Origin of the sequence: Trueperella bernardiae (genome assembly GCF_001469025.1) — a bacterium.
GTDB lineage: Bacteria > Actinomycetota > Actinomycetes > Actinomycetales > Actinomycetaceae > Trueperella > Trueperella bernardiae.
The window spans coordinates 1-115343 of sequence record NZ_LNIZ01000003.1 but is presented as its reverse complement, the minus strand read 5'-3'; the positions used below and the strand labels follow the sequence as shown (position 1 = coordinate 115343).

The following is a 115343-nucleotide window of genomic DNA, read 5'->3' as shown; positions in this document are numbered from 1 at the left end:
CTATGCGCCACGGGATGGTTGACTGGGATTCGCCGTCCACGTGGGACCGCCAGGGCGCGGTGGACGCGCTGGTGGACCTGTGCACCACCGGTTCGACCACGGTGCCGGTCTACGACATCCCCACCTCCACGCGCGTGGGCGAGCGCAACCTCGATATGGAGGGCCGCCGCTACGTGCTAGCAGAGGGGATCTTCGCCCCCGAAATCATTGACGATCTCAAGCGTGAGGGCATCCTCGCCGACGCCCTGTGCATCAAGCGCCCGCGCCTGCAAACCTTCTGGTTCCGCCTCATGCGCGACCTGGACGAGGCCCGCAAGCCGCTACCCAACCTGCTGCGCCGTGGCGTCGCCCACTTCCTGGCCGAGCCGGCGATGTACCGCGAGGTCGAGGCGAAGGGCGCACGGCCCGTGTCCTACACCGAGGCCCAGGAAACCCTCACGCAGATGCTCGCCGCCCTCCGCTGGACCGAGTAGCACAGGAACACGCCGCCCACTTAGGGCGTTTGGGCATTGCCCCATCTTTCGTCCGCCTTTTCCTGGCCCCACCACACAAAGCGCACATGTGCACATTTTCCCAAGGCCGTTCTGGATCCTGTGCAAATATTTTCAATTCAAACTGTCATGAACGCTTTGACGCACAAAAGAGCAAGAATAGGGACAGGCTTCCGAGTATTTTTTGGGCCGTCCGGCAAGGTCGCCGGAGATAGTCGCACAACTGAAAGAGGCAAATATGTCGCTTGGAGAAATCTTTGTATCCGAGTTCATCGGAACAACATTGCTCATTATCCTTGGTGTTGGTGTGGTCGCCAACAACCTCCTGACGAAGAATAAGGGCCGGGGCACCGGCTGGCTGATGATTAACTTCGGGTGGGGTCTTGCTGTGTTCATCGGTGTTTACGCCGCATACAAGACCGGCGGTCACCTGAACCCGGCCGTGACCCTGGGCGTCCTCGCCTCGGGCGCGGAGGAGTACGTTCCCGGAGTCGCCGTGAACTTCTCGAACACGATGATCTACATCGTCGCCCAATTCCTCGGTGCCTTCGTCGGTGCCGTGATCGCGTGGCTGGCATACAAGCAGCACTACGATGAGCACGACAACCAGGCCGAGGTGCTCGGCACCTTCGCCACCGGCCCGGAGATCCGCAACCCGCTGTGGAACACCATCACTGAGGCCATCGCTACCTTCGTGCTCGTCTCCTGGGTTCTCTTCAACGGTGGCAGCCCGACGGCGGTCGGCCCGCTCGCCGTGGCCCTCGTGATCGTCGCCATCGGCGCCTCCCTCGGTGGCCCCACCGGCTACGCCATCAACCCGGCCCGTGACCTCGGTCCGCGCGTCGCACACGCCGTGCTCCCGATCAAGGGCAAGGGTGGCAACGACTGGGGTTACTCCTGGGTGCCGATCGTCGGCCCGACCATCGGTGGCGTGCTCGCCGGCCTCACCTTCGGCGCGAACGCACTCAACGTCCTCGGTATGTAAGGTACGACGCCGCCCGGTTGGCGCGCCTTGTGGGCGCCGGTCGGGCGGCGCCGCCCATCCGGGCGAAGAAATATTTCTCAACCAGATTCTCGGCGTTGGCCATTTGTGAAAACTGTGATCAGCGCCCCATTCCATCGCTATTATTTCAAGTAACCGTTCAACGACGAAGGGAACTCAATGACTGAGAAGAAATACGTAATGGCAATCGACCAGGGCACCACCTCGTCCCGTGCGATTATCTTCGACCACTCCGGAACCATCGTTTCCGTGGGTCAGATGGAGCACGAGCAGATTCTGCCCAAGGCCGGTTGGGTTGAGCACAACCCGATTGAGATTCGTGACAACGTTCGCGAGGTCATTGGCCAGGCTCTGGCCAAGGCCAACATCAACCGCCATGAGATCGCGGCTGTTGGTGTGACCAACCAGCGCGAGACGGCCGTCGTGTGGGATAAGAACACGGGCGAGCCGGTGTACAACGCTATCGTGTGGCAGGACACCCGTACTGACAAGATTGTTCGCGAGCTTGCTGGTGACGAGGGCCCGGACAAGTACAAGGAAATCTGTGGCCTTGGCCTTGCCACCTACTTCTCTGGCCCGAAGGTCAAGTGGATCCTTGACAATGTTGAGGGGGCACGCGAGAAGGCCGAGGCGGGCGACCTCCTCTTCGGCAACACCGACACCTGGGTGATCTGGAACCTCACCGGTGGCCCCAACGGCGGTGTCCACGTCACCGACGTGACCAACGCGTCGCGCACCATGCTCATGGACGTGCGTGAGCTGCGTTGGCGCGAGGACATCTGCGCGGACATGGGCATCCCGATGTCGATGCTCCCGGAGATCAAGTCCTCCTCCGAGGTCTACGGCTACGGCTCGAAGAACTCCCTCATCATCGACACCCCGATCGCTGGCGACCTTGGCGACCAGCAGGCGGCCACCTTCGGCCAGGCCTGCTTCGAGAAGGGCATGGCGAAGAACACCTACGGCACCGGCTGCTTCATGCTCATCAACACGGGCAACGAGGCGATCACCTCGAAGAACGGCCTGCTGACCACGGTGTGCTACAAGATCGGCGATCAGGCTCCGGTCTACGCGCTCGAGGGTTCGATCGCTGTGACGGGCTCGCTCGTGCAGTGGCTGCGCGACCAGCTCGGCATCATCACCTCCGCCCCGGAGATCGAGACCCTTGCTGAAACGGTTGAGGACAACGGCGGCGTCTACATCGTCCCGGCGTTCTCCGGCCTGTTCGCCCCGTACTGGAAGGACGATGCCCGAGGCGCGATCGTCGGCCTGACCCGCTACAACAACAAGGGCCACCTGGCTCGCGCGGTCCTCGAGGCCACCGCGTTCCAGACGGCCGAAGTTCTCGAGGCCATGAACGCCGATTCGGGCGTTGAGCTCGGCGAGCTTCGTGTTGACGGCGGCATGACCGCGAACGATGCACTCATGCAGTTCCAGGCTGACATCCTCGGTGTGGAGGTCGTCAAGCCGGTCGTCGCTGAGACCACCGCCCTCGGTGCCGCCTACGCGGCCGGTATCGCGGTTGGCTTCTGGGCCGGCGAGCAGGACGTCATCGCCAACTGGCAGGAGGACAAGCGTTGGTCGCCCAAGATGGACGCCGACGAGCGTGCTCGCCAGATGCGCCTGTGGAAGAAGGCCGTCACCCGTACGTTTGACTGGGTCGACGACGACGTGCGTGCTGAGTAAGCACCAGGCCACAGCGTAGCAGGTGGGCGGATCCAATCGGATCCGCCCACCTTCACGTTTGCGGCAAGAACTATGCGCGCGCGGTCGGCTTGACGAACGGGAACAGGATCGTCTCGCGGATGCCCAGGCCGGTGAGCACCATGAGCATGCGGTCGATGCCCATGCCCATGCCGCCCGACGGCGGGAAGCCCTGCTCCATCGCCTCGATGAAGGACTCGTCCAGCTGCATGGCTTCCGGGTCACCCGCTGCGGCCTCGAGCGACTGCTGGGTGAGGCGCTCCCGCTGAATCACCGGGTCAGCCAGCTCAGTGTAGGCGGTGGCGATCTCCACGCCCCGCACGTACAGATCCCACTTCTCGGTCAGCCCCGGCTTGGAGCGGTGGTTGCGGGTGAGCGGCGAGGTGTCCTCCGGGAAGTCGAAGACGAAGGTGGGCTCCCACAGCTTAGAACCAACCAGCTCCTCCCAGATGTCCTCGGCGATCTTGCCGGCCACGGCGTATTCCTTGACCGCGATGTCGAACTTGTCCGCGATCTCCACCAGGTGTTCGCGTGGGGTCTCTACCGTCACTTCCTCCCCCACGGCCTCGGACAGCGAGGTGTAGAGGTCGAGGCGCGCCCACTCGCCACCCAGGTCGTACTCAGTGCCGTCGGCGAGGGTCACAGTGGTGGTGCCGAACAGGTCACGTGCCGCGTTCTGGATGAGATCGCGGGTGAGGACCGCCATCTCCTCATACGTGGCGAAGGACTGGTAGGCCTCCATCGCGGAGAACTCCGGCGAGTGCGTGGAATCCGCGCCCTCGTTACGGAAATTCTTCCCGATCTCAAACACGCGCTCGATGCCGCCCACCACGGCCTTCTTCAGGTACAGCTCGGTGGCGATGCGCAGGTAGAGGTCCTGATCGTAGGCGTTGATGTGGGTCTCGAACGGGCGGGCCGCGGCGCCGCCGTGGAGCGGCTGCAGGATCGGAGTTTCCACCTCGATGTAGCCGCGGTCGTCGAACGTCTTGCGGATGGACTTCATCATGCCCGCGCGCAGGCGCACGATCCTGCGCGCGGCGTCACGCGTGATGAGGTCGAGGTGGCGGTTACGCACGCGGGTCTCCTCGCCGAGCGCCATCTCGGTGCCGTCCTCCGCCGTGAACATCTTCGGCAGCGGGCGGATCGCCTTGGAGGCCAGCTGCCAGGACGTGGCGAAGATCGACAGCTCGCCGCGCTTGGAGGCGCCCACATAGCCGTCCACCCACACGAAGTCGCCCAGGTCCACGTCGGCCTTCAGCGCGTCCAGCGCCTCCTTGCCTACGTTCGCCAGCGAGAAGATCACCTGGATGCGCTCGCCGTCACCCGCCTGTAGCTGGCTGAAGGCGATCTTGCCTGACGGGCGGAACAGCATGACACGCCCGGCGAGCTCCACGCGCTCCTCGGTCAGCTCATCGCCGGGCTGGAGCACGACGTCAGCGCTCACCTTTTCCCCCTCGCGCTCCACCGCATACTTCGCGCGCACGTCCGCGATGGTGTGCGTGATCTCGAGGTGGGGCGGGTACGGGTCACGGCCGGCGGCGAGCAGGCGGGCCCGCTTTTCCTTGCGGACGGCGAGCTGGTCGGAGGTGTCGTCGTAGTTTTGCTGCATGGGTGTCCTTTTCTTCTCGCGAGGCCCCTGAGGCGGGGCCCTGTGGCTGGGCGCTCTTAGAGCTGGTCCTTGATATAGCGCGGGAGGATGTCCGCAATCGTGGTCAGCGCATAGTTCGGCTGGTCCTTGCGCTTGAGATCGCGCGCCTGGTCCGCCGTGGCGCTGCCGGTCAGCACGAGCGCGGTGGGCACGCCGTAGCGCTTGGCCATGCGGATGTCGGCGCCGAGGGAGTCGGTGACGAACAGCGAGTCCTCCGGGCGGACCTGAATGTCATCGAAGATCATCTCGAGCAGGTCGGTCTCGGGGCTACCGAGGTTCTTGGTCAGGCGTTTACGCGTGGCTGTCTCGAGTGCAGTGATGATCGGCAACGTGCCCGGCTCGCGCGAGCCGTCGGGCATGCGGCGCACCCGCCGCAGCGACGTACTGATGAGGTCCGCCCCGTTGTCCGCGATCGCGTGGTAGGCGGTGGAGAACATCTTCATGTCGAAATCGGAGGTGAAGCCCACGATCACCAAGTTGGTCTCCGCCGCCTTGTCCGTGACCTCGATCCCGTTCGCCGCAAGCTCGTCGCGGAAGCGTGTACCGCCTGCCACGAACACCTTCGCGCCCGGGTAGGAGTTCTTGAGGTAGCGCGAGGCGAGGGTGGCCGGGGTGATGACCTCATCGGCCGTGATCTCAATTCCCTCGTCGCTCATCATCTCCACGAGCTGGGCCGGCGTCACGTCCGACAGCCAAGACATGAAGCGGAACGGCCGGTTGAGGTGGTCGAGCGCGTCGATCACCATCTTCAGCTTCGGCATGAGGTTCGTGCCCGCATACAGGCCCGCGTCAATGTTGATGAGGTAGGCGTCGAACACGCGCCCAGGGGATTCCTCGACCATGACGTCAAGGTTGGTGATCCGCGAGGAGATCTCCTCATCGCTGGAGAATTCGGAGGCCGAGGTCACGGCTTCCGTGGATTCCGATTCGGACTTGGATACCATGCCACGCAGCCTGTCCACGTCAGGGACGAGCGCCTTGGGATGGATCTTGGGGATCTTCGGAAAACGCATGTTCTTCTCCTATCGTGCGTGGTCGAAGGGGATGCCCGACGCGGTGAGGCCGTGCCCATCGGGCACCTGGCCCGGGTCGCTGCCCGCACCGTGGATACGATTCTGGCGATCGACGTAGATGACCTTCGGTTCGTACGTGCGGGCCGAGTCATCGTCCATCTGGCTGTAGCACATGATGATGACCAGGTCCCCCACGTCGACCAGGTGGGCCGCCGCGCCGTTGAGCTTGACCTCGCCCGCGCCACGTTCACCTGGGATGACGTAAGTGGTGAGCCGGGCTCCGTTGGTCACGTCCACGACGTCGACCTGCTGGCCCGGCAGGATATCCGCGGCCTCGAGCAGATCGAGGTCCACAGTAATGGAGCCCACGTAGTGCAGATCCGCCCCGGTGACGGTAGCCCGGTGGATCTTGCCGGTGAGCATCGTTCGCAGCATCATCGAAGCTCCACCTCCATGTTGTCGATGAGGCGGGTGGGGCCCACGTAGGCGGCGGTGACGAGCAGGCCGGGGCCGTGCGCGTGATCGTCAAGGAAGGCGAAGGTGGCCGGGTCAACCAAGTGGAGGTAGTCGAGGCGCACGCCGTCGGCCGCGTGCAGTTGCGCGCGCACCGAGTCCCGCACCTCCCCCGCGCTCGCCCCCGACTCCGCGAGCTCCACCCCGCGGCGCAGGGCCGTGGACAGGGCGAGGGCCTGGGCGCGCTCGGCATCGGAAAGGTAAGAATTGCGCGAGGACAGCGCCAGGCCCGACTCATCGCGCTTGATCGGCACCGCCCGCACGTCAATGCTCATGTCCAGGTCATCCACCATCGTGCGTACGAGTGCAAGCTGCTGGGCGTCCTTCTGCCCGAAGAACGTCATGTCCGGGCGGACCAGGTTGAACACCTTGTGGACCACCTGGAGCACGCCAGCGAAGTGCCCGGGCCGGGTGGCGCCCTCGAGCACGCGGGCCATCGGCCCCGGGTCAATCCGCACGAGCGGTTCGCGCGGGTACATCTCATCATTCGTGGGCAGGAAGGCCACATCCACGCCCTCGCGCTCAAGCAACGCCAGATCCGCAGCCTCGGTGCGCGGATAGGCGGCGTAGTCCTCATTCGGGCCGAATTGGAGCGGGTTAACGTACACCGACGCCACCACGGTCTGCGCCGCGGCGCGCGCCGCCTTCAGCAGCTGGGCGTGCCCGTCGTGCAGGGCCCCCATGGTCATGACAAGCGCGCGGGTGCCATCGGCCTTCGCCAGGGCGCTCGCCAACTCGCTGCGTGTCCTACAGATTTCCATATCTGCCATTCTATCTTCCCCCATGCGAGCAGCGAGCGGCGCCGACGATGGTATGCAACTCATTTGCCTCTGTTTCGCCGATAACGCCCGCCATCAACGCCCGCTCCACGAGGCGCTCCAACAGGTCCAGGTCCGCCTTCGCGACGTCGGCCAACTCCGGCGACTCCACCGCCAACGTCCCCAACGCCTCCACGCGCTGCGCGGCTTCCTCCGCACTGGGTGGCGCCGGCGGACGAGGCACACCGGCCCCCGCTCTGTTCGCGCCCACGACGCCGTCCGGGCCCGCCCCGCCCACCGCTCCCGCTACGCCCGCGGCTGGGCCCATGCCCGCACTGGCACCGCCAGCAGAGCTCACATACGCACCCGCCGCGTTGCCCGCGAAGAGCCCGCGATCGAGGCCGGCCTGGGCCCACTCGCCGAGCAGATCACCCGGCTGCGCCACACCGATCTGCGCCAGCACTCGCCCCGCCTGGGACGCGGCCAACTCCACGCCCTGGCGCGCATGGGCGAGCGCGGCCGCATAGATCGCGCGGTCAGCAGAGTTCACCACCACGCCCTGCGCGCCCATCTCCGCCGCGAGCGCCAGCCCGATCGGCTGGATCGCGTTCGCCGCGGAGACCACGACGTGCGCGCCCTGGAGCCGGGCAACGTCCACCGACGTGCCCGAGAACTCCATGACCGGGTGCAGCGCCAGCGTGAGCGCGCCAGCCGCCTGCGCCGGCGCCAGCACCTCCACGCCCCGCCGCGCCGAGGTATGCACCACGATCTGGCCGGCCTGCCACGCGCCCAGCTTGGCCAGGCCGGCCACGAGGCCCTCGAGCTCCTCATCCGGCAGTGCCAGAATGACCAGCTCGGAGCGCTCCACGATCGCCGGCACGTCGAGTGCCGGCACTCCCGGCAACATGACCTCCAGCCGCTCCCGCGACTGCGGCGAGGGCGCGTGCGCGCCCACGATCCCGTGCCCGGCCGCGCGCAGCGCGCTGCCCAGCGCCGCGCCCACGCGCCCCGCGGAGATGATGCCAATCCCCATGCGTCCCGTCGAATTCTCCATGTCCACCATCCTAGCCACCGCCTCCGACAATTCTTTTCCGCCTCCGGACCGCCCGCATCGTCCCATCCGCACCCGCGCCCCCAGCGCAGGCCCCGCGCCCAACGCGAACCGCGCCACGGCGTCGTGAAAAAGACCCGCCAAGCGGCGAACGCAAACCGGCCCACGGCGTCGGCGTTCGGCTCTCAGCGTGAAACGCCAAAGCCCCGCAGAAAAGGCACAATCACCTGCGAAAATGACGCCCCAAAGAATTACCGTTCTATTGCATGGGCCAGGTAACGATGGGACAATTGCGGCATGAAGAAAATAATCAATAACCCCAATGACGTGGTCACTGATTCCCTCGTTGGAGTGGCCGCTGCCCATCCGGACCTTGAGGTCGATATTCCCCGTCACATCGTCTACCGAGCAACGAAGAAGGAGGGCAAGGTCGCCCTCGTCTCCGGTGGTGGATCCGGCCACGAGCCGCTCCACTCGGGCTTCGTGGGTGAAGGCATGCTGGACGCGGCATGCTGCGGCGAGGTCTTCACATCGCCGGTCCCCGATCAGATCATGGAGGCCACCGCCAAGGTTGATTCCGGCGCCGGCGTCCTCCACATCGTCAAGAACTACACGGGCGACGTGATGAACTTCGAGATGGCCGCCGAAATGGCTGCCGACATGGAGGGCACCCAGGTCAAGGCCGTCATCGTGGAGGACGACGTGGCGGTCCAAGACTCCCTCTACACCGCGGGCCGCCGCGGCGTGGGCGGCACCCTGTTCGTGGAGAAGATCGCCGGCGCGCTGGCAGAGGAGGGCGCGGATCTCGACGCCGTCACCGCCGTTGCGCAGAAGGTCGCCGATTCCACGCGCAGCTTCGGCATGGCCCTCACCTCTTGCACGGTCCCCGCGGCCGGCAAGCCCACCTTCGAGCTGGGCGAGGATGAGATCGAGCTCGGCATCGGCATCCACGGCGAGCCGGGCCGCGAGCGCCGCGCGCTCCAGCCGGCACACGAGCTGGCCAAGGAGCTGGTGGAGCCGATCCTGGCGGACATGGACTTCACTGGCGCGCCCGTGATCGCCATGCTCGGCGGCATGGGCGGCACCCCGCTGTCGGAGCTGTACCTCATGTACGGCGAGGTGGCGAAGCTGCTGGAAGACGCCGGCGTGACTGTAGCCCGCGTGCTCGTGGGCGACTACGTGACCTCGCTCGAGATGGCCGGCTGCGCCCTGTCGCTGCTCAAGGCTGACGACGAACTGTTGCGCCTGTGGGATGCCCCCGTCGTGACCACCGGACTGAGGTGGGGTAAGTAATGCCCGAACTGCAGCCTTTCGCGGCCTGGATGGCCGGATTCAAAACCAGGATTGATGAGCAGGCGGACTACCTGACCGATCTGGACCGCCAGATCGGCGACGCGGACCATGGCTCCAACATGGCCCGCGGCGTGCAGGCGATCTCGGAGATCGACCTGGATGCGGTCCCAGATGCCGGCGCCTACCTGAAGAAGGCGGGCATGGCTCTGGTGTCGAAGGTGGGCGGCGCGTCCGGCCCGCTGTACGGCACGCTACTCATGCGGATGGGCGGGGCTCTGCCCGAAGGCGAGTTCACTCGCGAGGACTTCCTCGCCGCCCTCCGCACCGGCGTCGAGGCCCTGCAGGCGCGGGGCAAGGCCGAGGTGGGAGACAAAACGATGCTTGACGTCTGGTTCCCCGCACTTGAGGCCGCCGACTCCGCGGAAGGCTCCCTTGCCGACGCCCTCGCTGCTGCCGCCGCCGCGGCGCGCACGGGTGCGGAGGCCACTATCCCGATGATCGCCCACAAGGGCCGCGCCTCCTACCTCGGAGAACGCTCGAAGGGCGTGAAGGATCCGGGTTCGGCCTCCTCCGTCCTGCTCATTGAGGCAGCGCTGGAGGCATTTGGTGACTAACGTCGGCCTCGTTGCCGTCTCGCACTCGGCGCCACTGGCGGCCGCAGCTCGCGACCTCGCGCTCGACATGGGCAGGGACGCGGTGATTGTGGCCGCCGGCGGCGCCGATGGCGGTTTCGGCACCTCTGCAGAACTCATCTCCGCCGCGATTGAGGAGGCGGACGGCGGCGCGGGCGTGGTCGTGCTCGTTGACCTCGGATCGGCGGTCATGTCCACGGAGATGGCGCTCGAATTCATTGACCCGGACATGGCCGAGCGCACCACCGTGGTGCCCGCTCCCCTGGTGGAGGGCCTGGTGGTGGCCGCCGTCGCGGCGGGCGCTGGTGCCAGCCGCGAGGACGTGGCACGCGAGGCCATGGGCGCGCTCGCCGCGAAGGAGGCCGACATTCCCTACGCGGACGCGGCCGGTGGCGCTATGGGCGCGGGCGGCGTCGACGACGACGGGCCCGACACGCGCGAGTGGATCTCGCGCACCTACGTGGTGGACGACCCGGCGGGCCTGCACGCTCGGCCGGCTGGCGCACTCGTGGCGGCGGTGGCACCGTTTGACGCGGAGGTGCGGGTCTCGCACGTCGGCAACGGGCGGGGGCCGGTGGTCGCACGCTCGATGACGTCCCTCATCTCGCTCGGCGTGCTCGAAGGCGACGAGGTCCTGGTGCAGGCCACCGGGCCTGAGGCGGAAGCCGCGCTCGACGCCGTCGGGGAACTCGCCCAGCGCGGGTGGCTCGCCAAGGGCGAAGCCAAGCCCGAATCCCCCATCCCCGCACACAAGCGGCAGACCGGCTCCGGCATGGAGATCGCGGTGGGGCCCGCGCTCGTGTGGAACGCCCAGCCGCGCCCGGAGCTCGGCACCGAGCCGAAGAACCAGGCCGACGCCTACGCCGAGGCGCGCGAGGCTGTGCGCACCTACCTCTCGTCCCTCGGAGACGACCCGATCCTCACCTTGCAGGTGGGGCTCCTCGACGACCCGGCCTACGCTGGGCGCATCACAACCGCGATCGACGCCGGCAAGCCCGCCCAAATCGCGGTTCACAACGCCACACAAGACACGGTGGCCGAGTACCTCGACCTGCCCACCGCCTACCTGCGCGAACGCTCAGAGGATGTCAAGGCCCTGGGCGACCTTCTCATCCAGGCGCTCCACGGCCTGCCGCTCGGCGGGCTGGCCGCCGCGATCGCCGACTTCGGGCGCGACCCCGTGGTGGTGCTCGACTCGCTCACCCCGGCCCTAGCCTCGGAGATCGACCCCGGCTCGGTGATCGGCATCCTCGCCGCCACCGGCTCGGCCACCGGGCACGGCGCCCTCATCGCCTCCGCGAAGGGCATCCCCGTCATCACGGGCAAAGAGATCGCGCGTGACATCACGGAGGGCCAGGAGGTAGCGCTCGAGCCGCGCTCGGGGATGGTCTACGTGGACCCGACGCGGGCCCAGCTCCACGAACTGCTGCGCGCCTCCAAGGAACAGGCCAAGCTGGCGAAGGCAGCCCGCGAGCACGCCCACGAACCGGCCATGTTCGATGGGCGGCAGATCTACGTGCGCGCGAACGTGGCCCTGGCCAGCGACGCGGAACTCGGTGCCAAGAACGGGGCCGACGGCTCGGGGCTGGTACGCACCGAGGTGCTGTTCGCCGACTGGGATCACCGGCCCACGGTGGACGAGCAGGCGGAAGTCTTTACTCAGATCGCCGAAGCGCTCGGCACCGAACAGCCGATCACGCTCCGCACGTGGGACGTGGGGGCCGACAAGCCCGTGTCCTTCTTCGACTCCGAACCGGAGGACAACCCGTTCCTGGGCGTACGCGGGATCAGGCTCATGCAGCGCATACCCGACGCGCTGGTCGACCAGTTCCGCGCCGCGATCCGCGTGGCCCAGCACGCCAACATCAAGGTGATGATCCCCATGGTCACCACCGTTGCCGAAGTGGTGTGGGCACGCGAGATGTTCAACGTGGCCGTGGAGGCCGAGGGTCGGCCCGACGAGCTACCCCAGTTCGGCATGATGCTCGAAACCCCGGCGGCGCTACTCAACGTTGCCGCATTCGATGAGAAGGTGGACTTCTTCTCGGTGGGCACGAACGACCTGATCCAGTACATGGCGGCCACCGACCGCGGCAACTCCGCCGTAGCGCCCGTGGCCGACCAGGTGATCCCGCTCGTGGTGGACCTCATCGCGGACACGGCCCGCAAGCTCGAGTCCCCCCTCGGCATCTGCGGCGACCTGGCCTCCTCCGAGGAGCACGTGCCCCAGCTGGTGCGCGCCGGGGTGGCCTCGCTCTCCGTGCGCCCGGGCCTGGTGCCCCAGATCAAGGCGGCAATCCGGGCGATCAAGTAGCCGGGCAGTCAGCCGGGAGACTGTGACGAGTCGGGCAGCCAGGGTGCCGGGCCGGGGCAAATTAAAACATTTTGGACGTATTTGGGGCGATCTCCTCATATACGGAGATCGCCCCAAATACGTCCAGTAAATTCAAATCACGGGCTGAGCTAGACTCCCACGCGCTCCCGCCAGGTGTCGATCGACTCGCTCACGCCCACGTGCCGCGCCTGCGCGCTGAGCTCGTTTTCCACCCACACCATGCGCTCCACATCGGACACCGCCATGTTCTTGTGCGTGGCCGACGCGAACGACACCAGGTCAAGCTCAATCTCACCCAGGCCCAGACGGCGTTGGATCGGACCTTGCTTCATCTTCACCGACTGCGTGTGGTCCTGCCACACGAACATGACCCACCGCCCGAAGCGCCCGCGCCGGAACACGGCTACCTTCGGGGTCAGGCACACGCCGCGCGACTTGTACGTAATCGGGTCGAACCACTTGGCCTGATCCGGTGAGGACAGGAAGTGGCGGCCCGTGCCCGACCCATCCAGGGCGTCGCGGATGAGGCCGGCGTCGTCGGCGGTGCCGGCGTCGGGAAGCATGGTCCACAGCACGCGCAGGGCTTCCTCGCGCGAGCCGGCAGGGATAATAATTTCGGAGCCGGGGGTGTCGCCGGAGGTGTCGAGCGTGGCGGCGCCGGCCAGGGTGGCCGTGACCTCCCACCAGTCCTTCCAACGCCACAGCATCGGGCGGTGTAGCTCGATGGCATGCAGGCGCGCCGGCGGAATGGAGCGGGTGGTGAGCGTGGTCAGTCCCCCACGCACGCGCAACCCGTTCGCCGATAGGTATACCTTCGTGCCGTACTGCCCCAGCGAGGATTTGACGAACGTGTAGGCCGAGCCGACCACCAGGAAGATCACCGCCATGAGGGTCTCCCCCAGCCAGATCGAGCCCACCAGCATCGCTAGCGTTACCGTCAACACCGACAGGAACGTGGGGCTCAGCAGTCGGGAGGCGATGAGGCGGGAGGTGGGCATCTCGAAGATGAGCTGGTCGAGCTCGGTGTCGTCAGGGTCAAAGATGGGGATCGCCGGAGCGGCCCCGGTGGCGGCGGGCTGGCCGGTCTCCCCGGGTTGGCCTGCGTCTGGCTGGCCCGGCAGGCCGGCGTGATCAGGTCCGACGACGCCGGTAGCGCCCGTCGCGCCCGCGGCGTGGTCGGTGGCGCCCGTTTGGTTCGCGGCGCCGGGTTGGCCTGCGTCAGGCTGGCCGCCGAGCACCGAGCCGGGGGTCGCCGCGGGGGCGGTGGAAGCTGGGGCGACGGCTTCGTTGGCAAGACCAATCGGGCGGCCGGCGCGGGCGTTGGCAAGGCCCTGCAAGACCTCCTTTCGCAGGGCAGCGCAGTCGGCCATGGTGAGCAGGCCGAGCGTGATGCCCTCGTCGGAGCCCGCGGACTCGACCTTGACCGAGCCGAAACCGAAGATGCGGCCGAAGATCTTCTGCTCCACCTCCACGCTCTGCACGCGATCCCAACGCATATGCTTGTGACGCTTGATGAGGACGCCGGAACGGTGGTGGATGCCGGAGTCGACCACGGCGAAGGATGCGAAGCGCCACACCACCCACGAGCACACGACCACCACGATCGTGAGCAGAACCAGGGCCCCAGCCGCGATCAAGATCCACATGAGGGTGATGTGGGAGGCGGCGTCACGAAGCTCGTCCACGCCATCTTCAAGCAACGACTGCAGGATGTTGTACAGGAAAATCGCGAGCGCCACCCACAGCACGCCGCCATTGGCCAGCGGGGTCACCTTGTGGAACTTGCGCCACGCGCCCTCGGGCACGGATTCGCCGAGCGTACGCTTGTCGCTCACAGGCCCTCCATCCTCGCCTCGCCCAGCGCGGTCAGCTTCTCGCGCAGGCGCTCGGCCTCCTCAATCGCCACCCCGGGGATGGAGGCATTCGAGCCCGCCGACGCCGTCACCAGCTCAATCGACCCCAGCCCAAAGCGCTTCAGCAGCGGACCCGTGCCCACCTCCACCTGCTGCATGCGGCCGTAAGGCACCACGGTCACGGAATGGAACATGATGCCGGAGCGGATGAGGAGCTCGTCCTCCAGCTCGGCGTAGCCGAACGCGCGGGCCCGGCGCAGCGCGAACGGGACCTGGATCAGCCACACCACCGCCCAGATCGCAAAGCCGACCCACCACAGCACGCCCGGGAAGCTCGCACTCCCGAGCAAAATCCCGGGGATCGCGCCGACCGCCACGATCACGATCACGGCGACCGACCAGCGGATGGCCTGCACCTTCGTGTATCCGGGGTCCAAGGGGATGAAAACGGTGTCCTGGGCAAGTGGATGTCTCATGTCTGACATTCTACCGCCCGCGCGGCCGGCCCCGTCCACCTAGCCTCTGAGGCTCAGCGGATTCGAGCTCGTGGCCGAGGTCGGGAGGATTGCTGTCGCTTGCCCGTGTGAGGCCTACCCGCAGAAGCTGTACTAAACCGCAAGATGCGACACTACTTTCCCGTTATGTAGTGCCGCATTTGTCAGTTTAGTGCCGCATTTGGACAGGGCGGGCCCTGCTCACGACGCCGTGGCGCGGCTCGCGGCCCCAGCACGGCGCGCGGCCCCAGCACGGCGAACGGCTAGGCGCTGGCAGCGGCGTCGGGGCTCGGGTCGTCGTAGGTGCACCAGCGCTCGCCAACGAGCGCCGCCACGGTCATGATGATCGACGCGATCCCGGCGAGGAGGGCGTTGTGCGCGTTGTCGGTGAGGAAGACCGCCGAACCGGCATAGTAGGCCACCGCGACGCCAAGCGCGCCGCCAGCCATCAGGGTGCCGCCACGCGACGTGGCCTGGGTCAGCACCCAGATCCGGGCGGCATACAGCTGATCGACCGGGCGCTTGCCCCGGCGGTACTGGCGCACCAGCCACGCCTGGCTGATCACCACCGCGCCGATCGCCAGCGGCGCGAGGAACAGCCAAAACGGCACTGGCACCGGGCTGGCGCCAGAGCGGATGAACACCGACGTCAGCGAAAAAACCGTGATCCCCGCGACTAACCCTGCCCCGACCAACATCGAGATCGACGTGGGGCGCAGCTTCGGGCTCTCGCTCATGCTGGCTCCCCCAGGGGCTGGACCCGCTGGTCGGCGACGCCGGCGAGCAGGCTCACGACGGGGTGGCCGGCGAGGCGCGCGCCCGGGTCGACGGCGGCCCAGGGCTCGAGCACGAAGCGCCGCTCGGCGGCGCGCGGGTGGGGCAGGGTTAGGCGCGGGGTGTCGAGTTCGAGGCCCGCATAGGTGACGATGTCGAGGTCGAGCGTGCGCGCACCCCAGCGCTCGGATCGGACCCGCCCGTGAGCCGCCTCGATCCCCTGCAGGGCGTCGAGCAGTTCGAGGGGCGATAGGTGCGTGTCTAGCAGCACCACGGCGTTAACGTAATCCGGCTGCCCGGCCTGGCCCTCCGCCAGTCGCGGCGCGGTGTCATACAGCCCCGAGGCCGCGACGACAACTCCCAGCTCGCCCAGCTCCTCGATCGCGGCGCGCACGTGCCCGGCCGCATCGAGGTTGGACCCGACGCCGATCACGGCCCGCTCCGCGCCCGCCGGCGCCGACAGCTGGCCGCCGGCTTGTGCCGCAGCCCCGGCACCCGGGGCCACAGCCAGCCCGGCCGCGAGCCCATCGCCCGCCGACCCGGCCTCCAGGGCCCAGCGCTCGAGCGTGACGGCCACGTCGGTGAACTCGTGCGGGATCGGTGCCTGCGGCTTATGTACAGTCACCTCCACGCCCGCGGCTCCAAAGCCCAGCGCCCGCTCGGCGATGCGGCCGGCCAAGGTCTCGATGAGGTCCGCGTGGTCACCCTCGATCACGCCTACCACCATGTCGGCCACCTCGGCGTAGTTGATGGTGTGGGCGACATCGTCGGTGGCAATCGCCCGCGAGATGTCGAGGTGTAGCGCCACGTCGACCACGAAGTCCTGCGCCTCGGCGTGCTCGAAGTCGAGCACGCCGTGCATGCCGCGGACTCGCAGGCCGGTGAGGCGGATCGTCGACAGGGCCATCACAGGCCCTTCATCATGCGGGCCACGCCGATCGCGGTAGCCGTGGCGGCCACGTTGTGCACGCGCACCGCCCACACCGACTCCGCGATGAAGGCCGCGATCGCGGCGGTTGCCACGTCCCGTTCGTCGTTGACGGCAAACGGCACGAGGAAGCGCTTGCGCGAGTGCCCCACGAGCACGCGGTGCCCCTCGCCTAGGAAGGCGCCGAGCCCGCGCAGGATCTCCCAGTCCTGATCGCCCACCTTCGCAAAGCCAAGGCCCGGGTCGAGGATGATTGACTCCGGCGCGATCCCTGCGGCCACCGCCCCATCGCGCGAAGCCAGCAGCTCGGAGCGCACCTCGCCCACCACGTCGCCGTAGGACGCCAGGTCGTTCATCGTGCGGGCGTTGCCCCGCCCGTGTTGGAGCACGTAGTCGCAGCCGAGCTCGGCCACGGTGGCGAACATGGCCGGATCGCCCTGCCCGCCGGTCACGTCGTTGACGATCGCCGCGCCCGCCTCCACGGCCCGGCGCGCGGTGCTGGCGTGGTAGGTGTCCACCGACACCGCCACCTCGCCCGACAACTCCGCCACCACGTCCGCAATCCGCGCCCACTCGTCCTCCGGGGCCACCGGTTCGGCTCCCGGGCGGGTGGACTCCCCGCCGATGTCGAGGATCGTGGCGCCGGCGGCCACGAGCTCGCGTCCGTGCTCGATCGCGGCGCCCGGGTCCAGGAACTGGCCCCCGTCCGAGAACGAGTTCGGCGTGACGTTCACAATTCCCATGATGTTCATGGCTACCTCACTAGGCTCATCGCTTCGGCGCGCGTGGCCGGATCGTGCATCGTGCCCCGCACCGCCGACGTCACCGTGCGCGACCCCGGTTTACGCACCCCGCGCATCGACATGCACAGGTGCTCCGCCTCCACGACGACGATCACGCCCGTCGCACCCAACCGCTCGTAGATCGCCTCCGCCACCTGGGTGGTGAGCCGCTCTTGGACCTGTGGCCGATGCGCATAGCCCTCGACCAGCCGGGCCAGCTTCGACAGGCCGGTCACCCGGCCGTCCGCTCCGGGGATGTAGCCCACGTGGGCCACGCCGTGGAACGGCAGCAGGTGGTGCTCGCACATCGAATACACCGGAATGTCCCGCACGAGCACCATCTCCTGATGCCCCACGTCGAACACTTTCTCCAGGTGCTCGCCCGGGTCCTCGTCCAGGCCGGAAAAGATCTCCGCATACGACCGGGCCACGCGGGCCGGGGTGTCAATCAGGCCGTCGCGGTCCGGGTCCTCCCCAATCGCGAGGAGAAGCTCACGGACGGCGGCCTGTACACGCTCAACGTCCACGCTCACTTGATTCCTCCTTCGGGCTCGCTTCCCGACGACGGCCGCCCGCCCTCGGCACTGTCCTCGGCGTTCTTGTCCTGGCCGGCGTCGGCACTGTCTCCAGCCCCTGCATGAGAACCCTCGCCAGCCTCGGCTTCGTCGTCGGCCTTCGGGGCCTCAGGCAGCGGCACGGGCGGCAGGTCGGACACGGGCCGCTCGGGCGAGGACAGCCACAGCTGGCGCGCCGGCGCCTTGACGATGTCCTTGAAGATTTCCTTGAGTTCGCCCTCGAGCACGGTCTCCTTTTCCAGGAGCACGGAGGTGAGGCGGTCGAGCACGTGGCGGTTGTCCATCATGATCTGCCATGCCTCTTGGGCGGCGCGGTCGAGCAAGGTGCGCACTTCCTCGTCCACGATCCGGGCCAGGTCATCGGAGTGCTCGCGGGCCTGCCCGCCGCCCATCCGAGTCATGGGATCGGAGTCGTCTGCCGTGAGGCGCACGGCCCCCACCCGCTGCGACATGCCGTATTCGGTGACCATCTTGCGCGCCACCGAGGTGGCCTTCTGGATGTCGTTCGAGGCGCCCGTGGTGGGATCGTGGAACACGACCTCCTCCGCCGCGCGCCCGCCCATCGCGTAGACCATTTCGTCCAGCAGCTCGTGGCGAGAGGTGGAGTACCGATCCTCGGTGGGCATGACCATCGTGTAGCCCAGGGCCCGCCCGCGCGGCAGGATCGTCACCTTCGTGACCGGGTCGGTGTAGTTGAGCGCCGCGGCGGCCACGGCGTGGCCGGCCTCATGGTAGGCGGTCATCCGCTTCTCCTTCGGGTTCATCACCCGGGTGCGGCGCTGCGGTCCAGCGATCACGCGGTCGATCGCCTCGTCGATGTCGTCCTCATCAATCTTCGTGTGCCCGCGGCGGGCCGCAAGGAGCGCCGCCTCGTTCAACAGGTTTGCCAGGTCCGCTCCGGAGAAACCGGGCGTGCGGCGGGCGATCGACTCGAGCGAGACCCCCTCTTCCAACGGCTTGCCGTCGGCATGGACCTTGAGGATCTCCTGGCGTCCGGGCAGGTCCGGCGCGTCCACGCCGATCTGCCGGTCGAAGCGGCCGGGGCGCAGCAACGCCGGGTCGAGAACGTCGGGCCGGTTGGTGGCCGCAATGACGATGACGTTCGTACGCTCGTCAAAGCCGTCCATCTCCACCAGCAGCTGGTTCAGAGTCTGCTCGCGCTCGTCATTGCCGCCGCCGATCCCGGCGCCGCGGTTGCGCCCGACCGCGTCGATCTCGTCCACAAAGATGATCGCCGGGGCCACCTTCTTGGCCTTCGTAAACAGGTCACGCACGCGGGAGGCACCCACGCCCACGAACATCTCCACGAACTCGGAGGCCGAGATGTGGAAGAAGGGCACGCCGGCCTCGCCTGCCACGGCCTTCGCCAGCAGCGTCTTGCCGGTTCCCGGCGGCCCGTAGAGCAGCACGCCGCGCGGGATCTTCGCCCCCATCTTGTAAAACTTCTCCGGAGTCTCGATGAACTCCTTGATCTCGCGTAGCTCTTCGACTGCCTCGTCGACGCCGGCGACGTCGGCAAACGTCACGTCCGGCAGGTCCGATTCGACCCCGTCGCGTTTGACCTTGCCAAATTCGTTCATCCGCCCCTGCATTTTGGGGATCATCCAGAAGAACAAACCCACGATCAGCAGCATCGGCAGCATAAAGGATAGCAGGGAGAACAGCAGCGACTGCTGCGGCACGATCGAGTTGTACCCGTTTTCAGACTTCGCCCTCTGCACAAGCCCGAGCACCGCGTCGCCCTCCGGGTCCGTGTACTGGAACTGGACCTTCTTCGTGGGCTTTTGCTTCTTGCCCTCCAGGTCGGTGGGCTTGTAGTCATCCTTGAGCCAGATCTGGACGATCTGGCTGCCGTCGGTAACCTGGATGCGCTCAATCGACTGCGACTGCAGGATCTGGCGGCCCTCGCTGGTCTTGACCTGCGTGAAGCCGGCGGGGTTGAAGAAGAAGAAAATAAGCATGGCACCCACGGTCAGGGCGCTCATGATCCCCCAGAAGATGCGCCGCTGCTTGCGCTCGCGCTCCTCCTGTTCCTTGCGCTCGCGCTTCGAGCGCGGGCCTTCATCCGCATCGCCTCCCTGCTTGGCCTTGCGGCCCCTCCGGTTGAAGTCCTCCAGGCTGCGTCGCTGTCGATTAGACATTTAACCTCCGTACACGTGGGGAGCGAGGACACCCACAAAGGGAAGGTGGCGGTAGTCCTCGGCGTAGTCGAGCCCGTAGCCGACCACGAATTCGTTGGGGATGTCGAAGCCGACGTATTCCACGTCCACCTTGACCTTCGCCGCGTCCGGCTTGCGCAGCAGGGTGGCGATCTTGACCGACTTCGCCCCGCGGGTGACGAGGTTTTGCTGCAGCCAGTCGAGGGTGAGGCCCGAGTCAATGATGTCTTCGACGATGAGGACGTTGAGGCCCTCCAGCTCCGTGTCCAGGTCCTTGAGGATGCGCACCACACCCGACGTCTTCGTGGAGGCGCCGTAGGAGGAGACCGCCATCCAGTCCATGTGCAGGGGCACGGAGATCTGCCGCGACAGGTCAGCCATCACCATGATGGCCCCGCGCAGCACGCCCACGAGCAGTAGTGAGTCCTCATCCTTGTAGTCCTCGCTGATCTGGGCTCCCATTTCGGCCAGGCGCTCCTTAATCTGCTCCTCTGTGACGACGATCTTCACCACGTCATCTTTGCAATCCTCAAGATTCATGACTTCTCCGCTCTTGTGATGGTTAAAAGGTTGGCTCGCCGGCAGGCATGGGCGCCGGGTAGATCGAGTTCACGATTATTGTCCGCCCCGCACACGAGCCTATCAAGCGCGTCAATGTGCCAGTAAACAATGTCACCAGGGCGCCCGACGCCGCCCGCCGCCTCGCGTAGGACCCGGGTTCGCACCGCCCGTGGGGCACGTGCCAGCGCTCGCACGTCGATCCCCTCCGGCCCAGTTACGTCCGCCCGCACCCGCTCCGCGATCTTCGACAGCGCCGCGTCGTCCTCCCGCGCCATGTGCGCCGTGCGGCACAGTGAGTCGACGACGCCGTGGCCCAGCACCTCCTCCAGGGCCGGCATGGCCTTGTGGCGGATCTGCGAGCGGCGAAGCGGGCCGCCATCGGCCGAACGCCACGGCCCATCCACATCGTTGGACGGGTCCTCCAGCCACGGCAGGTCGAGCACCCGGCAGACCGTGCGCAGCTCGCCGCGGCGCAGGTGGAGGTAGGGGCGGACCATCGGCACGTCGGGGTGGCCGGGCAGGTGGCCGCGGCGGGCCATGCCCGCAATCGAGCGGGTGCCGGAGCCGCGCCCGAGCCCCATGAGCACCGTCTCGGCCTGGTCGTCGGCCGTGTGGCCGAGGACCACGGTGAGCGGGCCACACCCCTTGAGCTCCCCGCCGGCCCGTGCGATCTCAGCCAGCCTGGCGTAGCGGGCCGCGCGGGCGTTGCCCTCCGGCCCGTCCCCGCCCGCTGCGGCTACCTCCACGCGCGTGGCAATCGGGGTGTCCACCACTCCCCTCAGGTACCGTTCCACCGCCAGTGCCTCACGCCCCGATTCGGGGCGTAGCCCGTGGTCCACCGTGGCCGCGAGAACCTCCACCCGGCCCGCGCTGGCCCACATTGCCACCTTCGTCAGCGCCATCGAGTCCGAGCCGCCGGACACGGCGAGCAGGACCGAGCCCCCATCGGGGATGGGGGCGAGCGCCTCGCTCATGGCGTGGCGGGCGGCGGTGAGGGCAGGGGCCGGGAAGGACATTACATGCGCTCGATCCAGGCCGCCGGGTCGGCCAGCTCCGCGGGCGTGGGCAGATGCTCGGGCGCCAGCCACACCTTGTTGAAAAACTCCATGCCGCGCTCGCGCACCACGTACTTCACGAACGTCTCCCCCGCCGCGTACTGCGCCGTCTTCTTATCCAGGCCCAGCTTGCGCACGAGGAACGCCACGATCGGGTTGCTGCCCGCGCGCTGGGCCGCCATGGCAGACACGATGCGCTGGCGGGAGGGGATGCGCGTGGTGGGCACGTTGTTCATCACGTATTCGGCGTGCCCCTCGAGCAGCGACATGACGGCCGTGACGTTCGCCAGCGCCTCCTCCACCCCCGCATTTGAGTTGAAGGCGTCCATCAGTTGCCCGGCCCGCTTCGCCAACTCAGGTTTGAGCCAGGGGGCCGCGGCGAACTGGGTGGCGTGCGTGAGTTCGTGGACGGCCACCCACAGACACAAATCCCGCCGGTCCAGATCGAAGTTCATGCGGAAGGCGGCCACGTTCGGCGCCACCAGGTACAGGCGCTCCGGTTCCGAGAACGGATCGAACTGGCCGAGCACCTTTGCGGCCACGGCCGAGAACACCACCGTACCCTCGAGCGTTCCCACCACGTCCCGACCCGGGATCATGTTCTCAATCGACACCGCGCCCGCACTCGCCCACGTGGCTCGGTCCACCACCTTGACCTCCACCGCCGCCGCGTGCTCGGCCGCCTCGGCCAGGCCCGTGACGGAGGCGACGATACCCGGGGCGCGCTTCGCCTGCGCGCGCAGGTCAGTGACGAGCGCGCGAGCCTTGGCTGGGCTGACCTCCGGACCGCCGCCCGACAGCACGCGCGCAGCCCGGTGAACCTTGCTGTGATCAATCATGTCTCAAGGGTAATGTGCCCCTCCGACACTCGCGAGAAAAGTCGCTCAAGGCGCAAACCCACGACGCCCGGGCACGGGCCGGCGACCAGCGCGGACGGCGTCGTGAAACACGGCCCGCCACGGGGCCCGCTACAACTTCGTGAGGTCCGCCACGAAAGAATCGATGAGCGCGCGCGAGCCGGGCGCGGTGCCTTCCTCGAGCTGGTCGAGCAGGATGGAGAAGATGAGCGGGTAGCCAGCCTCCGTGCGCAGGAAGCCGGACAGGGAGGTCGCCTGCACGAGCGTGCCCGTCTTGGCCCGGACCTGCCCTTCCGCGTCCGAGCCGGTGAAGCGGTCTTGAAGCGTGCCATCCAGGGCCGACACCGGCAGGCCCGCGGGCAGGGCGGCGAACGGGCACTCCTCGCAACGCCACACGTCAAGCAAAATCGAGGTCAGCAGCTCGGCGGTCACCCTGTTTGACGCCGACAGCCCCGAGGCATCCGCCAGCACGACGCCATCCATCGGGTAACCCGCCGCCCGCAGCACCTCCGCGATCGCCTGCGAGGATCCGGCGAACGTGGCCGGCTTGCCCTTCGCGATCGCCACCAGGTGCCCCATGACCTCCGAGACCGAGTTGTCCGACTCGGTGAGCAGGAGGTCCACCAGGTCACGTACCGGCGCGGACTCGACGCGGGCCAACAGGGCGGCGCTGTCGGGCGCCTTCCCGCGGCTCGCCTCCCCGACCTCGACGCCCGCCGCCCGCAACTGTTCGGCGAACGCCTCGCCGGCCAGCAGGTCCGGGTTCGGGCGGTAGCCCATCCCCTGCACGCGCCCGCGGTCGACGGCGATCGGGCGTAGCTCCATGACGTAGCCCCGGTCGGCGCCCTCGATGTCGTCGTAATGAAGCGGGCCCTCGAACAGGCTCGAATCGACGACGAGCTCGAGCGGCCCGGAGACGTCCGAACGGCTAGTGAGCGCCTCGGCCACCTTCGCGGCGAGGTCCGCCAGGCCCGCCCGGCCACGGGTCACAGTGGGATCGCCCGCGCCGTCGGTGAGGAGCACGTCGCCCCCGCCGATCAGGTAGAGCGTGTTGCCGGACAGCGCGGCGACCGTGGGCAGGGTGGTCTCGGGGCCGAGCACGTCGAGCGCCGCCCGGGCCGTCACCAGCTTCATGTTTGACGCCGGCGTGGCCGCACGCGACGCATTGTAGGAGGCTATCACCTCGCCCGTGCGTGGATCCGTGACAATCACCGAGGTCTGGCCCGTATTCGACTCGGCGTTTGCCAAAGCCGAGATGAGGGAGGCCACGGCGTCGCCCGATGGCGCGCTCGCATCCGACTCCTCAACCTCCGGGGCCTCCGCCACCACCGCATCCAACGTCGGATACGGCAACGGGTGGGCCGGCTCCGGCTTCGTGGTGAGCGGGCCCGGGGCAAGGTCCCAGGCATCAGCGAAAACGTAGGTACAGGCCAAGATCACCGCGAGCGCCGCAACAACTCTCTTCCACACCTTGCCATCTTCCCACACCCAGGCGCAGCGCGTGGACACATGTGCGCACGAAAGCCGCAATGACACGCAAAAATGTTCAAACCGCGGGCTAGAATGGTGGTCAGTTCAACAGCGAAGGAGAGAGTAATGGACTTCGACGTCACCATCGAAATCCCGAAGGGGAACCGCAACAAGTACGAGGTGGACCACAAGACCGGCCGCATTCGGCTCGACCGGATGCTCTTCACCTCCACCCGCTACCCTGACGATTACGGCTTTATCGACGGCACGCTCGGCGAAGACGGCGATCCGCTCGACGCGCTCGTGCTCCTCGACGAGCCCACCTTCCCCGGCTGCGTGATCCGTTGCCGCGCGCTCGGCATGTTCCGCATGAAGGACGAGGCGGGAGGCGACGACAAGGTGGTCTGCGTCCCCACGGGCGACCAGCGAGCATCCTGGCGCACCGAGCTCGAGGACATCTCCGAATTCCACCGCCTCGAGATCCAGCACTTCTTCGAGGTCTACAAGGACCTGGAGCCCGGCAAGTCGGTGGAGGGCGCCCACTGGGTGGGCCGCGAAGAAACCGAGGCGGAGATCCGCGCCTCCTTCCAGCGCGCGATCGACACCGGCTACTACGAGCACAACCCGAACATCCACCCCGACAACATGAAGTAGCAGGCGCCGGGGCTGAGCGAAGAAGCAAAGCCCGGAAAGCCGCAAAGCCTAGAAGAGGAGGCCGCCCCGGCTGGGGTGGCCTCCTCTTCTAGGCGTGTTCCTTGACGGGATGGTTCTTAGCGGACGCGCAGGTAAATCGGGTTACCCCACACCGCGCGCTCCTGGGTGCCCATCGACGGGTTCCAGGCGGCAATGTGCATGCCGTTGCCGGTGTAGATTCCCACGTGGCCGGGCCACCACATGACGTCACCGGGCTGGGCCTGGGAGGCCGGCACCTGGCGGTAGGCGCCCCAGAACTGGGTGACAGACTGGCCAGTGCGGCGCGGGGTGGTCACCCCGAAGCGCTGGTGGACATACCACACGAAGCCCACGCAGTCCCAACCCGAGGTGGGCGAGACGCCGCCCCACACATACGGGACACCGGCGAATTGGCGTGCGTAGTTGACCAGGGCCTGGCCCGAGCCCGACGTCGGCGCGTTCTGGGCGGCCTTGTTCGCGGCCTCCTTCTCGGCCTTGGCGGCGGCATCTCTAGCCGCCTTCTCAGCGGCAGCCTTGGCAGCCGCCTCCTTCTCCGCCTTCTCGCGTGCCGCCTTGTCAGCGGCCTCCTTCGCGGCCCTCTCCGCCGCGGCCTTTTCGGCAGCAGCCTTAGCGGCCGCCTCCTTCTCCGCGGCGATCCTCTGGGCCTGCTCGGCGGCGGCCTTCTGGGCGGCGATGCGATCAGCCTGCGCACGCTGGGCGGCAGCGAAGTCAGCGGCCTCCTTGGCAGCCTTCTCCGTGTTGGCCTTGCCCGCACCCGAGGAGTTCTTCGCTTCTTCGGCGAGGCGCTGGGCCTCCTTCTCGGCGGCGTTCGCGGCGGCGTCGGCAGCAGCAGCATTGGTGGCCAACTGGTCGACAGCGGCCTGAGCGTCCGACGTGGCACGCTCCTGGCGGACCTGCTCGGCCCGGGCGCGCACGAGGTTCGCGGCGGCTTCCGCCTTGCCCTGACGCTCCTGTTCGAGCTGGGCGAGGCGTGCGCGCTCCAGCTCCTCCGTGGTACCACGACGTGCGGCTAGCTCCGAGGCCAGGCCATCGCGCTGGGCCTGGGCCGAGGCGAGGATCTGCTTCTGGGATTCGGCGGCGGCCTTCGCGGCGTCGGCCTTGGCGGTCACTTCGTCCGCGGCCTTGGTCTGGGCCTCCGCGGCGGCGTCGGCCTCTTCCTGGAGCACACGCGCCACTTCCTCGAGCGCCTGGAAGCGCTGCACCCTGGAGTCAACCGAGTTCGCCACCGCGCCGAAGACCTGCGAGCGCTTATTCGCGTCCTCCATCGAGTCCGCACCGAAGAGGTAGTAGGACTGCGTGACCTCGCCCGCTTGATTCTTGTACATCGCCTGCGAGACAGAACCGAGTTCACGACGCGCGACCTGCAGGTCATCATTCGCAGCGTTTGCCTTCTCCTGAGCGGCGATCGCTTCGGAGATCGCGTCTGACAGATCCGACTGCGCGATGATCGAGGCAGCCTCCGCCTCGGCGGCAGCGGCCGTGGCGGCGTCCGACTCCTGTGCCAGGCGCGTCAACTCCAGTTCGAGATCGGCCAGCGAGCGAGCGGTCTGCTCTTGCGCAGCGTACGAATCCTCGATGTCGTTTCCCGAGATGGGAGTTGCCTGTGCGGGTAGCGCGAAGGACCATGCCAACCCGAAGGCTGAGAGCATTACCAGTGACTTACGTGCCACCAGCCACCTCCATATGTGTGATGCGTGCGGGCGTGTCGGCTTGACAACGCGTTTTCACCCACCACCGTATACCCATTCGTTACAAAATGAAACACGAGAATCACAATTCACTTTATTTACTTCATTCTCACCATTAACAACTGTCACACGCCCGCGATCTTGCCGCTGTCTCATGCCGCGTCATCCCGTTGCGCCCCTTTCGGGCGCGCCCTATGGTGGAGGCATGAAGCGAATGTAGAGCGGGCACCGGCCCCTTCCTGGCGGGTGCCCTTGACATGCCCGTGATCTACGATGAGGACCTCCATGACACCCGACGCTTCTTACCCGCCTTTCCTTGTGGGCTACCCGCCGCTCACGCCCGTCACCGACGCCGCCCCCGTGGCGGACTTCGACACCGGCTACCACCCGCCCCTCTCCCGTAAGCCCCTGCCGGCCACCGGCGCCTGGCGCGACAGCGACGAGCCCGGCGAGCGCCAGTTCGCAGACCTCGGCCCACTTCCCCTCGAGCTTGGCGGCACAATCCACGTCACGCTTGCCTTCGAGACCTGGGGCACGCTCAGCCCGGACGGCTCGAACGCGATCCTGCTGTGCCACGCCCTCACGGGCGACTCTCACGCCACCTCGAAGGACGGCACGGACGGCTGGTGGAACGAGATCGTCGGCCCGGGCAAAGCCATCGACACCGACCGCTGGTTCGTGGTCTGCCCCAACGTACTGGGTGGTTGCCAGGGCTCGACCGGCCCGGCCTCCATCGCCCCCGACGGCAAGCCGTGGGGCTCGCGCTTCCCCGAGATCACCATCAGGGATATGTGTGCGGCGGAAAAGCTCTTGGCCGACCGGCTCGGCGTGAGCCGCTGGGCGCTCGTCGCCGGCGCGTCCTTCGGCGGCAACCGGGTGATGGAGTGGGCGGCGTCGTACCCGCGCATGTGCGGGGCGATCGCCGTGCTAGTGGCGGGCCCGGCCACCACTGCCGAGCAGATCGCCTACCAAAAAACCCAAAATCAGGCCATCGCCCTCGACCCCGCCTTCAACGGCGGCGACTACTATCACCTTCCCGACGGCGCCGGCCCCCACCGCGGCCTGGGCCTCGCCCGCGAGCTCGCACATATTACCTACCGCAGCCCGCTCGAACTCCACCAGCGCTTCGGCCGCACGCCCCAAGAGGGCGAAGATCCACTCGCCGGCGGCCGCTACGCCGTCTCCTCGTATCTGGATCACCACGCCTACAAGCTCGCCGCCCGCTTTGACGCAAACTCCTATCTCACAATCTCCCAGTCGATGATCACCCACGACATCGGGCGAGGCCGCGGCGGCACCCCCGCCGTCGTCGCAAACCTGACCATGCCCGCACTCGTGGTGGCAGTCGACTCAGACCGGCTGTTCTACCCCGCTAACATGGCCGCGCTCGCCGCCGCCCTCCCCGGCGCGCGCCCGCTGCGAACCGTGCACTCCGCCTACGGCCACGACGGCTTCCTCATCGAAAACAACCAGGTCACGGCCATCCTGCGCGACTTCCTCGACGACCCCGCACTCTTCCCCGCCCGCGCGCGCCGGGTGCAATAATGGTGGCATGTCGTGGACACCTGATTTCCTCGGGGACGGCTTCTACCAGCGCGCCCTCCCCCTGCACGACGACGAGTTCGGGCCCAACCGCGCCACACTCGTGACCTACCGGCCTGGGGACAGCGCACCCACGTTCGCGGTGCTGGCAATCCACGGCTGGAACGACTACTTCTACCAGTACGAGTTCGCACTCGAAGTGGAGCGCATGGGCGGGCGCTTCTACGCCATTGACCTGCGCAAATACGGCCGCTCGCACCTCGACGACCAAATGTGGGGCTACATCGAGGACCTATCCACGTACGACGAGGAGATCCACGAAGCGCTCGACGTCATCTACTCCGAACTCGGCGACACCGTCCCGCTCTTCCTCTATGGCCACTCCACCGGCGGCCTCACCGCCACACTCTGGGCCGACCGCCACCCCGATGCCCTCGCCGGCGTCATCCTCAACTCCCCCTGGCTCGAATTCCAAGGCCAGACCGCGCTGCGCCTCGCCAGCCAGCCCATCCTCGACACAATCCATCGCCTCTCGCGCACCACCGTCATCCCCATGCCCGGCAACGACTTCTACCACCGGCTCTTGACCGGCTACATGACCGACGAGGAACGCGCCGCAGCCAGCGCCGATCCCTGCGATGACCCGTTCGTCACCGACGGCGGCTGGCACCCCGACCCGCGCTACCGGCAAGTGCCCTCCTTCCCCATCCGAGCCGGCTGGCTACGCGCGATCGCCAACGGGCACGAGCGCGTGGCCCAAGGGCTCGACATCCAGTGCCCGATCCTGGTGCTCACCAGCGCGCAGACCTTCTACTCCGACACGTGGAATGACCAGATGCGCCACGCCGACACCGTCCTCAACGTCGACCAAATCTGGAAGCGCGTGCCCTGGCTCGGGCGGGTAACCACCCTGGTCAAGGTGCCGGACGCCATCCACGACGTACTACTCTCCCGGCGCTCCGCCCGCCAGTACGCCTACGGCCACATCGAGCGCTTCGTCCGCGGCGCTGTTCGACCAGACCCGGGGCCTGGCCGACACAACTCGTGAAAATACCGGCTACCGATCGCTATAGAAGCCCGCTCGCCCTCAGATTCACGACTTGTGACGACGGGAGCCGGAGCCGAGCAGGAACCAAGCCAGTAACACGGATTATCGGCGCCCAAATCGGCGCGGGTACCGGAGCGGGGCGGGGGTGCTGCGCTAGGCGATCTCGCCGAAGGAGCGGCCGTCCGGGACGAGCCACATGCGCCAGCCGTCCGCGCCGATCATGCCCGAAGCCGCCACCGCAGCCTGCGACGGATCCGCAAACACGCCCTTGCCCTCCACCTCGAGCAGGCCGGTCTCTGTCAGCCGCGCGGAAAGGCTGCGCCGGCGGCGGCGCCGCGAGCGCCACGTCACGTCAACAGCGCCCACCTCGGCCACGACCTGCTGCATCCGCGGCAGGGGCTCGGGCAGGTCCGTGGAGTCAATGTTGGGCTCACGCGTGTTAGCCGCGAGCTGGGTAGCAGACTCAGGCGCGGCCGCGCGATCGGAGCTGTCGGCGCGCTGGGGCCCAGGCGCGGGCGAGCCGGCAGGTGCAGGCTTAGCAGGAGCCAGCGACTTCCACGGGCGCATTGCCGCGCGGGTCACCGCCTCCTGCGAGGCCACCGACGAAGCCTGCTCCGAGTAAATGGTGGCACCGTGATCCTTCGGCGCGCTCATATCCCACAGGCGCTGTTCGGGGCGCTTGGCCTCGCTCATGAGTTGGTCGTACATGGTGGGGCCCACGTCCTGGCGGTTCTTTTCCAAGAGATCCCGGGCCTCCTCGCTCAGCGCCCGGCGGCTCTCCCGCGAGGTTCGGCGGGACTCCACCGTGGACATGACCTCCGACGCCGACCTCTTCGCCGGCCTCTCCTTCTCAAAGCGCCAGCCGCTGATGTCCCAGGCGTCGTCGTAGCGCTGGGCGCGGTCGACGATCTCCTCCGCCTCCGGCGACGGCTCCGCCGTGACTTCAGGCTCCGCGACGTCGGCCACCTCGGCAACCTCAACAGCCTCAGCCACATCTTCGGCGGGTTCTGCAACGTCCGCCGCCGGCTCTTCGGCCGCCGGCTCAGCAGCATTAACCACTTCGGCCGGCACGTCCTCGGCCGGCGCCCCCTCAACGACCTCTTCGGTAGCCGACTCCTCCGCAACGAGCTCCGGCTCAACCGCCTCTCCCGCCCACGGCAGCGCCGCGGTCAGCTCAGCCAGCTCGGCGATCTCTACCAGCAGTCCCTGCGCGCTCTGATAGGCCAGCACCCGATGGGCCTCCACCCCACCGCCGCGCAGGGCGAGGATAGGGCACAGGACATCGGTGTCGTAGGCCAGGGAGAAGATGTGCAGGCGCGGCCCGGGCGCCGTGCGCGGCGGAGCGGAGTCGACGAAGGCGCGGTAGTCGGCGTCGAAGGACTCGAGCCCGCCGGGGTACATCTGCCCGAGCGCGGCCCGGCTCATCTGGGCGTGCCGGCCGGCGCGCGTGAGCGCCGCGCTGAAGTCCTGGGCGGAGAGCGCCTCCACGACGTCAACGCTCACCACCTGCCCCGTCGTATCAAGCGCGAGGAAGGTCTGGTCCGCCCAGCCCACGCCGAACAGCGGTTGGCCGATAAAGTCAAAGATTTGGGAGCGTACGGCGTCAAGGATTTCGGGGCTCGCCTCACTGGGCACGGACTGCGCCGCCGCCACCAGGCGCCCCTGATGCAATGCGAAAACCACCACGCGTTCTCCTTCCCGCACCTCAGTTTATTCCAGCCTACCGGCCCCGGATGGGCGCCGCCTCATCCGTGAAGTGGACTTGCCGACAGCCACGCGGCCAACCACGCCTTCCGTGCCCGCCCGCGCGCCCGTAGCCAACCGCCCAACGACGGCGCGCCCCGGCTTCCTGCCCGGCTCGTTCACGACGCCGCCCGGCCACCACAGCCGCACCCTACCGGCGCCCGCCCTTGCGCCGCACGGCCACCCCGTCGCGCAGGAGTTCGGCGAGGTGCACGCCCTGGTCGCCCGCCAGCTGGGCGGCCTGGGTGCGGCAGGAGAAACCGTCGGCGAGGTAGACGGCATCGTCGGGGGCGGCGGCGAGTTTGGGCAACAGGTCGTTGGCGGCAACCTTGACCGATACCTCGTAGTGCCCCTTCTCCATGCCAAAGTTGCCGGCGAGCCCGCAGCATCCTGAGACCGTGGTGAGGTCGGCGCCGGCGCGGCGCAGCAGCTCCGCGTCGGCAAGCCAGCCCATGACCGAGTAGTGGTGGCAGTGCGGTTGGGCCACCACCGTGAGGCCGCTGAGGTCCGGCGGCGTCCACACCTCCGGCCCTATCGGTGCGGGCGCGGTCAGCAGCTCGGCGAGCGTGTAGGTCATGTGGGAGACGAGGCCGGCGCGGGCGTCATCGAGTAGGTCGGGCATGTCCTCGCGCAGCACCGCCGTACACGACGGCTCCACGCCCACAATTGGGATCCCCGACGCCGCGAACGGCGCCAGCACATCCAACAGGTGCGTGAGTTCCTTCTTCGCGTGCCCCAGCTGCCCGGTGGTGATCCACGTCAGCCCGCAACACGTGTCCGACGGCGGGATGAGCACCGTGTACCCCGCCCGCTGCAACACGGCCACCATGGCCTGCGCGCCCGTGGTATCGAGCGTCTCGGAGAACGAGTCGGCCCACAGCATCACGTACTTTTTCCCCAGCTCGTGCGCGCCGACGACGCCGTCCCCGGCCCCCGCCCGCACCCGCGACTCCTCGCCGGCGCCAGCCCCGGCCAGCTCGCCGCCGACCCGCCGCATCTCGGCCTGCTCGGCCCGCGCGAGCTTGGAAAATCGCGTCGTAGCGAACCCGGGCATCTGCCGGCGCGAGTCCAGCCCAGCCACGGCGAAGGCCAGCTTGCGCAGCGGCGTGACCTTGAGCGCCGCGTTCGCGATTGCCGCCACCCCGGGCACGGCCGTGGCCCACCGGGCCAACAGCGGCAGGTTGCCCAGCACGTAGTGCGTGCGCGGACGGAGCTTGCCCTTGTACCCTCGATAGAGCGCCTCGGACTTGAACTTGGCCAGGTTCACGCCCGTGGGGCAGTCGGAGGAGCAGGCTTTACACGCCAGGCACAGGTCGAGCGACTCGCGCAGCGCCGCATCGGCGAACCCCTTAATCAGCTTCCCGCTCGTCGCCTCTTGCAACACGCGCGCCCGCCCGCGCGTGGCGTCCTTCTCCTCGCGCGTGGCCAAGTACGACGGGCACATGAAAAACCCCGCGCCCGTGCGGTTCGCCCGGCAGTTGCCCACGCCGGTGCAGCGGTGGACGGCGCGGGTGAGGTCGGCGTCGTCCTCGCGGAAGTGGAAGCCGCCGGCGTACTCACTGGGCGAGGCGTGGGGGCGGCGCAGGTCAGAATCGAGGGGCCGCGGGCGCACGAGCACCCCCGGGTTGAGCACGTCTTCCGGGTCGAAGAGTGCCTTGACCGCGCCGAACAGCTCGATGACCTCCGGCGGGTACATGCGGGTCAGCAGCTCGGAGCGGGCGCGCCCGTCGCCGTGCTCACCTGACAGCGACCCGCCGTAGCGCACCGCCACGTCGGCGGCCTCCTCCATGAACGCGCGCATCACCGGCACCCCGCCCAGCTCCTCGATCGGGAAGTCAATGCGCACATGCACGCACCCATCCCCGAAGTGGCCGTACATGAGCCCGTCCAGGCCCTTGGCACCCATGAGGGCGCGCAGGTCGCGCAAGTAGGGGCCGAGCTTCTCCGGCGGCACCGCCGAGTCCTCCCAGCCCGGCCAGGCCGCGGCTCCCGACGGCGTCCGCCCGCCCAGCCCCGCACCGTCGGCGCGGATTCGCCACAGCTCGGTTGCCTCCGGCCCCGGCGGGCAGACGCGGGCGGCGTCGGTGCCGGCGTCGCGAAGGATGCCCGCCACGCGCTCCTCGACCACCGCGAGCTCCTCGCCCTCCTGCGCCCCGACCTCAATGAACAGCCAGCCGCCGCCCTCCGGCAGCTCGGGCACAGAGCCCTTCTTGCGCCGCACCACGTCCACCAGCTGCGCATCAATCCCCTCCACCGCGAGCGGCGAATGGGGAAGTAGCGCGGGCACGGCGTCGGCGGCCGCGGGCATGTCCGGGTAGCCGAGCACCACGAGCGTGGGCGTCTGCGCCAGCGGCACCAGGCGCACCACCGCCTCCGTCATCACGACGAGCGTGCCCTCCGAGCCGACCAGCATCTTCGCCAAGTCGCGCCCGGCTTCGGGCAGGAGGTGCTCGAGCGAATAGCCCGAGACCTGGCGGGAAAACCGGCCAAAGTTTTTGCGAATGTCGGCCAGGTGGGCATCCACGAGGGCCTCCAGCCCCGGCACGTTGAGCTCCCCCGCACCGGCCGTGAAGCGCCGGCCCATACCGTCCAGGCACTCGAGGGAGACCACGTTATCGGCCGTTCGCCCCCAGGCCACCGCGTGCGGGCCACAGGCGTTGTTGCCGATCATGCCACCCAGCGTGGCACGATTTTGCGTGGAAGGATCCGGGCCGAAGCGCAGGCCGTACGGGGCGGCCGCCGCCTGCAAATCGCTCATCACCACGCCCGGCTGGACGCGGGCCGTGCGCGCTACCGGGTCGACCTCAATGGCATTCATGTAACGCGAAAAATCAAGGACCACGCCCTCACCCACCGCGTTACCCGCCACCGACGTGCCACCCCCGCGCGACGTCAGTGGCACCGAACGCTCCCGGCAGATGCGCAGAACGGCCGCGACGTCGTCGTCGTTCTTGGGGCACACCACCACCTGCGGCGGGACCCGATAATTCGACGCGTCCGTCGCGTACTCGGCGCGAGCGCGGGGCGAGGAATGGACGTCCCCCTCGATGACGGCCTCAAGCGCGTGGGCAAGCGTAGGTTCCATGATGCCTCCTTCGAGGCCATTGTCCCCTTTTTAGCGCGCGAACGCGCACCCTGCACAACTAATGAGAGCCTCGTCAGTCTGCGCGCCGTTCGGCCCGCACGCCCCCTGTCCCGACGAGCACAACGACGACGCCGACCCGCCCAGCCCCGTCCGCTCCAGGTGGTCCACCAGCACCCGGACGAAGACCTCGCTGGTGCCGGTCTTCTTCGCAACGTTAGGGATCGTGCCGCCGGCCCGGATCTCGGCAAGGACCCGGTCGGCAACCGAGTAGGCGGGGCTGCCGGGACGCTGGCTGGCAGCGTTAGCCGGGCTAGCCGGGCGCAGGGACGCCGGACGCGCGGGTGCGCCCACGTTAGCCGCGGGCGCACTCAGGCGAGCGGGAGCGTTCACAGGAACAGCTTCCCGATCTGGAAGATACCCACCGCCAGCGCCCAGGCGATGACGAGCTGGGCGCCCACAGCGATCGTGGTGCGCTTGCCGCCGATCAGGCGGGCCTGCTCGGCCACCGTAGCCAGGCACGGGGTGTAGGCCAGGACGAAGACGAGGAACGCGATCGCGGCCAGGCCCTGGTAGCCCTCGCCGGCCGTCTGCGTGAACGTGGAGGCGAGGAGGTCGGGAAGTTCGCCGAGGTCGTCGCCGTTGTCTTCGGCGTCGCCGGCGGCCTCCGGGTCCATGTTGTAGGAGGCCACGATCGAGGACACCACGGTTTCCTTCGCCACGAAGCCAGTCATGAGCGCGCCAGCCATGTGCCAGTCGCCGAAGCCGGCCGGCTCGAAGACGGGTTCGAGCACCTTGGCCACCTGCCCGTAGGCCGAATCCTCCATCGGCAGCTCCGGGTCAGCGAAGGACTTGCCCGCGCCTCCCGCGCCCATCGGGATCGCGCCCAGCAGCCACACCACCATGGTCATGGCCACGATGATCTTGCCCGCGCCCTTGACGAAGATCCACGAGCGCTGCACCGCCTGACGCAGCAGCACAAGCGCGCGGCACCTGGTAGGCGGGCAGGATCAGCATGAGCGGGGACTGGGCGTCATTCTTGGTATAGAAGAACTTCAGCACCCACGCGCCCAGCACCACCAGCACGATCGAGGCAAGGTAGAGGGCGAAGACCACGGTTCCTGCGTTGTTGGGGAAGAAGATCTTGGTCATCATGAGGTAGATCGTCAGCCGCGCCGCGCAGGAAGTGTACGGCGTGATGAGTACCGTGACTAGGCGCTGCGCCGGGGAGGGCAGCGTACGGGCCGCGGCGAGGGAGGGCAGGTTGCAGCCGAAGCCCATGATGAGCGGGAGCACCACGCGCCCGTCCAGGCCGATGCGGCGCATGAGGCGGTCCGCCAGGAACGCGGCACGGGCCATGTAGCCCGAATCCTCCAAGATCGACAGCGCGGCGAAGATCGTGAACATGAGCGGCACGAACGACCCGACCACTCCCAGGCCCGTACACAGACCGCCCACCAGGAGCGAATCCACCCACGTTCCGCCCAGGCCGACGACGCCGAGCAGCCAGCTCACGCCGTTCGCCAGTGAGATCGCGCCCTCGTCCGTGCTGGAGAAGATCGCATCACACCAGTCCTGGATGGGACCCACCCACTCGCCGGCCAGCTTGAACAGCAGCCACATGACCGCGAAGAACACGATCGGGCCAGCCACCGGGTTGAGCAGCACCTTGTCCACGCGATCCGAGCGCGACGGCCCGTGGGTCTCAGGGCGCTCGGCGGACGTGTTGATCGCCGACTCCACACGGTCCACCCAGCCGAACAGGCGGGTGGCCCGCTCAAGCTCCGCATCCGTGGCGGAGGCAGGCTCAGTCGTGTGCGTGGGGCCAAGCTCAAGGCTGGTCGGGCGGTCGTGCCCGCAGCCGCAGGCGAGGCCCGTGGGGGCGACGTCGTCAAGCTCCAGGGACGAAGCCTTGTCGTGGCCGCAACCGCACGCAGCACCGCCGCCGCAGGAGGTCTGGGCGAGGAGGTCGCGCTCGTCGACGTCGGACAGCCGGCAGCTAGCCAGCGGGTTCGCGGCCGCGCGGGCGTTGTAGCCGGGGGCCGTGGGGTCGGCGTCGAGGCCGGACACGCGGCGCGGCTCGAGGATCGCCTGCTCGACGAAGCGGTCAAGCTGGGCGTACTGGCCGCGCTTGCGCGGGTCAAAGATCATGACCGGGATACCAAGCTCGCGCGAAACCACCGACGGGTCGATCTTGATGCCGTTATCGGCGGCGACGTCAGCCATGTGGATCACCGCCGCGACCGGGTAGCCCGTCTGCGCCAGCTGGGCCACGAGGTACAGGGAGCGGGTGAGCGCGCCGCCGTCGAGCACGGCGAGCACCAGGTTGACGTCCTGATCGAGCGGGCCGCGGTGGCCGTGATGGCCGTGGTCAGCCGGGGCGGCGGCGTCGCGACCGGGGCCCGCGAGCGTGTCGGCCACCACCTTCTCATCCGGGCTGTTGGGGATGAGCGAGTAGGCGCCGGGCAGGTCGAGCACGCGGGCGCCGAGGCTCCGCCACGTGCCGGCCTTGACCTCCACCGTGGTGCCGGGGGCGTTGATGACCGCCTGGCGGGCGCCCGTCACGCCGTTGAAGAGCGTGGACTTGCCGACATTCGGGTTGCCGACCAGTGCGATCGTCACGCCCGCGTAACGCTTGTTTTCCTTGACCTTTTCCTGGACCGTCATGCCACCAGCTCCGCTTCGATGTTCTTCGCGGACCTGTGGTCGATCGCCACGCGCGAGCCGGCAATATTAAGGACCAAGCCGCCAAAACCGGCATGCTGGATCACCGTGGCTTCGGCGCCAATCCGCACACCGATCTCCTGCATGCGCAGCAGGCTATGCTCGGGGAGCTTCAGGTTAGTGAGTCGAAGCGTAACGCGTGTGGGGCATTAGCTGAGCTTCATTCTTCCTCCAGGAAATATGGAATTGTCACGAGTAAGGCTATCCTTGCCTTGCTCATATAAGAAAGACCAAAGTCCCGTTATTTACACCTTGGAATGACTCCAGTTTGGGGTGCGGCGGTGGCGGCCGGTGGTCTGCCGCCGGCCCGCCGGTGGGCTGCCGCCGGCCCCTCTCAGCAGATGCGGCACTAAACTGACAAACGCGGTACTAAATAACGGGAAAGTAGTGCCGCATCTTGCCAGGTAGTGCAGCATCTGCAACGACCACCAGCCGGAGGGCAGCTGCCGGGCGGGAAGGCCGCGCGCGTGGTGGCGAGCTCGTGCCCGGGGGCTGTGGGCGCTGCGGGCTCTGCGGGCGCTGGTGACGCAGGTGACGCGAAACGCACGCACGGGCAGGCGCGGGTGCGGGCGCACGGGCAGGCGTGCGGTGACGCGGCAGGCAAGCGCGGGCATGAGTGTGGGCCCGGACGGATGTCCGGGCCCACACTGTTAGCTGGCGTCAGATCAACTCCAGCTCGCGTCAGATGCGGTGTCGTTGGCGTTAGGTGAGGTCGTACTCGCGGAACTCGCCCGAGGCGGAGCCACCCGGTGCCGGAGCACCCGGTGCCGGCACACCCGGCCCGGCCTGCGCGCCAGGACCTGCCGGAACTCCCGGCGCGATGCCCGGCTGAGCTCCCGCAAACGTGCTGGCCTCGGCCGAGTGGGCCGCGGAGAACTGAGGAGCCTCCGGCTGAACGCCGAGCTCGGCGCCCTGACCCGGCGCGCCCGGGCCCACCGGAGCCCCCGACTGCACGCTGTATGGCTGCGCGCCATACGCGCCCGCCGGCCCAGCCACACCGGCGGCACCGGCAGCTCCCGGGTACGGCGCCGGCTTCGGCCCCTTGGAGAACAGCTTGGCGATCTTCTTGCGGAAGATGATGGCCAGCGCGATGAGCGCGATCACCACCACGGCAGCGATGATCATGCCTATCAGCTTGCCCATCGTCGGACCCGACGCATACCCCTCGAACCAGAGCGAGCTGGCGTCGGAGACGGAGTAGGTGTACGTGTCACCATCGCGGGTCCACAGGTAGTCGCTAACATTCGCCCACTTCTGCATGGTGCCGAGTTCAACGCTGCCCGTCACCTGGGAGATCTGGGCGCCACCCACGAAGTCGTACGGGTCGAGCTCGAGCTGGACCTCGTAGTCGCCGTCGGTGACCTCCTTCTCGACGCCTTCGAGGGTGCGGACGCGGACGGACCAGGCGTACGCGGATTCGTCCTTTGGCGTGAAGGAGAAGGAGTAGGTGCGCTTGCCGTCGGTGTCGGAGGTCTTCATAGAACCGCCGTTCTCGGCGAGCGCGGCCTCCACCTGGTCGAGGAAGTCGGCGTATTCGGTGGAATCGAGCACGACGTCGACGTCGAGCGTCCATTCCCTCGACATCGACACGTTCACCGCGAAGTCGAGCGAGTCGAAGACGATGTCCTTGTCGAAGGCGAACTCGAAGCTGGTGCCGTACGCGTAGTCGGTGTTGTCGCCACCCCCGGAGGTGTAGCCCTCGGGTGCGATCATGTGTACTTCTAGCCCGCAGTAGCTGCTGCACAGCTCCACCGGGTCGGCGGTGCCGCGGTAGGTGCGCTGGAGCTTGGCTTCCCCGTTTTCGCTGCCAGTGCCGACTTCGAACGACGTCGCCCCCTCGCCGAACACGTCGTCGAGCTTCAACACGAGGTCCTCGGCGGAGATCGCGTCGAAGCTGAGCGAGCGCTGGTAGTTGTTGGTCGAGGTGTCGGTGTCGGAGTCGATCGTCATGCCGGAGAACTTGCCGAGGAACTCGTCGTCGATCTTCTTGATCGGCTCGGTCGGCTTCGAGTAGCGTTCGAGCACGACGACGGCCCCGAACGAGCCGTCGTCGTTGTCAGCGATCGTCAGGTAGACGTTGTCGAAGCCCTGGTCCTGGGTTTGATCGATGAAGATGGAGCCGCCGTAGTCCGACGTGTAGGTCTCCCCTCCGTAGGTGACGGTGCTGGGGTCTTCGCCGTCGATGACGTTGCTGCGGTCGTCTTCGGCGATGACACCTTCGACGACGAGCGCGTCCGGCACCCAGGCCAGCAGGTCGGAGGAGGAGAAGCTTTCTTCGAACTCGAAGCCCTTCTTGAACGAGCCGTCGGCGGAGAAGAACGTGATCTCGGGATCCCCGTCAAGGCCGCCGGCCTCGAGGATCGCGGTGACCTTCGACTTGTAGTCGTCCATGTCGGTGAAGGACAGGGTGAAGTTGCCCGTCACCTCCGCCTCGCCCATCGTCAGCCCGGAGAACTCGAGGCCTTCGGGCAGGTGCTTGACGATCGCGGCGTCGGCGGCTTCGAAGCCGCCGGTGATGCGGTCCCGGGTGTCGGCGTCGTTGGCCACGGTGAAGGAGATCGTGCGCGTGCCGGCGCCGCCCTCCTCCAGGGCCACGGTGGTGTTCAGGCGCGCGCCGCACGCCGTGAGCAACATGAGCAGGGCCACCGCGAGGGCGACCACGCTGAAACGTGACTTGGTCTTCATGGCTACGAGACCAGCTGACCGAGGATGAGGAAGATCAGCATGACGACCACGGCGGCAAGCCCGCAGAAGAGGACGTACGGGACTAGCATCGACTTCTCCGCCCGCGCGATCCGATTGAGCCCCACGTAGTTCGCGATAAACGCCATGTTGCCCGCCAGGCCCACGCCAATGGAGAGCACGAGGAAGCCCAGGAAGAACGTGACCGTGGTGGGGATGATGACCAGGAAAGCGCCGATCACCATCATGAAGATCGCCGGGGTGGCCGACACCGACCACAGGGTGGCCACCTGCCCAAACGGCACGGTGACGCCTCGCATCTTCAGTGTGAAGTACAGGGCGCACGTGAAGGCGAACACCAACGCCGCCAAGACGACCGCGCCGAACAGCCAGAGCTTCAACCCGGTGCCGAGCAGGTCGCCCACGCTGGGGCCGGAGTAGCCGAAGCCGTAGCGGCTGTAGGTGTTGACAAACTTGACGATCCCCTTCAACGCTGCCACGCCGACGCCCGCGGGGATGAGCGCGCCGACGAACACGAAGATGCCCATGGCCACGTGCCAGTAGTAGCGGTAGGACTCGCCCAGCTTAATCGCCTCGAGCAGGCGGCCGCCCAGGATCAGCTTGATCACGGACCACATGGCACCAAAAACCCCGCCGATGGAGTCCGCGGGGTTCGCGGGGGCCGACGACGCCGGGGCGCCGGCCGCGTAGACTGCGTTCGGGTCGTAGCCCTGGCCGGGCACGTAGGGCACGTAGGCAGGGGCCGCGTTCGGATCGTAGGCCTGTGGGGCGTTCTCGGCGGCCGACGACGCCGGGGCGCCGGGCGCCTGCCCATAGGTGTTGGCCGGGGCCGCGGCGTAGGAGTCGGTGGGCGTGTAGTCAGCCGGAGCGGCCTGCTCGAGCGGCTCCGTGGGGTTTTGGGGCAGCGGCTCCGTGGGGGCCGACTGCGCGGCGCCCGCCGCCTCGGGGCCGTCAGCCCTTTGAAGCGGCGCGGTCTCGGTACCATCTGCCGATTCAGGCGTGGGTGTGAGTTCGTTGTCCACGATTTCCCTTTCGTGTGTGCGTGTGAGGGGCACGTCTGTGCGACATGACCCTATCACTATAACTTACGTCACTTTGGGGGCATCGATTTCCCGACGACGCCGCCCGGCCCGCGCCCACCGACGCCGCCCGGCCCGCCAGCGGAAAGAAGGAGGGGCTCGGCCATCCCTGGCCGAGCCCCTCCCGATTCGCCCGCGTACTCGCAGGCCCTTCAGCGATTTACAGGTCGTTGAAGTGGCGCACGTACGTGGTCTCGTTCTCGATGGCCGCACGGCCCGATTCGAGGCGGGCTACCGGCACGCGGAACGGCGAGCAGGACACGTAGTTCAGTCCGACCTTCTCGAAGAAGTGGATCGAGCTCGGGTCACCGCCGTGCTCGCCACACACGCCCATCTTCATGTTGGGCTTGGAGTGGCGGCCGCGCTGCACGCCCATGTCCACGAGGGCGCCCACGCCACCGAGGTCCACGGACTCGAACGGGGACACGCCAAACACGCCGTAGTCGAAGTATTCGTTGAAGAACGTGCCTTCGACGTCGTCGCGCGAGAAGCCCCACGTGGTCTGGGTGAGGTCGTTCGTGCCGAAGGAGAAGAAGTCGGACTCGGTGGCGATCGTGTCAGCCGACACGGCCGCGCGCGGCAGCTCGATCATGTTGCCGATCGGCAGTTCGAGCTCCACGCCCGTCTCCTTCGAGACTTCGGCGATGACTTCGAGGGCCATGTCGCGCACGATCTGCAGTTCGCGCACGCCGCCGATGAGCGGGACCATGATCTCCGGCTTCGGGTCCTTGCCTTCCTTCATCAGGTGGGCGGCGGCTTCGGCGATCGCGCGCACCTGCAGGCGGATGAGGCCCGGGATCTTCAGCCCGAGGCGCACGCCGCGCAGGCCCAGCATGGGGTTCTGCTCGTGGTGCGACTTCACGGCCGCGAGCAACTCGCGCTCGTCGTCGGTGATCTCCTCGCCCTTGGCTTCCTTGACCGCGAGCTTAACCGACAGGTCGGTCAGGTCGGGCAGGAACTCGTGCAGCGGCGGGTCGATGAGGCGCACGGTGACCGGCAGGCCGTCCATCGCGTCGAAGATGCCGATGAAGTCCTCGCGCTGGTATGGCAGCAGCTCGGCCAGCGCTTCGGCCTGGGTCGCCTCGTCGTGGGCGAGGATCATCTTCTCGATGAGCTTGCGGCGGGACCCAAGGAACATGTGCTCGGTACGGCACAGGCCGATGCCCTGGGCGCCGAACGCGCGGGCACGGGCGGCATCCTCCGGCGAGTCGGCGTTGGCGCGCACGAGCATGCGGCGCTTCTCGTCCGCGTGGCTCATGATGCGGTCCACGGCGCCCACCAGGTCGCGGTCGTCATCGGTGTGTGCGGCGGCGAGGCCGGCCTCGAGCCCTTCGGCCAGGTAGGTGGTGACCGGGGAGTCGGTCACGGGCACGTCGCCTTCGAAGATTTCGCCGGTGGTGCCGTCGATCGCGATGATGTCGCCCACCTTGAATTCCTTGCCGGTGGACTTGACCTTCATGGTGCCGGCCACGTCGTCGACCACCAGGTCATCGGCGCCGACCACACAGCAGCGGCCCATGCCGCGCGCCACCACGGCCGCGTGCGAGGTCTTGCCGCCGCGGGCGGTGAGGATGCCCTCGGAGACCACCATGCCCTGGAGGTCTTCGGGGTTCGTCTCACGACGCACGAGCACCACCTTCGCGCCCGCCTGCGTGCGTGCCACCGCGGTGGCGTTGTCCATGACGATCTCGCCCACGGCCGCGCCCGGGGAGGCCGGCATGCCGCGGGTGATGGTGACCTTCTTCGCGTCCTTGTCGAACTGCGGGAAGAGCAGGGAGGTGAGCTGGTCGCCCGTCACGCGGGTGACCGCCTCGTCGCGAGTGATGAGACGCTCGTCGACCAGCTGGTCCGCCACGCGGAACGCCGCGGCCGGGGTGCGCTTACCCACGCGGGTCTGCAGCATCCACAGCTTGCCGCGCTCCACCGTGAACTCGATGTCGCACAGGTCGCGGTAGTGGATCTCGAGGCGGTCCATGATGGCCAGCAGCTCGTCGTACGACTTCTTGTCCAGCTCACCGAGCGCCGACAGCGGCAGCGTGTTGCGAATGCCCGCCACCACGTCCTCGCCCTGCGCGTTCTCGAGGTAGTCGCCGTACACGCCCGAGTGGCCCGTGGAAGGATCGCGCGTGAAGCACACGCCCGTGCCGGAGCCCGCGCCCATGTTGCCAAACACCATGGTCTGGACGTTGACGGCGGTTCCGATGTCGTTCGGGATGTGCTCGCGGCGGCGGTAGATGCGGGCGCGCTCCGTGTTCCACGAGTTGAACACGGCCTTGATCGCCAGGTCAAGCTGCTCGCGCGGGTTCTGCGGGAAGTCGTGACCCGTGGCCTCCTTGACGATCGCCTTGAACTCCACCACCAGGCGCTGCAGGTCCTCCGTGGTCATGTCCGGATCGCCGGCGTAGCCCTTCTCATCCTGGAGGGCGTGCAGGGCGTCCGCGAACGGCTCACCCTCAATGTGCAGCACGGTCTTGCCGAACATCTGCACCAGGCGGCGGTACGAATCCCACGCGAAACGCTCATCCCCGGACTGCTCCGCAAGGCCGAGCACCGACTCGTCGTTCAGACCAATGTTGAGCACGGTCTCCATCATGCCCGGCATGGAGAACTTCGCACCCGAGCGCACCGACATGAGCAGCGGATCAGCCGGATCACCCAGGTGCTTGCCCATCTTCGCCTCGACCTCACGGATCGCGCCCGTGACCTGCACGTCCAGCTCCTCCGGCGCCGCACCCTCGTTCAGGTACACGCGGCAGGCCTCCGTGGTAATCGTGAAGCCGGGAGGCACCGGGAGGCCAAGGTTGGTCATCTCAGCCAGGTTCGCGCCCTTACCGCCGAGGAGGTCCTTCTGGTCCTTATCACCCTCGGTGAAGTCGTATACGTACTTTGTCATCTGCCCTCCGTTGGGAATCATGGGTTGTCGTATGTTGTAGGGGCGCGCCACCCGTTTCGGGCGGTTCGGCCCGCCTGTTTCGAGCGGTGTGGCCCGCCTGTTTCGGGCGGTTCGGCCCGCCTAGTATGGGCGGCCTTAGCCTCCACGCACCGCCCTCAAATGTATCACCGGCCGGGCGCCATATGCGACTTTCGACCCGGTTCCCGCAACGGCAAGCCCCCGGGTGGCGGGCCCGCCTCACGCGCGCTTGGGCCCGGGTGCCTAGGCGGGCGTCACGACGCCATGGGGCGGCTTGCGTCCCGGCGCCGCGCTCGCGCTACCTCCCAATTGATGGTGAACAACTCCTGCCGAGTCTCGGTGGCTCGCAGAGCATCCTCTGCGCTACGGAGCAGCTCCTCAGACTCAGTGCGTAGACGATTTCGTTCGGCGCGATAGTCGTCCTCAGCATCGTCAGCCTTGCGCTGCCAGCGCCGTGCCTCTTGGCGGAGCTTCAACTCCTGCGCCGTGTTTGATGCCTTTCGAGCTTCCTTGTTTGCTGTGGCGGCCTTGGCTTGGTAATCGCGGATCTTGGCGTCAAATGTCGCTTTGAGGTCGAGGCGAGCAGCATCAACGAGGGCTTCTTGTTCAAGAAAGAAAGTGGCATTTCGCTCTTCGACATCCCGCTCGAGCCTCTTGATCTGTTGCGCGATGCCGCGCTCGAAGCCGTTGGTATCCACATCGCCCTCACTGACGTTGACGCAGTTCAGGTCGAGCAGATCTCGAATCTGCTCTGGATCCATGGGGGTACCGTTATCAAAGAACCCTGAGAATAGGAGATACGACTCTCGAAGGTCCTTGCTACCAGCGCGCATCGCGAAGGTGACTTCCTCAACTCGCAACCGCCCCTGCTTGTTGCGCATACGCTTGGCGATCGTGCTGGCCCGGTCTGATCCTTGAATCTGGAAAATCAGCCGGGCAGGTGGAGTGTTTCGTGTTTTCGCCGACTCGATGACCCACGAACAAAGATCACTGGAGTAGCGATACTGATGCGCGCCCTTCCGCGGCTCCGACTTGAAGTAGTAGTCACCGGCCGTAATTCCACTACGGGGCGAGGCGTGAAGCTTGAACTGCGTACCCGAATCGTTGAAGGTGGCTTTATCCCCCAGCTCGTGCCGAGTAACATCGATCAAGAGTCGTTCAAAGGCGTTGAGGACGATTCCGGTTTGGGCGTCGTAGGACTTGAGCTTGTCGCGCACCTTCGGGTCGAGGTTATCGAACACCTTGGCGCGGGTCTTCTTCATCTCCCGGTTGATCTGCTTCGCGTACTTCGCTTCGAGAGCGGTAAACGCGGCATCGATCTCGGCGGAGGTCTTGCAGTTGTCAAGGATGTGGGCGATGTTCTTCTCGAAATCCAGGCCGTCTTCGATCTGACCGAGAACCTCATCGGACGCGCCGAACACGGAGGTGAACAGCTCGAACTTCTCAGTGAGCAGCTCGAGGATGCGTTCTTCGGCAAGGTTTCCTTTGTTGGAGAAGTTGACGACCACGACGTTGTGTTTCTGCCCGAAGCGGTGCACGCGGCCGATGCGCTGCTCGATGCGTTGCGGGTTCCACGGCAGGTCATAGTTGACCAGCATCGAGCAGAACTGCAGGTTGATACCCTCCGCAGCGGCCTCGGTCGCGATCATGAGCCGACCGCGTTCACGGAATTCATCCACGAGGGCTTTACGCCGGTCTGCAGCAAGAATACCTGTGACAAGATCACCGCCCTGGTTCTCCTCGAGCCACCGCTTGTAGATCGTGTTGGCTTTCGGACTGGTATTGGTGCCGTTGAACAAGACGAGGCCTTCGCCCCATCCTGCCTCCGTGAGGGATCGGGCGAGGTAGTCCTGGGTGACGGTGGAGTCGGTGAAAATGATCGCCTTCTCCGGTGCACCAATCTCGCGCAGCTTCGCAAAGCCCTGCTCGAGCGCATCAACCAGCTTCACAGCCTTCTGGTTGACGGTAATGGAGCGGGCGAGCTTTGCGTACTCGCGCAGCTCTTCGACTTCGCTGAGCATCGCATGGCGCTGCTCCGGGTCAATCACCTCAGGGGTGACCGGGGTGTTTTCTGCTTCTTCCCGTAGCTCGCCGGTGAGGTCTGGGTCACCGACGAAGCCGCCGGCGTCGTTGCGTCGGCGTCCGGCGCGGACTTCCGCTTCGAGGCGGTCTGCAGTGCGCTCTAGAGTAGAGGCGACGGCGTAGGAGGAGGAGCCGAGGCGTTTGCGCATGATGAGAGCGGACAGGTGGCGTTGGGATTTCGCAAACGCCCACAGAAACGGCCGCTGCAGGTACTCGTTGATCTTGTCGTACAGCTCGATCTCAGCATCGCTCGGGGTAAACGCGACGGTCAGCGGCATACGTTCGGTGAAGCGAATGTACTTATCCGCATCCTTGCGAAGCGTCCGTTTCGCCACCATCGCGACCCGCTGGGCGAGGTCATCGTTGCCGACCCCGTCAGGGTTGTCCAGGTAGCGCTCCTTGAATGCCTCGAGAGAATGGAAGTAGTCCGGCGCGAACACCGAGACCAGCCCGTAGAGTTCCTCGAGCCGGTTCTGTAGCGGAGTCGCGGTGAGCATGACGGTCTTCGTGGCGGCGCGACAGATGCGGGCGACGTTTGCTGCGATCTTGGCTTGCCCGGTCCAGTGGGAGCGCAGGCGGTGGGCTTCATCGCAGACCACGAGATCCCAGGTCCGGAGCAATTTCGTGGTCTGCGAGTTCGCGAACTCATAGGAGCAGATGAGGATCTGATCCTTCGCGCCTGGCCCGGTCAACTCATCAATGTTGGTGCGATCGAGCAGTGAGGCGGGCAGAGCGAATTTCTCGTCCAGTTCCTGCTTCCACTGCTGGCGCAGCGACGATGGTGCGATGATGAGGACGCGCCGGTTGCGCTGTGCCCAGTATTGGGAGATGACGATTCCGGCCTCGATCGTTTTACCAAGCCCGACCTCGTCAGCAAGGATCACCCCATTCAGGAACGGGGTTTGCAGGGCGAACAGGGCGGCGTCGACTTGGTGGGGTTTGGGCTCCACCTGCGCATCGAATAGCAGCCCCGCGAGCTTGCCGACATGGTCGGAGGCATAGCAACGGTCGAGCTCGTGAGCGTAGAGCTTGGCCTGATAGTCACTCAAATACTGCACTCGTCGCCGCTCCCCTTAGACTTCCCACCGTTCAGGCGCGGACACCGCATAATCCACGCCGATCGCGGCGAAGTGCTTCATTGCGGCCTTGATCTTCGCATTCTCGCTCGGGCGGCGCTTCGCCGGGTCTTGACTCGACTTCGTTTCCCTCACCAGGTAGAGGTGCTCGGTGCCGTCCTCAACCTTGATAATCGCCCAGTCCGGGTTGTAATCACCCACCGGTGTAGGCACACGGAACTTGTCGGGCAGCTTCATGAACAACTTGATGTCCTCACGCCCATCCAAGTACTGAGCGAACTGCCGCTCCACTGCCGAGTCGAGCACGAGGTAGTCGAAGTCCGTCTTCTCCTTATTCGTCACCTTGTACAGCTGGTCGATGAACCGGTCCTTCTCCTCCAACCCATCGGCCTGAAGTTCGCGCAGCTCATAGATGGAGCCACCGATCGGCTCATACTGGATCCCGTCGATGAGGGTGTGAGCGAGCTCGGTCTCGATACGCTCGGTGACCATCTTGATGAAGTCATTCGGGTTCGCGAGGAAGTCCCCGATGCGGCCGGAGCCGAGCAGGATCTCGATGATCGTCTTCCGCGTCAGCGACGTTGATTCTTGAAGCTGGCTGATGATGTCCGGCAACAGATACGAGTCCGTGAGCACGGTGGACCGGGATCCCAGTTCCGTGCCTTTTGGGCCACCACGCGTGATCTCAAGCCCAGTTCGGGTGACTTGGATACGGATCGGATCGATCTGCGGCGCCTGCTGGATACTCGCCACGCTCCGTTTGATGAGGTCCTCTCGATCGAGGGTGACCCGGTAACTGGTGCGAGCAGTGATTGCCTCCCAGAACTCTTCGAACTCGGGGGTGGCGTAGACCTGCTTGTTGAGGGCGCGGGGCTGGCGCTTGCGCTTGTGCTTGACGATCGTTTCGATCTTGCAGCCATCGACAATCCGGATGACGTCTTCCTCGTAACCTGCGAACTCTTCGGGAAGGTTTACAGTGAAGCCCAGCTGGTCTGGCACCCACGTGCCCATCACCTCACCGGCAGCGTTGATGTAACCCTGGCTGAGGAGCGACTCCCAGATCTCACTGGAACGCTTCGTCCCCAGCCGCATCTCCTTACCCGTCACCTCATCAACCACCGGCAAGGCAGCGAACTCAGTCCGTCTCACGTATCCGATCGCCACACCAGCCTGCTTGTACTCATCCTGCAGTGCAGACGCGAACGCCTTATACGATTCGTTCGCCACGACAGTGAGTTGTGCGGTGCCCGCATCCTTGATCCGCTCACCGTCCTGGTTCACGGGCAGGCGCAGGCCACGGCCGATGGTCTGGCGGCGCTCCGTCTCGGTCGACATGTCACGCAGCGTGCAGATCTGGAACACGTTCGGGTTATCCCACCCCTCACGGAGCGCAGAGTGAGAGAAGATGAACCGGACCGGCTCGTCCATACTGAGCAAGCGAGCCTTGTCCTTCATGATCAGCTCATAGGCGTCATCATCGGCCTTTGTCTTGCCCGAGGAGTCCTTGAACGTGAGCTGGGCGTTCTTGCCCTTACCTGCCTTCATCTGCGCGAAGTATCCAGAGCGGGCCTCCACCGGATCCTCGGGCAGGAACCCGTGGGCGGCCGGGTTTTTCGCGCGCTCTTCAACGTAGATCGTGTCGAAGGCCTCGGCGAACGGGCCGCGCGCATCGAGGTTGTTGATGCCCTCACCGAGGTAGGAGGCGACCTTGTCGATGAAGAACAAGGAGAGCACTTTTATGCCGCGTTCGTGAACTTGGGTCTCTTTGCGGATGTGCTCCTTGATGGTCTCCTTGATCATTTCCCGGAACACGGCGTCCTGGTTGTCACCAATCGTCTCGCCAACCCGCAGGTAGCCGTAGTTAGTCAGCTCGATCTGCTCCGGTTGAATGCTGATCTCGTTGATCCGCCAATTACCCTCATATGCTGGGTTCCCACCGGAAAGGCGCTCTAAATCGGCGCCTTGGGTGGCGGAGACCTTCTTCTTCGCGAAGCCGCCGTCCTTCTTCTTTACCACCAACTCGAGGCTGGCTTTGAACGGATCGCGTTTGACCTCCAGTAACTTCACATACGGCTTCGCCGCGCCGCCCATCTCCAGGGCGTCGGAGACGACGATCTTCTTCACCAACTCCAGCCGGTGAGCATCGAGCGGATCGAGCCGGTACACCACGTTGCGGGTGGTCCGGTGGGTTGCCGAGTAGCGCAGCGTGCACAGCGGGTTCAGGTCGGTGACAGCGGACTGGGAGAGCTGGGACTCCATGTTTTGCGGCTCATCCATGATGACAATCGGCCGAGTTGCCTGCAAGAAGTCAAGTGGCCGCAGGCCAGAGAGCTTATCGCGCTGCTGATGAATGATACGGGTGTTCTTATCGCCCCTAATCGAGTCGATCGTCATCACCAAGAACTGCAACGATGTAGCCGTAGCAAAATCTCGCACGTCCTCGGCGCGGTCACCGGAGTAAACGTTGTAGTCCATGTTGATTTGCGGGTACAGGTGGCGGAAGTGCTCGCGCATCAACTGGATGCTGGTCTTCACACCCTCCCGTATCGCCACCGACGGCACCAAGATGATGTACTTGTTGAATCTGTACTTCGTTGCCAATTCGAACGCGGTACGCAGGTAGACGTAGGTCTTACCGGTGCCGGTTTCCATCTCGATATCGAACTGCAAACCATCAACCAAGCTCGCGTTGATCTCCAGGCCGTTGCGGTCCTGCACCCGTTGCAGATTCTCCAAGATCATGCTCTCGTCCAAGACGAGATTGTTGCCATATGCACCGATCTCTTCGAAGATGCCGAAAGCTTCCTGGCCACCAAAGTCCGGTATGTCCAGTGATTGCTGGGGCGGAAGATACTGCAAGCCGGTCAGGAGTTGGTCAGCATCGGCGGGCTGCCCATCGAATAGGTCAGTGACGGCCTCGATGGCGCTCGTCTGGTAGGGCTGGCGCGGGTCAAACTGGAATTTCATCGAACTCAAGTCCTTCTACGCCGTCCACAGCTCAACATTGCGGGTGCGGCACTCTTGCACCAGGTTCGTCTTCAACTCATCATTGCCCTGGAACGCATCCTCCAAGACAACCAGACGCTCAGGCTCCCGCGCTACCAGAGCGCGCAACTGATCCAACGTCGGCTGCGTGTGCTCATCTAAGTAGGCCATCACCAGACCGTCCGCGACGCTGAAGACGCTCAGGCCTGCGACCTCAACAGTCTCGATCTTCTCCGTCAGCGAGAAGCCCAGCTTCAGTAACACCTCAGTCAACAGTGCTTCGGGACGGGCATGATCATCAGCAGAGTCCGCAAGATCGGAGAACAAACCAACCAGCTCATCCTCAGACAGGCCCGAGTCGGCCTTCCACTTCGTGAAATTCGTATCTACAAGCTTGTAGGCGCGGAAACCCACATCCAGCGTGCCGGTGCGGCCGTCAAGCTTCGACGCTTCTTCCTCGAGAATCTTCTTACTCGCACGACGGATACGCTCACGAGTCACGTCAGCGATAGTGGTAGGGTTCCAATCAACGTTGCTTGCCTTCTCGGACAGTGGCTCGGGTAGCTGAACCTGAATGAACTTTCTCTGCCCCTGATCTTCACAGTTTTGCTGCATAACAGCGTCGGCTGTAGTGCCTGAGCCAGCGAAAAAATCAAGGACGATTTCACCATCAGCTCCTGTGGTCAGAACTTGCAGGAGACGTCTAATCAGTTTCGTTGGCTTCGGGGTATCGAAGACTGAAGTTGTCCCAAAGAGCGCCCTGATTTCCTTTCTCGACTCATCGTTATGCCCAGCAAAGTTGAAGTCCCACCACGTCGTGGGCACCGTTCCCTGTTGCACTTCACTCAAATAGCGCTTGAGCTGTGGAGCTCCTGCTCCATCCTTTCCCCAGTAGATACGATTCTCTGAGATATAAACATTGAGCTTTTCTTGGGAAAAGACCCAGCATCTTCCCGCTGGGGGATAGTATATTTCACCAGTATTCGGATTCTCGACCGGGTAGTCGTTAGCAGCACTGTATGTGCGTACCGAAAGATCGCCGGTACGGTAGCGACCTCGACCGTCATTGTCATCATGCTTGTAGGGCTTGTTGTTCTCTTCGGTGCGAGGAAACAGGCCTCGCGTGAACTTTTCAGATCGTGCAACAATCAAAATGAAGTCGTGCATATCTGAAAAACGCTTGGCATCGTTTGCCGGAGAGTATTTCTTCTGCCAGCAAATGTTCGCGTAGAAATTGTTCTCCCCGAAAATTTCATCCAGAAGAAGCCGTACCCGAGGCATCTCATCATCATCAATACTGAGAGCGAGAACACCATCCTCACGAAGGAGATTCCTTGCTAGTTTGAGGCGCGGGTACATCATGTTCAGCCAGTTGGAGTGGAAACGCCCAGCGGATTCGGAGTTGGTGGAGAGCTTGCCACCTTCGTCGGTCTGGCCGGTGAGTTCGAGGTAGTTGCCGATGGAGTCGGCGTAGTCGTCGGCGTAGACGAAGTCGTTGCCCGTGTTGTAGGGCGGGTCGATGTAGATCATCTTGATCTGCCCGTAATAGTGCTTTTGGAGGATCTTCAGCACTTCGAGGTTGTCGCCCTCGATGAACACGTTCTGAGTGGTATCCCAGTCAACGGAATTCTCTTTGTCGGGCATGAGGGTCGACGTCGTCGGCGTTTGCGCAGCACGAATTGCCCGAGTCTTACCTGGCCAGAAGAGCCCGAACCGCTCCCGTGCATCCTCAACATCGTCACCAAGCAAGACCTTGAGCTTCTCGACGTCAGCCTTCCCGTCCGCAATCACCTCAGGGAACAGCTCAGCCAGGCGTTCGGCCGCCTCGGTTGCAAAATCGGGAGTGATCCCGGGAACCTGCTTCGTGGTGTCATCCATGTCGTGCTCCGTCGCAGTCGTTTGTTCCTAGCCTTTTCAGCCGAGCATATCCTTGCCTCGGCGCTCAGCACATGACGATACTACTCAAGTGCTGATGCCACGGTCGCCTCGACGCGCTCCAAAGAACCAGGCAACAGCGCTGGTCAAGCCGCTCGCAGCGGATCGCGGATCATCAATAAGACAGTCATCGTCGCGCTTCTCGCAAATACCAAACCGCAGGCCGTGGGAGCGAAGGGCACCCGCCAGAAGACGCCGACTACCCAGGCGCTAAACAGCAAGGACATCGGCACCACAGTCGTGGTGACCACCCTCGTCCACGAGGTCGGCGAGATCATGGCCCGGGTCGCGCTCGACCGCAACCGTGAGGTGGTCGGGGTGTTGCTGCCATCAATGGACTCGACCGAGTACCCGTTCTAAGGGCGGTCCGGACCACTCGGGAGGCGGGCAGACCGGATCGTCCCGCAAATCCTAGAGCTCGGACAAGACCGAAGTGTTCGGTCCTGCCGGGGCCGGCCGGAACGGCGGGCCCCGGCCGGAGACCCAGGGATCCGCGCGCCGGGAGCTCGCTGGGCATTAAAATCTACTGGACGAATCCGGGGCGATCTTCGCATATAAAAAGATCGCCCCGGAATCATCCAAGTTTTTCAAATCGCACGGCCACACCCGCACCCCGCCACCCGGGGGCGGCAATCCTACCACTCGCCCGTGGCATCCACGAGTCACTGCACGATCGCCGCGGCGGTGGCCCCTTGGCCCAGCGGTCGAAGCTGGCGGAGCACTGGTGGCGGGATATCCGGCCGAGGACCTGTGCTCGCTCGAATGGGACCCCACCGACGGCAGCTCCTTCGAGAAGCTCCTCGCCCAGCTCACGGTGGGCGCGAACGGCGTGCAAGGCGACGAGGAGGGCTTCGACAAGAACCACGTCAAGGTCCACGGCATGGGCTACAACGAGGCCGGCTCCGGTTACGGCCAGGTGCAGTGGGCGCCGTTCGCCCTATCGAATGGGCACTGGGCGTGGACCGATGAGAACCCGTGGGGCCAGCATTTTAACTACGACGCACCCGAGCCTCACGAGAACATCCAATAGTGGCGCTCCCTGATCGACAAGGGATACATGCCGCCGCTGTCGATCGCCACCTCGGGGATTGGCACAATCGAGTCGCTGACCTCGAGCGTCTACGCCAACCTGATCGAAGGGTCGTGGAACATCGCGAGCATCACCACGACGTCGCAAATCCCCATCCAAGCGTTCCCCACGCCGATAGGTCGGGACGGGAACCGAGCATCAGTGATGAACGGAGTGGGGCTCGCGGGCGGGCAGTCTGCCCTCATGCGCATGGCGGGGCGAGCTGCACTGTACCTTCAGATCGTGAGGGCGGAATGCGGGCGGGCGTCCGGGGATCCAGGCGCCTGCCCGCGGCCGGCCAACGGACGCCGGACTCCGGCGTCCGTTGGGCATAGCCCCGCGCTAAGCCCAGTTACCATGCTCCGTGAACACAAAATCGTCGCCCGGGTAGTCGCCGATCTTGGTCAGCCCGATAATAAAATCGATCAACTGCCAAATACCGAGCATCATCCACGACACGAGCAGCATCAAAACACCAATCCCAACCTGACCGCGCAGAAAACGGTGAACGCCAAAGGTGCTGAAGAAGAACGACATCAGGATGTACAGAGTCTTATTCACCCTCTTCATTCCAGGCGCCTGAGGAGCAGCCATACCGTAATGCTGCTGGTACACATGCGGGGGCTGAGCCTGATACGTCGGCTGACCCTAGAACGCCGAGTTCTCCTGAAACCCCGGCTGAGGCTGGAATCCCGGCGTCGGCTGGGGCGGATTGTTCGGCGGAAAATCCTGATTAGACATGATATTGCGTGACCTTTCTGTGAAGGGTTGTGCTCACCCGTGGTGATTATTCTAGCCGCATCCCCCTTCACAACACCCACTCGCCCACCTGCCAAGCAGTGCATGCCGACTACGCAACCACCGGGTAACATTTATCGCCCAAACGCGATACTATCGAGTCATGACGATCAGTAGCCCTCCCCTCGACCACTCCGCCACCGCGGTCTACGCCAGCCTCTTCCACTCACTGTCCGACCCCACACGCCTCGCCGTTCTCCACCACCTCTCCTACGGCGAGCACCGCGTGCGCGACTTGGTCGATCACCTCGGGCTCGCCCAATCCACCGTCTCCAAACACCTCTCCTGCCTGCTCGAATGCGGCCTCATCGAATTCCGCGCGGAGGGCCGCGCCTCCTGGTACCGCCTCGCCGACGCCGAGGACCTCGCCTCCCTCCTCCAAGCCTCCGAGCACCTCCTCGCAGCCACCGGCTCCCAGGTCACTCTGTGTTCCCAACTCATGCACCCCAACGAGGCCTAAATGTCCCACCACATGCACTCACACTCTCACGCTGGCGCGGCCGGCTCCCCCGCGACGCCTGACCATCGGCGGAGGCTCACGATCGTCGTCGTGATCACGGGAATCATCGTGGCCGCGCAGCTCGTCGGCTCGATCGTCACGGGCAGCCTCGCACTGCTCACCGACACCGTGCACGCCCTCACCGACCTGTCCGGGCTGGTGGTCGCGCTCGTAGCCGCGACGCTCATGCTGCGCCCTGCCACAGCCCAGCGCACGTGGGGCTTCCGCCGCGTCGAGGTTATTGCCGCGCTCGGGCAGGCTGTGCTGCTGCTGGTCGTGGGCGGGTATGCCGTGATCGAAGGCGTGCAGCGACTGTTCGCCCCGCCGGTCGTGCCCGCCGGCGAGCTCCTCGTGTTCGGCGTGATCGGGTTGTGCGCGAACCTCGCGGGCCTGCTCGTGCTACACGGCAGCCGGGAGGCCAACCTCAACCTGCGGGCAGCCTTCCTCGAGGTGCTTAATGATGCGCTCGGCTCGCTCGGTGTGATCGTGGCAGCGATCGTCATCTGGGCCACCGGGTTCCAACGCGCCGACGCCCTGGCCGGCCTCTTCATCGCCGCGCTCATCCTGCCGCGCGCGTTTGTCATCCTTCGCGAGACGATTCGGGTGCTCATGGAGTTCGCACCCGAGGGGCTTGATTTGGAGGAGGTGCGGCGGCACCTGGTCGCGGTGGATCACGTGGTGGAGGTCCACGACCTGCACGCCTCCGCCGTTTCCACCGGGCTGCCCGTACTCACCGCGCACGTGGTCCTCGACGATGAATGCTTCACCGACGGGCACGCCCAGCAGGTGCTGCGCGCCATGCGCGAATGCGTCGACCAGCACTTCGACGTTGCCCACACCACCTTCCAGCTCGAGGCGCCCGGGTTCCACGCCGGCGGGCACGCATGCTCGGTGCCGCAGGAGGCCGGGAAGTAGGGCTGGGCCGGCGGCGCCGGGGCTAGGCGGCCGTCAAATCTCAGGACCCTGTAGCTTTTCATCGCCAAAATCGGGGGTTGGAGCCTCAGAGTCATGAGATTTGACGGGGCGGCGAGAGACCCGGCCCGGGCGGAAGATAAAACTCCAGGTCAGAACACTGCTCTCCCACCGATGAAGAAACTACTACCCTCAGGTGTCCAGTTCAGGCTCAACCTGCGCATCAACACCAACTTCGTGGATGGGCGGGCAACCCCGCACTACGATGGCCCTATGAGCCTGAGTAATCCTGATCTGTATACGCCCGGTGGGTATGTCGTCCTCGATTTTGAGACGACGGGTTTCTCATTCGACCACGGGGACCGGGTGCTTGAAGTCGGCGTCGTGAAGCTCGACCCCGACGGGCGCATCGTCGGCACCTTCGAGACGCTCATTAACCCCATGCGGCACGTGGGCGCCACGGAGATCCACGGGATCAGCGCGTCTGACGTGGTGGCTGCACCCGTATTTGGCGACATCGCCGAACACTTCGCTGCTATCTTGGACGGAAGCGTCTTCGTGGCGCACAACGCCAGCTTCGATGCGCGCTTTGCTCACGGCGAGCTCACGGCAAGCGGGAACTTCCGCGGTAAGTCCATCCCCTACCTGTGCACGATGACGCTGGCCAAGCAGTATAAGGTCGGCAGGACAGCCAAGCTAAGCGACGTCACCCTCGCCCTCGGGATCCACAACAGCCAGGCGCATAGCGCGCTCGCCGACGCGATCGCCACCGCGCAGGTACTCGAATACTTCCTTCGCGAGACGTCGGCCAGCAAGGATCCTTTGTGGCGCAAGGCGGTGGCGGCCGCGAGCGCCTGCGCGGATTATTGCCACAGCGAACTGACCGAGGATCCACTGCACGTCACGCGCGCCGACGCCGCCCGGGCGCGGGAAGCATTGCGTAGCGGGGCGTGGGTGAACAAGGCGGTGGGCGCGCGGGACATCCCGGCCGAGTCGTTGGCGGCGCAGTACTTCCGCTTGCTTGATGACGTGTTTCTCGATCGGGATCTGTCGGCTGCCGAGGAGCGGCAGCTCCTCGAGTTCGCGGCGCAATACCAGCTGTCGAGCGTGGCGTTGGCGGACTTCCACCAGCGTTACCTGCGGTCTCTTGTCACGGCGGCCTGGGCGGACGGCGTGGTCACGCGGGAGGAGCGGGAGACGATTGAGGTCGTGGGCAGGTACCTCGGCATCCCGCCCGAGGTTCGTGAGGTGGGCTTGCCGACGACGACGGCGCCCGGCTCGCCGACTGTTGTGACGGCACCCGCACCGGAGGGCGAGGTTCGCAGCGGCCTGCTTGATTCGTGCATCGTGCTTGCTCCGGGCGATCGCGTGACTGTGACGGGTCCGGTGCTGCGCACGCATTCCGAGTGGGAAGCACTCTTTGGGGCGCACAACATTGCGGTGGCGGGCCTGGCGAAGAAGACGAAAGTGCTGATCGCGGGAGATATCAACTCGATGAGTGGCAAAGCCAAGAAGGCCCGCGACTACGGGATCCCAGTAATTTCTGAGGCGGCCGCCGACGAGCTGATCCGGTTCACCGAGGGCGGGCTTTAGCGCACCGCCAGGCTGAGAGCCGGCCCAGCAAAAGGACCTACCGCGCCGCCTGCCGCCCCGTTAAGATAGTTCTGCACATCACACTAGCGAGTGCCGCGTAGCTCCCGGCGCTCCTTATCTTGAGGACGTTTCGCAGTGAAACTTCATTTCTCCCGCACACGAACCGGTTTACGTTCGCGCTTTTCAGCTCTCGCCTCCGCCGCGATCCTCACGCTCGCGCTCGCCGTGCCGGCCGCCCTCCCAGCCGCGGCCGCGCTCGATGGAGACACTAACCCTACCGCTCGGCCCGCTGCTTCGATCCTCTTCTTCCAAGACGGCCACGACATCGCGCCCGTCAAGCAGGGCACCAAGGATAGCCCCGAGTTCCATGGCGGCATCGCCCGCCTCTCCACGGTGTTGGCCGAGCAGAAGGTGCTAGGCATTCCGGTTGACGTGGCGTTCGGCGGCGACCTCGGCGGCGGCACCCTCTTCGGCGCGCTCTTCCGCGGGAGCGCAATGGTCGATGCGTTTAACCAGGTCGGGGTGGACGTCGCGGGCTTCGGCCAACACGACTTCGACTACGGCCTCGACACCCTCCGCGCAAACATCGCGAACTCGACCTTCCCGTGGGTCTCCTCGGACCTGTCGGTTGCAGGCGCACCAATCAACGGCGAATCAAACGTGGCCCTTATCCGCCAGGTCGGCGACATCAAGGTCGGCTACATTGGCCTCACCCTCGGCATGGAAACGACCTCGGCCGGCAAGGATGTGCAGCAGGCCGACTACGTTGCCGCCGCGAAGGCGGCTGTCGCCAAGCTCGAGGGCGCGGACGTCGTCGTCGCCCTCGCCCAGTTCCCCATAGCCGCGGACGCCACGCGCCTGCTGACCGAGGTGCCGCAGATCGACGTCGTGCTCCGCGAGGAGAACGCCTTCGCGCAAGAGGGCAACGACATCACCGCGCTCCCCGACGGCCGCTTCGCCGTGGCGCCGGAGGGCAACTACGGCTCGCTCGCGCGGATCGATTTCTTCAAGAACGACGACGGCACGTGGCGCGCCACGCACACCGAGGTGCAGGTCAACGGCACGGTGGCCGAGGATCCCGCGCTCCTGCCCCTCCAACAGAAGTACATGCAGGAGTTGGAGGAGCGGCTCGCAAAGGAAGTCGCCTGCTCCGACCAGGCCTACTCCCGCCCACAGCCGCTCGGCGCGCTCGCCGCGGAGGCCTTCCGCAACGCCGTGGGCGCCCAGATCGGCTGGCTCAACGCGGGAGGCATGCGCGCCGACCTCGCCGCCGGCCCGCTCGCCATGAAAGACATCCTCGCGGTCTTCCCTTACGACAACAAGATCATGAAGGTGCAGGTCACGGGCGCGCAGCTCCGCCAGGCTCTCGAGCAGGGCGCGGACTCCTCCCCCGCTGGCAACAGCGGCGGCTACCCCATCCTTTCCGGGGCCAGCTTCTCCTACGACGCCGATGCCGCTCCCGGCACCAAGATCGCCGATCTCAAGCTCGCCGACGGGACACCCATCGGTGACTCGGACGTATTCACCTTGGGCGTGACGAACTACGTGGTCAATGGTGGAAACAACGTCACCGCGTTCGGTTCGGCGAAGGTGCTGGTGGATTCGGGGTTCGCCGGGTCTGACTTCGATGCGCTCGTGGCGCACTTCGCCGCGACCAGCAACTGCGAGACGCCGGATCCGGGCGAGACCCCCGATCCCGCCCCGGACGAGGCACCGACCCCCGCCCCGGGCGACACGCCCGGCGAGAACGGCAGCCCCGGCAAGGAGCCGTCGACCGCGCCGAACTCCGGCACCACGACGCCCGGCGGAAAACCCGGCACCACGAACCGGCTCCAGAATACGGGCGCGAACGTGGTGGGGCTCGGTGTAGGCGCGGCGCTTGCCGTGGCGGCCGGCGCCTCGCTCGCCCTAACCGCGCGGCGGCGCCGGGGCTAGGCGGCCGTCAAATCTCAGGACCCTGTAGCTTTTCATCGCCAAAATCGGGGGTTGGAGCCTCAGAGTCATGAGATTTGACGGGGCGGCGAGAGACCCGGCCCGGGCGGAAGATAAAACTCCAGGTCAGAGCGTTGCTCTCCCGTCAATGGAGATTCAGCACCCGCCAGACCGCCGAGCCGGCGTAACCGGTGAGCCTGAACAATCTCATCGCAAAAACCGGCCTTTTCGACCTCAGATTCACCAGTTAGCAATGCTCTGACCGGTACGGCCCCTGTAAGAGCGGCCACCCAACGTCCGCTGAAGTGAAAGCAGAACATCCGCAAAAGCGACAGTGAAACATCCGCAAGAGTGACAGCGAGACGTCCGCAAAAGTGACAACGCCACCCTGCGACCTCGGTAAACGCTGATTCCGGGAACGCCCAAAAACAGCCAAAGAAACCGGCGGGCGCACGGGCTTCACCTTGCCCAGCGGTATCCACGTGGTACCGCTCAGCGCGCTGGGGCCCCAGCTCAGTTAACGACGTCGGCCGCCGTCCCGCCTGATTGGATCGTGCGCGCCATGCGCGTGAACGCGGCAAAGGTGTGGCGGTAGAACTCGGTGTAGCCAGCCCAGAGGTAGTTGCGGCCCGGCTCTCCGCTCGCCGCCAGGCACTCGGCCACAACGTCAACGCCCCTAGCCACGGATCACCCCCGGCAGCGCCTCGACGAGGGTTCCCAGCGCCACCCCCGCCAGGAGGATGCCGAAGGCCAACGTGAGCGTGGATTCCCGCACGCGCGTGGTTAACCTGGCGCCGACCAGCCCTCCGCACATGCTCGCCGCCGCAAACGCCAGCGCGATGTCCCAGTTCAGCTCCACACCCGTGCCGATTCGGCCCAACAGGCCCATGAGCGAGGCGATGATCATCACCAGCAGTGACGTGCCCGTGGCCTTCTTCGGCGAGAAATGCAGCACCAGCACGAGCGCCGGCACCACCACGAATCCCCCGCCCACGCCAAAGAACCCGGTGAGCACGCCCGTCAGCGTGGCCACCGCCAGCAACACCAGCGGGCTCGCGCCACGGGCCTCCCCGCCAGGCATGCCAGCCGCATCTCTACGCATCTTCCACGCCTTGCGTAGCATCACCACCGCCACAACGCTGAGCATCACCCCGAACGACACCATGAGCACCGTCGGTGCCACGAGCGCCGACGCCCGCGCCCCGGCGAACGAGCCCAGCGCGGACAGCGCGGCGAAGATCAGCCCGTCGCGCCACCGAACGCGGCCCGCCCGCGCATGGGGAATAATCGACACGCACGCCGTCAACGCCACAATCACCAGCGACGCCGCCGTAGCCTGATGCGGCTCCTGCCCCAGGATGTACACGAGGATCGGGACGGACAGGATCCCTCCCCCGGCGCCGAGCATGCCCACCACCACGCCGACCGCCAGGCCAATCACAGCTGCGAGGATCATGCGCGGCCTCCCAAGATCTGCTTCGCCCGGCGGAGCGCGAGCGCCCGCACGATGCGCTCCGCGAGCGACGTCGACTGCATTCCAAACACGGGCGTTCTCCTTCCTTCACGCGCGGCCGCGGCCAGGGCCGGCCTCTCACTCCACAGTCTAGAACCGGCCTCCGACAAGACTCCCCTCAGCCCGGCCGCCAGCTAGCCCGACAGAACTCGTAAGAATACCGGCTGCCAATTTCTATAGCCCCCAGGCCGGGCCCAGATTCACCAGTTAGCTACCGATCCCGATTTGCTGACCTCCCGGATCCGGGCCTCCACCTCGTTGGCGATCTCGGCGGGCGTGCCCGCCACGTCAATCACGGCCCCGAGCTCGCCGGGCTGGAGGGCTTCGAGGGTGGCGTACTGGGAGTCGAGGAGGGAGGCGGGCATGAAGTGGCCGGTGCGGGCGCCAAGGCGGCTGGCAAGAAGGGAGCGGTCGCCGTCAAGATGCATGAAGATGACACGGGCCGCGCCGTTGCGCAACACGTCGCGGTAGCTTTTCTTGAGGGCGGAGCAGGTGACGATCGTGGACCGGCCCTCGTTTTCCTTCTCGGTCATCCAGGCGCGGATGGTTTCGAGCCAGGGCCAGCGGTCGTCGTCGGTGAGGGGAACCCCGGAGTGCATCTTTTCGACGTTCGCCTGCGGGTGGAAGTCGTCGGCCTCGGCGGCGTCCCAGCCCCAGCGGTCTTGGAGGATGCCCGCCACGGTGGTCTTGCCGCAGCCGGCCACGCCCATGATGATCACGTGCAACGAGCCAGCGACGCCGCCGGCCGCTCCGAATGTAGCCGGCACTTTGGTACTCTCCATGTTCCTCACCTTCGACCGTTGGTAGCCGGACAGGCTTAGCGGCCGGCCCGGCCGAGCTCCCTCAGGAAGGTGTCGATTTCGGCGGACGTGGGCGCCGTGTTCGGCCCGCTCCGCCCGGCCTTGAGGGCCGCGGCCGCGTTGGCCCGCTCCACGGCGCTCATCATGTCAAGGCCCCGGTCCAGCGCAGAAAGCAGCACGCCCGCGTGGACGTCGCCGCACCCGTTGGTGTCCACCGGCTCGCAGGGGAAGGTCGGCACCGCGGTGACCTTGCCTCTCCCATCGTTGCGGCTCACCCGCGTGGCCTCGGCCCCGTTGCGTACCACTGCCCAGGCACCTTCCGGCAGGGCGGCGGCCAATTCGCGCGCGACGTCGTCGTGATCAAAGCCGGCACCGAGCACGCCGAAACGCTCGAGGATGACGGCGGCCTCGCGTTCGTTGGCGCTGAGGATGTCGCAGCGCGCGAGGACCGGGGCAAACAGGTCAAAGGGGAGGTCGGCGACGAGGGGCGAGGGGTCGACGAACACCGTGACCGACGGCGGCAGGCCGGGCAGCCAGCGGGCGAGGCCGTCGGCGTTTTTCGCGGTGGCGAGAGAGTAGCCGGAGACGTAGACGAAGTCGCCCGGGCGGACATCGATCGCATCGAGGTGCTCGATCCCGAAGTCTCCCTCCACCCCGATCGAGGTGATGAACGTGCGCTCGGCGGAGTCCTCGACGAGGGCAACGCAGAAGCCGTTGTCGGCGGGGAGGCGCTCGTAGTTGACGCGCACGCCCGCCTCCTCGAGCGCCCGGGCGATGACGGCCGCGTTCATGCCGGTGCCCACCAGCCCGCAGTAGAGCACGTCCATGCCGTCGCGCACGGCCGCAAGCAGGGAGTTCATCGCACCGCCGGCCACGGTGAAGGCCCCGGTGGCCACGATGTCGCCGCCCGGCTCGGGCATCTTCGCGATGCGTAGCACCTGGTCGACGATCACGGAACCCGTGTGAATCAGCGTCATGGCGCGTCCTTTCCGGCCGCCCGCGCGCGGCGCTCGAGGAGGGCGGGGGCAAGGGTGTCGAAGCTGAGCGAGTTGCGCTCGGCGATCTGATTCACGACGTCGGCCGGCCAGGTTTCCATGCCCGAGAGCGCGCCGCGCATGGCGCCGACCATCGCGCCGACCGTGTCCGTGTCGCCACCCGCCGAGGCCGCCAAGCACACGGCCTCCCAATCCGGGATGTCGAGCGCGGTGATCGCGAGCGCCGCGACCACCGACTCGTGCGACTGCATCGAGGTGCCGATCAAGTGGAAGAGGGCAGTGATCGGGTCGGGGGCTCGGCGGAGCTGGTCAATCGCCCAACGGGTGCGAAGGGCGATGTCGGGCGCCGTGAAGTGGGTGCCCTGGGCCGCGGCCTCAGCGGCCGCGGCCAGGCCAAACTCCAGGGCAGCGGCCAGGTCAGCACCGTCCAGCGCCGCCGACACCACCCCCGCCACCGCCGCCGCACCCGCCAGCGCCACCGACGTTCCGTGGGTGGGGCGAGAAGCCGCAACGACGGCGTCGACAAGCTCGCCCATCGGCTCAGACGGCACCACAATCCCCACCGGGGCCACCCGCATCGCCGCGCCGTTGGTGGTGCCAGTGCGGCCGGCGTCGGCGGGCGAAGCGCCCTCGCGGATCGCAAGAAGGGCGCGCTTGGTGGACGGGCCGAGGAGGTCAAGGGAGCCGCGCGCGATCATGTCGTTTTCCCAGGTGAGGAGGGCGTCGGTGAGGGCGCGGGGGTCAACCCGGCCGTCGGCGGCAAGGAGGCGGGCGAGGACGATGGCCTGCTCGGTGTCGTCGGTGATCATGCCCGCGGGCGCGCCCGCCGCGATGACTTGGCGAGGGCCGGCGGGGAGGAGGGAGTGGATGTGGCCGTAGTCGGCGCAGATGATGTCCGGGGGTAGGTCCTGCGTGGGCATACCAAGCGCGTCACCGATGGCCAAGCCCCACAGGCAGCCCTGCGCTCGCGAAAGAAGATTCATGTCCCGTCCTTACCTCGTGGCTACTTCCAGGGTAAGCCACGGGGCGGGGAAGGCGGGCCCGGTTTCGGCCCGTGGCGGGGCGCGCTAATCTACTGGAATAGCAGGGCCGCGGCGTTCTCGCGGTCGATCACCACGACGTTGAACAGGCCCGCACTGACCGCCGCAGCGAGCGGCTCGGCCCGGTCGGCTCCCTCTGTGGCCACAATCCTCTGCGGAATTTGGCGGATTTCCTCCAGGGTTAAGCCGATGATGCGCTGGTCGAAGGCTCCAGCGACCGCGCGCCCGTCGGTATCGAAGAACCGGCCGCTGATATCCGACATGGCCCCACGGCGCGCCAACTCGGCGAGCTCCGCGTCATTAATCTCCGGCGCGAGCGCGGCCCGGTCCCAGGCGGAGCCGCCGAATCGGGTCCCGATGCCCGAGATAAAGACGTGGGCCTCGCGCGCTCGCCTCAGCACCTCGTTCGTCGCGTCGTTGCCAGCCAGCACCGAGGCAACCTCCGCATCGACGCCAACGAGCGGAGCGGCAAGCGCAAAGCTCTGCCCGTTTGTCCGATCCGCGAAGGCCTGCGCCACGTGATCGGGGTTGAGCGACCGATCGGCCCCGGCATACCCTCCCGATCCGGGCACGAAGGACACGCCCCGTGGGAAACTCTCGGCAGCAAAAGCGGGAAGCATCGCCACCGTCTGGGACGCCCCGATCGCCACCGCGGCCCCCTCCGCCAGCGCGGTCGCCAGGAACGACGCCGTCTCCCGGGCCACGTTCTCACGCGCGGCTTGTCCCGGGCCCAGCGCAGGCACGACCCGCGCAGCCTTCAGCCCGAACTTCTGTACAAGGGCCGCCTCGAGGTCCTCGTACGGCCGCGCGTCGCCATGGATGGAAATGGTGACAATGCCCAGCTCGCGGGCGCGCTCGACGTCTTCCCGTTCGAGCCGCTCCCCGCCGATCATCGGATCCTCAACACGCCACGCCTCACTGTCACGCCCCACCTGGGCGGCGCGTCCAAGGAAGCGGCGCGGATCGCCGCGCGGATTGGAGCCGAGGATATCCAGCGTTGGCTGAACGGCCAGACACCGAAAAACGTGGTCAACCCAGACGTCTTAGAGGGCCGCTGAGGTTGAGCGCAACAGCGGCGCGTGCGAGTCACAAGACCCACACGCGCCGCTTTCTTTACGCATATGCAACGCTAATCCCCCAGATGCAACACCAATTTCGCACTTTTTACCGTTGCACATTCCGGATGAGCGTTGCAGATACGAAGCCGGCGGGCCCGGCGGCGGGTGGGGTATTCGCCGGGTGGAGCCCCGGCGCCGGGCGCGCGCCCAACAGGCCCGGCGCTAGGCGCGAATCCCGGCGCCGAGCCCGCCTTCCGGCTACGTCAACCAGCCCAGCGGCACAGTGATGAGTCCGGGGAAGGCCACGAACAGCAGCACCAGCACGCATTGGGAGATGAGGTAGGGCAGCACGGTCTTGGCCACCGCCTCGATGCGCACGTTGCCCACAGCGCTCGCCACGTTCAGCGACGGCCCGACCGGCGGCGTGATCAGCCCCAGCACGTTGGCGAGGGTGAAGATAATGCCGAAGTACACCAGGTCCACGCCGGCCGTCTGCAGGACGGGGATGACGAGCGGGGTGAGGATGAGGATCGTGGGGATCACGTCGAGGATGAACCCGAGCAGGAACACGAAGATCATGAGCACCAGCACGAGCAGCTTCGGCTTGTCGATGAAGGGCTCCATGATCGAAGTGACCACGCCCGGCAGGCCCGAGATCGTCATGAAGTAGCCGGCCACCTGCGCGGTCGCGGCGAGGAACATGACGACGGCGGACATCTTCGCCGAGGACACGAGGGCACGGATGATCACCTTCATGTCGAGTTCGCGGTAGATGACGCCGCCCACGAACAGTGCGTACACGGCGGCGATGACGCCGGCCTCGGTGGCGGTGAAGACGCCGGAGCGCAGGCCCACGAGGATGATGACCGGCAGCAAGATCGCCCAGAAGGCACCGCCGAGGAGCTTGAGGAAGCCGAGCATGCCCGGCCATGGAACGTCCGAACGCACGGCGTCCTTACGGGAGACGAACCACCAGGTGGCCCCCATGAGTAGCACGAGGTAGAACGCCGGGACGATGCCGCCCATGAAGAGCTGGGTGATCGACACGCCCGCCGTCGCACCGTACACGATGAGCGGCACCGAGGGCGGCATGATCGGGGTGATGATGTTGGTGCCAGCCACCAGGCCGGCGGCCTTCTCGCGGTTGTAGCCGGAGTTGACCATCATCGGGATGAGGATCGCACCCAGCGCGGCCGTCGAGGCCACCGCCGAACCGACCAGGGCGCCGAACAGCATGGTCACCAGGATGGTGACATAGCCCAGTCCGCCGCGGATGCGTCCAACCGAGACGTTGGCCAGCGCGATGAGGCGCTGCGTGATACCGCCGCGGTTCATGAGCTCGCCCGTGAGGATAAAGAACGGAAGGGCCATCATCGACAGCGAGTCCGTGCCGCGCAGCAACTGCGTGGCAATGATCTGGGGATCAGTGGCGCTCCCACCGATCATGAGCGCCGACGCCGCACCCGAGAACAGCAGCGCGAACGCGATCGGAACACCGATCATGATGGCGGCGACGAGGAAGCCCGTCATCCCGCCCAGGATCGACATCCCCGATCGTGCACTGAAAAGAATCTTGCTCATCGCCGCTCCTCCTTACCGTGGACGTGGCCCGTGTGCGAGCCGTGGTGCTCCGATCCGGTGCGCTCAAGCTCCTCGATCTCCGCGAGCGCCGCCTGCGCGCCGGCCTCGGCGTCGTCGTAGAGGGCCTCGGCCGAGTCGTCGTTCTGCGCCTGCAGCAGCTCCTCGATCGTGGTGCCGCGGATCATCCGCACGATGTTCGCCACCGCGAGAATGATGATCGCGACGCCGGTCACCGCACCCACGCCGCTGACAATCCAGCGCGGGAACTGGGTGGCCACCCAGCGATCGTTGAGCGACTGCTGAGCGAGCGAGATCGACCCCATCATGAGCAGATACATCACCCAAATGACGATGCCCTGCACAACCACGTACATCGCCTGCGCCGCACGCAACGGCAACCGCTCGAGTAGGAAGTTCACGCCCAGGTGGCGGTTGTCACGGAAGGCGCCGATCGTGCCCAGGTAGACGAGGAAGATGAAGGACAGGCGCGCCACCTCCTCGGACCACGCAAGGCCTGAGTTAAAGATGAAACGCATGATGACGTTCACGAGCATGAACCCCACCATGATGGCAAGGAAAATCGCCATGAGGTATTCGAGCGCCCGGAAGATTCTGTCTAGAGTTTTCGACATGTTAGTGCTCCAGAAAAGTGGTGGGGCGAGCCAGGCCCGCCCCACCGTGAGTCTTACTGAACGTCGCGGATACGCGCGGTCAGATCTTCAGCCCAGTCGTTCTCAGCAAGCAGCTTGTCCACGACCGGCTTTGTGGCCTCGATGAGGCGGGCGCGCTCGGCGTTGTCGACCTGCGTGACGGTCAGGCCCTTCTCCTCGAGGAACGAGCGCTCCTCGTCGACGGCGGAAATGTAGTTGGTCCACGCCTCCTCGGAGGCCTTGGCGGCGGCGTCGCGAACGACCCGCTGGAGCTCCTCGCTCAGACCGTCAAGGAAGTTGGCGGACGTGATCATCTCGAGGGTCGCCACGATGTGGTTCGACTCGTAGACGTACTTCTGCACCTCGTAGAAGCCCTCGGAGATGATGGTGACCATGCCGTTGTCCTGGCCGTCAACCACGCCTGTCTCGAGCGAGGTGAACAGGTCTCCCAGCGGGATGACCTGCGCCGACGCGCCCAGGTTCTCGGCCAGGCCGATGTGGATCTCATTGGAGGGCATGCGGAACTTCTGGCCGCGGAAGTCGTCGATCGAGGTCAGCGGCTTGGCAGAGGAGAAGGTGCGGGCCGAGTTCGGCCCCCATCCGAGGATGTAGGTGGTGGGGAACGCCTCGTGGAAGTCGTCGCTCATCTCCTGGGCGATGTCTCCCGTCCACACGGCCTTTGCGTGCTCGAGGTCACGGTAGAGGAACGGCCAGTCCGAGATGAGCATCTTCGAGTACTCCTGGTTCATCGGGGTGCCGACGAGGACCATCTCGATCGTGCCGTTGCGCACGCCGTCCCACAGGTCGCCCTCGTTGCCGAGCTGGCCGGAGTGGTAGACCTCCGCCTTGAGCTTGCCGTCGGACTCCTCCTCGATCATGGGCACGAAGACCTCGTCGATCGCCTTGGCCATCGGGTGGCTGGCGGCCCAGTTCGAACCGATGCGGAAGGTGACGGTGCCGTCGCTAGAGGTGTTACCGCCGTCGTCCCCGCCGCACGCGGACAGGCTCAGCGCGAGGGTAGCCGCGGCAATCACGGAAATAATCTTCTTCATGGGGTTCTCCTTTGAATATCCATGCGTGTGATGCTGGTTGTGTTTAGGAAATCTTGATCATGACCTTGCTGGAGCCGGTCGTGCGATCGGCTGCAACGTTGAAAGCCTCGACGGCTTCTTCGATGGGGAATTCGTGGCTCATGAGCGGATCGACGTACAGGCCGTCGGCGAGCAGGGCGAGCGCCTGGTCCATCTCATCAACGAAGCGGAAAGAGCCGGCCCACGTGATCTCGCGGGTGACGAGCTGGCCGAGCACCGCCTTGACCTCGTCAGCAGGCAGGTTGCCCACCTGAATGAGGAGGCCGCCGCGGGCAACCGCCTGGAGGACACCGCCGAGTGCACCCGGCGCGCCCGAGCTTTCGAAGACGACCTCGACGTCGCCCGGCAGCTTCTCCGTGCCGACCAGCACCGTGGCGTCCGCACCCAGCTCTCGAGCGCGCTTGAGGGCGGGCTCGGCCATATCGGCGGCGACGACGCGGGCCGCACCGAGCGCCTTCGCACCCGCGACGACGAGCAGCCCGATCGGGCCCGCGCCGTTGACGAGCACGGTCTTGCCCGCCACCCCGTCGGCCAGGTAGTCGCGGGTGCGGTTGATGGCGTGAAGCGCCACCGCGAGCGGTTCGGCCAACGCGGCACGCTTGAGGTCAAGCCCGGCGGGCAGGGGGCGTAGCTGATCAGCGCGCATCACCTTGAACTCGCACATGCCGCCGTCGGTGTGCGGGCGCATCGCGGCCGAGCCAAAGTAGCGCACGGACGGGTACAGGTTGTGGCGCTTCGCGATGTGCTCGGGGAGCACGTCGTCGCCCACCACGGTGGCCGGGTAGGCCGAGGCCTTCACGCCGACCAGCGCAGGGTCGACGTCGTCGCCAACCTCCACCACCGTGCCGGAGATTTCGTGCCCGAGCACGAGCGGATCGTGAAGGATGGCGGTTCCGGACGCACCCTTGAAGGCGTATCCGAGGTCGGAGCCGCAGATGCCGGCGTAGGCCACTTGCATAAGAACCTCGCCCGGGCCGGGCGTGGGGACAGGGACGGTGTCGACTCTCAAGTCGGCAGGGCCGTGCGCAACAACAGCTTTCATTTCGTTCATGTCTCGGCGCCTCCTTGCGCTTAAAATGACGTGCTCCAAGGCTAACATACCGCCTTGCATCCTGGCTAGTATGTAAGCTGATTTATAAGAAATCCAGTTTTGGACCATACTTGATATCAGAATCGACGAGGATTGAGGCGCCATGACATCTAACGCGGGAGCCGTCTCCGCACGCCGCATCACCTACAACACGCTGCGCAACAGGATCATTAGCCTGGAACTGCCCCCGGGCTCACTCCTGTCCGAAAACGAACTCGCGCAGGCACTCGGCTGCTCACGCACTCCCGTCCGCGAAGCGCTCATCCTCCTCGCCGACAACGGGCTGGTCCACGTCGTCCCCCGCAAGGGCACGTTCGTCTCCAGCCTCAGCCTCGACGACATCCGTGACGCCCAATTCCTCCGCGAATCCGTCGAACTTCACGCGCTCGACTCCATCTCCTTCCCTTTGAACGACGACGTCGTGGCGCGGATCCACACGAACCTCGACCACCAGCACGAGTCGATCGAACGCGGCCCGTCCGAGTTCTTCTCCCTCGACGAGGAGTTTCACCAGCTGCTCCTCGAGCTCAGCGGGCACCGACGCCTGTGGCAGCAGGTGGCCGACTACAAGACCCACCTCGACCGCGCCCGCTTCCTCGGGCTGACCACGCGCGACTCCCTCGCCCGCTTCCACCAGGAGCACGTGCAGATCACTGAGTCCCTGCTCGCCGAGGACCTCGCGGCGGCCCACGCCACCCTGTGCGCCCACCTGCGGATCGTGCTCGATGACCTCAAGAACGCCATGACCCGCTACCCCGCGATCTTCAAGCTGACGGAATTGGCGGAGACCGACCTGTAACCAACTGGTGAGAAAATGCAGTTTCATTGATAAAACCTGGCTTTTTGGCCCCAGACTCACGAGTTAGCCACGCCAGAGCCGCTGCCGGTAAGGGTCCGGCGCCGGGCGGCGAGCGGGGTGCAAAGCCCCGCCCTACCGTGCACTTATGGGCATGAACGCGCCAACCATTCCGCTAGTGAGCACAGCATCTTAGAATTGGATTATTGCTAGAACCCGTCAAAGGAGCAGGAATGAAACTGGCATTTGGTTGTGACCCCAACGCTTCGGAGCTGAAGGAAATCCTCATGGCGAAGGCCACTGAGCTTGGTCATGAAGTCGCTGATCTTGGATCCGACGATCCGATCTACGCCAACGTTGCTTTCGACGTCGCCACCGCGGTGGCCGGCGGCGAGTACGACCGCGGCATCCTCGTGTGTGGCACCGGCATTGGCGTGTCGATCGCAGCCAACAAGGTTGAGGGCGCGTACTGCGCCTGCATCCACGACGTCTACCAGGCCGAGCGCGCCGTCCTGTCGAACAACGCCAACCTCATCGCGATGGGTTCGCAGGTGATCGGCACCAAGCTGGCCGAGAAGCTTCTCGAGGAGTACCTCAAGTACACCTACGATCCCAACAGCCGCTCGAAGGACAAGGTCAATCGCATCTGCGAGTTCGAGCGCCAGTAACCACCGCGTCAAGCAAGCCGCCGGGCGGGGCATTGTCCCCCGCCCGGCGGCTTCGCGTTAGCCCACCGGTCCACCCACATCAATCCTCGCGCTGCCCGACCACCCGCGTTTATCGTCACCAAAAGTGTTTTGTGCACACCAAAATCGGCCATTTGAGTGACGAGAAAACACTTTGCGTGCCGTGAAAACGAAAGACGTGAAAGCTGAAAGGGAGGCAGGCACCCCCGCCGAAGGCCCAGCCCACGCGCGGCCCGGCCCCGGCTACTCGGGCACGACCGCGATCTTCACCCCTACCCGGTCGTGGAGCGCCTGGTAGGCGTCGGCCACACGGGAGAGGGGGAAGGTGTGGGTGACGATCTCGTCCACGTTGATCTTGCCCGCCTCGAGCAGTTTGATCGCGCGCTTGACGTCGCGCCGCCGGGCGTTGGACCCGCCGGTGACGGCCAGTTCCTTGTAGTGGATGAGGTTGGGCTCCAGCTCCGAGGTCGAGCCCTTCGGGAATCCGGCGAAGTAGCTGACACGCCCGCCGTCGGCGGCGAGTTCGAGCGCGTCCTGGGCAAGTGCTTCGGCGCCAATGCACACGATGACAACGTCGGCTCCGGCCCCGCCCGTCACCTCGGCCACGCGCGCGGGCAGCTCCTCCGGCCCCACGCCGATCGCGCCGAGCCGGTCCGCCACCTTCCGCCGCTCCTCGCCGCGGTTTGACACGAACACGTAACTTGCCCCAGAGGCGAGGGCGAGTTGGGCGTGGATGAGCCCGATGGGCCCGGCGCCTAGGATGGCCACGGTCTCCCCCGAGTTCACCTTGAATTGGTCGAGCCCGTTGAGGCAACACGAGATCGGTTCAGCGAGGCACAGGGCGCGCGGGTCGAGCTCGGCGTCGGTGAGGAACAGGTTCCCGCGGCGCAGTGCGCGTTCAGGCACGATCATGTATTCTTGCAGGCCGCCGTCGATCCCGTAGCCGAACAGTTCGAGGTTGAGGCAGAGGTGCTCGCGGTCAGCGAGGCAGTTGCGGCAGTACCCGCAGGAGACGACGATCGACACGGTGGCCTGCCGCCCCACTTCGAGGTCGGGCATGATGTCGATCGCGCCCTCCCCGATTGCGGCCACGCGGCCGGCGAGTTCGTGTCCGGGCACGACGCCGGGGCGCACGCCCGCCGTTTTCGCGCCGGTGTAGAGCCGGTAGTCGGTGCCGCACAGGGTGTTGGCTTCGATCTTGAGCAGGACCTCGCCGGGGCCGGGTTCGGGGCGGTCCTTGGTGACGAGTTCGAGGTCGTGGGGTGCGTTGAGGTGGGCGGCGAGCATGTGTCCTCCTTGTGCCGGGGCCGGGGTGTACCGGTGGGGGCGGCGCCCGGCCGCCCCCACCGAGGGTTACTTGATGACGTGCGGGACTACCTTCATCAGAATAGCGAAGGAGGTGGCGCCGGGGTCGGGCGTGCCCACCGACTTGTCTCCGTGCGTGCGAGCGCGGCCCTTCTTTGCGGCGAAGTTCGCGGTGCCGGCGGCGGCTTCTTCGGCGGCGTCGGCGGCGTCGGCCCACGCGTCCACGAGTTCGGCGTCGGTGCCGGCGAGCGCGTCGGCGAACGGTTCGGAGGCGTCCACGATGGTCTTGTCGCCCACCGCGGCCCCGCCCATGGTGACGAAGGATCGCACTCCGTCGACGACAGCGGCCTTGACTCCCGCGTCATCCGTCGCGGCGTCGTCGGACAGGCCCGCTCCGACCTTGGCGAGCGCCCCGCCCCATAGTGCACCGGCGGTTCCGCCCGCGCCCTCGGACCAGGCGGCTCCCGCCCGGGCGAGCAGGGTGCGAGCTCCAGCTCCGGCCTCGACGGCCTCGCGCGCGGCCTTGGCCGCCGCCGTAGCGCCGAGCACCATGCCCTGGCCGTGGTCGCCGTCGCCGGCGACGGAGTCCATGTGCCCCAGTTCATGCTCCACCTCGCGCGCCCGCTCCTCGAACGCGGCGAGCACGCGGGCGATCACCTTGGCCTGCTCGGCCGACTCCGGGGCGCCCGCCTCGATCTCGGCCTGCTCTTCGTCGGCAACGACCCGCCGCTCCGCCGAGCCCGCATCCACACTACCCACCCGGTAGGCGGGGGTGTCGGCGGGGGCAAGCCAGAGTCGCTCGAGTTCGTCGTCGAGGAACATGAGCGACAGGGAGATACCGGCCATGTCGAGCGAGGTGACCTGCTCATCTACCACCGGGCCCACGATGGTCAGCCCGCGATCTTCGAGCATGCGCTTAACAGCCCCGTAGAAGACGAACATTTCCTCGTACTTCGTGGCGCCCAGGCCGTTGACCAGCACGGCCACCCGGCCTTCGTAGCCGGCCTCGCCGCGGGCGGGCTCCTCCTCGAGGAGTTTGTCGATGATCATCGCGGCGATGTCGTCGCAGCTCATCATCTCGTGCTCGGAGATGCCGGGCTCGCCGTGGATGCCCAGGCCCAGGCCGAACGTGCCGGGTGCCACCTCGAACAGCGGCTCGGTGGCGCCGGGGAAGGTGCAGCCGGTGAAGGCCACGCCGAGCGTGCGCGTGCGGGCGTTGGCGCGGACGGCCACCGCTTCGACGTCGTCGATGCTCATCCCCTCGGCGGCCGCGGCGCCGGCGGCCTTGACCACCAGCAGGTCGCCAGCGATCCCGCGCCGATCCAGGTGGTTCTCAGGCGTGTTGGAGGCGATGTCATCAGAAATCGTAAAGATGCGCACATCCTGGCCCTCGGCGCGCAGCTGTTCGGCGGCGTTGCCGAAGTGGAGGACGTCGCCGGCGTAGTTGCCGAACATGATGATGGTGCCACCGCCGTTATCGGCGGCCCGGCACACGGACGTGGCCTGCGAGGCCGACGGCGAGGAGAAGATGTTGCCGCACACAGCACCGTGCGCCATGCCCTGGCCCACCCAGCCGGCGAACGCCGGGTAGTGGCCCGAACCGCCGCCGACGACGATCGACACCTCCCCCTTCGGCGAGGCTCCCGTCCGCACGACTCCGCCGTGAACGGGCTGGACGTAGGTTGAGTATGCTGCGGCGAAGCCTGCCACGGCCTCCGCCGGGAACTTTTCTGGATCGTTGACGAGGAACGTCATTGTTCTGTCCTTTCTAAGGGGTTGTCGGATGTGCTGGGTGCGGATACGGGGGTGGCGTGGGCCGGCCCGGCGCAACGCCCGAGGGCTGGTCCCCCTTGCGCGCCGCCAGTCTCACGCGGGGCAGAGCAACGGCGGGTGCGGCACCCTGCCGCACCCGCCGCCTCTACTCCTGCTCGAACAAGTCCGCGAGCGCGGGGTAGATCTTCTGCTGGAGCTGGGCGATCTTCCCGTAGCGTTCGTGGGCGTCGAGGTCGGGTTCGGTGCGGTCGATGAAGCTGGTCATGGCGTCGGCGGCACTTGCCACGTCGGGGAAGGCGCCGATACCCACCATGCCCATAATGGCCGCGCCCTGGGCGCTGACCTCGTCCACTCCGGAGACCACGATCGGTTTTCCGGTGGCATCAGCGAAGATCTGGCGCCAGAGCGGGTTGCGCGAGCCGCCGCCGGTGGCGCGCAGTTCGCGGATGGTGCGCCCGGTGGAGGCTTCCACCCGGCGGATGTTTTCGCGCAGTTCGAGGGCAATGCCCTCCATGAGGGAGCGGTAGAGGTGGGCGCGGGTGTGGGCCGAGCCGAAGCCGACCATGATCCCACGCGCGAAAGGCTCCCAGTACGGGGACTGCACGGCGTTCCAGTACGGCACGGTGAGCAGGCCCTCCGCGCCGAGCGGGACCTTGGCGGCCGCCGCGTCGAGCTCGGGGTCGATCTTGCCCTCGAGCGTCGGGTCGCCCAGCTCCTTGCGGAACCAGTTGAGCAGCACCGAGCCCGAATTCTGCACGATCTCCAGCACGTACTGGCCCGGGATCCCGGCCAGTAGCGTGCGGTAGGAGGGGTCGAAGGCGAAGTCGGGCGAGTGGATCCCGCACACCACGGACGTGCCGACGTTGACGTAGGCCGTGTCCTGGTCGATCGCGTTGGTGCCAAGCCCGGAGGCCTGCCCGTCGCCAACTCCGGCGATGAGCACCACCTCGCCCAGCCCCCACTCGTCGGCCAGCTCCGGCTTGAGAGCGCCGATGGTTTCGGTGGGCTTGGCGAGCTCGGCCATCTGGTCGCGGCGCACGCCCGCGATCTCGAGTAGCTTGTCTGAGTAGTCCTGTGCCTTGATGCCCATGAGGTTGAGCGTGTCCGCCGACCCCATCGCCGACACCCACCTGCCCACCAACTGCTTGGCGAGGTAGGCGTGCACGTCCACCACCTTCGCAGCCCGCGCGAGCACCTCCGGCTCGTTTTCCTTCAGCCACGCCATCTTGTAGATGGCCGGCGTCGTGTCGGCCGGCTTGCCGGACAGCTCGTGAATCTCGAGCGATCCGTACTTCTTGATCTGCGCGCCCGCGCGCGAATCCAGCCACAGTATCGCGGGCCGTAGCGCTTCGCCTGCCTCGTCCACCAGCGCAAAGGACTCGCGCTGGTGCGTGATGCAGATGCCGCGCACCCGCGCCCGATCCGCCTCCGACAGCGCGCCCAGCGCCTCGGTGATCGCCGCGTGGGTGGAGGTCCACCACTGGCGTGGGTCGTGCTCGTAGCGGTCCATCCCCGGGGTCAGTAGCTCGATCGGCGCGTGCCCGGTGGCAAGCACCGCCCCGCTCGCGTCCACCACCACGGCCTTCGACGCCGACGTCGACGAATCAATCGCAATAACCAGCTCACTCATCGGCCTCGTCCTTCACGACGCCGTCCGCGCCAGCCCCGTCCACAGCGCCAGCCGCGCCATCGGCGTCGTCGGCTTGCCCGTAGACGTTTTGGTAGCGGGCGTAGAGCGAGTCGATGTGCTCCTGGGCGATCGGGCGCGGGGTGCCGAGCCCCTCAGCGATGGCCACGGTCTTGGCCACCTCCTCCACCATGACCGCGGCCTTGACCGCCGCCGTGGCGTCCTTGCCCACCGTGAATGGGCCGTGGTTGCCCATGAGCACCGCCGGCGAGCGCGACTGCGCGAGGGTGGCAACAATGCCGCGGCCGATCGAGTCGTCTCCGATGATCGCGAACGGGCCCACGGGCACGTCCCCGCCGAACTCGTCGGCCATCATCGTGAGCACACACGGGATGGGCCGGTGCACGGCCGCAAACGCGCACGCGTACGGCGAATGCGTGTGGACCACGCCGCCCACCTCGGGCATGTGCCGGTAGACGTAGGCGTGAGCCGCTGTGTCTGACGACGGCGACAGGGCGTCCGCCGTCCCGTCCTCAATCTTGTTGCCGTCCAGCGTGCACACCACCATCTTTTCGGGGGTGAGCTCGTCGTAGCGCACGCCGGATGGTTTGATGACGAACAGGTCCGCCCCGGCCACGCGCTGCGAGACGTTGCCCGCCGTCCAGACCACCAGCCCGTTGGCGGGCAACTCGGCGTGAAGGTCGCACACCTCACGCCGAGCCGCCGCCACGGCCTCCTGCACCTTCGGTGAAAGCTCGGAAAGCTTCATCGTCACTCTCCGAACGCCCGGGCGCGGATGTCCTTCAGGCGGTGCATGATCTGGTTCTCGCCCCGGCCGAAGAAGTCATGCAGCTCGCGGTAGATGCCGTAGAGCTCCTCGTACTTATCGGAGGCGTCCTCGTTCGGCACGTACTTGTGTTCGGTCACGTGGGACATGGTCGTGGCTGCCGCGTAGACGTCGTCGTACACGCCGGCCGCGACCGCCGCGAAGATCGCCGAGCCGAGCGCGCCCGTCTGTTCCGCGTCGGAGACGGAGACGGGGCGGCGCGTGATGTCGGCGAGCATCTGCATGAAGTGGTGGTTCTTGAGCAGGCCGCCGGCGGCCACGATCTCCGTGACCGGTACGCCGTGCTCTTCGAAGTTGTCCACGATCACGCGGATGCCGAACACTGTGGCCTCCATGAGGGCGCGGTAGATGTCCTCCGGGCGGGTCTGCAGCGTGATGCCGATGATCGAGCCGGACAGGCGCGCGTCGGACAGGATCGAGCGGTTGCCGTTGAGCCAGTCGAGGGCGATGAGGCCGTGCTCGCCGATCTCCATCGCGAACGCGCGGTGCATCATGTATTCGAGCACCGAGATGCCCTCCTCGCGGGCGGCCTGCTCGTAGCGCTCGGGCACGGCGTTATCCTCGAACCAGGCGAAGACGTCGCCCACGGCGGTCTGCCCGCCCTCGATGCCCCACAGGCCCGGGACCGCGCCGCCCTCAACGTTGCCGAACACGCCGGGAACCGGCTTGTAGCCTTCGCTGTTGATGACGTAGCAGCCCGACGTGCCGATGATCGCCGTCATCTGCCCCGGCTTGACCGCGTTAGCGCCGGCCACGACGACGTGGGCGTCAATATTGCCCGAAGCCACCGCGATGCCTTCCGGCAGCCCGGTGAGCTTGGCAGCCTCAGCCGACAGGTCGCCCACCTTCTCGCCCAACTGCTTGATCGGCGCGTTCATCTTCTCCTCGAACACCGGGCCAAACCCCGGTGCGAGCGCCTCACAGAATTCTCGGCTCGGGTACTCCCCGTCCGTCAGCATCCGCTTGTAGCCCGAATCGGAAGCCGCGAACGTCAGCTCGCCCGTCAGCTTCCACGTGATCCAGTCCAGCAGGTTCACGACGACGTCCGCCGCCGCATACACCTCCGGCGCCTTCTCGTACGTCTCCAGGATCTTCGGGAAGAGCATTTCGGAAGACAGGATGCCGCCGTAGCGCTCCAGCCACTCCTCCCCGCGCTCCTCGGCGAGCGCAATGATGCGGTCGGCCTGGTCCTGCCCGCCGTGGTGCTTCCACAGCTTGACGTAGGCGTGCGGGTTGTTCTTGAACTCTTCCTTCTCGCACAGCGGGGTGCCCTCAGCGTCCGTGACAAACACCGTGGCCGAGGTGGCATCGATGCCCACACCGACGACGTCGGCCGGGTCAATCCCCGCGTCCTTGATCGCGCCCGGAATGGCATCCGTGAGCACGTCCACGTAGTCGCCCGGGTTTTGCAGAGCGAACTCCGGGGGCAGCTTCTGGCCGTCGCCCGCATCGAGGGTGCGGTCCATGACCGCGTGCTTGTAGTGGCTGACCGACGTGCCCACCTGGACGCCGTCGGAGGCGCGCACCACGATCGCGCGGCCCGACAGCGTACCGAAGTCAACGCCGACCAAATACTTTTCTGACATGTTGACGCTCCTTTGCGTTGTTCGTGTCTACTTCTTGCGTTGGCGCCGACTATTCGGCGTCCGGGTGCGGGTGACGGCCCCAGAAGCCCTCGGGTGAGAAGAGCCGGGCCACGACGTCGTCGTAGAGGCCGAGGTCCATGAGCACGTCGAGCACCGTGTAGCGTGGACGGATCATCTGGGCCTTGTAGTGGGTCTCGCGGAAGCGATCCCAATCGATCTTCAGCATCTCCGGGTGGTAGGGGGCGCCCGCGGTCTTCAGCATGTCCCACGCCTGCTGGGCCGGGATGATCTGAGCCTCGCAGCGCGCCTTGATCGTGGGCCACTTTTCCTTCAGCAGCGCGATGCGCTCACGCAGCTGATCCTCGGGCAAGAGCTTGCCCACCGAGTGCTTGACCGCCTCCTCGGCGATGGTAGGGATGAGCGTGGCGCGCACGTTCGCCTCCACCTCCTCGGGGGTCTTCATCGCGGCCACGGCGCGCTCGGCGTCGAAGTCAGCCTCCGTCAGCTTCAAGAACTCCTCCCAGATCGCGAGCGAGGCCACCGTGCCCACGCCCACCTTGTTGCCGTGGCTGAGCGGCGGCTCCCAATCCAGGCCGTGACCCTCCATTTCCCACACGTGGGAGAACTGGTGGCCCGCGCCCGACGCCGGGCGGGAAGACTGGTGTGCCTGCATGGCAAGCCCAGACATGACCTGGCCCTCGCCGAGCTTGGCGATCGCGTCGTGCTCACAGTTGCGCACGGCCTCCGGGTCGCCGAGCGAATCCATGAGCGGGCCCTGCACCAGGCTCCACACGTAGTCATCGATCGGCTCGATGCCCAGCTCGTCGGACAGGATCCAGTCCGCGCCCGCTGGAATCTTCTCAATGAGGTCGCCATAGCCGGTGGCGGTGAGGCGGTAGGGGGCCTCCATCATCGTCTGAATGTCCATCACCAGGCCCGCGGGGGCCGGGCAGTTACGCGTGATCTTGAAGCCGTCCTTCGAGATCGACGCGCCGAACGAGCAAAAACCATCCACCGACGCCGCGGTACACACGTTGATGTACTCGCGCCCGAGCTCGCCCGAGGCCAGCTTCGCGATGTCGTTGAGCGTGCCCGCACCGAGCGACATGACCACCGTGTTCTCGTACGGGCGGATTACCTCGCGCAGCTTGGAAACGTTGACGTAGTCGCCATACAGGGTGGGGGTGCCGGGGAAAATGTAGGGCTCGTCCGCGAACTCCACCCCGGCCTCACGCAGCGAGGCCACCACCGTGTCGCCGACTGCGCCGTAGGTGTTCTCGTCTGCCACCACCAGCACCTTCTGGTCCGGGTAGAGGCGCGCAAACAGGGCACCGGCCTCCTTGTTCACATCATCACCGAAGATGATGTCCTTCGTTTCGGTGGCAGTCTTCAGTGCCTTGTTAATGAGCTCAGACATTGTCCTTCCCTTCCTTGTTGGCAACAATGACATTGGTAAGCGTATGTAAGTAGTTCAGGTCCTGGTCCGTGACGGTGTCATCAATGATCAGGTACGAAAAATCTGACAGGTCAGCGAGCCGGTGGAGTGCCACGCGGCTCAGCTTGTCTGCGGTGATCGCGAGGATCGGCACCTCGGTGCGGGCGATGACCTCGCGCTTGAACAGGGCCGCCTCGCTGAAGGGGTGGTAGATCGAGCCATCCTTGACCGACGCCGCGCCGATCAGCGCCGTCTCGAAGGCGAGCTCGCCCACCTGCCGGTTCGTGGTCGGCCCGAAGTAGGCATCCAGGGCCCGGTCGAACAGGCCGCCCAGCATGGTCAGCGACTGGTGCTCGCCCGCCCCGATCTTGATCGCCGCGGGTGAGGCGTTCGTGATGAACGCCTTCGACTCGGGAACGCCGATGTGGTCAAGCGCCAGGTAAGCCGTGGACGAATCGTCCACGAAAATCGACGAGTACCGCGAGACCAGCCGCGCCGCCTCCCGCGCCACGGCCTCCTTCGCCTCCGTCTCCTGGTAGAGACGGAAGGCGAACGGCGCCTCCGAAATGGAGGACACCAGCAAGGAGACCGTGCCGCGGTGGCGCGCAATGACCTGGTGGGCCTCGAGGGCCGCAAGATCGCGGTAGAGGGTCATGACGGAGACGCCGAAGAGGTCGGCCAGGTCATCGACCCGCAGCGAGCCATGGTCGATGATCAACTCGACAATGCGAGCCTGCCGCTCCTCCTGGGTCGCCTTCGCCATGATCAGATCTCTCAGCGCTGTCCGGCCACGTAGTCAACCACCGTGTGGATGTGCTCCTGGTTGACCGCGTACTGCTCGATGTACTTGTCCGCGAAGAACTTGTACTCCTCGTGGCGGTTCATGTTCGGCTCGATGCGCTCACGCTCGTGAACCATGTGGTTCGCGGCGTCCTGCACCGAGTCGTACAGGCCCGCGCCGGAAGCGGCGAGGATGCACGAGCCGAGTGTGACGGCGTCGCCGACCTCCGTGAGCGTGATCGGCACGCCCGTGACGTCGGCGTGCATCTGAGTCCACTCACGCGACTTCGTAGCTCCACCGCAGGCCACGAACTCCTGGACCTCGAAGCCCGCCTCGCGCAGCTTACGCATCGACGCTTCGACGCCGTAGCACACCGCCTCCTGGATGGCTCGGTAGACGTGCTCGCGGGTGTGGGACAGCGACAGGCCGGTGAACACACCGCGCGCCTTCGCGTCCGACCACGGGGTGCGGTTTCCCTGGAAGTACTCGTTGATGATGAGGCCCTCGCAACCGATCGGGATATCCTTCGAACGGGTATTCATCACGTCGTAGGCGCCGATGCCGATCTCGTTGGCCGCCTTCTCGATGTCCTGGCAGAACTGGTCCTTAAACCACTTCAGCACCGATCCCGACGACGTCAGCGACGTCTCCACCGTGTACTGACCGGGCACGACACCGTCCGTGTATCCTCCGAAGAAGCCCGGGCCGGACACCGGCTCCACAGCCTGGCCGGACATGACGTGGGACGAGCCCGTCACCAGCGACATCTTGCCCGGGGAGAGCACGTTGAGGCCGATCTGGCCGTGCCAGGCGTCGCCGCCACCCTGGGCCACCGGGGTGCCCGGGATGAGGCCAAGGGCCTCCGCCGCGCGCTTGGTCAGGCCGCCCAGCGGCACGCCGAGGTCCACCACGCGCTCGGGCAGCTTGTCGAAGACGTCGCCTGCGCCGGCCTGCTCGTACAGGTCCACCGGCCAGCCACCATTGTCACGGTCGTAGTAGGCGCGGTGTGCTGCGGTGTTGATGTTCTGGGTCCACTGGCCGGTCAGCTGGTAGGTCAGCCAGTCCGGGGCATCCAGCAGCTTGTAGGCGCGCTTGTAAATGTCCGGCTCGTTCTCGCGCAGCCACGCCGCCTTGAACGGGTACCACTCGGCCGTGGGCGGCAGAGTGCCACCGCCCGTGTAGCGGGTGACCGGCGAATCCGATTCGGCCACGCGGGCCGCCTGCTCCGTGGCGCGCACGTCCATCCACATGATCGCGTTACGCAGCGCCTCGCCGTTTTGGTCCATCGGCACCACGGTCATCGTGGTCGCATCATACGAAATACCCGCGATCTCCGGCGGCTCAATGCCCGCGCGAGCCATCACGCGGTGCGTGGAGGCGATCAGCGCCTGCCACCAGTCATCCGGGCTCTGCTCCGCCCACCCCGGGTGCGGGTGGGTGGTGGTGTACGGGGTGGCCGCGAACGCCACCGGCGAACCGACCGTGTCAAAAATACCAACGCGACACGACTCCGTACCGAAATCAATACCCATGAGGTAGGGGCCCATGGTGTAGCGGTTGACTGCTGCTGTAGACATCTTCTCTTCCTTGAGTTAAATGATTGGTAACTGTTGGTGCGCCGTCTTGGGGCGGAGCAAGCTAGGTTGCGGGTTCGGCGGGCGAGCCGCTCACAGGCGGCGGGCCGGGGATGCGAGCGCGAGCCGGAACGACGTCGTCGTCGGGCACCCGTCAGGCGCAAGCGTTAATCTTCATCCGAATCGGACCACCCCCACTGGGCGCGGATATCGTCGGGGATGAGGTGATCAATGCGGTCCAGGACGTAGGTGGGCTGGTGGGCCGGGTCAAGCGCCTCGGCCTCCTCGGCCGTGCTATCACCCGTCAGCAGCAGGGCGGAGGCCATCCCGGTGTTGACCGCCATACCGATGTCGGTGTGAAGACGGTCGCCCACCATCATGCAGTTGGCGGGATCTACATCCAGATCCCCGAGAGCCGCCTCGAGCATCGCCGGCTCCGGCTTTCCCATATTGGCCTTGAGTTTCGTTCCCGTGCAGGCCTCAATGGCCGCCACGATGGAGGCCGCATCCGGCTCGCCACGCCCGCCGGGGAACGGGCAGTAACGATCCGGGTTCGTCGTAATAAGGAAAGCCCGCTTGTGGAACCAGATCGCGTCAAACGCGATCTGAAGCTTGCGGTAATCGAAGGTGCGATCGTAGGAGGCGATCACGATGTCGATCTCCTCCGGGTTCTCACTCATCTTGATGCCGGCCTCACGCAGCGCCTTCTTCAGCGGCTCCTCCGAAATCGGGAAGACCGTGGCGTCCGGATAGTGAGCCTTGAGCCAACGGGTGGTGGTCACCACCGTGTTCGCGATCTCGCTCAAGGGCGCGGGAATCCCCAGCCGCTCCAACTTCTCCACGTAATCCTGCGGATCCTTCGTGGGATTATTCGACAGGAAACGCACCGGCTTGCCCAGCTTGCGCAGGCCCTCGATCAGGCGCTTCGCGCCCGGTAGCAGGTGGTCGCCGAGGTAAATCGTGCCGTCCTGGTCAAAGACATAGGCGTCATAGAGCTTGGTCGGAGAAGAGTACTGCATGAAAATCCCTGTTCGAAAAGTGGCGGTGGGGGTTGGTGGCCAAGTGTCCAGGTGGCCGTTGGGGACGAGAGTTGCCGTGCTGGGCGGGTGCCGGGGCGACGGCGTCGTGGGGCAGTGCCCTCCCGCCCGGCCCGAAAGCCGGGCGGGAGCACACGCTACATGATGACAGCGGTGACGTGGATGAGGGTGGTACCGATCCAGATGGCGAAGGCCGGGGGATCGATGTGGGTGTCGCCGTTCGAGTTCGTCATACGAGCGAGGAGCTCACCCAGCAGACCACCGAGGATGCCGAAGATGCCACCGATGATGCAGGCCAGCGCGAGGTTACCCGCGGTCCACATCGCCGGATCCGACGTGCCAGCAATGATCGGCATGAAGCGCAGCGCCGCGATCGAGGCCAGGATCGTCATGTGGTGGGTCACCGGCGTGGGCAGACCACAGGTGAGGAAAATGAGCGTGACAGCCGAGATCGCCCAGCCGAGCAGCTGAGCGTGGTTCGCGATCGCGCCACCCGACACCTCGAAGAAGTGCTGGACAACCACGAGCGTGCCGAACGCCGACAGCAGACCGGAGGTCAGACCGTGAGTGGCCGTCACCGACCACTTCTCCTGGTGCTCCACCCAGTGCTTGCCCTCGCCAACCTCGAGCAGGCCAAGGCCGTTGACCTTGTTGAAAATGCCCGTCTTACCGAAGACGAAACGAGTAACAATCGCGATGATAATAATCGTCAGAGCCACCGTGTCAGTGGAGCCGAGCGCCTCATTGCCGTAGTGCAGCAGCGGGTCAGTCCGAAGGGTGGGCAGCACTTGAGCGATGGCGAGGTTCAGGATGTAACCGATCATGCCGGTCACACCACCGACAACGAGGATGTCCGAACGGCCCAGGCCCGCCAGCGGGGTCACGATATCTCTACCGTTCGTCCCCTTCGGCATCGCGCCCTTCCACGCGGCGTAGGCGGCCGCCGTGGCGCCACCAGCGAATGCGATGTGCGGGCCGAAGACCGGGCCGAACACCACAGAATCCATGTACGGGCTCGCATCCATACCAGCCATGTACACGCCGAGGCCGATCAGGTACATGAGACCGGTGAAGATAAAGGCCGTCTGACCTCCAATGGCTGCACCAAATGCGCCACCACCAAAGGCGGCGACCAGCCAGAAGATATCAATTTCCATGTGGACTCCTTTGTCAAGGTGATATACGAGTGTGTGAGCTGAACGCCAAGCCAACGTGGCCGGCGATCATCCGTAGCTAGATCCCTGACCCGCCCCCGCACCACATCCGTTGTGCTACGGCGACGTTTCGGCCAGGCTGTGCCGGGCCAGTTCACTATCTGAAGCCCAAAGTAGCATCGGATTTGTTTGTTTTCACATAGGTGACGTCAATTTGCTCATAGGTGCTGTGACGGGGCGCACTGCGCCCGAGATGCCGGGCCGGGCGGGCGCGGGACGAACGGGCGCGAGCCGGGCGACGGCGTCGTCGGCACGCCACTAGCGCCAACCAGGGCGCGCCCTATAATGAAGCATGCCTAACACACCCGAAGAGCTGACCGAACGCGACATCCTCGCGATCAACGCCGCCAAGCTCTACTACTCGGGGAAGACCCAGGCCGAGGTGGCCAGCGACCTGCACATTTCGCGGCCCACCGTATCAAAAATGCTCGCCTACGCACAGCGGCAGGGTTTCATCCGCATCAGCGTCATCGATCCGCGCGACCAAAGCAAGGACGTCATCACCAAGCTCAAGCAACGCTATGGGCTGATCGACGTCGTGCTCGTCTCACCCCCACTTCCCACCCAGGATTCGTTGCGCAACTCCCTTGCGGCAGCCGCCGCCCGCACCATCGGCGAGATGGTGCGCGACGGCGACATCATCGGCGTCGCCCCGTCCCGAACCATGCGTGCCGTGGCCGAGCACCTGGAGGTCTCGCGCCGCCAGAATCTGACGGTCGTCCAACTCGCCGGCGGTTTCTTGGGTGGGGATGAAAACCAGCGCGTCGTCGCCACGTTCGCCGGCTCGCTCGGCGCGCATTGCCACACGCTGCCCGTTCCCGCGTTCGTCCAGTCGGTGTCGATGAGGAACCGCCTCGCCCAAGAAGACCACGTCCGCCCGATTCTGGCGTTCGGCGCGCGGGCGAGGATCGCGATCTTCACGGTCGGGAGAGTCGGGGCCAGCCTCCCCACCCTGCCTAAGATGACACTCTCCGCGCACGACGTCGACGTGCTCGGCCGGCGCGCAGTGGGCGACATCTGCGGGCGTTTTGTCGACAAGCACGGGCGCATCTGCCTGCCCGACATCAACAACAAGACGATCGGGATCTCCCTACCCGACCTGCGCACCAAGGACCAGAAGCTCCTCATCGCTGGAGGAGGAGACAAGATGCACGCCATCCTCGCCTGCCTTGAGAACGGGTACGCGAACCGGGTCGTGCTCGATTACACGACTGCCACGGCAATTCTTCACATGCGACAAGGCTAAAAGCCCGTGCGGAACAAATGTTCCACTTCGCCTCATTTGATCCAAATCGCCGCTTTACACCCGCTCAAAACTGCCACTTTTCGGCTTTCTAGCAACGTTTTGCGGCGCGAACATTCGTTCCTCCGCCCCCTTCCCAGGTACCTTGCGCCGTCTTATTCTCAATGCACCGCAACGTGATAGCCGTCATGGCAAAGTCACACACTACTCGTCATCAAGGAAGAAGACATGAGTATCGACAACGACGTCATCGGGAAGAAGAACACCTCCTTCGGTGTCATCAAGGACACCTCACGACAAATGCCCGACGGGTACCTGTCCAAAACACCCATGTTCCAATACATCCTGGTTTCAATCTGCTTCCCCATGTGGGGCGCGGCCGCAAGCCTCAACGACATCCTCATCACCCAGTTCAAGACCATCTTCACCCTGTCGGACTTCGCCTCCGCCTTCGTCCAGTCCGCCTTCTACGGCGGCTACTTCCTCCTGGCGATTCCGGCGTCGCGCATCATCCGCAAGTGGAGCTACAAGAGCGGCATCCTCATCGGCCTGTGCTTCTACATCATCGGGTGCACGATGTTCTTCCCCGCCTCGCACATGGCCACGTATTCGGTATTCCTCGCGGCACTGTTTGCGATCGCGACCGGCCTGTCCTTCCTGGAGACGTCGTGCAACACGTACTCCTCCATGCTCGGGCCGCGCCGCCTGGCCACCCTCCGCCTCAATATCTCGCAGACCTTCTACCCGCTCGGCTCGATCTTCGGCATCCTGCTCGGCAAGTACCTGGTCTTCACCGAGGGCGAGGCCCTCCACAAGCAGTTCGGCAGCCTCGGCACCGATGCCCAGCGCGAGCTCGCTGAGCAGATGCTCCAGCGCACGCTCGGCCCCTACCGATTCATCATCATCGTTCTCGCAATCCTGCTGATCCTCGTGGCGCTGACCCAGATGCCACACGCTAAGCCGCTCGTGGCCGGCCATGAGGTGAAGGCATCGATCGGCGAGACCCTGCGCTACCTTGCCGGCAACACGATGTTCCGCCGTGGCATCTTCACCCAGTTCATGTACGTCGGCATGCAGACCGCGGTGTGGTCCTTCACGATTCGTCTCGCCCTCAACCTCGATCCGAACCTCAACGAGCGGTCCGCCTCCAACTACATGGTGGCAGCGTTCATCGCGTTCTTCTTGGGCAAGGTGATCGCCAACGTGCTCATGACGAAGTACGACGAGAACCTGGTGCTGATGGGTTACGCCGCCGCCGGCTGCGCCGCCCTGCTCGGCGTCATCCTCATCCCGTCGATCGTGGCGGTGTACTTCGCGATCCTCACCTCGGGGCTCTTCGGTCCGTGCTGGGCAACCATTTACGCCCGCAGCCTAGATTCGATCAAGGACAAGCGCCACACCGAGACCGGCGGTGCCGTGATCGTCATGTCGATCGTGGGCGGCGCTGTCATCCCCGTGATTCAGGGCTTCGTCTCCGATTCGACCGGCTCGATGCAGACCGCCTTCGTCGTCTCGCTCGTGTGCTTCGCCGTCGTCTTCCTGTACTTCGCGTGGCAGCGGCGCGTGTCGGCGTCGTCGGACGTCGCCTAACCATCTCCTACCACCACAGAATTCGAGGAAATATGTACACCCTTCCCCTTCGTGAGACTCTTTTCGAGCCCGCCCCACAAACCATCATCGACTCGGGCGACCTGCGCGCGACGACCAAGCGTTACCCCAGTGGCATCGCATCGTTGACGATCGCGAACGAGCGCGGCTATGTCGAGGTCCTGCCCTTCATGGGCCAGATCATCTGGGACGCCGCCTTCGACGGCCACAGCCTGCGCATGAAGAACATGTTCTCCGAGCCGCGGCCCGCCACCGAGATTTCGGACACCTACGGTTGTTTCGCCTTCCACTCCGGCCTCCTCGCGGCGGGTTGCCCCGCTCCCGACGACGACCACCCGCTCCACGGCGAGTTCCCCTGCGCCCCCATGCAGGAGGCCTGGTTGGAGATTGACGACGACGCGATCCGCGTGGTCTCGATGCGCGAGTATGTGCGCGGTTTCGGGCATCACTATCGCGCGACGCCGTCGGTGCGGCTCGAAGCCGGCGCATCCGACTTCGAGATCGCCCTGTCCGTGACGAACCTCAGCGAGTACCAGCCCATGCCGTTGCAGTACATGTGCCACATGAACTACGCCTTCGTCGAGGGCGGCATGATGAGTCAGTCTCTGCCCGAGGGCGCGTTCCAGCTACGCCGTTCCGTCCCCGCGCACGTCACCCCCACCCCGCGGTGGACCGAGATCAACGAGCAGATCCTCGAGGGCAAGATCGACGCCGACTCCCTGGATAGCGCCAAGGAGTTCGACCCGGAGATCGTCTACTTCGCCGACGACCTCCCCTCCTACGGCGACGACCTCGAATTCACGCTGAGGAGTCCGGAGGGGCACGCCTTCTTCGTCGAGTTCTCCTCGAAGGATTTCCCCGTGGCGACACGGTGGCTTCTCTATAATGCTGATCAACAGGTCGCAGCCTTCGTACTTCCCGGCACATCGCGGCCTGAGGGGTACAACGCGGCCGAGAAGTGCGGCATGCTCATCATGCTCAACGCAGGCGAAACAAAGAAGTTCACGGTGAAGACAGGAGTACGCAACTAATGGACATTGCAGTTATCGGATCCAACATGGTCGACCTCATCTCGTATATCGACCGCATGCCCGGCGAGGGCGAAACGGTGGAGGCGCCCAGTTTCGCCATCGGCTGTGGCGGCAAGGGCGCGAACCAGGCGGTGGCCGCGGCACGCCTCGGCTCGGAGGTGTTCATGCTGACGCGCGTGGGCAACGACGTCTTCGCCGACAACACGATCGACAACTTCCGCCGCAACGGTATCGACACCGAGTTCGTCCTCCGCACCGACACCACCTCGGGCGTGGCGCCGATCTTTGTGGACCCGCAGTCGCACAACTCGATCATCATCGTCAAGGGCGCCAACGGCCACCTCTCCCCAGCCGACATCGACGACGCCGCCCACAAGATTTCCGCTTGCCACCTCATCGTGTTGCAGCTGGAGATCCCGCTCGAGACGGTCTACGCCGCGATCCAGTTCGGCAAGGAGCACGGCATCCCGGTGCTGGTCAACCCGGCGCCCGCCCAGCCGGACCTCGAGCTGGAGAAGGTCAAGGACTGCACGTACTTTGTGCCGAACGAAAGCGAGCTGTCACTGCTGACGGGCATGCCGGTAGACACGCTCGCCGACATCGAAAACGCCGCCCACGCCCTCCTCGACGCGGGCATCCACGACGTCATCGTTACGCTCGGCTCCAAGGGCGCGCTGTGGGTCAACGACGCCGGGGCGCGGCTTTTCGAAGCGCCGAAGGTTGACGCCGTGGACACCACCGGGGCTGGAGATGCCTTCATCGGGTGCTTCTCCCACGAGCTGGTTGCCAATGGAGACGTGGAGTCCGCGATCCAGACCGCGATCCGCTACGCCTCCGACTCCGTGACCCGCAAGGGCACGCAGACCTCCTACGCCACCGCCGAGGAGTTCGCCGGCTAACCCGCCGCTTGGACGCCGCAGCCCCTGGGCGCATGTGCAACACCAATCCGCAATATGCAACGGCAATAAGCGTTTAATTGGTGTTGCACATCGGGAATTAGCGTTACAAATAGGAAGCTACACGTAGCCAAGCGCACGAGGGCGGCCCCGCGATCATCGCGGGGCCGCCCTCGTGCGCTTGGTCCGGGTAAGCCAACTACTCCTGTCCGACGCGCGGGGAAGCGTCCTCGCCGGCAGGCTGCTCGCTGCCCGAGGCACTCGCACCCGCGCCGGAGTCCTCACCCTCCGGCACCAGCGACGTGGCCTGCGCCAGCCCGTCGATCTGCTCGGACTCCGCGGCCGGCTTTACACCCTGCGGTAGCTGGTAGTCCGAGTCGTGCCCGGTGAACGTGAAGGTCTTCGGGACGGCGTCGTGATCCACATCCACCACGATGGTCTGGCCCTTGGTGAACTCGCCGAACAGCAACTTCTCCGAGAGCATGTCCTCGATCCCGCGCTGGATGGCGCGGCGTAGCGGGCGGGCGCCAAGCACCGGGTCGTAGCCCTGGTCGGCCAGCAGGTCCTTCGCCGCGTCCGTCAGGACGATCGACATACCCTGGTCCCACAGGCGGGCACCGAGCTTGGCGATCATGAGGTCCACGATCTGCAGGATCTCGTGCTTCTGCAGCTGCGGGAACACAATGATGTCGTCCACACGATTCAAGAACTCCGGCCGGAAGTGGTTCTTCAGCTCCTCCGACACGCGGCCTTTCATACGCTCGTACGAGGTCTGGGTGTCGGCGTCGAACTGGAAGCCGGTCTGCACTCCCTTGGCGATGTCCTTCGTGCCGAGGTTGGTGGTCATGATGATAACGGTGTTCTTGAAGTCCACCACCCGGCCCTGCGAGTCGGACAGGCGCCCCTCCTCCAGAATCTGGAGCAGGGAGTTGAAGAGGTCCTGGTGGGCCTTCTCCACCTCGTCGAACAGCACCACGGAGAACGGCTTGCGGCGCACCTTCTCCGTCAGCTGGCCGCCCTCCTCGTAGCCCACGTATCCCGGGGGCGCACCGAACAGGCGCGACACCGTGTGCTTCTCGGAGTACTCCGACATGTCGAGCGTGATGAGCGAATCCTCGTCCCCGAACAGGAACTCCGCGAGCGCCTTCGCCAGCTCCGTCTTACCCACGCCGGTGGGGCCAGCGAAGATGAACGAGCCGCCGGGACGGTTCGGGTCCTTGAGGCCGGCGCGCGTGCGGCGGATCGCCTGCGACAGCGCCGTGACCGCCTCATCCTGGCCGATGACACGCTTGTGTAGCTCGTCCTCCATGCGCAGCAGCTTGGCGGACTCGGCCTCGGTCAGCTTGAACACGGGGATGCCCGTGGCCATGGACAGCACCTCGGTGATGAGGTCCTCGTCCACCACCGACACGACGTCGAGGTCGCCCTCCTTCCACGCCTTCTCACGCTCGGCGCGCTTGGCAGAAAGCTGCTGCTCCTGGTCACGCAGGGCGGCGGCCTTCTCGAAGTCCTGGCCGTCGATCGCGGCCTCCTTCGCGCGCTTGACTTCGCCGATCTCCTCGTCCAGCTCGCGCAGCTCGGGCGGCGCGGTCATCTTGCGGATCGCTAGGCGCGCGCCCGCCTCGTCGATCAGGTCGATCGCCTTGTCCGGCAGGAAGCGGTCATTGATGTAACGGTCCGCGAGCGTGGCGGCCGCCTCGAGCGCCTCGTCCGTGATCGTGACGCGGTGGTAGGCCTCGTAACGGTCGCGCAGGCCCTCGAGGATCGCGATGGTCTCCTTCACCGACGGCTGCTCAACCTGGATCGGCTGGAAGCGCCGCTCGAGCGCCGCGTCCTTCTCAATGTACTTGCGGTACTCATCCAGAGTGGTGGCACCGATGACCTGAAGTTCGCCGCGCGCCATCATGGGCTTGAGCAACGATGCCGCGTCCAGCGCGCCCTCGGCTGCGCCCGCGCCCACGAGCGTGTGGATCTCGTCAATGAACAAGATGATGTCCCCGCGAGTGTTGATCTCCTTGAGGATCTTCTTCATCCGCTCCTCGAAGTCACCGCGGTAGCGCGAACCCGCCACCAGCGAGCCCATGTCCAGCGAGTAGAGCTGCTTGTCCTTCAAGGTCTCCGGCACGTCGCCCGCTGCAATCGCCTGCGACAGGCCCTCCACCACCGCGGTCTTACCCACGCCGGGTTCACCGATGAGCACGGGGTTGTTCTTCGTGCGCCGGGAGAGCACCTGCATCACGCGCTGGGTCTCATTGTGGCGCCCAATCACCGGGTCAAGCTTGTTCTCACGCGCCGCCTGGGTCAGGTTGCGCCCGTACTGGTCAAGGATCGTGGAGCCGGCCTTCTGGCCCTCGCGCGGCCCGCCGCCTCCCACGCCCACGGCTTCCTTCCCCTGGTAGCCAGACAGTAGCTGCGTGACCTGCTGGCGCACCCGCCCCAGGTCCGCACCCAGCTTCACCAGCACCTGGGCGGCCACGCCATCCTGCTCACGGCACAGGCCGAGCAGCAGGTGCTCGGTACCAATGTAGGAATGGCCGAGCTGGAGCCCCTCACGCATGGCGTACTCGAGCACCTTCTTGGCGCGCGGGGTGAACGGAATATGGCCCGACGGCTGCTCCTGCCCCTCGCCAATGATCTCGATGACCTGCTCCTGCACGGCGTCATACGTAATCCCCAGCGACTCGAGCGCCTTGGCCGCCACGCCCTCACCTTCCTTGATGAGGCCCAGCAGGATGTGCTCGGTGCCGAGGTAATTGTGCTTGAGGTTCCGCGCAGACTCCTGAGCGAGCACAATGACCCGCCGAGCGCGGTCCGTAAACCGTTCAAACAAGTTGGACTCCTTACAAATAATTCCGCGGGGGTCGTGCATCTCCCCGCGATTCCTCATTTACCTTAACGACGCCACCGCCCCGCCCGTTCGCCGTTTCGCCACAGGCGTGAGACAGCCCGTGACTTGTGCCCTGTGCGAAAAGCCGGAATCTGTATGGTTCCCCGGCGGGCGGCTCCCGCCGCCGGCCGGGCCTATGGGAACCTCGTCCCACGAACGGCCACCCCCGGCGGTGCCGGGCGCCTAAACCTTCACGAGGATGGTGAACGGGCCGTCGTTGACCAGCTCGACGTCCATCATCGCGCCGAACACTCCGGTCTCCACGTGTAACCCGTAGCCTCGGACAGCATCAACCACCGCGTCGAAGACCGGCTCGGCCACCTCGCCTCCGGCCGCGTGGGACCAGCTGGGTTTGCGGCCTTTGCGTACGTCCGCATAGAGCGTGAACTGTGAGACCAGTAGCACAGGGGCGCCGGATTCCTCGGCGCTGACGCGGGCGGCTGGGTCGTCACTGCCATCGGGGGCTCGCAAGAGCTTGAGCTGGGCGATCTTTCGGGCGGTCTTCTCGATCTGGGCCGGGCCGTCACCGTGAGTGACGCCCACGAGCACGCACAGGCCCGGGCCGATCTGGCCCACCACCTGGCCCTCGATCGTGACCGAAGCCCGCTTGACGCGCTGGATGACCGCGCGCATTACCAACTCCCCCTCTGGGGCCCGCGGCCGCGCCCGGCCCCCGGGCCCATCTTCGAGCGCTCCGGGCCGAGGTAGTAGACCACGGCGATGAACAGGGCCAGGCGGATGAAGCCGGCCAGCGGCAGATAGATATGGAGGAAGCTCATCGCCGCGTAGGCGAGCGTCCCACCGCCGAGCATGGCCAGCCAGAAGTTCTTCGACTGGGAGGCAAGCGCGAATTGGCGGGGCGGGCGGGCCACCGCGTCAATGAAGGCCCACACGAACACGCCCGTCACCGCCACCGGCAGGACCACGTTCAAAAGGATGTAGAAGGTGTAGTTGATCTGTCCCATGGGTCTACCTACCGCCGGGCGCGCATGCCGGCGCCCGGCCGCTCGTCCGGCGACGCCGACGACTTGCCCTCGCGCGCCACGATCGGTACCTGGGCGGCGACGAACGCGCCAACGGCCAGCTCGCCCTCCGGGGCGTTGCGCTTGAGCAGAGCCAGGGCCACGGGGCCCTCCTCCGAATCGCGGGCGACCGAGGTCAGCTGACCCACGACCTTCTCCCCCGCCTTCACCTCCGCTCCCGGCTCGGGCAGCTCTCCCTCCGGGCCCTCAAGGTAGAGGTAGGCCAGCCGCCGCGGCGGGCGGCCGAGGTTGACCAGCTTCGCCACGGTCTCTTGGCCGCGATAGCAGCCTTTCTCCAGGTGGACGGCGGTGCGCAGCCAGTCGAGCTCGTGTGGCAGGGCCCGCTGCGCCACCTCCGTGTTCTGGCGCGGGCGCCAATCCGAAATCCGCTTCGCTTCCCACGCCTGCAGGCCGGCCGGCACGAAGCCCGCCGCCCCAAACGTCTCGATGACCGCCTCCTCGGGCCGCGCCGCGATGAGCACGCGCGCCGAGTCGCAGGCCGGGTGGTCGGCGTCGGGAACGCCGTAATGCGCACCGCCGGGTAGGGTGCGCGGCCAGGGGTCGTACCAGACGACGGCCGACAGCGCGGCGATCGCCTCGGGCACGCCGGCGGGCGCGAAGAAGCCGAAGACCCGCACGTCCGGGCGGGCGACCTCCACGCGCATGCGGAAGACCATCGACTCGAGGAACGCGGCGAAGGGCTCAGCCTGGCCACGGTCAAGGAAGAACCAGGTGCGCTCGCCGTCGTCGATGACGCCGGCGGCGGTGCAGATGTGGCCGTTCGGGTCGAGCAGCAGCATCTCCGAGCTTTCGCCGGCGGGCAGGTTCAGGAAGTCACGGGTGGTGAGGTTGTGCAGCCACGTGGCGCGGTCCGGGCCGGAGACCGCGAGGACCTCGATGAAACCCAGGTCGGTGAAGGCCCGCCCGCGGGCCAGCAGGTTCTCCTCCGCAAACGGGTTGCCATAGTGGGCCGGCACGCCGTGCGTCTCATCCAGCACGGCGCCAGGAAGATCGACCGAGCGAGCCGGGCTCACTCCTCATCCGCCTTGCTTGCAAAATAGCTTACGCCCCAGTGGCCCTCGGGCTCGGCGCCCTTGACGGGCGATTCGGGAGCCGCGGGGGCGCAGACCGGGCGGGCGGCGTCGTCGGCCTTACCCGTCGCCTTGCCTCCCTTGTCCGCGAAGTAGCTCATGCCCCAGTGGCCGTCTTTCTTGTCGGTCATCACTCCTCCTCGGTGCTGGGGGCGTCCACGGAGCCGTCAAACTGGCGCGACAGCCGCCCCGCAAGGTAATTGCGCATCTCGAAGCCGAAGGCCTCCATGTCGTAGGCGTAGAAGAAATCCGAGGCGACGTTGCCGCCCAGGAACTTCGCCGCCGTGAAGTCGGCCGCGGCGCCGGAGCGGATCACCGTGTCGGTGACCATCTGCAGGCGCGGGCCGTTGATGAGGCCCACCCACAGCTGGGAAATTCCCATCGGTGTGGCGACCGTGGCTTCGAGCTCCACCGCGCCGTCCTCCCGCTTCGGGGCGTCCGGCGTGACGCGCAGGTAGCCGGTCTGGGCCGACCACAGCACGTCCTTCGTCAGGTGGTCGTACGTCCACTGGCCGGGGGCCTCCTTGTCGACCTCCGAGGCCGGCTCCTTCGCCAGCCAAATCCGCGAATTGAGGCGCACGTACGGGCCGCCATCCACGGCGTCAATGGTGAGCTCGTGGAGGTAAGCCGCGGCGTCCACGTTGTCATATTCGAGCACACCGCCGCCGTGCCAGGAGTCAATCAGCCAGCCCAGCGGGTAGTTCTCCGGGGCCAGGTTCTCAGGAAGTCGGAAAGTCATGCCCTCAGCTTAGAGCACAACAAGCGTGAAGATGTAGCCGATCATGCCCAGCGCGCAATGCGGGATCACGGCCTTCACATACCCCTGCACCCAGGTCAGCGGCCGCTCGAAGGTGCGCATGCACCGGCGGATGAAGGCGAACACCAGCCCCACGCACACGCCGATCGCGCCGCCCACCCACACCAGGCCCGACAGCAGGAAGGCCGCTACCAGCCCCACCACCGTGGTGTTGAGGAGGCCGAGGAGGTTGGCGTGGTCGAGGTCAAAGCCGTGGATGAGGGCCGCCACCGCGATGACGATAGCGGTCAGCAACCCGACGAACGTGCCCGCCGCCGGCAGCGCCCGGCTGGTGGCATGCCAGTCCCCCGCCGCGAACACCCACATCGACGCCGAGATCATCAGCATCGCCCCGCCCGCTGACGCCGAAATGTGCTCGATGAGGTGGAGTCGGCCGTCGTGGCGCATCATCTCCCCCACGAACGAAGCAAAGATGGCGAAGGTGGCGGCCAACATCATGCCGGGCATCGAGCCGAAGCTGGCCGCGACCAGGCCCGCGACCAGCGTCAACGTCATGACGACGCGCGAGACGGCCCGGTTGGTCAGGCCAAGGAGCACCGGCCAGCCCGAAATCAGGGGGGCTGCCGCGAGCGCCACCGCGATCACCGCCGCGAGCGGGCCGAGCGACGCCCCGAGCGCGATGAGGGCGGCATAGAACGCGCCGATGGATGCCCACACAAACGGCGGGCGCACATCGGTGGAAGGACGAGCCGGGGACTCCCGATCAAACAGCCGATCAAGGAGCGAAGGCGTGCGTCCGGGCTCTTGCGTAGAGGACGTCATAGCCAAAAGTGTATCTCCCCAAACTCCGGTAGTAGGACTTTACCACGGAAACCGGCGCCGTGGCGCGGTTTTGAGGCAAGAGCGGAGAACGTGCACGGGCCCGTGGCGGGCGCGGAAACCGTGCGTAACTTGGGGCGTGACAGGGCGGGGAACGTGAGTTAGGCTAGAGCCAGACACCGGATCGCGAAAGCCCCGGGCTCCAAATATTTGCCGCTACGAGCGGCCTTAGCGCCGACAGGCGCTCTCGGGTTCGGTGTCCTAAGCGTAGGGCCGCACCTTCTCGTGCGGCCCTTCCCTTTGCCCGCGGGGTGCCGGCTACTCGTAGGCCTTGGCCGAGTTCACCGCGCCGTCCCACACGTTGCCCTCGAGCACGCCAGGCAGGCCGGCCTGCGAGGGCACGAACACGGGCTCGGTCACGCGGCGCGCGCCAGCCGTCCCGGCTCCAGCAGCGCCCGCCCCAGCGCCCACCGGCACCTCGACGAACCCATCGCGGGCGATAGCCGCCTTTTGCCGCTCGTAGTCGCGTAGCGCGGCCATGACCCAGCCGGACAGGGACAGCACGCCGACGAGGTTGAGCACGGTCACCACGAACATGGCTAGGTCCATGAGCGCCCACACGAACGTCAGCGCCAGCACCGCGCCAACGAACGAGAAGACAACGATAGCCACCTTGCCCACGGTGATCGTCCACTGCGGGGCGCGCAGGAACACGAGGTTGGCCTCGCCGTATGCGTAGGCGCCGAGGATGGAGGAGAAGCCGAAGAAGAAGATCATGATCGCCACGGGCCACGCCATCCAGGACCCCATGGTGGAGGTGATAGCGGTGGTGGTGAGGTGGCCGGCGTCGTCGGGAATGGCGGTGGTGAGGTCGAGCACGCCGGCGGTCATGATGATGAAGCCGGTGGCGGTGCAGATCACGATGGTGTCTACGAACACGCCGAAGGACTGGATGAGCCCCTGCTGGACGGGGTGGGCCACGGTGGCAGTGGCGGCGGCGTTGGGGTTGGTGCCCATGCCGGCCTCGTTGGAGAACAGACCGCGGCGCATGCCGTTGACCAGCGCGGCGAGCACCCCGCCGGCCGTGCCCGCGAGCGCCTCATTCAGCCCGAAAGCCGAGGAGAAGACGTCCGTGAAAAATTCGGGGACGCGCCCGATATTCATGACGATCACGATGATCGCCACCAGCAAGTATGCCAGCGCCATCGCGGGCGAGATGATCTCGGTGGAGCGAGCCACCCCGCGCACGCCACCCAGCACCACCACGGCGGCGAGCACCGACACCACCGCGCCGGTCACCCAGGCGGGCACGCCCTGGGAGGCGTCGAGCACGCCGGCGATCGAGTTGGCCTGCACCATCGGCATGGCGATGAACATGGAAAACACCATGGCCACCGAGAACGCGACCGCCAGCCCGCGCGACTTCGCCCCGCGCAAGATGTAGTTGGAGGGCCCGCCGCGGAAGGTGCCATCATGGTGGGCGGACTTGAAGATCTGGGCGAGTGTGGCCTCGGCGAACGCGGTGGCCATGCCGATGAGCGCCACCAGCCACATCCAGAACAGGGCGCCCGGTCCGCCCAGGATGAGCGCGAGCGCCACGCCCGTGATGTTGCCGATCCCGATGCGGGTGGCCATGCCCATCGCGAACGCCTGGAAGGACGAGATCCCGCCCTGCGAGCCGGCGCGCGAGTGGCCCACGTACCGCAGCATGTCGCCAAAGCGGCGCACCTGCAGGGCGCGCCCGCGGAACGTCAGATACAGGCCCGCGCCCATGAGCACGGCGATCATGATCCAGGCATACAGCCAATCACTGACCGACCCCAGCGCGGCCGTGGCCGGCCCGGTCAGCTCGTCGATCCATTCCTGCCATTCCTGCATGATCTTCCTCTTCTCGTTCTTCGTTCACGACGCCGTGGTGCGGCTTTCGCCGTTCGGCCCAGCTTTCGTCCGCCTCTCGGCGATCGTCGGGCCCGGCGTCGTGGCCCCGGTCGACGTCGTGCAACAACTGCTGACGCCCCTCAAGTCTCACACATGGTACCTCCGCCAGCCGGGGCGGCTCACGGTGTGAAATAGCTGGTCGTTTGACCGAAATACCCGGGTACGCACGGTCCGTTTTCTCATTTCTTGGAAAAGTAATTCATCCTCGCGTAGCCTTGGCGTTGAGAGCTGTTAACCTATTCGGAGGCGTACGCCGCATGGCTGGATTCCTGTCACGCTTTGCCACTCAACACAAGGTCCAGGACCTTCTTAACGAGCAGGCATCTTTCCTTGTCCGGTCGGCCCGGACGCTGGCTGATATGGTCGCCGCGGGTACCACGGAGCGGGTGGAACTCAACCGTGCGTTGCACCAGATTGAAAACGACGCCGACGCGTGCAATCACCTCGTGTTGCAGGAGATCGGCTCCCGCTTCATTCTCCCCTACGATCGCGGCGACCTCATCGAGCTGACCGGCCAGATCGACACGTGCGTGGACCTGATTGACGAGGCCGGCAACAACCTGGTGCTGTACAAGATCGGCGAGGTCCACGAGCAGCTGTTCGAAATGGCCGACATCATTATTCAGTGCGCCGAGCACGCCATCACCGCGGTGGGCAAGCTGAAGAAGATCGAGCCGTCGATCCGCACGGAGTGGCTCGAGATCAACAATCTGGAGAACCGTGCGGACCAGATCTACCGCGAACTCATCATCGACCTGTTCGAATCAGACCGTTCGGGCAAGGAGATCCTGGCCCGCAAGATCACGCTGGATTCATACGAGGCCGCGGTCGATTCCTTCGAGACCCTCGCCAGCCGCATCGAGCTGCTCACGCTGAAGGAGTCCTGAGCCTTGGATCCGGTATTGGCGTTAGTGATCTTTGTTGTCGTTTTCGCTTTCGTCTTCGACTACACGAACGGTTTTCACGACGCCGCTAACGCCATCGCCACGTCGGTCGCCACGCGGGCGCTGACCCCGCGCGTGGCCCTGCTGATGGCCGCCGTCATGAACTTCATTGGAGCGCTGCTGGGCACGGGCGTGGCCGAAACGATCGGCTCGGGCATCGTGGAAGTAGCACCCTCAGATGGGATATCGGGCCTGCTCGTGGTGATCGCGGGCCTGGTGGGCGCCGTCGTGTGGAACCTCACCACCTGGTGGTTCGGGCTGCCGTCGTCGAGCTCGCACGCGCTTATCGGCGGCCTGGCCGGCGCAGGCTTGGCGGCCGCGTTTACAGTGCACTGGTCGGTGATCGGCATGAAGGTCATCGTGCCGATGTTCGTCTCACCGTTCGTCGGATTTGGGCTGGCCTACCTGCTGATGTCGCTCATCCGGCGTACCTTCCAGAATGCCACCTACAAGACCACGATGAAGCGCTTCCGCGTGGCCCAGACCGTGCCCGCGGCAGCCGTGGCGCTCGGTCATGGCCTACAGGATGCACAAAAGACCATGGGCGTCATCGTCATCGCGCTCGTGGCCGGCGGGTACCACGAGGGCAGCTCGGTGCCGCTGTGGGTCAAGCTCGGCGCGGCCACCGCGATCTCGCTCGGCACGTACTCGGGCGGGTGGCGCATCATGAAGACGCTCGGCACCAAGATCGCCGACCTCAACCCCGCCCAGGGCTTCGCCGCCGAGGCCGTGGCCGCCTCGGTTCTATACACCACCGCGTACTTCTGGCACGCGCCTATTTCCACCACGCACACGATCACGTCCTCAGTCATGGGCGTGGGGGCCACCACACGCCGGTCGGCCGTTCGCTGGTCCACTGCCGGCAACATCGTGGGGGCCTGGTTCATCACCTTCCCCGCGGCCGGCCTGGTGGCGGCGGCCGTCAGCTACGTGCTGCACCTCTTCGTTTAGGCCCGCGGCCTGGTGCCGCCAGGCGCGGCCAGGCCGCTGCCGATTTGAAAACACTGGACGAATCCGGGCCGATCTCCTCATATACGAAGACCGGCCCGAAAACGTCCAAAAAATTTCAATCCGCGGGGCCCGCCCGGCCCGCCTGGCCAGGTTGGCCCGCCTCCGGGGCCCATAAAAAGGCGGCGCCACCCGAAGGTAGCGCCGCCTTTCGCCGCCGGTCGTCACCCGAAACGACCGGACACATAGTCTTCCGTCTCCTTGTGAGTCGGATTGGAGAAGATCTTTTCCGTGTCATCAAACTCGACGAGGTGGCCGGGCTTGCCCGTCCCCTCAATGTTGAAGAAGCCCGTCTTTTGCGAGACGCGGGCCGCCTGCTGCATGTTGTGCGTGACGATCACGATCGTGTAATCGGAGCGCAGTTCCTGCATGAGGTCCTCGATCGCGAGCGTGGAGATCGGGTCGAGCGCGGAGCAGGGCTCGTCCATGAGGAGCACCTCGGGCTTGACGGCGATCGCGCGGGCGATGCACAGGCGCTGCTGCTGGCCGCCCGACAGCGAGGAGCCGGGCCGGTCGAGCCGGTCCTTGACTTCTTCCCACAGGTTCGCGCCGCGTAGGGACTCCTCCACGATGCGCTCGCCCTCGGCCTTCGGCAGCTTCTTGTTGTTGAGGTGCATGCCGGCCAGCACGTTGTCGGCAATCGACATCGTGGGGAACGGGTTGGGGCGCTGGAACACCATGCCCACATGCTGGCGCACCTGCACCGGGTCCACGCCCGGCCCGTAAATGTTCTGGTTGTCGATCTCCACCAGGCCCTTGACGTGGGCGCCCTGGATGACCTCATGCATGCGGTTGAGGGAGCGCAGGAAGGTGGACTTGCCACAGCCCGACGGGCCGATGAGGGCGGTGATGGAACGGGGCTCAATATCGACGTTGACGTTCTCCACGGCGAGGAAGTCGCCGTAGTAGATATTGAGGTCACGTACCTTGATGCCTTCAGACATAAGAATCCTTTCTTTCCCAGCGGCTACTTTTCGCCCTTGGGGGCGAACCGCTTTGCGATCCAGCGAGCCAACAGGTTGAGGATGAGAACCACCAGGATGAGCAGGAGGGCTCCGGCCCATGCTTCAGCCGAGTTACCAGAAACATACTGGTTATAGACGTAAACCGGCAGGGTGTACATCTGGTTCTGGAAGATATTGTAGTTGTAGAAGTCGGTGGTTCCGGCGGTGATCATGAGCGGTGCGGACTCGCCAATGATGCGGGCGATGGCGATGAAGATGCCGGAGATAATGCCCGACACGGCGGTGCGGAGCACCACGCGGATGATCGTGCCCGCCTTGGTGACGCCGAGCGCGTAGGAGGCCTCGCGTAGCTCGTTGGGCACCAGGCGGAGCATTTCTTCGGTGTTGCGCACGACGATCGGGGTCATGAGCACCACCAGGGCGATCGCGCCGGCGAAGCCGTTTTTGAACTGGGCCTGGCCGAAGAGTGCCTGGTTGATCATGGGGATCATGGCGGCGGCGAAGAGGCCGGCCACGATCGAGGGGATGCCGGTCATGATGTCCACCATGAAGGTGATGAAGCGCTTGAGCTTCCCCTTGCCGTATTCGACTAGGTAGACTGCGGTGAGCACGCCGAGAGGCACGGAGATGAGCGCGGCGAAGCCCGTGATCAGCAGGGTGCCGACCACGGCGTGGCCCGCACCCGTCACCGAGTCGGCCATCGACTGGCCGAAGGTGGTGGAGGTGAAGAAGCCGGCGGCTGACATGCGCGACCAGCCCTGTGCGAGCACGGTCCACAGCAGCGACAGGAGCGGGATGACGGCGGCGACGAACGCGCCGATGATCATCGACGTCATCACCCGGTCGGTGCCGTAGCGGCGGCCCTCGACACCGAATCCGGCGCCGGCCACGATGGCCAGGTAAAGGAAGAGGAAAACGATGACGCCCACCGCGCCAGAATCGAAGATCTGGGCGCCGACGACACCGATAACCACGGACGCGACCAGGGCCGCGACGGTGAACCATGCGGGCAGGCGCTTTTGAGTGGTGGCAACAGCGGTACTCATGCGTTCGCTCCTGAGAACTCGGCGTAGCGGGCAACGATCGCGCGGGCGATGAAGTTGACCACGAACGTGATGACGAACAGGATCAGGCCGAGCGCAATGAGGAAGTCAGACTCGATGCCGGAGGCTTCGGGGAAGCGCAGGGCGATCTGCGAGGCGATCGTGGAGTGCTGGCCGGGGCTCATGAGCTTGAAGTTGATCATCATGCCGGGCGAGAGCACCATGAGCAGGGCCATGGTTTCACCGAGTGCGCGGCCGAGGCCCAGCATGGAGGCCGACACGATGCCGGAGCGCCCGTGCGGGAGCACCACCATCTTGATCATTTCCCAGCGGGTGGCGCCAAGCGCCAGGGAGGCTTCCTCCTGCAGGCGCGGGGTCTGCACGAAGACCTCGCGGGCCAGGGAGGTGATGATCGGGAGGATCATGATGGCGAGGATGACCCCGCCCATGAGGATGTTCCGTGCCGGCGGGACGAAAGCCGCGGCGGTGCCGTCGGGAAACCACTCGTAGTGCTCGGCGAGCCAGGACAGGCCGGGAAGGCCGCCCTCCCAAGCGCCGTCGGCACCGGGCTTGCCGTTGAGGAAGGTGAAGATCGGGGTGAGCACGTCGGAGATCCAGCTGAAGACCGGGCGCATGAGCGGCTCCAGCGTCCACATACCCCACAGGCCGAACACCACGGAGGGGATGGCTGCAAGGAGATCGATGACGTAGCCGAAGGTGGCGGCGAGCTTGCGCGGGGCGTAGTGCGAGATGAAGAGTGCGATCCCCACGGCGAAAGGCACGGCGATCACCAGCGCGATAATGGCGGCGAGTAGCGTGCCAAAAACGGTCGTGCCGGCGAACTGCCAGAAGTTCTGGCCCCGGGCGAAGCCGACCTGCTCCACGATCTCATCGTTCGGCGTGATGAGCACGTTGCCGGACGACAGCAAGAGGAATATGAAGACGGCGGCCAGCAGGGCAAGGATGCTGATGCCGGAAAGGTTAGAGATTCCGCGGAAGACGCGGTCGCCGTACCGGGCACGGCCCGACGCCGGAGCCCAGGCTCCCGGCGCCGCGACTGCTTTCTCCGTCTGGTCAACCGGCTCGGCCGCCGGCTCAGAGGTTTGTAACACCACAGCTCCGATCCTGGCGTGGGCCAGCCCCCGAGGGGCTGGCCCACGCTGGTCAAACTCTTAGTTAGTCTTGATCTGGTCGACCGCGGCCATGACCTGCTCGCGCAGGGCGTCCGAGATCGGGGCGTTACCGCCGTTAGCCTTCGCCGCGACGTCCTGACCTTCCTTCGAGGCCATGTAGGTGAAGTACTCCTTGACGATGTTCGCGGTGTCCGCGTTGTCGTACTGGGTGCAGGCCACCAGGTAGGAGACCAGGACCACCGGGTAGGCGCCCGCGACCGTGCCGTCACGCTTGAGGTCAACCGTCAGGATGCGGTCGGTGGCGTTAGAAGCCGGGGCCGAATTGTCAACGATGGCGGCAGCGGCCTCGGGCGAGTAGGCGAGGAACTCACCAGCAACCTCGACGGCGACGGTCCCAAGATCACCGATCTGGGAGGCGTCGGCGTAGGTGATGGCGCCCGGGGTGGAGCTGACCAGGTTGACCACACCGGAGGTCTTCTCAGCGGACTGGGTGCCGGTGATCGGCCAGGTGTCCTCGGGCTTGAAGTCCCACTCACCGGAGGACTCCACGAGGTACTGCTGGAAGTTCTTCGACGTGCCGGAATCATCAGCGCGGTTGACCGGGATGATCGGCATGTCGGGCAGCTCGACGCCCTCGTTGAGGGAGGCGATCGCCGGGTCGTTCCACTTGGTGATCTCCTGCTTGAAGATCTTGGCGATCACGTCGGCCGACATGTTGACCGAGTCGATGCCATCAAGGTTGAAGGCGATGGCGATCGGGGAGATGTAGAGCGGCACCTCGATCGGGCTCTCGCCGCCGCAACGCTCGGTGGCAGCGGTGAGCTCTTCTTCCTTGAGGGCCGAGTCGGTGCCGGCGTAGTCAACCTTGCCAGCGATGAACTGCTCGCGGCCGGTGCCGGAACCGGTGGCGTCGTAGTTCACGATCGCGCCGGTGTTGGCGGTGAAGTTGTCGCGCCACGCCTGCTGGGCGTTTACCTGCGACGAGGCACCAGAACCGTTGATGGTGCCGGAAAGCGAGCCAGAGCCGGTCTTATCGGCGCTCGTGGAGTCGGAAGCGCTGGGGGAATCTGTCGCCCCGTTGGTCTCCGAATCGCTGCCGCCGTTCGAGCAGGCGGCGAGAACGAGCGAAAGCGAAAGGGCAAGGCCGGCGGCTGCGCGGTGACGTGCAATCTTCACAGTATTCCATCCTTTGATGTAGAACTTGAGGGAGAACTCCCTTAAGTTCAACGCTAAGAGGGACACCTTTCTGCACAGCACACGTCCGGTTAACGCGAGGTGAACTGGCTGTCAAGTATTTCACATCGCTGGGCGGATCTTTTCAAAGGCGATGACGACGGCCTTGTCCTTCTTCTTTGCAACGTGCACCACCATGATTTCCCCGGTCTTCAGCCACGGGTCCTTCCCCGGCAGCTGGCGGCGAAGGTGGTGCGGGGTCACGCCCTTGAGCACGTCCAGCACGGTGGGCAGCGTGGGCCGGTGCACGCACACCGCGGTAGCCCTTCCCTTGCCCAGCACCTGGCTCAGCACGGCGGCCATCTTCTTCGGCTTCTTCACGTGCGCGGCCTCGGTCAGCGCCTCGCGGGTCTCGAGCTCCAGACCGGTGGCCTTCGCGTACGGGGCCACGGTGTCCAGGCACCGCTTCCACGGCGACGTCACCACCCTGTCCACCCCGTACACCGACAGCAGGGGCACCAACCTCTTGGCTCTCACCACCCCGGTAGTCGTCAGCGGCCGGGTCTGCTCCGGACCGTTGTAAACCGAGCGCTTGGTCGCCCGCGCATGACGCGTGACGAGCACCGGCGTCGTGCAAAGCACGCCCGCCTCCTCCAGATCCATCAGGCGCTGAAGCATCTTGCGGTCGCCCTTGTGGGTGAGCATCTTGTGGGCGTCCTTGACGGTGACCCACCGCGCGTCGTCGATCTCCTTCTTCGACGCCGGCTGCACCTTCCCCCGCGCCGCGAGCGCCGGATGCCCCTTATCCGCCACGGTGGCCGCCCAGTAGCGCACCTCCTTGCTCTTCCCGCTACTGACCGTGTAGTGCTGCCAGCCGAGCGGGACGCCGAGCACGACGTCGTGGCCCGTCTCCTCCTTCATCTCACGGATGCAACACTCATGCAACGTCTCCTCGCCCTTGACCTTGCCCTTCGGCAACGACCAATCCTTCCACGTGGGACGGTGGACAATGAGCACTTCAAGCGTGCGGGAACGCCGGCGCCACACAACGGCGCCGGCGGCCCGAATATCAACCGACACGCGCGGACCCTAGCGACGATCCGCCACGGTGGCGCGGGCGCGCGCCATCAACTCCTCCTGGGTGTCGGCCAGCAGGTTGCCCTCGGCATCCCGGATAGTGTGCACCCAGCCGTCGGCCGTCATACGCCAGGAGCGCACGTCGTCCGACGTCGCCCGGCGCACCATCTCGATGAGGAACTCCTTCTGGTCCGGCTCCACGATCTTGATGAGCGCCTCGATGCGGCGGTCGAGGTTGCGGTGCATGAGGTCCGCCGAACCGATCCAAACCTCCGGGTCGTCGTCGTTGCAGAAAGCGTAGACGCGCGAGTGCTCCAGGTAGCGGCCCAAGATCGAACGGACGTTGATGTTCTCCGACATGCCCGGGATCCCCGCGCGAAGGCAACAAATCCCGCGCACCTGGATGTCGATCGGTACGCCGACCTGCGAGGCGCGGTAAAGGGCGTCGATCACGCGCTCGTCCACCAGCGAGTTCGCCTTGAAACGGATCCACGCGTTGCGGCCCGCCTGCTTGTTCGCGATCTCGCGCTCGATGCGCTCGATCAGGCCCGAGCGGATGCCCGTGGGCGCCACCAGCAAGCGGTGGAACTTCACCTTCGGCGCGTAACCCGAGAGCTGGTTGAACAGGCGGGTGGCGTCCTGGCCTACATCGCGGTCGCACGTAAACAGGCCCAGGTCCTCATACCCGCGGGCGGTCTTCGGGTTGTAGTTACCCGTGCCCACGTGCACATAGCGGCGCAGCCCGTCCGACTCCTGGCGCACGACGAGCGACAGCTTGCAGTGCGTCTTCAGGCCCACGATTCCGTAGACCACGTGCACGCCCGCCTGCTCCAGCTTGCGCGCCCACTCGATGTTGTTCTCCTCGTCGAAGCGGGCCTTGATCTCCACGACCGCCAGCACCTGCTTGCCCGAGTTCGCCGCCCGGATGAGGGCATCGACGATCGGGGAATCGCCCGACGTACGGTAGAGGGTCTGTTTGATCGCCAACACCTTCGGATCGTCCGCCGCCTGGCGGATGAAGTGCTGGACCGACGTCGAGAACGACTCGTACGGGTGATGGACCAAGATCTCGCGGCGGCGGATCGCGGCGAAGATGTCGGCGGCACGGGAGGATTCGACGTCGGAAATCCCACGGGCCGTGACGGGCACGAACTTCTTGAACTTCAGCTGCGGGCGGTCCAAGTCATGGATGACGTTGAGACCCGTGAGGTCCAGCGGGGCCGGCAAGTGCAGCACGTTCTCCTCGCGCACGCCCAGCTCGCGGGTGAGCATCTGGAGAACGCGCTTCGAGATGTCGTTTTCCACCTCCAGGCGCACGGCCGGGCCGAAGCGGCGGCGCAGGAGCTCCTTCTCCAGGGCCTTGAGGAGGTTCTCGGCGTCGTCCTCCTCCACCTCCAGGTCCTCGTTACGGGTGACGCGGAACGTGGAGTACTCCACGATCTCCATGCCCGGGAACAGCGCATCCAGGTGGACGCCGATCACTTCTTCCAGCGGGATGTAGGAGGTCTTGCCCTGCTCGTCCGCCGGAACGTCCTCCGGGCGGTACGGGCGGCCCTCCGAATCCACCGCGATGAAACGCGGCAGCAACTGCGGGACCTTGACGCGGGCGAAGAGCTCCTTGTCATTCTTCGGGTTGCGCACCAACACCGCGAGGTTCAGCGACAGGCCCGAAATGTACGGGAACGGGTGCGCCGGGTCCACCGCCAGCGGGGTGAGCACCGGGAAGATCTGCTTGCGGAAGAACTTCGACAGGCGATCCTTCTCCGTCTCACCCAGGTCCGACCAGTGCTGGATCACGATGCCGACCTCCGCCAGCTTCGGCTGGACGTCCTCCGCGAACACGCGGGCGTGGCGCTCCTGCAGCTCCTTCGTGCGGACCGTGATGCCTTCCAACACCTGGCGCGGGGTCAGGCCCGACGCCTTCGTGACCGCCATGCCCGTGGCAATACGGCGCATGAGGCCGGCCACGCGGACCATATAGAACTCATCCAGGTTCGAGGCGAAGATCGCCAGGAACCACGCACGCTCGAGCACCGGCAGTGTCTGATCCTCCGCCTGCTCCAGCACGCGCTCATTGAACGCGAGCCAGGACAGCTCGCGGTCAAGGAAGCGGCCCTCGGGGAGCATGCCCAGCGCCGAGTTGGAAGGATCGCCGGGCTCGCCGTCGGGCTGGTTGTGGCGCGCCTCCTCGGCAGCCTCGGTCTCGCGCACCAAGCGCTCGGCCTCCTCCACCAACGCGGCCGTGGACACCGACGCGCCCAGGCGCATCTCCTGAACGCGGGCGCGCAAGTTCGCCATTTCCTGGGAGGTCAGCTCGCTCACGTCCTCATCCTCGTCGAGGAATTCTTGGATGGCGGGCTCGGGAACGTCGTCAAAATCAAGGTGGTCACTCGGGGTGGATTCCACGAGAGCGGAATCGTCAGCAAGGTGTTCGTCGCTCATATCCGAATCGTCTCAGATCTCATGTGGGAGTATCAATACCCCCGCGCAGAGCAAGCCGCGCGAGGCAGGGTGGGCCCGCGAATGCAGGTTAGCTCCGCGGATGGGGTTGGCCCCGTGGGGGGCAGATTGAGCCGAGCGGGCGCCGGCCGGCCCGCTGGTGCGGGCGTCGTCGTGAAGTGGACGGACGGCGTCGTCGGACTGGCGGAGGCCGGCGGGCTAGTCGAGGCCGTCGCGGAGGAGGCGCTCGCCGGCAAGGCGGAAGTCGTCGGCGGTGCGAAGCATCGCGGTGTCGCGGCGGGTGACTTCGGTGGCCATCGGGTGGTCGTCCGAGGAGATCCACGTGGGCTGCACGCGGCCGAGGAAGTCCGTGAGGCGGGCGGATGCGCGCAGAACGCCGGCGAAGTCGCCGGTGAAGCTACCCTTGAACACCTCGTCCCACAGGGCGCGGACCTCACGTGGCGCCGCCACCTGTTCAGCCTTCTCGGGCTCATCATCCGCGAGCGCGAGACGAGCCGCGGCGAAGCGCTCCTCCGCCTCCTGCGGATACCGGCGAATCCACTCAGACAGCAAGAACCCACGCCAGAGCACACCCGGCAACGACTCCTCTGGCGAACTCACCCACGACTCCGCAATCGTATCCACCCCCTCGTCCGTAATGAGGGCAAGCACGCGTTCGCGCACCTCCGGATCCTCCTCATGGGTGCGCCCCAACGGCACAATCGCCTGCGCCGACGTATGGGCGAGCTCGGAGGTCGCGGCCGTGTCCGCGCCACCTTCAATCATTTCGACTTGCTCAGGCTTCAACTGGGCCGGCCTGCGTGGTGTTGACATGACTACCTCCTAGCGTTGTGCTCCCATTGTCTCGCAGATCAGGGGCGATGTGGGCAGATAGAGGAAAGTCGCCGCAGGGCGCGGCGGGAGTTTGTCGTCACCAAAAGGGATTTCTCGTCACTCAAATCGTTGATTCTGGTGACGAACAAATTCGTTTGGTGACGAGAAACCTGTAGGAGCTAGTGGTAGGCCCCGTGGGACTCGAACCCACAACCAACGGATTAAAAGTCCGCTGCTCTAACCAATTGAGCTAGAGGCCCGCGCGAGTGCGCGGTTGGTACGCCTGAGTCGGCGGCGTCCAACCCGGAAAGTCTACCCCGCTTGGCGCCCACGGAAAAATCGCAAGCAGTGGGAATTCGCGGTTCGGACCAAATCTCCGACCGCGCCACGCACCCCAGGTGAAGGGAGGCAACAAGCAACCACGAAGCGGTGACGGGCCGGAGGCAAGCATCACCGGCCGAGGCGACGCGGCACCCTATCGGTGCGGTTTGCGGCCCTGGCCGGGCTCGCCGTGCTGGCCGGGTTTGCGAGACTCGCCCAGCTTGCGCCCCTGCCCAGACCTGCCGGCCCGGCCGGGGACGGCGCGGCGAAGTCGCGGCGTCCAGGTCACCAGCATGACGGCCACGGTGATCAACACGAGTCCCCCGAGTTCGCCCAGGGTGGGGATCTGGCGCAGGATGATCATGCCGACCAGCAACGACGTGGCGGGGTACAGCGCCCCGAGGAGTGCGAACGTGCCGGCCGGGATCTTCGACAGCACGAAGACTTCCAACCCGTAGGGCACCACCGACGAGAACACGCCCACGGCAATCATCAGGGCGAGAAGCTTGGGGCTAGTCGCGATCACGGCGAAGCCTGGGATAGCCAGCCACACGAACGCGAGCGCTCCGATCGCCATGCCGAGGGCAAGGGAATCCGCACCTAGCCCGGCACGCGCCACCTTCGACCCGACCCACATATACACGGCCCACGCCCCGCCCGCCGCGATGGCGAGCACGACGCCGGCGAGCACTCCCGGCGCGGCCAAATCCACCCCGACCCACGAGATCGCAAACACCCCGCCGAACGCGAACACGATCCCGGTCCAGATCCGCCAGCCGCGCCCGGTCACGGCCGCGAGGAGCACGGGCCCCAGATATTCGAGCGCAACGGCCGTCCCCAGCGCGATCCTCGCGATGGACTGGTAGAACAGCAGGTTCATCGTCACGAGCGCCAGGCCGTAGATCGCGGTAAGTCCGAGCCGGCGCCGGCCGAGCTCGCTGCGGAAGTCGACCTTCGGCCGTCGCCAGATCATCATAAAAACCGCGGCTACGGCAACGCGCCCCCAGGCCACGGCGCCCACGGCCGCCACCGCGAACAGGGTGACCGCGATCGACGCGCCCAAGTACTGGATGAGTCCGGCCGCGATGAGGATTCCGGGCGCGGCGGAGCGCATGGAGGTCTCGGTGAAGTTGAGGCTCCCTGTGAGGTGTCTGCTGTCTCGGCCGCCCCACCGGCCGTCGGCCCTAGCCATAGAAAATCGCCGCCACGACAACAAGCATAGGCATGGATGCGAGCGCGCTGATAACGACGGCGTCACGGACCAGCCCCACGCCCACCTCGTAGCGGTGGGCGATGGCGAAGAGGTTGTTGGCGGTGGGGAACACGGCCACGACCATCGTTGCCAGCAGTTGTTTTCCTTCCAGGCCCAGGGCCATGGCCAGGGCAAATGTGACGATGGGCGAAAGCAACACGCGGAATCCGACCGACGCGGCTAGCGGCAGGGCGTCCCTCCCCCGCCGCAGCTGGGCCGACGCGAGAGAGACTCCCATCGCGATCATCATGACGGGCACGGTGGCGTCGGCGAGGGCATCGATCGGGACGGTGAGCGCGCGCGGCATGGTCACGAAGAAGACGATCCTGGATAGCCCCCGGTCCGCGCCCGGCCCGACCACGCGGAACTTTAGGAGCGCGAAGCCGATCGCCGTGTAGACCAGGAGCGTCCAAATGCTTAAGAGAACGTCACCCACGCGCCCAGCCTACTCGGTGGGCCGGCGGGTTTCGGGGCCGTCCACGTCGAGGACGCCCGCGGTTTCGGGGCAGGGCCTTGACGACGACGCCCGGGCTGTCACGTCCACGACGACGGCCACGTGGTCCGAGACCGGCAGGCACACCGTGCGGTCTTGATGGGCGTGGAGTCCGCGGCCGAGCACGTGGTCGATCTGGATGCGGGGCGCCCAGCTGGGCGTGCCGTTGCCGCGGTGGAGGATCTCGAAGACTGGCTGGCCGGGCGCGGTGGGCGTGGCTGCCGCGAAGCGGGCGAGCTCCTGCTCCACGTGGTTGATGCGCAGGTTGAGGTCGCCGATGAGGAGGGCCGGGATGCCGGGCGCGAAGTGGTCGAATCCACGCAGGGCTACCTGGAGTTGCTCGCGGGCGGTGGAGCGAACCGTTGACAAATGGGCTACGCCCACCACCACCCGACCCTCCGGGGTGTCGATGAGCGCATACAGGCAGGCCCGGCGGTCGGGCCATTTCACACGCCAGGAGGTTTGCCGCCCGCGCCGGGAGGCGCGGGCGGCCGATAGGCCACCGACCAGATCCACCATGCCGCGCCCGATATCCCGCCACCGGGCCGGATCCTCCCCGCGGACGAGAGGCGTGTGCCGCCCGGGCAGGCGGAGCACCCGCGCGCGAACCAATGGCCACCGCGTGAGTAGTCCCATGCCATACCGGCGGCGTGTTGGCGCGAACAGCGCCCGCAACCCGGCTGCCTCCGCCACCAAGGCCAGCTGGTCTACGCCACCCGAGCGCCACTTCCCGCGGTCGACCTCCTGCAGGCCCACCACGTCAGCGCCCATGCGCGCGACCTCATCGGCCAGCACTCGCGCCGATTCCCGTCCGGCGCGCTTCCCCACCTCCACCGACGCCGTGGGCTGGCCGGCCGGCACGGGCGTCGCATATTCGATGTTGAAGGTGAGGACTCGCACGTTAGGCGTCCGGTTCAAAGCGGAGCGCCACCGAGTTCATGCAGTAACGCTGGCCCGTGGGGGTGTGCGGCGCATCGGGGAACACGTGGCCGAGGTGCGATCCGCAGCTGGCGCACTGGACCTCTGTGCGGACCATCCCGTGCGAGCGGTCCTCCACGTAGATCACCGCGCCCTTCTCATTCGGGTCGTAGAACGATGGCCACCCACAGTGGGAGTCGAACTTCGTGGTGGAGCGGAACAGTTCGGCATCGCACGCGCGGCAGTGGTACATGCCAGGCCGGTCCTCGTTGAGGAGCTCGCCCGTGCCGGGGCGCTCGGTGCCCGCGAGACGGAGCACGTTGAATTCCATGGGAGTGAGGATGTCACGCCACTCGTCGTCGGTCTTGTTCACTCGGAAGGTCATATATTCTCCTTCGTTTCCGTATCCGTGACAGGGAGTTTTTGAGTTTCGGCGCTTAGCTTACGCTCTTCGTAGACCTTCTCGCCCGGACCCGCGAACTCCTTCGCCCGTTCCTCCGCCTCCGTCGACCCGGTAAAAATCGCCGACTTCGCGGCCGTGGTGGGCGTTTCGACCGTGGGCTCCCCGCCCTCCGCACCACCGTCTGCGCCGCCCCCAGCGCCCTTCCCCGCGGCCAGCTCAGCCTCCCGCTCCGCGAGCGGCACGCGCAAGAACTTCGCCACGTCCTTCGTCGAGATGACCTCGGTCTCCTGCGTGTCGTCCACGCTCCCGCCCTCCGGCTCGAACGCCGGCGGCTGCCCCTCGCCGCGTTCCTGCACCAGTGCGAGCGTCTCCTCATTCCGCGCAGCCATGTCGCCCATCTGACCCGAGTAGTAGCGTTCGTGCGGGATCGACTGCGGCGCCTCCTCCTGGATCCAGCGCACCATTTCCTCGCGCACGTGGTTGCGCAGGTCGGTGAGCGTGGGCGAGTTCTTCGCCGACACCAGGCAACGCAAGTTGATCCGATCCATCGACGCCGCATCAGCCACCAGCAGCACGCCCGTGCGCCCGTCCCACAGGTCGGTGTTACGCAAGATCTGCTCGAAACGCATGCGGGCGGCGTCGATCGGCACGGCCCAATCGACCGTGATGATCACATCCCCCATCATGTCCGGCGCCCGGCGCGTCCAGTTCTCGAACGACTTCGTGGTCATGATCGTGGACGGCACAATGATCCGCCGCCCGTCCCACACCGCCAGCACCACGTAGGTGACCGTGATCTCCTCCACCTTCGTATAGTTGCCCTCGTACAGCACCACGTCATCCACCCGGATCGAATCGGTAAACGCCAGCTGCAGCCCGGCGAACACATTCCCGAGCGTGGTCTGCGCCGCGAGGCCGGCTACCACGGAGATAATTCCCGCCGACGCGAAAATCGACGCCCCCGCCGCCCGCGCCCCCGGGAACGTCAGCAGCGCCACCGCCACGCCCAGGATCCACACTGGCCTTGATCACGCGTCGCAGAATCTGGGTCTGGGTTTTCACCCGCGCCGCGCGCCCCTCCGACGTCTCCGCCATCCGGTCATTAATCGCCCGCGTGACCCCATCCACCAGGCCCGACAACACCCATGTCACCGCGCCAATGATCGCCAACACGAAGCCGTGCCCCACCCAATTCAGCCAATCCGGCGGCGTTGCCGGCATGACCGTCAGCCGATAATGGAAGCCCAGCCACGCGCCCACCAGAGCGAGCAGCACCTCCAGCCGCCGACTGACCGCGTGGTACACCCTGTCCATATGCACGCTACGTCGCGTCAGGATCCGCAACCCCGCGATCAGCAGCAGCCCCGCGACGATTCCCACGAGCATGCCCGCACCGATCGTCAGGATCATCTTGACCACGTCAAAAGTCACCTCAACGGCGGCCTCCACGGTATCCTCACCGTTGGCCTCCACAAACACTGGCAGCGCACCAAACATATCCATGTCTCAAGGCTAAACCACCCCTCCGACAAACACTCACCGCGTTTCGCTGACAACTCACGGCGCCCCTCCCGCGCGCCCGGTCCCGGTACCCCCGCCCCTCCCCTCGCGTCCGCCTCACCTCCACGAGGGCCCGGCTGACAGCGCAAAAACCTCGCCGCGGCACACACCTGTGGTAGAGTGGTGTATAACACGTCCGACCAATTTGGCAAGATCGCGAAATCCGCATAAGCTTGTCGACGTTCCCCGGTAAGACGGAACGAGCCCCTATCGTCTAGTGGCCTAGGACGCTGGCCTTTCACGCCGGTAGCACGGGTTCGAATCCCGTTGGGGGTACGGCTTCACCAGAAGCAGGAAGAAATTCCACATCTGGCCCTGTAGCGCAGTTGGTTAGCGCGCCGCCCTGTCACGGCGGAGGTCGCGGGTTCAAGTCCCGTCAGGGTCGCAAGGAAACGCCCGGCAATCCGGGCTTTTTCTTAAGGCTCTGTAGCTCAGTTGGTAGAGCGTTCGACTGAAAATCGAAAGGTCACCGGATCGACGCCGGTCGGAGCCACCACCAAGACCCCCGCGGGGGTCTTTTTCTTTGCCTGGCCTGGCACAGGCCCAGTCCGCGCAGATCCGGCCCGGCATAGACCCAACCCGGCATAGACCCAACCCTGCACCACAAAACCGAACCCCGGAGGTCTGACCGGAGATCCGGCCGACACAACTCGTGAAAATACCGGCTACCGATTCGCATACCGTCCTGCCCCACCCCAGATTCACGACTTCCGCCGGCGCCCCCGGCAGCCCGGCCTTTTTGACCCACTCCATCGCGTCAAATCCATTGCGCCCGGCGCCGACCTCACCTAAGGTTGACGGTACGGTTGTCAGAAAACTGACCTCCGTCGTGCCCGCACCGATGCGGCCACACCATCGCAATGACGCGAAAGGACAATCGAATGAAGAAAGCCGGAGCCTGGCGGAGGAAATGGACACTCGCCGCCACAGCCATCGGGGCGCTCGCTCTGACGCCCCTCGCCCCACTAACACCGGTGGCGGTCGCCGACTCGGGCGCCCCCGCCGATACTCACATCTCCTATTATTCCTTCGATGAATCCGCCACGAAGGATCAGTGGGGTAGCCGCGATGGCACCCCCACGGGCGACCTGCCGCTCGTCGAGGGCAAGGTCGGCAAGGCGGTAGAAATCAAGGACGGCGCCAAGATCACCTACCCGGAGCTCAACCTCCCCCACGACTGGTCAATCGGCTTTTGGGTGAAGGCGCCCACGGCCACAGGTCGTGCGTCGATCATCCAGTCCGCTGACGGCGTCCGCGCGGTTTCCCAGCGCCTCGCCGAGAATCGGGAGGACAAGATCGGCTTCCACGTGCTGCCGGGGGCGGGCGGGGTGCTGACCTACAATTACACCCTCGCCAACAACACGTGGACGCACATCACCGCCACGAATTCCTCCACGAAGGGCATCGCCCTCTACGTCAACGGCAGCCTTCTTGAGCTGAAGTCCTGGGGAATCACCAACCCGGTGGCGGCCCCGCTCGATATCCTGGGCGGCGAGGGCTTCACCGGCGTCGTGGATGAGCTGAAGATTTATAACCGCGCACTCACGGCGGACGAGGTCCGCGCCGAGATCGACGGCCTCGAGCCCGAGCCCGAGCCGCAGGTCCCCACGCTGAAGGCCACGTTCGCGGTGACGAACCCGAACCCGGATGGCGCCCCGTTCCAGGTGGGCGACGTGATCCGCTACACCATCAACGTCACGAATGACACGGGCAAGACCCGCTCCTTCGAGGCCACCGACTCCAACCTTGATAACTGGTCGGGCTGTAAGTGGAACACCTTCGAGGCGGGCGCCACTAAGGCCTGTCCGTTCCCCACGTACACGGTGACGGCCGAGGACGTCGAGCGCGGCTCGTTTACCCCGTCGATCACGTTCCAGTACTACGAGAACACGGGCTACTCGGGTGCCACGACGCCGTTCGCCCCGTTTACGGGTGAGCCCACGGAGGTCGTGGCGAAGCTTGCGGAGGTGACCTCCTTCGAGTTCACGGCCGGCACGGGCAAGGGCAACTACCAGGTGGGCGACGAGCTGACCGCCACGCTGACCGTGGAAAATCCCACCGACGCCGACATCTCGATTTCGGCTGGCGACTGCCAGGCCACCATCGCCCCCGGCCAGAGCCACAGCTGCGAGTTGCCGTACGCCGTCACCGACGATGACCTGGAGCGTGGGGAGGCGCAGGCCGACGTCGTCGTGAACGCGACCCAAGGTGACCGGACGAGCGTCGAGACCGCGCGCGCGACGACGCCGACCCCCACCATCCGCCCGGCCGCGACGGCGTTCACCCCGCCAAACGCGGATCCGCGACTGGAGGCGAATCTGACCGACCTGCAGATCCTGGAGTCGAACACGTCGGCTTACAACATCCGCATCCCCGCGATCGCAGTGGCCTCCAACGGCGACATTCTCGCTTCCTACGATCTGCGCCCCACCAACGGCGCGTGGAACGGCGGCGATTCGCCGAATGAGAACTCGATCGTGCAGCGCCGCTCCACCGACGGCGGCAAGACCTGGGGCCCGATGACGGTCATCGCCGAGGGCAAGGTTGCGCCGGCGGGTGAGCGTTATGGCTGGTCGGACCCGTCGTACGTGGTTGACTACACGACGGGCGAGATCTTCAACTTCCACGTCGGCTCGCTGGACGCGGGTCTGCCGAACGGCCCGGGCTACCGCGTGGACGAGAACGGCAATGTGGATGAAACCTATCGCAAGACGATGAACTTCGCGCTCACGTCTTCCACCGATAACGGCTACACGTGGTCCTCGCGCATCATCACGAACGAGGTGCTCGGGGCGCGCGCGGCGCAGCTGGACGGCTGTTTCGCGACGTCGGGCGCGGGCATCCAGAAGATGCACGAACCGTACAAGGGCCGCCTGCTGCAGCAGGCCGCGTGCCGTGTCAAGGGATCAACGTTCCAGGCGATCACGATCTACTCGGACGACCACGGCAAGACCTGGCACGGTGGCGAGTTCGCCTCGGCCACGGAGGGCGCGCCGACGAACGGCCGCTGGCAGTACGACGAGAACAAGATTGTCGAGCTGTCCGACGGCCGGCTCATGCTGAACTCGCGCGTGTCGGGTGGGACAGCGTCGGGCTACCGTATCGTCGCAACCTCCGACGACGGCGGCGTGACCTGGCAGGACATCCACGTGGACAAGAACCTCGTGGACGCCACGAACAACGCCCAGATCATCCGCGCGTTCCCGACGGCCGAGAAGGGCACGCTGCGCTCGAAGGTGCTGTTGTTCTCGAACACGGAGTCTGGGCGCACGAACGGCACGGTCAAGATGAGCTATGACGACGGCACCACCTGGCCGATTTCCCGCCAGGTGCGCCAGGGCGGAACAGGCTACACCACGATGGCGGTGCAGCCCGACGGCTCGATCGGCCTGCTCATGGAGCCGGATGTGTTCAACAAGATCGGCTACGTGAACTTCACCCTGAAGTACCTGACGAAGAAGCTACCGTTCGAGCTGGAGCTGAACCAGGTGCGCAACGTGAAGGCGACAGATGGCACGCAGATCGCGCCGATCCAGCTGAAGACCACCGGTAATGACCCGGCGCTGGCCGACACGTTCACGGCCGAAGGTCTGCCCGCGGGCCTGGAGATCGATGCCGCGACCGGCGTCATTTCGGGCACGCCGGCGGTGGATAATGCCGCGCAAGAGGCCTTCGAGGTGACGGTGACTGTCACGGAGGCCGACGACGGCACGGGCATCCCGCGCACGTCCTCCAAGACCTTCACGATCACGGTGTCGCCGAAGGTTGTTGAGCCGGAGCCGGGGCCTGACCCCGAGCCGGAGCCTAACCCCGAGCCGGGCCCTGGGCCGGTTCAGTGCGATGTGATGGATCGTCCGGCCGCCCCGTCGCGTGCGACGGGCGTGTTGGGCGATGCGACTGGCGATAAGCTGGCTGACCTGTGGTCGGTTGACGAGTCCGGCGCGATTCACTTCTACGCCAACGATG

96 protein-coding genes and 4 tRNA genes (1 of these 100 running past the window's edge) are annotated in these 115343 nt (G+C 66.0%); 28 read left to right on the top strand and 72 right to left on the bottom strand.

Going from position 1 to position 115343, the window contains the following annotated elements:
- From AQZ59_RS03885 to glpK, 3 genes are all read left to right on the top strand, one after another.
- On the top strand, positions 1 to 473 hold the 3' portion of the coding sequence (locus tag AQZ59_RS03885; protein ID WP_062613328.1) for a uridine kinase family protein. The gene continues 184 nt to the left of window position 1, outside the view; only the last 473 of its 657 coding nucleotides appear in the window; its start codon lies off the left edge, out of view; its stop codon occupies positions 471 to 473.
- Between the two features lie 256 nt (positions 474 to 729).
- The gene (locus tag AQZ59_RS03880) at positions 730 to 1476 is read left to right on the top strand and encodes an MIP/aquaporin family protein (RefSeq protein ID WP_062613326.1); all 747 of its coding nucleotides are present in this window, start codon (positions 730 to 732) and stop codon (positions 1474 to 1476) included.
- Between the two features lie 177 nt (positions 1477 to 1653).
- Positions 1654 to 3180, top strand: coding sequence for a glycerol kinase GlpK (glpK, locus tag AQZ59_RS03875; RefSeq protein ID WP_062613324.1), 1527 nt, complete (start codon positions 1654 to 1656; stop codon positions 3178 to 3180).
- Between the two features lie 70 nt (positions 3181 to 3250).
- On the opposite strand, the gene lysS is transcribed toward glpK, so the two are convergent.
- The 5 genes from lysS to AQZ59_RS09355 are packed head-to-tail and all read right to left on the bottom strand — an operon-like array spanning position 3251 to position 8184.
- Positions 3251 to 4807, bottom strand: a complete 1557-nt coding sequence (lysS, locus tag AQZ59_RS03870; protein WP_062613322.1) for a lysine--tRNA ligase — start codon at positions 4805 to 4807, stop codon at positions 3251 to 3253.
- A 56-nt stretch (positions 4808 to 4863) separates the two neighbouring features.
- A complete protein-coding gene (locus tag AQZ59_RS03865) occupies positions 4864 to 5859 on the bottom strand; it encodes an HAD-IIA family hydrolase (protein ID WP_062613319.1) in 996 nt (331 codons plus the stop codon).
- Between the two features lie 9 nt (positions 5860 to 5868).
- Positions 5869 to 6297, bottom strand: a complete 429-nt coding sequence (gene panD / locus AQZ59_RS03860; protein WP_280521823.1) for an aspartate 1-decarboxylase — start codon at positions 6295 to 6297, stop codon at positions 5869 to 5871.
- A complete protein-coding gene (gene panC / locus AQZ59_RS03855) occupies positions 6294 to 7133 on the bottom strand; it encodes a pantoate--beta-alanine ligase (protein WP_101923618.1) in 840 nt (279 codons plus the stop codon). Before panC ends, panD begins: the two co-directional genes overlap by 4 nt.
- Before the next feature lie 10 nt (positions 7134 to 7143).
- The gene (locus AQZ59_RS09355; protein ID WP_236698656.1) at positions 7144 to 8184 is read right to left on the bottom strand and encodes an NAD(P)-binding domain-containing protein; all 1041 of its coding nucleotides are present in this window, start codon (positions 8182 to 8184) and stop codon (positions 7144 to 7146) included.
- A gap of 294 nt (positions 8185 to 8478) precedes the next feature.
- Between AQZ59_RS09355 and dhaK the strand changes: the two genes are divergently transcribed.
- Genes dhaK through dhaM form a run of 3 tightly spaced genes read left to right on the top strand, consistent with a single transcriptional unit; the run spans position 8479 to position 12420 of the window.
- Positions 8479 to 9474: a dihydroxyacetone kinase subunit DhaK gene (gene dhaK / locus AQZ59_RS03845; protein WP_062613313.1), complete on the top strand. Its 996-nt coding sequence runs from the start codon at positions 8479 to 8481 to the stop codon at positions 9472 to 9474.
- On the top strand, positions 9474 to 10088 hold the full coding sequence (gene dhaL, locus AQZ59_RS03840) for a dihydroxyacetone kinase subunit DhaL (protein WP_062613311.1): 615 nt from the start codon (positions 9474 to 9476) through the stop codon (positions 10086 to 10088). The genes dhaK and dhaL overlap by 1 nt, the downstream gene beginning before the upstream one ends.
- Entirely contained in the window at positions 10081 to 12420 is a 2340-nt protein-coding gene (gene dhaM, locus AQZ59_RS03835) for a dihydroxyacetone kinase phosphoryl donor subunit DhaM (protein ID WP_062613309.1), read from the top strand. Before dhaL ends, dhaM begins: the two co-directional genes overlap by 8 nt.
- Positions 12421 to 12569: 149 nt before the next feature.
- Here the strand turns inward: dhaM and AQZ59_RS03830 are convergent, their stop codons facing one another.
- The 11 genes from AQZ59_RS03830 to dacB all read right to left on the bottom strand — a co-directional run bounded on the left by AQZ59_RS03830 (position 12570) and on the right by dacB (position 23988).
- On the bottom strand, positions 12570 to 14276 hold the full coding sequence (locus tag AQZ59_RS03830; protein WP_062613308.1) for a PH domain-containing protein: 1707 nt from the start codon (positions 14274 to 14276) through the stop codon (positions 12570 to 12572).
- The gene (locus AQZ59_RS03825; RefSeq protein WP_062613307.1) at positions 14273 to 14770 is read right to left on the bottom strand and encodes a PH domain-containing protein; all 498 of its coding nucleotides are present in this window, start codon (positions 14768 to 14770) and stop codon (positions 14273 to 14275) included. The genes AQZ59_RS03830 and AQZ59_RS03825 overlap by 4 nt, the downstream gene beginning before the upstream one ends.
- Before the next feature lie 281 nt (positions 14771 to 15051).
- Complete coding sequence (locus AQZ59_RS03820; RefSeq protein WP_062613306.1) at positions 15052 to 15525, bottom strand: DUF3180 domain-containing protein; 474 nt, start codon at positions 15523 to 15525, stop codon at positions 15052 to 15054.
- Positions 15522 to 16469 carry a 2-amino-4-hydroxy-6-hydroxymethyldihydropteridine diphosphokinase gene (folK, locus tag AQZ59_RS03815; RefSeq protein ID WP_062613304.1) on the bottom strand — a complete coding sequence of 316 codons (948 nt, stop codon included), beginning with the start codon at positions 16467 to 16469 and terminating at the stop codon, positions 15522 to 15524. Before folK ends, AQZ59_RS03820 begins: the two co-directional genes overlap by 4 nt.
- Positions 16469 to 17242: a dihydropteroate synthase gene (gene folP / locus AQZ59_RS03810; protein WP_062613302.1), complete on the bottom strand. Its 774-nt coding sequence runs from the start codon at positions 17240 to 17242 to the stop codon at positions 16469 to 16471. The genes folK and folP overlap by 1 nt, the downstream gene beginning before the upstream one ends.
- Before the next feature lie 2 nt (positions 17243 to 17244).
- The gene (gene folE / locus AQZ59_RS03805; RefSeq protein WP_062613300.1) at positions 17245 to 17805 is read right to left on the bottom strand and encodes a GTP cyclohydrolase I FolE; all 561 of its coding nucleotides are present in this window, start codon (positions 17803 to 17805) and stop codon (positions 17245 to 17247) included.
- Positions 17802 to 19988 carry an ATP-dependent zinc metalloprotease FtsH gene (gene ftsH, locus AQZ59_RS03800; protein ID WP_082661133.1) on the bottom strand — a complete coding sequence of 729 codons (2187 nt, stop codon included), beginning with the start codon at positions 19986 to 19988 and terminating at the stop codon, positions 17802 to 17804. Before ftsH ends, folE begins: the two co-directional genes overlap by 4 nt.
- On the bottom strand, positions 19989 to 20546 hold the full coding sequence (gene hpt / locus AQZ59_RS03795; protein ID WP_062613298.1) for a hypoxanthine phosphoribosyltransferase: 558 nt from the start codon (positions 20544 to 20546) through the stop codon (positions 19989 to 19991). It abuts the gene before it with no gap.
- Complete coding sequence (gene tilS, locus AQZ59_RS03790) at positions 20543 to 21583, bottom strand: tRNA lysidine(34) synthetase TilS (protein WP_062613296.1); 1041 nt, start codon at positions 21581 to 21583, stop codon at positions 20543 to 20545. The genes hpt and tilS overlap by 4 nt, the downstream gene beginning before the upstream one ends.
- The gene (locus AQZ59_RS03785) at positions 21583 to 22461 is read right to left on the bottom strand and encodes a zinc-dependent metalloprotease (RefSeq protein WP_062613294.1); all 879 of its coding nucleotides are present in this window, start codon (positions 22459 to 22461) and stop codon (positions 21583 to 21585) included. The genes tilS and AQZ59_RS03785 overlap by 1 nt, the downstream gene beginning before the upstream one ends.
- Positions 22462 to 22590: 129 nt before the next feature.
- Positions 22591 to 23988 carry a D-alanyl-D-alanine carboxypeptidase/D-alanyl-D-alanine endopeptidase gene (gene dacB / locus AQZ59_RS03780; RefSeq protein ID WP_160326866.1) on the bottom strand — a complete coding sequence of 466 codons (1398 nt, stop codon included), beginning with the start codon at positions 23986 to 23988 and terminating at the stop codon, positions 22591 to 22593.
- A gap of 87 nt (positions 23989 to 24075) precedes the next feature.
- Between dacB and AQZ59_RS03775 the strand changes: the two genes are divergently transcribed.
- On the top strand, positions 24076 to 24603 hold the full coding sequence (locus AQZ59_RS03775) for an inorganic diphosphatase (RefSeq protein ID WP_062613290.1): 528 nt from the start codon (positions 24076 to 24078) through the stop codon (positions 24601 to 24603).
- Between the two features lie 116 nt (positions 24604 to 24719).
- Here AQZ59_RS03775 and AQZ59_RS03770 read toward each other — a convergent pair whose 3' ends face one another.
- On the bottom strand, positions 24720 to 26312 hold the full coding sequence (locus AQZ59_RS03770; protein ID WP_152994717.1) for a C40 family peptidase: 1593 nt from the start codon (positions 26310 to 26312) through the stop codon (positions 24720 to 24722).
- A gap of 303 nt (positions 26313 to 26615) precedes the next feature.
- Between AQZ59_RS03770 and metX the strand changes: the two genes are divergently transcribed.
- Positions 26616 to 27875 (top strand): homoserine O-acetyltransferase MetX, encoded by a 1260-nt coding sequence (gene metX, locus AQZ59_RS03765; RefSeq protein WP_062613287.1) that lies wholly within the window; start codon positions 26616 to 26618, stop codon positions 27873 to 27875.
- Positions 27876 to 27882: 7 nt separating this feature from the next.
- A complete protein-coding gene (locus AQZ59_RS03760; protein ID WP_062613285.1) occupies positions 27883 to 28920 on the top strand; it encodes an alpha/beta hydrolase in 1038 nt (345 codons plus the stop codon).
- 153 nt (positions 28921 to 29073) lie between these two features.
- Here AQZ59_RS03760 and AQZ59_RS03755 read toward each other — a convergent pair whose 3' ends face one another.
- From AQZ59_RS03755 to AQZ59_RS03710, 12 genes are all read right to left on the bottom strand, one after another.
- Positions 29074 to 30606: a hypothetical protein gene (locus AQZ59_RS03755; protein WP_062613283.1), complete on the bottom strand. Its 1533-nt coding sequence runs from the start codon at positions 30604 to 30606 to the stop codon at positions 29074 to 29076.
- 208 nt (positions 30607 to 30814) lie between these two features.
- Positions 30815 to 33748: an FAD-binding and (Fe-S)-binding domain-containing protein gene (locus tag AQZ59_RS03750; protein WP_062613281.1), complete on the bottom strand. Its 2934-nt coding sequence runs from the start codon at positions 33746 to 33748 to the stop codon at positions 30815 to 30817.
- A 30-nt stretch (positions 33749 to 33778) separates the two neighbouring features.
- Positions 33779 to 34138, bottom strand: a complete 360-nt coding sequence (locus tag AQZ59_RS03745; RefSeq protein WP_062613279.1) for a hypothetical protein — start codon at positions 34136 to 34138, stop codon at positions 33779 to 33781.
- The gene (locus AQZ59_RS09735) at positions 34135 to 34656 is read right to left on the bottom strand and encodes a nucleoside recognition domain-containing protein (RefSeq protein ID WP_236698655.1); all 522 of its coding nucleotides are present in this window, start codon (positions 34654 to 34656) and stop codon (positions 34135 to 34137) included. The genes AQZ59_RS03745 and AQZ59_RS09735 overlap by 4 nt, the downstream gene beginning before the upstream one ends.
- The gene (gene feoB, locus AQZ59_RS03740; RefSeq protein WP_236698654.1) at positions 34586 to 36412 is read right to left on the bottom strand and encodes a ferrous iron transporter B; all 1827 of its coding nucleotides are present in this window, start codon (positions 36410 to 36412) and stop codon (positions 34586 to 34588) included. The genes AQZ59_RS09735 and feoB overlap by 71 nt, the downstream gene beginning before the upstream one ends.
- Entirely contained in the window at positions 36409 to 36555 is a 147-nt protein-coding gene (locus tag AQZ59_RS08975; protein WP_236698653.1) for a FeoA domain-containing protein, read from the bottom strand. Before AQZ59_RS08975 ends, feoB begins: the two co-directional genes overlap by 4 nt.
- 616 nt (positions 36556 to 37171) lie before the next feature.
- Positions 37172 to 39154, bottom strand: coding sequence for a hypothetical protein (locus tag AQZ59_RS03735; protein ID WP_062613278.1), 1983 nt, complete (start codon positions 39152 to 39154; stop codon positions 37172 to 37174).
- Between the two features lie 2 nt (positions 39155 to 39156).
- Entirely contained in the window at positions 39157 to 40194 is a 1038-nt protein-coding gene (locus AQZ59_RS09350; protein WP_062613276.1) for a hypothetical protein, read from the bottom strand.
- A 217-nt stretch (positions 40195 to 40411) separates the two neighbouring features.
- A complete protein-coding gene (ppdK, locus tag AQZ59_RS03725) occupies positions 40412 to 43144 on the bottom strand; it encodes a pyruvate, phosphate dikinase (RefSeq protein ID WP_062613274.1) in 2733 nt (910 codons plus the stop codon).
- 272 nt (positions 43145 to 43416) lie between these two features.
- The gene (locus tag AQZ59_RS03720; RefSeq protein WP_062613272.1) at positions 43417 to 46302 is read right to left on the bottom strand and encodes an SNF2-related protein; all 2886 of its coding nucleotides are present in this window, start codon (positions 46300 to 46302) and stop codon (positions 43417 to 43419) included.
- 15 nt (positions 46303 to 46317) lie between these two features.
- Positions 46318 to 49287 carry a restriction endonuclease gene (locus AQZ59_RS03715; protein WP_062613270.1) on the bottom strand — a complete coding sequence of 990 codons (2970 nt, stop codon included), beginning with the start codon at positions 49285 to 49287 and terminating at the stop codon, positions 46318 to 46320.
- Positions 49288 to 49302: 15 nt separating this feature from the next.
- Positions 49303 to 51183 (bottom strand): site-specific DNA-methyltransferase, encoded by a 1881-nt coding sequence (locus tag AQZ59_RS03710; protein WP_062613268.1) that lies wholly within the window; start codon positions 51181 to 51183, stop codon positions 49303 to 49305.
- A gap of 222 nt (positions 51184 to 51405) precedes the next feature.
- Between AQZ59_RS03710 and AQZ59_RS03705 the strand changes: the two genes are divergently transcribed.
- A complete protein-coding gene (locus AQZ59_RS03705; protein ID WP_062613266.1) occupies positions 51406 to 51600 on the top strand; it encodes a hypothetical protein in 195 nt (64 codons plus the stop codon).
- 364 nt (positions 51601 to 51964) lie between these two features.
- Positions 51965 to 52270: a hypothetical protein gene (locus AQZ59_RS03700; protein ID WP_062613265.1), complete on the top strand. Its 306-nt coding sequence runs from the start codon at positions 51965 to 51967 to the stop codon at positions 52268 to 52270.
- Between the two features lie 381 nt (positions 52271 to 52651).
- On the opposite strand, the gene AQZ59_RS09345 is transcribed toward AQZ59_RS03700, so the two are convergent.
- Positions 52652 to 52903: a TM2 domain-containing protein gene (locus AQZ59_RS09345; RefSeq protein WP_062613519.1), complete on the bottom strand. Its 252-nt coding sequence runs from the start codon at positions 52901 to 52903 to the stop codon at positions 52652 to 52654.
- Positions 52904 to 53210: 307 nt separating this feature from the next.
- On the opposite strand from AQZ59_RS09345, the gene AQZ59_RS03690 reads away from it, so the two are divergent.
- The 4 genes from AQZ59_RS03690 to AQZ59_RS03675 all read left to right on the top strand — a co-directional run bounded on the left by AQZ59_RS03690 (position 53211) and on the right by AQZ59_RS03675 (position 58046).
- The gene (locus AQZ59_RS03690; protein ID WP_062613263.1) at positions 53211 to 53567 is read left to right on the top strand and encodes an ArsR/SmtB family transcription factor; all 357 of its coding nucleotides are present in this window, start codon (positions 53211 to 53213) and stop codon (positions 53565 to 53567) included.
- Complete coding sequence (locus AQZ59_RS03685; protein WP_082661129.1) at positions 53568 to 54521, top strand: cation diffusion facilitator family transporter; 954 nt, start codon at positions 53568 to 53570, stop codon at positions 54519 to 54521.
- Between the two features lie 171 nt (positions 54522 to 54692).
- Entirely contained in the window at positions 54693 to 56111 is a 1419-nt protein-coding gene (locus AQZ59_RS03680; RefSeq protein WP_062613261.1) for an exonuclease domain-containing protein, read from the top strand.
- A gap of 135 nt (positions 56112 to 56246) precedes the next feature.
- Positions 56247 to 58046 carry a bifunctional metallophosphatase/5'-nucleotidase gene (locus tag AQZ59_RS03675; RefSeq protein WP_062613260.1) on the top strand — a complete coding sequence of 600 codons (1800 nt, stop codon included), beginning with the start codon at positions 56247 to 56249 and terminating at the stop codon, positions 58044 to 58046.
- 510 nt (positions 58047 to 58556) lie between these two features.
- Here the strand turns inward: AQZ59_RS03675 and AQZ59_RS09335 are convergent.
- The 10 genes from AQZ59_RS09335 to AQZ59_RS03630 all read right to left on the bottom strand — a co-directional run bounded on the left by AQZ59_RS09335 (position 58557) and on the right by AQZ59_RS03630 (position 67822).
- The gene (locus AQZ59_RS09335; protein WP_143601975.1) at positions 58557 to 58727 is read right to left on the bottom strand and encodes an arylsulfatase-activating aslB domain protein; all 171 of its coding nucleotides are present in this window, start codon (positions 58725 to 58727) and stop codon (positions 58557 to 58559) included.
- Positions 58720 to 59499, bottom strand: coding sequence for a sulfite exporter TauE/SafE family protein (locus tag AQZ59_RS03670; protein WP_062613258.1), 780 nt, complete (start codon positions 59497 to 59499; stop codon positions 58720 to 58722). Before AQZ59_RS03670 ends, AQZ59_RS09335 begins: the two co-directional genes overlap by 8 nt.
- A 257-nt stretch (positions 59500 to 59756) precedes the next feature.
- Positions 59757 to 60338: a gluconokinase gene (locus AQZ59_RS03665; RefSeq protein WP_201783151.1), complete on the bottom strand. Its 582-nt coding sequence runs from the start codon at positions 60336 to 60338 to the stop codon at positions 59757 to 59759.
- A gap of 35 nt (positions 60339 to 60373) precedes the next feature.
- Positions 60374 to 61333: a PfkB family carbohydrate kinase gene (locus AQZ59_RS03660; protein WP_062613256.1), complete on the bottom strand. Its 960-nt coding sequence runs from the start codon at positions 61331 to 61333 to the stop codon at positions 60374 to 60376.
- Positions 61330 to 62334, bottom strand: a complete 1005-nt coding sequence (locus AQZ59_RS03655; protein ID WP_062613254.1) for an ADP-ribosylglycohydrolase family protein — start codon at positions 62332 to 62334, stop codon at positions 61330 to 61332. Before AQZ59_RS03655 ends, AQZ59_RS03660 begins: the two co-directional genes overlap by 4 nt.
- 89 nt (positions 62335 to 62423) lie before the next feature.
- Positions 62424 to 63323 carry a sugar-binding transcriptional regulator gene (locus tag AQZ59_RS03650; RefSeq protein ID WP_143601973.1) on the bottom strand — a complete coding sequence of 300 codons (900 nt, stop codon included), beginning with the start codon at positions 63321 to 63323 and terminating at the stop codon, positions 62424 to 62426.
- Positions 63324 to 63707: 384 nt separating this feature from the next.
- On the bottom strand, positions 63708 to 65030 hold the full coding sequence (locus AQZ59_RS03645; RefSeq protein WP_201783150.1) for a TRAP transporter large permease: 1323 nt from the start codon (positions 65028 to 65030) through the stop codon (positions 63708 to 63710).
- Complete coding sequence (locus tag AQZ59_RS03640) at positions 65027 to 65662, bottom strand: TRAP transporter small permease (RefSeq protein WP_082661127.1); 636 nt, start codon at positions 65660 to 65662, stop codon at positions 65027 to 65029. The genes AQZ59_RS03645 and AQZ59_RS03640 overlap by 4 nt, the downstream gene beginning before the upstream one ends.
- A 53-nt stretch (positions 65663 to 65715) precedes the next feature.
- The gene (locus AQZ59_RS03635) at positions 65716 to 66732 is read right to left on the bottom strand and encodes a TRAP transporter substrate-binding protein (RefSeq protein WP_062613248.1); all 1017 of its coding nucleotides are present in this window, start codon (positions 66730 to 66732) and stop codon (positions 65716 to 65718) included.
- Positions 66733 to 66775: 43 nt separating this feature from the next.
- The gene (locus AQZ59_RS03630; protein ID WP_201783149.1) at positions 66776 to 67822 is read right to left on the bottom strand and encodes an L-idonate 5-dehydrogenase; all 1047 of its coding nucleotides are present in this window, start codon (positions 67820 to 67822) and stop codon (positions 66776 to 66778) included.
- A gap of 142 nt (positions 67823 to 67964) precedes the next feature.
- Between AQZ59_RS03630 and AQZ59_RS03625 the strand changes: the two genes are divergently transcribed.
- Positions 67965 to 68660, top strand: a complete 696-nt coding sequence (locus tag AQZ59_RS03625; protein WP_062613246.1) for a GntR family transcriptional regulator — start codon at positions 67965 to 67967, stop codon at positions 68658 to 68660.
- A 230-nt stretch (positions 68661 to 68890) separates the two neighbouring features.
- Positions 68891 to 69325: an RpiB/LacA/LacB family sugar-phosphate isomerase gene (locus tag AQZ59_RS03620; protein WP_062613245.1), complete on the top strand. Its 435-nt coding sequence runs from the start codon at positions 68891 to 68893 to the stop codon at positions 69323 to 69325.
- Positions 69326 to 69586: 261 nt separating this feature from the next.
- Here the strand turns inward: AQZ59_RS03620 and AQZ59_RS03615 are convergent, their stop codons facing one another.
- From AQZ59_RS03615 to AQZ59_RS03570, 10 genes are all read right to left on the bottom strand, one after another.
- Positions 69587 to 70630 carry an alcohol dehydrogenase catalytic domain-containing protein gene (locus AQZ59_RS03615; RefSeq protein ID WP_062613243.1) on the bottom strand — a complete coding sequence of 348 codons (1044 nt, stop codon included), beginning with the start codon at positions 70628 to 70630 and terminating at the stop codon, positions 69587 to 69589.
- Between the two features lie 66 nt (positions 70631 to 70696).
- A complete protein-coding gene (locus tag AQZ59_RS03610) occupies positions 70697 to 72403 on the bottom strand; it encodes a dihydroxyacetone kinase family protein (protein ID WP_062613241.1) in 1707 nt (568 codons plus the stop codon).
- A 163-nt stretch (positions 72404 to 72566) separates the two neighbouring features.
- The gene (locus AQZ59_RS03605; protein WP_062613240.1) at positions 72567 to 74051 is read right to left on the bottom strand and encodes a xylulokinase; all 1485 of its coding nucleotides are present in this window, start codon (positions 74049 to 74051) and stop codon (positions 72567 to 72569) included.
- Positions 74044 to 74817, bottom strand: coding sequence for an L-ribulose-5-phosphate 4-epimerase (locus AQZ59_RS03600; RefSeq protein ID WP_082661126.1), 774 nt, complete (start codon positions 74815 to 74817; stop codon positions 74044 to 74046). Before AQZ59_RS03600 ends, AQZ59_RS03605 begins: the two co-directional genes overlap by 8 nt.
- A 2-nt stretch (positions 74818 to 74819) precedes the next feature.
- Positions 74820 to 76481: a ribulokinase gene (locus AQZ59_RS03595; RefSeq protein WP_062613238.1), complete on the bottom strand. Its 1662-nt coding sequence runs from the start codon at positions 76479 to 76481 to the stop codon at positions 74820 to 74822.
- Between the two features lie 49 nt (positions 76482 to 76530).
- A complete protein-coding gene (locus AQZ59_RS03590) occupies positions 76531 to 77898 on the bottom strand; it encodes a sn-glycerol-1-phosphate dehydrogenase (protein WP_082661125.1) in 1368 nt (455 codons plus the stop codon).
- A complete protein-coding gene (locus AQZ59_RS03585; RefSeq protein WP_062613236.1) occupies positions 77891 to 78679 on the bottom strand; it encodes a DeoR/GlpR family DNA-binding transcription regulator in 789 nt (262 codons plus the stop codon). Before AQZ59_RS03585 ends, AQZ59_RS03590 begins: the two co-directional genes overlap by 8 nt.
- An 11-nt stretch (positions 78680 to 78690) precedes the next feature.
- On the bottom strand, positions 78691 to 80274 hold the full coding sequence (locus AQZ59_RS03580) for an FGGY-family carbohydrate kinase (RefSeq protein WP_082661124.1): 1584 nt from the start codon (positions 80272 to 80274) through the stop codon (positions 78691 to 78693).
- A gap of 164 nt (positions 80275 to 80438) precedes the next feature.
- Positions 80439 to 81290 carry an HAD-IIA family hydrolase gene (locus tag AQZ59_RS03575; RefSeq protein ID WP_062613234.1) on the bottom strand — a complete coding sequence of 284 codons (852 nt, stop codon included), beginning with the start codon at positions 81288 to 81290 and terminating at the stop codon, positions 80439 to 80441.
- 155 nt (positions 81291 to 81445) lie between these two features.
- The gene (locus AQZ59_RS03570; protein WP_062613233.1) at positions 81446 to 82465 is read right to left on the bottom strand and encodes a hypothetical protein; all 1020 of its coding nucleotides are present in this window, start codon (positions 82463 to 82465) and stop codon (positions 81446 to 81448) included.
- A 349-nt stretch (positions 82466 to 82814) separates the two neighbouring features.
- On the opposite strand from AQZ59_RS03570, the gene AQZ59_RS03565 reads away from it, so the two are divergent.
- The 4 genes from AQZ59_RS03565 (at position 82815) to rbsK (ending at position 87303) form a co-directional block, all read left to right on the top strand.
- Positions 82815 to 83768 carry a sugar-binding transcriptional regulator gene (locus AQZ59_RS03565; RefSeq protein ID WP_062613232.1) on the top strand — a complete coding sequence of 318 codons (954 nt, stop codon included), beginning with the start codon at positions 82815 to 82817 and terminating at the stop codon, positions 83766 to 83768.
- 225 nt (positions 83769 to 83993) lie between these two features.
- Entirely contained in the window at positions 83994 to 85355 is a 1362-nt protein-coding gene (gene fucP, locus AQZ59_RS03560) for an L-fucose:H+ symporter permease (RefSeq protein ID WP_062613230.1), read from the top strand.
- A 32-nt stretch (positions 85356 to 85387) separates the two neighbouring features.
- On the top strand, positions 85388 to 86404 hold the full coding sequence (locus AQZ59_RS03555; RefSeq protein WP_062613229.1) for an aldose 1-epimerase family protein: 1017 nt from the start codon (positions 85388 to 85390) through the stop codon (positions 86402 to 86404).
- Entirely contained in the window at positions 86404 to 87303 is a 900-nt protein-coding gene (rbsK, locus tag AQZ59_RS03550) for a ribokinase (protein ID WP_062613227.1), read from the top strand. Before AQZ59_RS03555 ends, rbsK begins: the two co-directional genes overlap by 1 nt.
- Positions 87304 to 87499: 196 nt before the next feature.
- Here the strand turns inward: rbsK and AQZ59_RS03545 are convergent, their stop codons facing one another.
- The 8 genes from AQZ59_RS03545 to AQZ59_RS03510 all read right to left on the bottom strand — a co-directional run bounded on the left by AQZ59_RS03545 (position 87500) and on the right by AQZ59_RS03510 (position 95754).
- Positions 87500 to 90130 carry an ATP-dependent Clp protease ATP-binding subunit gene (locus tag AQZ59_RS03545; RefSeq protein WP_062613225.1) on the bottom strand — a complete coding sequence of 877 codons (2631 nt, stop codon included), beginning with the start codon at positions 90128 to 90130 and terminating at the stop codon, positions 87500 to 87502.
- A gap of 240 nt (positions 90131 to 90370) precedes the next feature.
- Complete coding sequence (gene dtd, locus AQZ59_RS03540) at positions 90371 to 90820, bottom strand: D-aminoacyl-tRNA deacylase (protein ID WP_062613223.1); 450 nt, start codon at positions 90818 to 90820, stop codon at positions 90371 to 90373.
- Positions 90820 to 91152 carry a DUF2516 family protein gene (locus AQZ59_RS03535; protein WP_062613221.1) on the bottom strand — a complete coding sequence of 111 codons (333 nt, stop codon included), beginning with the start codon at positions 91150 to 91152 and terminating at the stop codon, positions 90820 to 90822. The genes dtd and AQZ59_RS03535 overlap by 1 nt, the downstream gene beginning before the upstream one ends.
- A gap of 8 nt (positions 91153 to 91160) precedes the next feature.
- Positions 91161 to 92243: a CAF17-like 4Fe-4S cluster assembly/insertion protein YgfZ gene (ygfZ, locus tag AQZ59_RS03530; protein WP_062613219.1), complete on the bottom strand. Its 1083-nt coding sequence runs from the start codon at positions 92241 to 92243 to the stop codon at positions 91161 to 91163.
- Complete coding sequence (locus AQZ59_RS03525) at positions 92240 to 92431, bottom strand: hypothetical protein (protein WP_062613217.1); 192 nt, start codon at positions 92429 to 92431, stop codon at positions 92240 to 92242. Before AQZ59_RS03525 ends, ygfZ begins: the two co-directional genes overlap by 4 nt.
- A complete protein-coding gene (locus AQZ59_RS03520) occupies positions 92431 to 93039 on the bottom strand; it encodes a heme-binding beta-barrel domain-containing protein (protein WP_062613215.1) in 609 nt (202 codons plus the stop codon). The genes AQZ59_RS03525 and AQZ59_RS03520 overlap by 1 nt, the downstream gene beginning before the upstream one ends.
- 9 nt (positions 93040 to 93048) lie before the next feature.
- Positions 93049 to 93879: a hypothetical protein gene (locus AQZ59_RS03515; RefSeq protein ID WP_152994716.1), complete on the bottom strand. Its 831-nt coding sequence runs from the start codon at positions 93877 to 93879 to the stop codon at positions 93049 to 93051.
- 315 nt (positions 93880 to 94194) lie between these two features.
- Complete coding sequence (locus AQZ59_RS03510) at positions 94195 to 95754, bottom strand: alanine/glycine:cation symporter family protein (protein WP_062613212.1); 1560 nt, start codon at positions 95752 to 95754, stop codon at positions 94195 to 94197.
- On the opposite strand from AQZ59_RS03510, the gene AQZ59_RS03505 reads away from it, so the two are divergent.
- The 3 genes from AQZ59_RS03505 to AQZ59_RS03495 all read left to right on the top strand — a co-directional run bounded on the left by AQZ59_RS03505 (position 95753) and on the right by AQZ59_RS03495 (position 97709).
- A complete protein-coding gene (locus AQZ59_RS03505) occupies positions 95753 to 95944 on the top strand; it encodes a hypothetical protein (RefSeq protein WP_062613210.1) in 192 nt (63 codons plus the stop codon). The two genes, AQZ59_RS03510 and AQZ59_RS03505, sit on opposite strands and share 2 nt — an antisense overlap.
- A gap of 127 nt (positions 95945 to 96071) precedes the next feature.
- Complete coding sequence (locus tag AQZ59_RS03500) at positions 96072 to 96701, top strand: DUF47 domain-containing protein (RefSeq protein ID WP_062613206.1); 630 nt, start codon at positions 96072 to 96074, stop codon at positions 96699 to 96701.
- A gap of 3 nt (positions 96702 to 96704) precedes the next feature.
- Entirely contained in the window at positions 96705 to 97709 is a 1005-nt protein-coding gene (locus AQZ59_RS03495; RefSeq protein WP_062613205.1) for an inorganic phosphate transporter, read from the top strand.
- Positions 97710 to 97930: 221 nt separating this feature from the next.
- On the opposite strand, the gene pstB is transcribed toward AQZ59_RS03495, so the two are convergent.
- The 14 genes from pstB to AQZ59_RS09730 form a co-directional block, all read right to left on the bottom strand.
- Positions 97931 to 98710, bottom strand: coding sequence for a phosphate ABC transporter ATP-binding protein PstB (pstB, locus tag AQZ59_RS03490; RefSeq protein ID WP_062613203.1), 780 nt, complete (start codon positions 98708 to 98710; stop codon positions 97931 to 97933).
- A 23-nt stretch (positions 98711 to 98733) separates the two neighbouring features.
- A complete protein-coding gene (gene pstA, locus AQZ59_RS03485; RefSeq protein WP_070808046.1) occupies positions 98734 to 99777 on the bottom strand; it encodes a phosphate ABC transporter permease PstA in 1044 nt (347 codons plus the stop codon).
- On the bottom strand, positions 99774 to 100886 hold the full coding sequence (gene pstC, locus AQZ59_RS03480) for a phosphate ABC transporter permease subunit PstC (protein ID WP_070808048.1): 1113 nt from the start codon (positions 100884 to 100886) through the stop codon (positions 99774 to 99776). The genes pstA and pstC overlap by 4 nt, the downstream gene beginning before the upstream one ends.
- 60 nt (positions 100887 to 100946) lie before the next feature.
- The gene (locus tag AQZ59_RS03475; RefSeq protein WP_062613199.1) at positions 100947 to 102083 is read right to left on the bottom strand and encodes a phosphate ABC transporter substrate-binding protein PstS; all 1137 of its coding nucleotides are present in this window, start codon (positions 102081 to 102083) and stop codon (positions 100947 to 100949) included.
- 120 nt (positions 102084 to 102203) lie between these two features.
- A complete protein-coding gene (locus tag AQZ59_RS03470; protein ID WP_062613197.1) occupies positions 102204 to 103160 on the bottom strand; it encodes an NUDIX hydrolase in 957 nt (318 codons plus the stop codon).
- 9 nt (positions 103161 to 103169) lie between these two features.
- Positions 103170 to 105599, bottom strand: coding sequence for an RNA degradosome polyphosphate kinase (locus tag AQZ59_RS03465; RefSeq protein WP_201783148.1), 2430 nt, complete (start codon positions 105597 to 105599; stop codon positions 103170 to 103172).
- Positions 105600 to 105815: 216 nt separating this feature from the next.
- A complete protein-coding gene (locus AQZ59_RS03460; protein WP_236698652.1) occupies positions 105816 to 106382 on the bottom strand; it encodes a hypothetical protein in 567 nt (188 codons plus the stop codon).
- Positions 106383 to 106613: 231 nt separating this feature from the next.
- A tRNA-Lys gene (locus tag AQZ59_RS03455) sits at positions 106614 to 106690 on the bottom strand.
- 215 nt (positions 106691 to 106905) lie between these two features.
- Positions 106906 to 107943, bottom strand: a complete 1038-nt coding sequence (locus tag AQZ59_RS03450; protein ID WP_082661123.1) for an EamA family transporter — start codon at positions 107941 to 107943, stop codon at positions 106906 to 106908.
- Positions 107936 to 108439: an AEC family transporter gene (locus tag AQZ59_RS03445; RefSeq protein ID WP_062613191.1), complete on the bottom strand. Its 504-nt coding sequence runs from the start codon at positions 108437 to 108439 to the stop codon at positions 107936 to 107938. Before AQZ59_RS03445 ends, AQZ59_RS03450 begins: the two co-directional genes overlap by 8 nt.
- Before the next feature lie 9 nt (positions 108440 to 108448).
- On the bottom strand, positions 108449 to 109396 hold the full coding sequence (locus AQZ59_RS03440) for an endonuclease/exonuclease/phosphatase family protein (protein WP_062613189.1): 948 nt from the start codon (positions 109394 to 109396) through the stop codon (positions 108449 to 108451).
- A gap of 1 nt (position 109397) precedes the next feature.
- Complete coding sequence (msrB, locus tag AQZ59_RS03435) at positions 109398 to 109799, bottom strand: peptide-methionine (R)-S-oxide reductase MsrB (protein ID WP_062613187.1); 402 nt, start codon at positions 109797 to 109799, stop codon at positions 109398 to 109400.
- A complete protein-coding gene (locus AQZ59_RS03430) occupies positions 109796 to 110662 on the bottom strand; it encodes a mechanosensitive ion channel family protein (protein ID WP_330218613.1) in 867 nt (288 codons plus the stop codon). The genes msrB and AQZ59_RS03430 overlap by 4 nt, the downstream gene beginning before the upstream one ends.
- Positions 110655 to 111320 (bottom strand): DUF1129 domain-containing protein, encoded by a 666-nt coding sequence (locus tag AQZ59_RS09730; RefSeq protein ID WP_236698651.1) that lies wholly within the window; start codon positions 111318 to 111320, stop codon positions 110655 to 110657. Before AQZ59_RS09730 ends, AQZ59_RS03430 begins: the two co-directional genes overlap by 8 nt.
- A gap of 260 nt (positions 111321 to 111580) precedes the next feature.
- Between AQZ59_RS09730 and AQZ59_RS03420 the strand changes: the two genes are divergently transcribed.
- The 4 genes from AQZ59_RS03420 to AQZ59_RS03405 form a co-directional block, all read left to right on the top strand.
- Positions 111581 to 111653, top strand: a tRNA-Glu gene (locus AQZ59_RS03420).
- A 35-nt stretch (positions 111654 to 111688) separates the two neighbouring features.
- Positions 111689 to 111762: transfer RNA gene (locus tag AQZ59_RS03415), tRNA-Asp, on the top strand.
- A 35-nt stretch (positions 111763 to 111797) separates the two neighbouring features.
- Positions 111798 to 111873: transfer RNA gene (locus tag AQZ59_RS03410), tRNA-Phe, on the top strand.
- Positions 111874 to 112258: 385 nt separating this feature from the next.
- A partial coding sequence (locus AQZ59_RS03405) for an exo-alpha-sialidase (protein WP_160326864.1) occupies positions 112259 to 115343 on the top strand: 3085 nt, incomplete at its 3' end.

Bases quoted from the DNA above. Each gene is read 5' to 3' on its own strand.
- AQZ59_RS03525 (WP_062613217.1), bottom strand. From the start codon at position 92,431: ATGACCGACAAGAAAGACGGCCACTGGGGCATGAGCTACTTCGCGGAC.
- pstB (WP_062613203.1), bottom strand. From the start codon at position 98,710: ATGTCTGAAGGCATCAAGGTACGTGACCTCAATATCTACTACGGCGAC.
- AQZ59_RS03555 (WP_062613229.1), top strand. From the start codon at position 85,388: ATGTACACCCTTCCCCTTCGTGAGACTCTTTTCGAGCCCGCCCCACAA.
- AQZ59_RS03640 (WP_082661127.1), bottom strand. From the start codon at position 65,662: ATGTCGAAAACTCTAGACAGAATCTTCCGGGCGCTCGAATACCTCATG.
- AQZ59_RS03775 (WP_062613290.1), top strand. From the start codon at position 24,076: ATGGACTTCGACGTCACCATCGAAATCCCGAAGGGGAACCGCAACAAG.
- AQZ59_RS03715 (WP_062613270.1), bottom strand. From the start codon at position 49,287: ATGAAATTCCAGTTTGACCCGCGCCAGCCCTACCAGACGAGCGCCATC.
- glpK (WP_062613324.1), top strand. From the start codon at position 1,654: ATGACTGAGAAGAAATACGTAATGGCAATCGACCAGGGCACCACCTCG.
- hpt (WP_062613298.1), bottom strand. From the start codon at position 20,546: ATGAATCTTGAGGATTGCAAAGATGACGTGGTGAAGATCGTCGTCACA.
- AQZ59_RS03570 (WP_062613233.1), bottom strand. From the start codon at position 82,465: ATGGAAATTGATATCTTCTGGCTGGTCGCCGCCTTTGGTGGTGGCGCA.
- tilS (WP_062613296.1), bottom strand. From the start codon at position 21,583: ATGTCCTTCCCGGCCCCTGCCCTCACCGCCGCCCGCCACGCCATGAGC.
- AQZ59_RS03655 (WP_062613254.1), bottom strand. From the start codon at position 62,334: ATGAATCTTCTTTCGCGAGCGCAGGGCTGCCTGTGGGGCTTGGCCATC.
- AQZ59_RS03595 (WP_062613238.1), bottom strand. From the start codon at position 76,481: ATGTCAGAAAAGTATTTGGTCGGCGTTGACTTCGGTACGCTGTCGGGC.
- msrB (WP_062613187.1), bottom strand. From the start codon at position 109,799: ATGACCTTCCGAGTGAACAAGACCGACGACGAGTGGCGTGACATCCTC.
- AQZ59_RS03820 (WP_062613306.1), bottom strand. From the start codon at position 15,525: ATGAGCGAGAGCCCGAAGCTGCGCCCCACGTCGATCTCGATGTTGGTC.
- AQZ59_RS09735 (WP_236698655.1), bottom strand. From the start codon at position 34,656: ATGACCATGGTGGTGTGGCTGCTGGGCGCGATCCCGATGGGCGCGGGA.
- AQZ59_RS03515 (WP_152994716.1), bottom strand. From the start codon at position 93,879: ATGACGTCCTCTACGCAAGAGCCCGGACGCACGCCTTCGCTCCTTGAT.
- dhaK (WP_062613313.1), top strand. From the start codon at position 8,479: ATGAAGAAAATAATCAATAACCCCAATGACGTGGTCACTGATTCCCTC.
- AQZ59_RS03625 (WP_062613246.1), top strand. From the start codon at position 67,965: ATGACATCTAACGCGGGAGCCGTCTCCGCACGCCGCATCACCTACAAC.
- rbsK (WP_062613227.1), top strand. From the start codon at position 86,404: ATGGACATTGCAGTTATCGGATCCAACATGGTCGACCTCATCTCGTAT.
- AQZ59_RS03685 (WP_082661129.1), top strand. From the start codon at position 53,568: ATGTCCCACCACATGCACTCACACTCTCACGCTGGCGCGGCCGGCTCC.
- AQZ59_RS08975 (WP_236698653.1), bottom strand. From the start codon at position 36,555: ATGCAGGAGATCGGTGTGCGGATTGGCGCCGAAGCCACGGTGATCCAG.
- AQZ59_RS09345 (WP_062613519.1), bottom strand. From the start codon at position 52,903: ATGGCTGCTCCTCAGGCGCCTGGAATGAAGAGGGTGAATAAGACTCTG.
- AQZ59_RS03750 (WP_062613281.1), bottom strand. From the start codon at position 33,748: ATGGAACCTACGCTTGCCCACGCGCTTGAGGCCGTCATCGAGGGGGAC.
- AQZ59_RS03880 (WP_062613326.1), top strand. From the start codon at position 730: ATGTCGCTTGGAGAAATCTTTGTATCCGAGTTCATCGGAACAACATTG.
- AQZ59_RS03670 (WP_062613258.1), bottom strand. From the start codon at position 59,499: ATGATCCTCGCAGCTGTGATTGGCCTGGCGGTCGGCGTGGTGGTGGGC.
- AQZ59_RS03760 (WP_062613285.1), top strand. From the start codon at position 27,883: ATGTCGTGGACACCTGATTTCCTCGGGGACGGCTTCTACCAGCGCGCC.
- AQZ59_RS03610 (WP_062613241.1), bottom strand. From the start codon at position 72,403: ATGACGTTCCTCGTCAACGATCCAGAAAAGTTCCCGGCGGAGGCCGTG.
- AQZ59_RS03680 (WP_062613261.1), top strand. From the start codon at position 54,693: ATGAAGAAACTACTACCCTCAGGTGTCCAGTTCAGGCTCAACCTGCGC.
- AQZ59_RS03665 (WP_201783151.1), bottom strand. From the start codon at position 60,338: ATGGAGAGTACCAAAGTGCCGGCTACATTCGGAGCGGCCGGCGGCGTC.
- feoB (WP_236698654.1), bottom strand. From the start codon at position 36,412: ATGACGGTCCAGGAAAAGGTCAAGGAAAACAAGCGTTACGCGGGCGTG.
- AQZ59_RS03710 (WP_062613268.1), bottom strand. From the start codon at position 51,183: ATGGATGACACCACGAAGCAGGTTCCCGGGATCACTCCCGATTTTGCA.
- AQZ59_RS03630 (WP_201783149.1), bottom strand. From the start codon at position 67,822: ATGAACGAAATGAAAGCTGTTGTTGCGCACGGCCCTGCCGACTTGAGA.
- AQZ59_RS03620 (WP_062613245.1), top strand. From the start codon at position 68,891: ATGAAACTGGCATTTGGTTGTGACCCCAACGCTTCGGAGCTGAAGGAA.
- AQZ59_RS03535 (WP_062613221.1), bottom strand. From the start codon at position 91,152: ATGGGACAGATCAACTACACCTTCTACATCCTTTTGAACGTGGTCCTG.
- folK (WP_062613304.1), bottom strand. From the start codon at position 16,469: ATGGCCCTGTCGACGATCCGCCTCACCGGCCTGCGAGTCCGCGGCATG.
- metX (WP_062613287.1), top strand. From the start codon at position 26,616: ATGACACCCGACGCTTCTTACCCGCCTTTCCTTGTGGGCTACCCGCCG.
- panD (WP_280521823.1), bottom strand. From the start codon at position 6,297: ATGATGCTGCGAACGATGCTCACCGGCAAGATCCACCGGGCTACCGTC.
- ppdK (WP_062613274.1), bottom strand. From the start codon at position 43,144: ATGACAAAGTACGTATACGACTTCACCGAGGGTGATAAGGACCAGAAG.
- folP (WP_062613302.1), bottom strand. From the start codon at position 17,242: ATGAACATCATGGGAATTGTGAACGTCACGCCGAACTCGTTCTCGGAC.
- ftsH (WP_082661133.1), bottom strand. From the start codon at position 19,988: ATGTCTAATCGACAGCGACGCAGCCTGGAGGACTTCAACCGGAGGGGC.
- dhaL (WP_062613311.1), top strand. From the start codon at position 9,474: ATGCCCGAACTGCAGCCTTTCGCGGCCTGGATGGCCGGATTCAAAACC.
- AQZ59_RS03450 (WP_082661123.1), bottom strand. From the start codon at position 107,943: ATGGCTAGGGCCGACGGCCGGTGGGGCGGCCGAGACAGCAGACACCTC.
- panC (WP_101923618.1), bottom strand. From the start codon at position 7,133: ATGGAAATCTGTAGGACACGCAGCGAGTTGGCGAGCGCCCTGGCGAAG.
- AQZ59_RS03565 (WP_062613232.1), top strand. From the start codon at position 82,815: ATGCCTAACACACCCGAAGAGCTGACCGAACGCGACATCCTCGCGATC.
- AQZ59_RS03500 (WP_062613206.1), top strand. From the start codon at position 96,072: ATGGCTGGATTCCTGTCACGCTTTGCCACTCAACACAAGGTCCAGGAC.
- AQZ59_RS03575 (WP_062613234.1), bottom strand. From the start codon at position 81,290: ATGCAGTACTCTTCTCCGACCAAGCTCTATGACGCCTATGTCTTTGAC.
- AQZ59_RS03600 (WP_082661126.1), bottom strand. From the start codon at position 74,817: ATGAAGCTTTCCGAGCTTTCACCGAAGGTGCAGGAGGCCGTGGCGGCG.
- AQZ59_RS03660 (WP_062613256.1), bottom strand. From the start codon at position 61,333: ATGACGCTGATTCACACGGGTTCCGTGATCGTCGACCAGGTGCTACGC.
- pstA (WP_070808046.1), bottom strand. From the start codon at position 99,777: ATGAGTACCGCTGTTGCCACCACTCAAAAGCGCCTGCCCGCATGGTTC.
- AQZ59_RS03865 (WP_062613319.1), bottom strand. From the start codon at position 5,859: ATGCGTTTTCCGAAGATCCCCAAGATCCATCCCAAGGCGCTCGTCCCT.
- AQZ59_RS03585 (WP_062613236.1), bottom strand. From the start codon at position 78,679: ATGGCGAAGGCGACCCAGGAGGAGCGGCAGGCTCGCATTGTCGAGTTG.
- dtd (WP_062613223.1), bottom strand. From the start codon at position 90,820: ATGCGCGCGGTCATCCAGCGCGTCAAGCGGGCTTCGGTCACGATCGAG.
- AQZ59_RS03645 (WP_201783150.1), bottom strand. From the start codon at position 65,030: ATGAGCAAGATTCTTTTCAGTGCACGATCGGGGATGTCGATCCTGGGC.
- AQZ59_RS09730 (WP_236698651.1), bottom strand. From the start codon at position 111,320: ATGGATATGTTTGGTGCGCTGCCAGTGTTTGTGGAGGCCAACGGTGAG.
- AQZ59_RS03605 (WP_062613240.1), bottom strand. From the start codon at position 74,051: ATGAGTGAGCTGGTTATTGCGATTGATTCGTCGACGTCGGCGTCGAAG.
- AQZ59_RS03460 (WP_236698652.1), bottom strand. From the start codon at position 106,382: ATGATTGAAGGTGGCGCGGACACGGCCGCGACCTCCGAGCTCGCCCAT.
- AQZ59_RS03615 (WP_062613243.1), bottom strand. From the start codon at position 70,630: ATGCTCGCCGCCCACCTCAACGCACCCCACGACCTCGAACTCGTCACC.
- AQZ59_RS03825 (WP_062613307.1), bottom strand. From the start codon at position 14,770: ATGAGACATCCACTTGCCCAGGACACCGTTTTCATCCCCTTGGACCCC.
- AQZ59_RS03785 (WP_062613294.1), bottom strand. From the start codon at position 22,461: ATGATTGATCACAGCAAGGTTCACCGGGCTGCGCGCGTGCTGTCGGGC.
- AQZ59_RS03510 (WP_062613212.1), bottom strand. From the start codon at position 95,754: ATGCAGGAATGGCAGGAATGGATCGACGAGCTGACCGGGCCGGCCACG.
- AQZ59_RS03690 (WP_062613263.1), top strand. From the start codon at position 53,211: ATGACGATCAGTAGCCCTCCCCTCGACCACTCCGCCACCGCGGTCTAC.
- fucP (WP_062613230.1), top strand. From the start codon at position 83,994: ATGAGTATCGACAACGACGTCATCGGGAAGAAGAACACCTCCTTCGGT.
- lysS (WP_062613322.1), bottom strand. From the start codon at position 4,807: ATGCAGCAAAACTACGACGACACCTCCGACCAGCTCGCCGTCCGCAAG.
- AQZ59_RS03635 (WP_062613248.1), bottom strand. From the start codon at position 66,732: ATGAAGAAGATTATTTCCGTGATTGCCGCGGCTACCCTCGCGCTGAGC.
- AQZ59_RS03580 (WP_082661124.1), bottom strand. From the start codon at position 80,274: ATGTCTACAGCAGCAGTCAACCGCTACACCATGGGCCCCTACCTCATG.
- AQZ59_RS03465 (WP_201783148.1), bottom strand. From the start codon at position 105,599: ATGAGCGACGAACACCTTGCTGACGATTCCGCTCTCGTGGAATCCACC.
- AQZ59_RS03505 (WP_062613210.1), top strand. From the start codon at position 95,753: ATGATCTTCCTCTTCTCGTTCTTCGTTCACGACGCCGTGGTGCGGCTT.
- AQZ59_RS03520 (WP_062613215.1), bottom strand. From the start codon at position 93,039: ATGACTTTCCGACTTCCTGAGAACCTGGCCCCGGAGAACTACCCGCTG.
- AQZ59_RS09355 (WP_236698656.1), bottom strand. From the start codon at position 8,184: ATGGAGAATTCGACGGGACGCATGGGGATTGGCATCATCTCCGCGGGG.
- AQZ59_RS03735 (WP_062613278.1), bottom strand. From the start codon at position 39,154: ATGAAGACCAAGTCACGTTTCAGCGTGGTCGCCCTCGCGGTGGCCCTG.
- AQZ59_RS03590 (WP_082661125.1), bottom strand. From the start codon at position 77,898: ATGTCTGAGCTCATTAACAAGGCACTGAAGACTGCCACCGAAACGAAG.